This is a genomic window from Streptomyces sp. SS7 (assembly GCF_037993025.1).
Classification (GTDB): domain Bacteria; phylum Actinomycetota; class Actinomycetes; order Streptomycetales; family Streptomycetaceae; genus Streptomyces.
On sequence record NZ_CP141223.1, the window covers coordinates 4553684 to 4667925 of the forward strand.

Sequence of the window (114242 nt, forward strand, 5' to 3'; positions counted from 1 at the left end):
CCTGGACCAGGTGCTGGACAACGTCCTGTCGAACGCGCTGGAGGTCTCGCCGGACGGCGGGACGATCACCGTACGGCTGGAGACGGGCTCCGGCGCGCGCGAGGTGGTCCTCTCCGTCGCGGACGGGGGACCCGGCATGTCGGACGCGGAGAAGTCCCGCGCCTTCGACCGCTTCTGGCGCGGTCAGGGCCTGACCGGGCGCTCCGGCTCCGGCCTCGGCCTCGCCGTCGTCAGGCAACTGGTGACCGACGACGGCGGGACGGTGGCCCTGACGGACGCGCCCGGGGGCGGGCTGTGCGTCCGGATCACGCTCCGGGCGGCACAGCGCGGGGGATGATCAGCCCTCCGGCATGGCGGACGAGTGGTGGTTCACGATGAGCCACTTGCCGCCGCGCTTCTCGTACTCGTAGGTGTAACGGGCCTCCACGGCACGCTTCTTGCCGGTGGCCGGGTCCGTGAGCGTGAACTCGTAGACACCGGAGTCGAGGGCGGAGTTGCCGTCGAGGACGTTGATGTGGGTCTCGATCTTCTTGCCGACCGGCTTGTTCTGGAGGAAGTGCTCCATGTAGTCGACGATGCCGGCGCGGTCCGTGCGGACCTTGTTGGAGAGGGTGGGCAGCAGGACCGCGTCCTTCGCGTAGCGGTTCGCGACCTTCTGCGGGTCGCCCGTCCGCAGCGCGGCGTTCCAGCCGTCGAACAGGGCGGCGATCTGCTTCTTGCTGGGCTTGTGGGTCCGGTGGGCCTTCTCGGGGCCGGCCGCACTGACCCCCGCCGTCACCGTGGCGGCGGTGACGAGGGCGGTGGCGGTGACGAGTGCGGCGCGTATGCGGGTCTTGCGGGTCATCGCAACTCCTGTGCGGATGGGGCCTGTTGGGATGACTCAAGACTCGCGTCCGGTCGGTAAGGGCCCGTGCAGCGGTCGTACAGGGGACGTCCAGGACGCGCCCAATTCTCCGATGCCCCAGTCTCAGACGCGCCCCATTCTCAGGCATCCGCTCCGACGCCGGCTCCGGCTCCGGCCCGTCGGCCCCTGAGCAGACCGGCCCCGGCCCCGAGCGACTCGGGAGAAGTGCCTTCATGACGGGAGCCGTTCGGGATGCGGTGACCGGTGACTTCTGCTTGCGCAACCCACGATCCCGTCCGCGACCCGCGCACACGAGGGAGCGCACTCCCGAACCGATGGTGCAGCCCGCTCCACCACGAGGGGCGGGTAGCTTGGGTGGTCGTTTCGGGGACGAGGGGGCACGGGAGCGATGGCGGAGTGGCGGACCCAGGTGGCCAGGTCCCGGGTGTGGGAATTGATCAGCCCGGACGCCCGGGACCGGGGCAAGGGCCTTCAGGACGAGGCACCGGAGCTGGCCGACCGGCTGGCCGCGTCGTACGCCGAGAGCCGTCGGTCGGCACTGCGGGACGACCCCTGGCACGACGAACGGCTCGCCTCCCGGACGGCCACCCGGACCAACCTCCTGATCCACCAGCTGTGGAACGGCCGTGAGGGCTTCCTCTCCCCCGCCGAGGCGGCACTGATCGCCCTGCTGCCCTTCCTCCACCAGGCCCACCGGTCGGCCACCGCTGCCGAACTGGCCCGGGTGGACCCCACGGATCTGCGCCACCGCAGTGCGCCGGACGCCGACCGGCGGGCCTATGAACTGGCCCTCGGATCGCATGAACGGCTCGTCCGCCGGGCCGAGTTGGGCGGCCTGGACGACCGCCCGGACGGCCGCCGGGAGATCGGCTGGTGGCTGTTCCACCAGTGGACGAGGACGCGCCGGTGCACTCCGCCCGTGCGACCGGCGGACCTCGACACGGTGGCTGTCCTCCTCGAACCGGAGCTGCTGGCACGGCTGTTGTCCTGCGCGTCGGCGCGCCCCTCGGACCTCTTCGACCCGGCCCTCGCCGGACACCTCCCCACGGAACCCTTCCCCCTCGACTTCCACGGGCGGGACTTCCAGTCCGTCCGGGAACGTCTCGTCGGTCCGCTGTTCGCCGTGGCCCACGCGATGGCCGTGGAGGTCACGGACCTGCCCTCGGTGATCGTGCGGCACGTGGGCATCCCGGAGGCGCTGGACACCGCAAGGCTGCGGTCCACGGTCGACAGCGCCAAATGGCTGTTCGGGCAGGACGACCTCGGGCTCAAGGCCACGTGCGACCACCCGGCCGTGGTGGCGGCCCTGAGCGAGCACACCCAGCGGCTGGAGTCGCTGCTGCGGGCGGTCCGGGGATCGGGCGCACCCGAACTCGCCGCGCTCCCGCTCCACACCCGCGCCGAGGGCGTGCACGAGGTGGACGGCCGGGGCGAGCGGGTCCGGGTGGACAGGCTGGTGCGCTTCCGGCTGGACGAGGAGCGGGTCCAGGAACTCCTCATGGGCGAGAACCTCTACCGCGACCGTTCCCTCGCCATCCGGGAGCTGTACCAGAACGCCCTGGACGCCTGCCGCTACCGCAGGGCGCGCTCCCTCGCCGCCGACGAGTTCAGCGGGTACCGGGGGAAGATCGAGTTCCGGCAGGGCTACGACGAGGCGGAAGGCCGCCACTACCTCGAATGCCGCGACAACGGCGTCGGCATGGACGAACACACCCTCTCCGAGGTCTTCGCCCAGGCGGGCGTGCGCTTCACCGACCTGCCCCGCTACCGGGAGGAACAGCAGGAGTGGCGGCGGCGGGGGGTGACCATGTACCCCAACAGCCGTTTCGGGATCGGCGTGCTGAGCTACTTCATGCTGGCGGACGAGGTCCGGGTGACGACGTGTCACATGGATCCCCGGGACGGCCGTCCGCACGAACTGACGGTGCTCATCACGGGCCCCGGCCACTACTTCCGGGTACGGCCCACCGACGCGTCGGGGACGATCGGCACGACGGTACGGCTGTACCTGCGCGACGGCGACAGGGCCCCGTCCTGCGTGCGGGAGTTGCGCAGGCTGCTGGGCATCGCCGAGTTCACCACGACGGCAGTGCACGGCTCACGGTCGGTGGAGTGGAAGCCGGGGGTGCTGCGACCGCGCGAGGACCTGACCAGCAACCGCGACGGCTACGAGGCACACGGCCTCACCGCGTCCTGGTCCGACGGCCCGCAGGGGGTGGACGGACAGGTGGTCTGGTGCGAGCACGGCGGTGGGGTGCTGGTCGACGGGATCCACACGGAGACGCGCGTACGGAACGGAATCCTGAGCGACGGGAAGGGCGCGGGCCGGTTGCGGGGCGCCGTGGTGAACCTGGCCGGCGCGACGCGGCCACGGCGGCTGTCGGTCGACCGGACGGAGATCCTGGACGACGTCGGGGCGGACGTGGAGCGGCTGATCAGGGCGGCGCTGCCGGCCCTGCTGACGACGGAGCCGTCGCTGCTGACCCACAACTGGCTGTCCTCCGTGGCGGACCACAGTCCACGGCTGGCCGACCTCGTGACGGAGGCGGGCGGGGCGGCGGGGTGCGTGGTGGACCTGGAGGGGGTCGCGTCGGAGATGGGGGTGGCGGGGTACTTTCCGCATGACGTCCACATCCTGAGCGGGAGGGATCTCGGGGACTCGAGCACGCGCCTTCCCGTGGACATGGGGGGCCCGGCCGACGATGTCACCCGGCTGTGGCGGCTGCTCGCCCACCGACCCCACCCCATGCTCACCGCACTGGCCGAGCTGGTACCCGAGCTGAACGAGGTCGAGCACGTGCTGCCCGCACTGCCGTCCGACGTCCGGATCCGGTCCTCCCGGGCGACGCCCTGGCACGCGCTGTCGCTCGCCGAGACGTGCGGCGGCTCCTACGCTTCGGTCGTCCGCCGCATGACCGAGTTGGTGCTGCCGACTCCGCCGGCTCCGAAGGGCGAGCCCGTCGTCGACGACATCAATCTCATGCTGCTGAGCCCCCTCGAAAAGGCCGTGCCGCCGGGCCATCTGCTCCGGGCCCACTTCGAGTTCGGCATCGGCGTGAAGGAGGCGGCACAACGCCTGGAGGTCTTCGGTTTCGTCACCCCGGACCTCCATCCGTCCGTGGACGACGCCGACGAAGAAGTACTGCGCCTGCTCAGTGACGACCTGAACGGTACGGGCTCCTGGCTCACCCCCGCCGAAACCGTGCCGCCGGGACATCTCGTCAGGGCACACCTCCGACTCGGTATCGCCGTCGACACAGCCGCGATGTGGCTGCGGAGATTCGGTCTCACCGTCCTGGACGTGCCGACCACGGGCGCTCCCCCCGCGGACAGGCTGCGTCTGCTCAGCAACGGTCCGGACAGCGATCGGCTCCTGGCTCCCGCGATGCCTGTGCCCGTCCGGCATGTGCTCGCAGTCGCCGCCGAGTGGAACCGGCCGGTGCCGGAGATCGCGCGGGAACTGCGCGCACACGGCTTCCACATCGAGGCTCGTCCGGTTCTCGAACAGGTCACGGACGACGTCCTCGCCAAGAGCAAGGAATGGGGCTGGAACCGGCACGACTGGGAAAGGCTGTGCGGTGAGGAGATCGTTCCACCGGGGCTGTTGGTCCACGCCGCGCTGCGGCGGGGCGAGTCCCTGGCCGATACGGCACGGCTCGTCAGCTCGCTCGGTCTCACCCCACCCACGCCGCTGCCCGACCGCGCGGAGGACACGGACATCAGAGCGCTGACAGGCTCTGTCGCGTCCGGACGCCGATGGATCGGGGCGGGCAGCCGGGTCTCGCCGCTTCACGTGGCCGAAGTAGCCCTTGAGACCGGACTGTCACCCGCTGCGGTGGCGGACCGACTCCGCGCGTACGGACTGCTGCCGCCGGACGCGCCCTTCCCGGCGGAGGCCGATCCGAACGACGCGATCCTCCTTCGGCCCAGCCAGGACTGGGTCGGCAACCCGCGGCCCCTCCAGGCTGTGATGCAGGCGTCCCGTCAGCTCGACATGCCTCGCGGTGCCGTCCTGCACCGTATGAGGCAATACGGAGTGGCGGTCAAGGGCGAGGTGTCTGCCGAAGCGCTGGACTCCGTAAATCACCACCTCTTGGAACGATGCGCGCCCCGGCGGGCGGGTCGGCGCAGATTCGAGGATCCGTTGCCGCTGCACCGCCTCGTGGACGCTGCGGTCGGCCTGGAGATGGAATGGCCGGAAGCCGTACGGCAGATCCAGTCTCTGGGCTTCGCGATCCGCGGCGACCACACCACCGCGCTCGATGCCGTCGACCTGGACCTCTGTCTGCTGCGGCAGCTGGATCCGGAACGAGGCTTCAGAGTCGGCCGTGGCATCCAGTACTACCTCCGCATCACGGAGTCCCACCCCGGCCCGGTCGCCGACCTGGTCCCCCGTCTGGAACGCCTCGGCGTCGACCTCGACGCGGTCAGGCAGGCCGTACGGACCGCTCTCCCCAAGGTTCCCGGGCTGGTGATGCGCGCGGCGGCGGACGCTACCTGACCCGGCCCAGCTGCTCGCCTATCTCGACCTCCATCACCTTGCCCGCCTCGAACTCCAGGGTGTCGTCGCCCATCCCCTGGTCGGTGTCCAGGCCGTCCAGCTCCTCGAGGGGCTGGTCCAGGCGGATGTGGGCGAGGACGGAGTGCAGCGCGCGCAGCGTGGCGGAGGCGGTGGAGCCCCAGTTGGAGAAGTAGGAGAACTGCCACCACCACAGGGCCTCGGAGGTGCGGCCGGCCCGGTAGTGGGCCATGCCGTGGCGCAGGTCGGTGATGACGTCGGCGAGGTCGTCGGAGATCCGGGCCGGGACGGGCGCCTTGCGGGGCTCGTAGGGGTCGAAGACCTCGGAGTACACGTCGACCGGGTCGAGCAGCCGGGCGAGGTTCTCGCGGAGTTCGTCCACGTCCGCGTCCGGGCCCGTGTCGGGCTCGTAGCGCTCGTCGGGGACGATGTCCTCGTGGGCGCCGAGGCGGCCGCCCGCGAGGAGCAGCTGGGAGACCTCCAGGAGGAGGAAGGGGACGGCTGAGCCCGGCTCGTCGCCCTTGGCCACCTCCGTGACGGCCACCAGGAAGCTCTCCACCTGGTCCGCGATCTGGACCGCGAAGTCGTCCGGGTTCCGGTCGGTCGCGTGCAGCGTGGCGTCAGACATCTAGGAGTCGTCTCCCCTCGAAGGCGCGGCCGAGGGTGACCTCGTCCGCGTATTCCAGGTCGCCACCCACCGGGAGGCCGCTGGCCAGGCGGGTGACCTTCAGGCCCATGGGCTTGATCATGCGGGCGAGGTACGTGGCCGTCGCCTCGCCCTCGAGGTTGGGGTCGGTCGCGAGGATCAGTTCCGTGACCGCGCCGTCCGCGAGACGGGCCAGCAGCTCCCTGATGCGCAGGTCGTCGGGGCCGACGCCCTCGATCGGGCTGATCGCTCCGCCCAGGACGTGGTAGCGGCCGCGGAACTCACGGGTCCGCTCGATCGCCACGACGTCCTTGGGTTCCTCCACGACACAGATGACGGACACGTCGCGGCGGGTGTCGCGGCAGATGCCGCACAGCTCCTCCTGCGCCACGTTCCCGCAGGTCGCGCAGAAGCGGACCTTCGCCTTGACCTCCATCAGGGCCTGCGCGAGGCGCCGTACGTCCGTCGGTTCCGCCTGGAGGATGTGGAAGGCGATCCGCTGCGCGCTCTTGGGACCGACGCCGGGCAGCCGCCCCAGCTCGTCGATGAGGTCCTGGACCACGCCTTCGTACAACGGACTGCCGTCCTTCCTGGGTTCCTTGCAGTACGTACGGTAGTTGGCCGGGGCCCGTCTTAGAAAGGCAGGCCGGGAATGCCGCTGCCGCCGCCGAGGCCCTGGGCCAGCGGGCCGAGCTTCTGCTGCTGGAGCGTCTGGGCGTTCTGGTTGGCCGCCTGCACGGCCGCGACGATCAGATCGGCGAGGGTCTCGGTGTCCTCGGGGTCGACGGCCTTGGGGTCGATCCTCAGGGCGCGCAGCTCGCCGGAGCCGGTTACCGTCGCCTTGACCAGACCGCCGCCCGCCTGCCCGTCGACCTCGGTGTTCGCGAGCTCCTCCTGGGCACGGGCCAGGTCCTGCTGCATCTTCTGGGCCTGCTGGAGCAGCTGCTGCATATTCGGCTGGCCACCACCGGGAATCACGATCAGCTCCTGTCTGCGTTTTCCTGTCTGGCACGAGCCTACGTGCTCGATGAGCGCATCGCCCCGCCACTCTTTCGAGTGAGTCCCGGTAGCGTCCTATACCTGATCAAGGCCCACTTCCGGGCGGAAAAGCGACCAAAGCGTCGCCTTCGCCACCCATTGGGAGGTAGGAAGGGTCCGGCACATCAGCATCAGACGTTACGCGGAGTCACTGAGTCATTAGGGAGTGCCGTGGGTCAGCCGGAGATGCAGCCCGAGGGTCCGCCTCAGGACGGGTGGGGCGAGGGTGCGGCCGGGCTGCGGCCGGGCGATCTGACCGGGCGGGTGTTTCCGCTCGGGGACTGGGGCGAGCCGGCGGAGCGGCTGGAGGAGCTGTACCGGTGGGTGGAGCGGGGGGCGCTCCAGACGGCGACCTGGTACCTCTCGGACCGGGTGTGGAAGCGGCGCGGGGCGCGGGTGCTGCGCGGCGGGGCGGCGACGGGGGCGGTCGCCGGGGCGGGGCTGCCGCTGCTGGACCTCACCGGGGTGATCGGCGGGGTGGCGCCGTGGGGCTATCTGGCCCTGCTGCTCGCGGTGTCCTGTGTGGCGGTCGACCGGTTCTTCGGGGTGACGTCCGGGTGGATAAGGGATGTGGCGACGGCGCAGGCGGTGCAGCGGCGGCTTCAGCTGCTCCAGTTCGACTGGGCGAGCGAGAGTGTGCGGGAGGTGCTGGGACCGGCGGAGGGGACGGCGAGCGAGGCCGCGGAGCGGTGTCTGGCGGTGCTGCGGCGCTTCTCGGAGGACGTGATGGAGCTGGTGCGGGCGGAGACGGCGGACTGGATGGTGGAGTTCCGCACCGGGTCCGCGCCGCTGGGGATCCAGTCGGCGGTGGTGTCCGGGGGCCGGCAGGATGCGGGGCCGCCGCGCTTTCCCCTGCCTCCCGGTGCCGGTTCCCGGCCGAACATGCCGCGGCAGCGCCCGCCCGAGCCGCGGTGAGCGTGCGCCGGAGTCGGCCGGGCGTGCTGCGGATGACGTCCCGGCCGTTCCCCCGGGTCGGACAGCGGCGTGGCACAAGGCGCTCGTACCGGACATGACGCGTGCGCCGCACGTTCACCGGCGGGTGTACGTCAGTTTCTCCCCGGTGTCGGCGTTGACGCGTTGCAGCCTGCCGTCGGCGAGCAGGGTGACCTCGGTGGCGGCGCCCGCGGTGCAGGAGGAACGGGGCCGCCCCGAGGTGACGGTGGACGGTCCGATCTGCAACGGGCCCTTCTCGGTGGGGCGTTCGGTCAGCTCGGCGGTGAACTCGCAGTGGTACGCGTCCCCGTCGGCGACGAGCGAGAGCACGGCGTCTCCCACCTTGCCCTGCTTGATGACGAGCCGGCGGGTGTTCTTGCCGGTCTCGTTGTCGATCGTGGTGGTCCAGGTGCCGAGGTAGCCGGCCGGGACCGCTCCGCCGTCCGTCGCGGAGGCGGACGGCGAGGGGGAGGACGAGGACGCGTTCGCGGAGGGGGTGGCGTCGGCCGGCCCGGTGGCCGCCGTACGGCTCGGTGACGGGCCGGCCTTCCCGTCCGAGGAGTCGTCACCGCCCAGCAGCCCGTACACCGACCCGCCGGCCGCGAGCGCGACCACCACCGCGACCGCCACCAGCAGCGCGGACGTCCGGCCACTGCGCCGCGACGGCTCCGGCTCGTCGTCGTGGGCGGGGTCGTGGCCGGGGCCGTGCGAGGGGCCGTAGGGCTCGTAGGAGGGGGGCGGGGTCGCACCCCCGGGCGCGGCGCCACCGTACGGCGAGGCGCCGTAGCCGGTGGCCCCGTACGCCGTGTTCCCGTACGCCGTGTTCCCGTACGCCGTGTCCGCGTACCCCGTGTCCCCGTAGCCGCCGTACCCGGCGTTCCCGTACCCCGTCTCCTGCCCGGTGTACGGGTTGTGCGGCGTCGGCCGGGCGGGGCCGGGACCGGACTGCGGGTGCTGCTGGGTGTGGCCGTACGCCGGGTGCGGTACGGCGGCCGGGGCGGGGGACGCCGTGGTGCCGGGGCCCGCGACCCGCGTCCGCGGCAGGGCGCCCGGCGCCCCGGGCCCGTCGGTGTAGCCCTGCCGTCCGCCGTGCTCCGGGCTCCCCTGCGGGTCCTCCGTCTCCAGCAGCCGTACGGCGTGCTGCCCGAGCTGGGCGACGAGCGCGCTCGGCAGCCAGGGGTCGCGGGAGTGGCCGTCGACGAGGGTGTCCCCGGTGCCGGTGCGCTCCAGGATCCAGGGCAGGGTGGGGCGGGCGGCGGGGTCCTTGCGCAGACAGGCGCGGACCAGGTCGGCGATGCCCTCGGGGACGCCGGAGAGGTCGGGTTCCTCCTCGGCGATGCGGAACATCAGGGCGTGGGCCCCGCCCTCGGTGCCGCCGAAGGGGAGGACGCCGGTGGCCGCGTAGGCGAGGACGGAGCCGAGGCAGAAGACGTCGCTCGCGGGGGTGATCGGCTCGCCGCGCACCTGTTCGGGGGCCATGAAGCCGGGTGAGCCGACGACCGCGCCGGTGCGGGTGAGACCGCTGTCGCTCACCGTCTCCAGGGCCCGTGCGACACCGAAGTCGATCACGCGGGGGCCCTCGATGGTGACCATGACGTTGGACGGCTTGAGGTCGCGGTGGACGATCCCGGCGGCGTGGATGTTGGTGAGCGCGTGGGCGAGACCGGCGGCGAGGATGCGCACCGAGCGCTCGGGGAGCGGGCCGTGGTCGTGGCCGACGACCTGCTGGAGGGTGGGGCCGGCGACATAGCCGGTGGCGACCCAGGGCACGGCGGCCTCGGTGTCGGCGTCGAGGACGGGCGCGGTCCAGAAGCCGCCGACCCGCTGCGCGTTGCGCACCTCCTGGCGGAACCGGGCCCGGAACTCCTCGCGCGCGGCGAGTTCCGGCTTGACCAGCTTCACCGCGACGGTCCGCCCGCGGTCGGAACGGGCCAGGTAGACCTGCCCCATGCCGCCCGCGCCCAGCCGCGCGAGCAGCCGGTAGCCACCGATGCGCTGCGGGTCCTGCGGGCCCAACTTCTCCATCGCAGCGCCACCTCTCGCCCACATGTCTGATCGAGCCGAGAATAAACCGGCCGTTCGGGCAGGCGTGTGGCGCGATGTCTACGGTTCCGTAACGAGGGGCGCGGTGCCCGGGTGCTCCAGGTCGTCCAGCACCTCGGCCAGCCGTTCCAGTACCCGCACGGCCTCGGCCAGCTCCGCCTCCCCGTAGGCCGCGGCGAGCCGGTCGGCGAAGGCGGCGTGCCCGGGGCCGATGCGGGCGACCGCCGCGAGCCCCTCGGGAGTGGGCGCGAGCAGCTTCGCCCGGCGGTGGGCGGGGTTGGGGCGGTATTCGGCCAGCCCCTCGCCCACCAGCAGATCGGCGATGCGCTGCACGCTCTGCCGGGTGATGCCCATGACCCGGGCGATACCGGACACCGGCAGCGGCTCCCGCTGCACCGCCCCCATCACCTGCCACCAGGCGGCGCTGATCCCGGCGGGCCGCGCCAGTTCCTCGGCGACCGAGAGGAACTGGCCGTTCAGCCGGAACACCCCGAGGGCGCTGCGGCTGAGCAGGTCCTGACGCTGGTGGCTCACCGGCCGGCCGTCGCCTTCTCCAGCACGGCGTAGGCCGACGGGTCGGAGTCGTGGAACAGCCGGTACCAGGCGTCGAGCACCTCCCCCTCGTACACGCCGAGGAGGCCGAGGACCTCCCGGGCGAAGGCGACGGGCTCGGTCGGTCCGGCGGTGATCAGGCCGCCGTCGGTCACGGCGTCGGCGTCGACGTACCGCCCGCCGCCGCCGTAGCCCGTGGCGGCCAGGTAGAAGGAGACGGCGCTCGTGTGGTCCCGGTCGTCGAGCAGGCCCACGCGGGCGAGTCCGGCGGTGGCCCCGCAGATCGCGGCGACGGGCGTACCGGCCGCGAGGAACTCCCGTGCCGTGCGGGCGAAGGGCGCGAGGTCCTCGGAGGTGTCCCAGAGGTCGGCGCCCGGCAGGATCAGCAGGCTGCTGTCCTCGGGCCGTACGGCGTCCAGGGCGAGGTCGGGCAGGACGCGCAGCCCCCCGATGCTGACCACCGGCTCGGTGGCGGACGCGCCGACGGTGCGGACCGGATATCCGTTCCGGGCGAGGTAGGCGGTGGCGAACCCCGTCTCCCAGTCGGCGAACGTGTCGTACACGGCGAGATGAACGGGCTTGAGGGTCATGACAACAGGCTGTCACTTGGACAGTAAGCTGTCAAACCCCGTGATGTCCGCCCGACGCCCGACAACCTGTCGTGGAATCCGCCCGCCGACGGAACAGAACGCCGGTACCGCCGCCGCCCACCCCCCTCCTACGCTCACCGGCCATGACCCCTCGGACCGACCCCCGGGCGGGCGCCGCCGTGAAGGCCGCGGACCGTGCGCACGTCTTCCACTCCTGGTCAGCACAGGAGCTCATCGACCCGCTCGCCGTGGCCGGCGCCGAGGGGTCGTACTTCTGGGACCACGACGGCAAGCGGTACCTCGACCTCACCAGCGGGCTCGTCTACGCCAACATCGGCTACCAGCACCCGAAGGTCGTCGCCGCGATCCAGGAGCAGGCCGCGCGGATGACCACCTTCGCGCCCGCCTTCGCCGTCGAGGCCCGTTCCGAGGCCGCCCGGCTGATCGCCGAGCGCACCCCCGGCGACCTGGACAAGATCTTCTTCACCAACGGCGGCGCGGACGCCGTCGAGCACGCCCTGCGCATGGCCCGGCTGCACACCGGCCGCCCGAAGGTCCTCTCCGCCTACCGCTCCTACCACGGCGGCACCCAGCAGGCGATCAACGTCACCGGCGACCCGCGCCGCTGGGCCTCCGACAGCGCCTCCGCCGGAGTGGTGCACTTCTGGGCGCCCTTCCTCTACCGCTCCCGCTTCTACGCCGAGACCGAGGAGCAGGAGTGCGCGCGGGCGCTGGAGCACCTGGAGACGACCATCGCCTTCGAGGGACCCGCCACCGTCGCCGCGGTCATCCTGGAAACCGTCCCCGGCACCGCCGGGATCATGGTGCCGCCGCCGGGCTACCTCGCCGGGGTCCGGGAGATCTGCGACAAGTACGGGATCGTCCTCGTCCTGGACGAGGTCATGGCCGGGTTCGGGCGCACCGGTGAGTGGTTCGCCGCCGACCTGTTCGGGGTCGTCCCCGACCTGATGACCTTCGCCAAGGGCGTGAACAGCGGCTATGTGCCGCTCGGCGGGGTGGCGATCTCCGGCGCGATCGCGGAGACGTTCGCCCGGCGGGCGTACCCGGGCGGGCTGACGTACTCCGGGCACCCGCTGGCCTGTGCCGCCGCCGTCGCCACCATCGGGGTGATGGCGCAGGAGGGGATCGTGGAGAACGCGCGGAACCTGGGCGCGTCCGTCGTCGGACCGGGACTGCGGGCGCTCGCCGAGCGGCACCCCAGCGTCGGCGACGTACGGGGTGTGGGCATGTTCTGGGCGCTGGAGCTGGTCAAGGACCGCGAGACCCGGGAACCGCTCGTCCCCTACAACGCGGCGGGCGAGGCGAACGCGGCGATGGCGGCCTTCGGCGCGGCCGCCAAGCAGGCCGGGGTGTGGCCCTTCGTGAACATGAACCGGACGCATTTCGTGCCCCCGCTCAATGCCTCGGAATCCGAGCTGAAGGAGGGCCTCGCGGCCCTTGACCAGGCCCTTTCGGTCGCCGACGAGTACACCGGGTAGGCACAGGGCCGGGACGGCGCACGCACGCTACGCGTGTAGGGGCTTGAAATCTTCGAACGCGTAAGGTGGCGTGCTCGTACATATCGACGAGCACGCCCCTTTCCCGTCCGTACGCCCCGAGGGAGACGCCCCGAAGATGCCCGGCAGCAGCGGCAACGGCGCCGTGACGCGCAGCACCCTGCGGCAGCAGATCGCCGACGCGCTCCGCGACGAGGTGCTGGCGGGGCGACTGCAACCCGGGCAGGAGTTCACGGTCAAGGAGATCGCCGAGCAGTACGGCGTCTCGGCGACCCCGGTCCGCGAGGCGCTGGTGGATCTCTCCGCGCAGGGGCTGCTGGACGCCGACCAGCACCGCGGGTTCCGGGTCCACGAGTACTCGGTGGAGGACTACCGGGGCATGATCGAGGCCCGCTCGCTGATCATCGAGGGCATGTTCCTGCAGCTGGAGGAAGGCCGGGAGTCCGTCCGCGAGTCGGGCTCGCCGGAGCGGGTCGCCGCCGCCATCAACGGGGTGCGCCGGCGCGGCGAGGAGGCCCAGCGGGCCGCGGCCGCCGGTGACCTGACCGTCCTCATCGGCTACGACCTGCGCTTCTGGCGAGAGCTCAGCGACTTCTTCGGCAACCCCTATCTCGCCGACTTCCTGCACCGGCTGCGGGTGCAGAGCTGGGTGTGCGCGGTGCAGCACCTGAGGCGGCTCACCGATCTGCGCGGACATCTGTGGTCCGGCCATACAGAGCTCGTCGACGCCCTGTACCGGCGCGACACCGCCACGGCCCGCCGGATGCTCGCCGAGTACAACGCCGACTCCGTCGCCCTGGTCGAGCGGCTGGCGGATCGATGACGGCGACGGCCACCGACCGGGAGACCGGGACCGTCGCCCTGTCCGTGGTCGTCCCGGCCCGGGACGAGGAGCGACGGCTGGGACCCACCCTCGACGCCCTGGTGGACCATCTCGAACGGACCGGGGAGCCCTGGGAGATCGTCGTCGTCGACGACGGGTCCACGGACGCCACCGGTGACCTGGTCGCCGCCCGCCGCGACCCCCGCGTGCGGGCCGTCACCGGCGAGGGCCGGGGCAAGGGGCACGCGCTGCGGCTCGGGGTGGCCGCCAGCCGGGGCCACCGGATCCTCGTCACCGACGCCGATCTCGCCACCCCCGTGACCGAACTGGCGCGGCTGGAGCAGGCGCTCGCCGAGGGCCATGCGGCGGCCGTGGGCTCCCGCGCCGTGCCGGGCGCCACCCTGGGCGACCGCCAGCACCGGGCCCGCGAACTCCTCGGCAAGGCCGGCAACCGGCTCATACGGGCCACCGCCGTGCGCGGGATCCGGGACACCCAGTGCGGCTTCAAGCTGTTCGACGGCGACAAGGCGCGCGCCGCGTTCGCCGCCTCACGGGTCGACGGCTGGGCGATCGACGTGGAGGTGCTGCGGCACTTCCAGCGGGCCGACTGGCCGGTCGCCGAGGTGCCGGTGCACTGGTCGCACCGGCCCGGCTCGAAGGTCCGCCCGCCGGACTACCTCCGCTTCCTGCGCGACCTGGCCCGCCTGCGCCGCGCCGACCTCCTGGCGGGCCTGCTCTTCCTCGCCTTCTCCCTCACCCTCTACTCGGGCCGCGTCCTCGACCCGGCGCACCGCTATCTCACGGACTCGCTCCAGGACCAGACCCAGTGGGAGTGGTTCTTCGCGGTGACGGCGGACAACGTCAGCCATCTGCGCAACCCCTTCTTCAGCGACCTCCAGGGCTATCCCGACGGCGTGAACCTCATGGCCAACACGGCCATGCCGGGTCTCTCCGTGCCGCTGACACCGCTGACGCTGCTGTTCGGCCCGGCGGTCACGCTCAGCCTGGTGATGACCCTGGGCCTGGCCGCGACCGCCGCCGCCTGGTACGGGCTGATCGCCAGGCGCCTCACCCCGCACCGGGGCGCCGCCTTCACCGGAGCCGCCCTGGCCGCCTTCGCGCCGCCCTTCGTCAGCCACGCCAACGCGCACCCCAACTTCGTCGTCCTCTTCATGGTCCCGCTGATCATCGACCGCGCCCTGCGGCTGTGCACGGGCACCCGGGTCGGCCGGGACGCCGTGATCCTCGGCCTGATGACGGCGTACCAGTGCCTCCTCGGCGAGGAGGCACTGCTGCTCGCGGCGCTCGGCATGCTCCTGTTCGCGCTCGGCTGCACGGCCGTACACCCCAAGGAGGCCGCGGCGGCCGTACGCCCCCTGCTGCGCGGCCTGGCGATCGGCGCGGCCGTCTGCCTCCCCCTCCTCGTCTACCCGCTGGCCTGGCAGTTCTCCGGCCCGCAGTCCTACGACGGCATCGACCACGGCACCGCCCCCGGCACCGCCAACTCCCTGCGCGCCCTGCTCACCTTCGCCGAACGCTCCCTGCTCGCGGGCGACGCCGGGAGCGTCCGCACCCTCTCCCTCAACGCCACCGAGCAGAACGCCTTCTACGGCTGGCCGCTCGCCCTGCTGGCCCTGGCCGTCACCGTGCTGCTGTGGCGGCGGCGCCCGGTCGTACGGGCCCTGGCGGCGAGCGTCCTGGGAGCGGCCGTCCTGTCGATGGGCCCGCCGGGCCCCTGGGCCCTCCTCGACGGGCTGCCCCTCTTCGAGTCGGTGATCGAGAGCCGGGTGGCGATGATCTGCGCCCCGGTGCTGGGGATGCTGGTCGCCCTGGCGGTGGCGGAGCTGAGGGGGCTGCGGCGGGGGGTGCGGTACGCCGCACTGGCCGCCGTGGTCCTGGCCCTGCTCCCCCTGGTCCCCGCGCCCCTGCGGTCGGAGCCGCGCGCCGAGGTGCCGGCCTTCTTCACGGACGGGACCTGGAAGGCGTACGTCCGCGACGGCGAGACGCTGGTGCCGGTGCCGCTCGCCGAGCCCGGCGCCGCCGAGGCCCTGCACTGGCAGACCGCCACCGGGCTCGGTTTCCGGATGCCGGGCGGCTACTTCAACGGGCCCTACGGCGACGGCGACCGCACCGGCGTGTACGGCGTCCCGCTCCGCTTCACGGCGAACCTGCTCCAGGAGGCCCGGTTCACGGGGATCGTCCCGGTGATCGACACGGCCGCCCGGGAGGCGGCGGCGCAGGACCTGGCGTACTGGCGGGCGGGCGCACTGGTGCTGGCCCCGCAGCACCACGCGGGCGTCCTGCGTGAGACCGTGGACAAGTTGTTGGGCCGACCCGGTAGGCGGGTGGACGGAGTGTGGGTATGGGACCTGCACGACTGACGACTGGAGGAGCCTTCTTTGGCCTGTGACCTGTGGCTGGTACCGCTCGTCGACGTGTTGTGCCACACCCCCGACAACCCGTTCGCCGACGAACTCGCGCAGTACAACAAGGTGCTGGCGGAGGCGGGGCTGCCGCCGGTGCCGGTGTTCCAGTACATGCCGGGGCTGTCCGGGGAGGTCGCCCCGGTGGCCGGCTTCGACTACGACGCGCTGCACTTCCTGCGCCGCGCCTATCTGCTCCAGGTGTGCGGGCTGCCGGTGACCCCGGTCGACGAACTGGGCGGCGACTACGAACAGCTCCTGGAGATGTTCGAGTCCACCGCCCAGCAGTCCCACCTGGTCTGGCACTACGACCACGCGGGCGCGTACGTCCCGGTCGACTTCCCGCACCCGCTCTCGGACGACGACCTCCTCGCCGGAGGCGGCCCCCTCGGCTCCTCGCAGTCCCTGCTGCGGGAGCTGGAGTTCGTCGCCCCGTCGATCGGCATCGACCCGGCGAACCCGCCGGCACCGCCCCAGGCCCCCACCGCGCCCACGGAACTGGAGGAACCGGCCGTGCCCGCGCCGTACGATCCCAGCCCCTTCGCCCGCGAGCGGCACGTGTGGCTGGGGCTGCACGCGGCGGCGACGCGGAGTCTGGCGCAGGGGTCGATGATCGTGTTCAGCTGACGCCCGAGATCAACGCCCGAGCCGGGACAGCCCCTTCTGGACGTCCTCCCTGTTCATCACCGGCGTGTAGGAGAGGTCGGCGCCCAGCTCCAGGAAGAACGGCTCGCTGATCACCGGCATGTCGGAGGGGTCCTCCATGTCGAAGAACAGATAGGCGGTCCGGCGTCCGCCGTCCGCCGTGAAGTAGGCCGCCTCGGGCTTGATCTGCGCCATGGACTCCTCGATCAGCTTCCCGAGGGTCCCGTTCCGGATCAGCTCGTTGGCCTTCTCCGTGTCCATGGACGCCCTCATCATCATGCGCATCGCGGTCACCTTCTTCTGACTCTCGGGCGGACGCGCGCGAGTGGCGATTTCAGGATATGCCCGGCCTCAGGGCGGCGCCCGCTGCCGGGGCGCCATGGACCGTCCCGGTCGCACCGCGTAGGTACGGCCGGCCCCGGGGTTGAGTACGGGCACTCAGGTGGCCGTCGGCCGCGGGGCGCCATCGTGGAGATCACACGACAGCATCCGCTCTCCAGGAGGCACCCCCATGAACGGCCGCCGCACGCTCCTCTCGGCCCTGCGCACCCCCGCCGCCCTCGGCTATCTGCTCCTCGTGGGTGCGCTCACGGTGTGGATCACGGTGGACACGCTGTTCATCTCCCACGCGGACGCGTCCTTCGCCGGGATGTGGCTCTTCTTCGCCACCGCTCCGACCTCGCTGCTGTTCCTGGTGGTGCCCAGCCAGTTCGCGTTGATCGGGGTGCCGGTCGGGGCGGTGGTCCAGGCGGCCCTGCTCGGCGCCGCGTACCAGGGGGTCACCCGGACCCGCCCCGTGACCGCCGACTAGCGCAGGCGGAACAGCCGGGCACGGGCCGGACACTGTCGTGCGAAGGGGGCGGTGGGGCCGGAAAGCCATCGCTCTCCGGCCCCACCGCCCACTGCCTCGCGTCGGATCATCCCGTCACTGGATCGTCCAGATCTGGGAGGACTCGTTCACGGGCATCGACTGGTCGACGGCGGCTCCGCCCGCTGTCGACCCGCCGCTCACCTCGAGGACCTGCCTGCTCTCGAAGTTGCGGATGAGGTAGCCACCGCTGGTCTGCTCGAAGTACCACAGCTGGTTGTTGCTGCCGTTGTAGGTCTGCTGCTGCAGCGCGGTACCCCTCCAGTGGCTCGCCCAGCCGAAGTCGAGGACCTTGCCGCTGTTCCTGCTCACGATCTTGCAGAGCTGTCCGCTGACGGGAACGATGTTCCACTGCTGGTTGGCGCTGCCCGAGTTCCACCACTGGATGATGCTCGCGCCGTCGGCGGTGGATCCGCCGTTGACGTCCATCACCTGCCCGCTGTTGACGTTCTTGATCGTGTAGTAGGTCGACGGGTTGGTGTTCGGCGTACCGGTCGAGTCCTCGAGCGCCCCGCCGGCCTGCTGCACGCTGAAGTCCGTGATGTAGAAGTAGGCGCCGTCGGTCTTGGCGACCCGCACGTAGCGGAACGTCTGGCGGACGTCGATGTCGCCGGTGAGGGTGCCGGCGAGCGGCAGGGTGCTCGTCTGGCGCCCCACGACGGTGTACGTGGCGAAGGACGGGTCGTTGGAGGCCCGGACCTCGAAGTTGCCGCGGGTCTCGGACTGGTCGAGGTCCTGGCGCGTCGTCAGGGAGAACTGTCCGAGCTGGTAGGCCTGTCCCAGGTCGACCTGCCACCAGGCGGAGCTGTCGCTGCCGGTCGGTGACCAGCCGGTCGAGCCGTTGTTGTCGACGGCCTTCGAGGCCTCCGTGCCGGTGCCGTAGACCGAGGACGACGTCGCCGGCCTGTTGTAGGCGAGGTTGAGCTTCGAAGCCAGCCCCTGGTAGGCGGACTCGAGACCGGAGGCCTTGATCACCGTGTCGCCGGACGTCGTGTTGTTGGTGAGGGTGACGTTCGAGCCGTTGCCGTTCTGGTTGACCAGTCCGTCGGTGCGCGACAGCACGTTGTTCGACAGGGTCATGTTGTTCGACCCCTCGTCCGTGTAGAGGCCGGCCACGGCATTGCCGCAGGCGGTCGGCGTTCTCAGCACGTCGTGGACGTAGTTGCCGTTGATGACGGTGCCCGGGTCGTTGGAGAGGTGGTAGATGCCGGCGGAGTCGCACAGCCGGTTCATCACGTTGCCGATCCGGTTGTAGCTGATGCTGTTGTTGCCTTCGGCGTTCGCCGCCGACTGCCAGCCCCAGCCCAGCGAGATCGCGGCCCACGGGGTGTCGGAGATGTCGTTGTGGTCGATGGTGGTGCTGTTGACGAAGCCCGCGTTGATGCCCGCGGTGCCCAGGTAGTCCTCACCGATCCGGGTGATCAGGTTGTCCTTGACGGTGACGTTCTTGACCACCTCCCGGGCGTCCTCACCGGCCGGTGAGGCGGGTGGGTTGTAGACGGTGTGCATCTCCACCGTGGGATCGGAGAACTTGCCGACCATGATCCCGTTGCCGGCGATGTCGTAGACGACGTTTCCGGTCACGGTGCTGTTGTGCACGCCGTGGGACAGATCGAGGGCGGTGGAGCCCATCTGTGTGAAGGTGTTGCCGGTGAAGGAGACGCGGTCGGCGTCGGCGGCCTGGACTCCGGCCGGCGGGCGGCCGACGTACTGGTTGTTGGAGTTGTCGGCCGAGATGTTGTAGAGGCCGCCCTGGCCGTTGAGGTAGCCGTTGTCGGTCGCTTCCATCCAGGTGGTCCGGAGGAAGGTGATCCCGGAGAAGCGCAGGTCGTGCGCGGGACTGTCGAGGCTCGTGCCCTTGACGTCGACAAGCGTCTTGAGCGTGGGTGCCTGCACGGCGGCCGTGGACATGTCCTCGCCGGGGCGCGGCTTGTAGTAGACGGTCTGCGCGGCCGTGTCGACGTAGAACTCGCCCGGTTCGTTGAGGAACTCGTGGGCGTTCTCGAAGTGCAGGGGGGAGTTGTTGGAGAGCTGGGGCCAGGGGCGCTGGAACAGGATGCCCGCTTCGTGGTCCTGGATCGACACGTTGGCGATGCCGTTGCTGGAGCTGATCGACTTCAGCCGCAGGTAGCTCTCGCCCCACTGCGTTTCCAGCATCATCTCGACCTGGCTGAGGTGGTCCCAGTTGGAGACCTGCGAACTGAGCACCTTCAGCAGCTTGTTGGGCTTGTCACTGCCCTGCAGCTGGAAGTCCGTGCCGACATCGGGGAAGCGCGCCCGGGTGGCGCGGACGCCGTTGACGTAGAGCTGTCGGAAGTTGAGGGTGCCCACGGACGCCTTGTACTCACCGTTGGCAGCCGGGGTCCAGCCGGTGACAGCCTTGCCGCCGCTGATCACGGGCGTCTCGCCGTTGTACGCCTGGTAGACGACCGTGTGGCCGTTCGTGCCCGAGTCGCTGGTGCCGAAGGTGATCGGGGCGGTGAGGGGGTAGGTGCCGCCGCGCAGGTTCACGACGATGTCGTCGGACATGTTCGCGTTCACGGCCCGGACGGCGGCCTGGGCGGCCTGGATGGTCTTGAAGGCTGCGGCGGTGCTGGTGCCCGAGTTGCTGTCACTGCCGTTGACGGGGTCGACGTAGAAGTTCGTCGTGGCTGCGTAGGCGGGCTGAGCGGGCAGGACGGCCGCGAAGACGACGGCCGCCGCCGCGAGTGCCTTGACCGTCCCCGCGCCGATGCGTAGGGGTCTCATCTGTGGTGTGTCCCTCCTCCGAACCCCCGCTTCTTATGAGTTGCATTTATCGGTGCAAGGAGACCCTTCAGTCAAGGAGATAGGCATACTTATTTCTCGACTGCCGTAACACCCATGACATGCCGACGCGCCGGGCGCGACCCTCAAACACGCCATCTACCTGGTGCAATATCAACTAAAGGGGCATTTGTCCACGGCGATCAGCTGCCGCCGACATCCCGCCTGGATCGTCTACGATCTCTTGAAATAAGTAGTACTCATTTCAGGGGTCGCGGCGTCGCCCGCGAGGCGAGATCCTCGTCGGTCGGGCATGACGAGGGCCCGCACTCGACCGAGTGCGGGCCCTCGCTCGTCCCTGCTCGCGCGGCAGGTCCGCTCCTTACAGGAACGAGTTGATCTCGATCGTCTCGTCGCGGCCCGGGCCCACGCCGATCGCGGAGATCGGGGCGCCGGACATCTCCTCCAGGGCCTTGACGTAGTTCTGCGCGTTCTTCGGGAGGTCGGAGAACGACTTGGCCTTGGTGATGTCCTCGGACCAGCCGGGGAGGTTCTCGTAGATCGGCTTCGCGTGGTGGAAGTCCGTCTGGGAGTACGGGAGTTCCTCGACGCGCTTGCCGTCGATCTCGTACGCCACACAGACCGGGATCTGCTCCCAGCCCGTCAGGACGTCGAGCTTGGTGAGGAAGAAGTCGGTCAGGCCGTTCACGCGGGTCGCGTAGCGGGCGATGACCGCGTCGAACCAGCCGCAGCGCCGGTCACGGCCCGTGGTGACACCGCGCTCGCCGCCGATCCGGCGCAGCGCCTCGCCGTCCTCGTCGAACAGTTCGGTCGGGAAGGGGCCCGAGCCGACGCGGGTCGTGTACGCCTTGAGGATGCCGATGACCCGGCTGATCTTCGTCGGGCCCACGCCGGCGCCGGTGCAGGCGCCGCCCGCGGTCGGGTTGGAGGAGGTGACGAAGGGGTACGTGCCGTGGTCGATGTCGAGGAGGGTGCCCTGGCCGCCCTCGAACAGGACGACCTTGTTCTCCTCCAGGGCCCGGTTCAGCACCAGGACCGTGTCGGTGACGTACGGGGCGAGCTTCTCCGCGTAGCCGAGCAGCTCCTCGACGACCTGGTCGACGGCGATCGCACGGCGGTTGTACAGCTTGGTGAGGAGCTGGTTCTTGGCGTCGAGCGCCGCCTCCACCTTCTGCGTGAGGATCGACTCGTCGTAGAGGTCCTGGACGCGGATGCCCACCCGGTTGATCTTGTCCGCATATGTCGGACCGATCCCGCGGCCGGTCGTGCCGATCTTGCGCTTTCCGAGGAAGCGTTCCGTCACCTTGTCGACAGTGACGTTGTACGGGGTGATGATGTGCGCGTTGCCGCTGATCAGGAGCTTCGACGTATCCACGCCGCGCTCGTTCAGACCGCTCAGCTCGGAGAGCAGGACCGACGGGTCGACGACGACGCCGTTACCGATGACCGGCGTACAGCCGGGCGACAGGATTCCGGAAGGGAGGAGGTGGAGTGCGTACTTCTGGTCACCGACGACGACCGTGTGGCCGGCGTTGTTGCCGCCCTGGTAGCGCACTACGTAGTCCACCGAGCCGCCGAGTAGATCGGTGGCCTTTCCCTTGCCTTCGTCACCCCACTGAGCACCGAGCAGCACAAGTGCGGGCACGCGCGTACACCCCTTCCGGGTGGGGCATGTCCAAGGTCAGGGGCGTACGCGGAGGCTTTTTCCACCACCGCGTGCACCGCGACCGTCGTTGGCCGCAGTTCCGCGACCGTCGTAGGTCGCACACCGTCGGACCCGGATGCCCCGGAATAGACGAAGCCCCTGGCGCAATAGCGCAAGGGGCTCTTGCACAAAGATGCTACCCGAGGAAGCGAGGCAGGACCGAGGTGGCGACTTTCGCGACGCCGGACCAGCTGCTGGTGATCATCGATCCGATTGCCCGGAGGGCCGACGGGGAGTCCGTACGGATCGCGAAAGACGTGCTCAGCGCGGGGGCGGCGAGTACGAAGGTGTGTCTTCCGGAGGGACCGGAGGAGTTCGCCCGGGTCCTGGCACGGCGGGGTTCGCGGCGGCCGGTTGTGATCGGTGACGACCGTGCGCTGACCCGGACGGTGTCGCTGCTGCACCGGCAGCGGGAGCTGGCCGGATGTGTGCTGTCGATGGTGCCGGTGGGAACCGTGCTGGGCCTGGCGCACGCCCTGGGGCTCCCCACGGGGGCCGTCGCGGCGGCACGGGCCGTCCTCGACGGCGCCGAGCGGCGGCTGGACCTGCTGGTGGACGACAGCGACGGGGTGGTGCTGGGGGCGCTCCGGATCCCGCCGCTCCAGCAGCTCACCGCGCAGGAGGAGGCCGTGGGGGCCACGGGGCGGCCCTGGCTCCAGTCCCTCGTCCGTACGCTCGTGCCGCCACGGCCCGCGCGCCCCGTCTCCACCCCTCCTCCACCCGGTCCGGCCCGGCTGCGGGTGGAGGTGGACGGGGTGACCCTGGTCGACCTCGACCAGCCGGTGGAGGCGGTGTCGGTGACCCGGGGGGCGTCCGGTGAGGCGGAGGTGGTCGTACGCCCCCTGTCGGTGGGCGCGGAGGCGGCACCGCTGGAGGCCAGGGGGCGCACGGTGACCGTGTCCGGCTCCGACTTCCGCTACCGCGCGGACGCGGGAGTGGTGGGGCCGGTGCGCAGGCGTACCTGGACGGTACGGGAGGGGGAGCTGGGGCTGGTGCTGCCGGTGGGCCGGGCGTAGGAGGCGGGGAGCGGCCGCTCAGTGGAAACCGGTCAGGGGAGACCGGTCAGGGGAGACCGGCGACGAGGGCCGGTCAGGGCACGACCCTGAGGAGACGGTTGGGGGAACCGGTGCCGACGCTGTGCAGGACGCCGTTCGTCGCTCCGGCGACGAGGGCGTTGCGGACGTCCGCCGGGCCGGCGGTGGGGTGGGCGGTGAGGTAGACGGCCGCGGCACCGGCGACATGCGGAGCCGCCATCGAGGTGCCGGACAGGGTGGCCGTGGCGGTGTCGCTGGTGTACCAGCCGGCCGTGATCGACGATCCGGGGGCGAACAGGTCCAGGACCGAACCGTAGTTGGAGTAGCTGGCCCGGTAGTCCGTGTTGGTGGTGGCCCCGACGGTGATCGCGGCGCTCACGCGGGCCGGTGAGCTCCCGGACGCGTTCGCGTTCGAGTTGCCTGCGGCGACCGTGTACGTGACGCCGGAGGCGATGGAGTTGTTCACCGCGGTGTCCAGCGCCGTGCTGGCGCCGCCGCCGAGCGACATGTTGGCGACCGCGGGGCGGACCCGGTGCGCGGTGACCCAGTCCACGCCGGCGATGACACCCGACGTCGTACCGGAGCCGTCGTTGCCGAGCACGCGCACCGCCACGATCTTGGTGGCCTTGGCCGCCCCGTACGTGGTGCCGGCGATCGTCGTGGCCACATGGGTGCCGTGGCCGTGTCCGTCGGCGGCGATGTTGTCGCCGTCGACCGCGTCGTAGCCGTAGACCGCGCGCCCGGCGATCTGCTGGTGCGTGATGCGGACCCCGGTGTCGATGACGTACACCGTGGCACCGTTGCCCGCCGAGTCCGGGTAGGTGTACGACCGGCTGAGCGGAAGCGCGGCCTGGTCGATCCGGTCCAGTCCCCAGGGCGGGTCGGTCTGGGTCGCGTCGAGGGAGAGCCGCTGGTTCTTCTCCACGAACGCGACGGACGGGTCCTCCGCGAAGCTCCTCGCCCCGGCCGCGCTGACACTGACGGCATAGCCGTTCACCGCCGAGCTGTAGGCCTTGTCCACCCTGGCGCCGTACTTGGCGGCCAGCTGGGTGCCCTTCGGAGAGGCCGCCCTGAACCGGACCGACTGCTTCAGGACGACGAGGTAACTGTTGTCGATGCCGGTCGGGGAATTCTCCCGCAGAACCCTGCCCACGGCGGCCGGGGCCGCCGCGGCGGGCAGGGCGGCAGCACCGCCGCCCACCGTGGCGGCCGCGACGAACGCGGCGACGGCTGCGCCGAACCGGCGCCGGATCATGAAGATGTCTCGCATGCCGAAGAACGTTCCTCGGCCGGACCTGATGGTCCCGTCACGCGAGCGTGTTCGCCCGTTCGTGGTGTCCGGTTGCTGCGGATGACCGCCGTCGCCCGACCGCCGTCCCGGCTCGGGTCAGCGCAGCGCCTCCGCCCGGTCCGCGGCGTCGGTCTCGTCCTTCAGTCCCACCCCGGAGATCCCCAGCTCCCGCGCCCTGCCCAGCAGCGCCGCCAGCTTCCCCGCAGCCGTCTCGTAGTCGAGCCCCAGCGGTGGCCGGATGTTGGACAGGCAGTTGCGGTCGGCGTCGGTCGTGACGCCGGGCACGGGGCGGTGGGTCAGGTAGGCGCCCAGGGAGTCCGCCGCGGACATGCCGGGGCGTTCGCCGACGAGGACGACCACCGCCGTCGCGCCCATGGCCGCCGCCACGTCGTCGCCGAGGGCCACGCGGGCCTGTTCGGCGAGGATCACGGGGGCCACGTTCCAGCCGGGCAGCCGCTCCACCGTCGCCCGCACCATCGCCGCCGCGTGCTCGTGCACCGCCCGGCTGGAGAGCCCGTCCGCGACGACGAGGACGACGTCCCAGTCGCCGACCGGGAGATGCGCCCGGTCCACGGCCTCCAGCCGGCGGCCCAGGTCGGGCCGCTGGAGGTAGGTGAGCCGGTCACGGGCGGCGCTGCGGACCCGTACCGTCGGCAGGCCCGGCAGCGCGGCGGCCACCGTGGCCGGGACGAACGGCGCGTGCACCGCGTCCCGGGCGGCCGCGTGCGCGGCCTGGAGTTCCAGCCGGTGCCGGGTGGGCAGCGCGGCGCCGGCCCGGCCGAGGCCGATCCGGGCCTGGGTGCGGCGGCGCAGGGCGGGCCACAGCTCACCGTTCGCCAGGGTGATGTCCGTCATGCCGCGAGCTCCCGTCCGATCGCCGTCAAGGGGTGGGCCGTACCGGAGATCTCGCGGATGCCGCCGCGGTCGTCCAGCAGCCCGATCGAGTCCAGCCAGGCCTCGAACTCCGGTGCCGGGCGCAGGCCCAGCACCTCCCGCAGATAGAGCGCGTCGTGGTACGAGGCCGACTGGTAGTTGAGCATGATGTCGTCGCCGCCGGGCGTGCAGATCACGAAGGACGCCCCGGCCACGCCGAGCATCGTGAGCATGGTGGCGATGTCGTCGTCGTCCGCGTCGGCGTGGTTGGTGTAACAGATGTCCAGGCCCATGGGCAGGCCGAGGAGCTTGCCGCAGAAGTGGTCCTCCAGGGCGGCGCGGAGAATCTGCCGGCCGTCGTAGAGGTACTCGGGCCCGATGAAGCCGACGACCGTGTTCACCAGGAGCGGTGCGTAGCGGCGGGCGACCGCGTACGCCCGTGCCTCGACCGTCTGCTGGTCGACGCCGTGGTGCGCGTCGGCGGAGAGGGCGCTGCCCTGGCCGGTCTCGAAGTACATGACGTTCCGCCCGGCGGTCCCCCGGTCCAGGGCGAGGGCGGCCTCGTACGCCTCGTCGAGCAGGCCGAGGGTGACGCCGAAGGAGGCGTTGGCGGCCTGGGTGCCCGCGATGGACTGGAAGACGAGGTCGACGGGCGCCCCGCGCTCCATCAGGCCGACGGTCGTCGTGACATGGCTCAGGACGCAGGACTGGGTGGGGATGGCGTAGCGGCCGATCACACCGTCGAGCAGCTCCAGCAGGTCGCGTACGGCCTTCGGGCTGTCGGTCGCCGGGTTGATGCCGATCACCGCGTCGCCTGAGCCCAGCAGCAGACCGTCCAGGAGGGCGGCCGCGACGCCCGCGGGGTCGTCCGTCGGGTGGTTGGGCTGGAGGCGGGTCGCGAGGCGGCCCGGCAGCCCGATGGTGGAGCGGAAGGCGGTCACCACCCGCACCTTGCGCGCGACCGCGACCAGGTCCGCGTTGCCCATCAGCTTCGACACCGCGGCGGCCATCTCCGGGGTCAGGCCCGGCGCCAGCGCGGTCAGCGCGGCCGTGTCCGCGGCCTCGGACAGCAGCCATTCCCGCAGTTCCCCGACGGTCATCGACGCGACCGGCGCGAAGGCGGCCCGCTGGTGGGTGTCGAGGATGAGCCGGGTGACGTCGTCGTCCTCGTACGGGATCAGGGGCTCGGTGAGGAAGTCGGTCAGGGGGACGTCCGCGAGGGCGAAGCGCGCCGCGACCCGCTCTCCGGCCGTACGGGCCGCGAGGCCGGCCAGGCGGTCGCCGGAGCGTTCCGGGCTCGCGGCGGCGAGGAGGCGGGCGAGGGAGCCGAAGCGGTGCCGCTCGCCGCCGAGGACGGTCGTGTAGACGCTCATGGCGGCGACCGTACGAGCCCGGTGTGAGCCCGGTGTTTCCCTCGGATTTCCAAAGGCTCCAAAGGTCTAATTGACATACATTTAACGCCTCAACCCCTCTGGCCGACTCATTCGGACTGAAGAATTCCGGTCCAGCACACCCATGGACGAAACCCGGAGAGGGGCCACCCGATGGCAGTGGACGAGGGCATCGCCCCGGCGGCGCAGACGAGCGACCCAGGCACGGTTCACCGGCTCAAACCCAACGCCGTGGGCCTGTTGGGCGTGGTCTTCATGGCCGTCGCGACGGCCGCGCCGATCACCGCGATGACGGGCAACGTGCCCTTCATGGTGTCCGCCGGGAACGGCATCGGCGCCCCGGCGAGCTATCTCGTCGCAATGGTCGTCCTGGCGATCTTTTCCGTGGGCTTCACCTCGATGGCGAAGCACATCACCTCCACGGGCGCCTTCTACGGCTTCATCTCCTACGGCCTCGGCCGCACGGTCGGCCTCGCCTCCGGACTGCTCGCGACCTTCGCGTACGTCGTGTTCGAGCCGGCGCTGATCGGCATCTTCTCGACCTTCGCCACCACGACCCTGAAGGACCAGACGGGACTGCACATCCCGTGGTGGGCGTTCGCGGTCCTGATGCTGGCGGTCAACGCGACGGGTACCTGGTTCGGTGTCTCGGTCGCCGAGAAGCTGCTGGTCGTGCTGCTGGGCACCGAGGTGACGATCCTCGCCGCGATGGCGGTCTCGGTCGCCCTGCACGGCGGCGGCCCCGACGGCTTCAGCCTCGACCCGGTGAACCCGGTGAACGCCTTCCAGGGCACCTCGGCCGGCCTCGGGCTGTTCTTCGCCTTCTGGTCGTGGGTCGGCTTCGAGTCGACGGCGATGTACGGCGAGGAGTCCCGCAACCCGAAGAGGATCATCCCCAAGGCGACGATGATCTCCGTCCTCGGCGTCGGCGTCTTCTACGTCTTCGTCTCCTGGATGGCGATCACCGGCACGGGCGAGTCGCAGGCCGTGAAGGTCGCCACCGACGACCCTCTGGCCCTGTTCTTCGGCCCCACCGAGCAGTACGTCGGCCACTGGGCGGTCGTCGTCATGCAGTGGCTGATGATCACCGGCTCGCTCGCCTGCGGCATGGCCTTCCACAACTGCGCGGCCCGCTACATGTACGCCCTGGGCCGGGAGGGCGTGCTGCCCTCGCTCCAGCGCACGGTGGGCCGCACCCACGCCCGGCACGGCTCCCCGCACATCGCGGGGCTCGTCCAGACGATCGTCTCGGCGGTCCTGATCGGCGCGTTCTGGGCGGCCGGCAAGGACCCGTACACGGGGACGTACGTCCTGCTCGCGATCCTCGGCACCATGGCGATCCTGGTCGTGCAGGCGGTGTGCTCGTTCGCCGTGCTGGTGTACTTCCGCTCCCACCACCCCGAGAGCCGGCACTGGTTCCGTACCTTCGCCGCCCCGCTGACCGGCGGGATCGCCATGCTCGCGGTGGTGGCGCTGCTGGTGTCCAACATGGGCGCCGCGGCCGGTACGGAGTCGGGTTCGCTGGTGCTGAAGGCGACCCCGTGGCTGGTCGCCCTGATCGCGGTGGCGGGCATCGGCTACGCGCAGTACCTCAAGCGGCGCTCGCCCGAGCGCTATCTGCTCCTGGGCCGGACGGTCCTGGAGGAGACCAAGGAGCGCTGACCCCGGTCAGTCGCCGAAGAGCTGCTCGCGGTGGACACGCCAGCGTTCCATCATGGTCAGCAGCTCGCCCTCGACGAACTCGAAGAAGGCGAGGGTCTCGGCCATGCGCCGGCCGGCGGGGGTGTCGGGGCCGAGGCTCTCGACGCCCTCGCGCAGGGCGCCCTCCCAGCGCCGGATGACGGCGTCCCGGTTGGTCAGGGCCACGTACCACTGGTCGCCGTGCACCCGGTAGCGCTCGCGGCGCGAGCCGGGCTCCCGCTCGCGTGCCACCATGTGCGCCTGGGACAGATAGCGCACCGCGCCGGAGACCCCGGCGGGGCTGATCCTGAGCTGTTCGGCGAGTTCGGCGGAGGACATCGCCCCCTCGTCGGAGGAGAGCAGCGCGGCGAAGACCCGTGCGGCCATGCGCTGCATCCCGGCCTCGACCAGCTGGGCCGCGAACGTCTCCACGAACCTCGACACGGCCTCCGCGTCCCGGGCCGCCCCGCTCATGCGCTCCATCGCTCCATCACCCCATCCTAGCGCCGCTTCACTCTCTTCCTGAACTTCACAAATTTCTGAAAGAAGCGTACGTTCGGACCATGACGCAGGCCATCACAGTGTCCGGGCTCCACAAGTCCTTCGGCCGCACCCGCGCGCTCGACGGCCTCGACCTGAAGGTCGAGCAGGGCGAGGTGCACGGCTTCCTCGGCCCCAACGGCGCCGGCAAGTCCACCGCCATCCGCGTCCTGCTCGGCCTGCTGCGCGCCGACTCCGGCGCCGCGCGGATCCTCGGCCGCGACCCGTGGGCGGACGCCGTGGAGGTGCACCGCAGGATCGCGTACGTCCCCGGGGACGTCACCCTCTGGCGCAACCTCTCCGGCGGCGAGGTCATCGACCTCTACGGCCGGCTGCGCGGAGGTCTGGACCCCGCCCGCCGCGCCGGCCTGATCGACCGCTTCGAGCTGGACCCCACCAAGAAGGGCCGGACCTACTCCAAGGGCAACCGGCAGAAGGTCGCCCTGGTCGCCGCGTTCGCCTCGGACGTCGACCTGCTCATCCTCGACGAGCCGACCTCGGGCCTGGACCCGCTGATGGAGGAGGTCTTCCAGCGCTGTGTGGAGGAGGAGCGCGACCGGGGCCGGACGGTGCTGCTGTCGTCCCACATCCTCAGCGAGGTCGAGGAGTTGTGCGACCGGGTCAGCATCATCCGCAAGGGCCGCACCGTGGAGAGCGGCTCGCTCGCCGACCTGCGCCATCTGACCCGGACCAGCGTCACGGCCGAACTCGCGGGCCCGCCGAACGGGTTGGCCGCCCTGCCCGGCGTCCACGACCTCGACGTCCAGGGCACCAGGGTCCGCCTCCAGGTCGACACCGACCGACTCGACGCCGTCCTGCGGTCGTTGACGGACTCGGGCGTACGGTCGCTGACCTCGACCCCGCCCACCCTGGAGGAACTCTTCCTGCGCCACTACCAGGACGAGGCGGCCGACGCGGGCGACGAGGCGGCCGCCCGATGAGCACGCTCACCGGCACCGGCGTCCTGGTCCGCTTCGCGCTGCGCCGCGACCGGGTGCTGATCCCCCTCTGGGTGGGCGTGAACACCCTGATGGTGCTCACCATGCCGAACACCCTGAAGAGCCTCTACGGCACCCCCGCCGACCGGGCCGACCTGCTCCGCCAGCTGGACACGAACGCCTCCCTGCGCGCGCTGATCGGCCCCGTCTTCGACGACTCCCTCGGCGCGCTCACCGCCTGGCGGGTCGGCGTGTACGCGGGTGCGCTGGCCGCCGTCACCGCCCTGCTGATCGTCGTACGGCACACCCGGGACGAGGAGGAGAGCGGGCGGCAGGAGCTGATCGCGTCCGGCGCGGTCGGCCGGCGGGCCTCCCTGACGGCGGCGCTGCTCGCGGCGGGGATCGCGAGCGCGGTCCTCGCGCTGCTGGTGGCGGGGGGCCTGGCCGGGCAGGGGGCGGCGGGGGCGCTCGCGTTCGGCCTCGGGCTGGCCGGGGCCGGGATGGTGTTCGCCACCATGGCGGCGATCGTCGCGCAGCTCACCGAGAGCGCGCGGCTGGCCCGGGGCCTGACGGCGGCGGTCCTGGGCGCCGCCTTCGTCCTGCGGGCGGCGGGCGACTCGGCGACCGATGGGGGCACCTCGGTGCTGACCTGGGTGTCGCCGCTGGGCTGGCTGGAGAACCTGCGGGCGTTCGCGGACGAACGGTGGTGGGTGCTGGGCCTGTTCGCGGGCGCGGCGGCGGTCCAGGCGGCCGTGGCCTACAGGCTGGCGGGACGCCGGGACGTCGGCATGAGCTTCCTGCCGGCCCGGCCGGGACCCGCCGACGGCGGGCCGGCCTCGGCGGGCGCCCTGGCCCTGCGCCTGCAACGGGGCGCGGTGCTGGGCTGGAGCGTCGGCTTCTTCCTCGCCGGGGTCGTCTACGGCGGGCTGACGGACGGCGCGGCCGACCTCGTCGGCGACAACGCCAAGGCGCGCGAGATCGTCGAGCGGATGGGCGGCCAGTCGGCACTGACCGACGCCTTCCTCGCCGCGATGATCGGCATGCTCGGCCTGATCGCCTCCCTGTACGTGGTCGCCTCGGTGCTGCGGCTGCACGCCGAGGAGACCTCGGGCCGGGCGGAACCGGTGCTCGCGAACGCGGTGGGCCGGCTGCGCTGGGCCGGCGGCCATCTGCTGGTCGCCTTCGGCGGCGCCGCCCTGATCATGCTGCTCGCCGGGCTCGGCTTCGTCGTCGGCTACGGCAAGGAGGCGGGCCCCGTCCTGGCCGCGTGCCTGGTGCAGCTCCCCGCGGTGTGGGTGGTCGGCGGGCTCGCGGTCCTGCTGTACGGCACCGCACCCCGGCTGGCGCCCGCCGCGTGGGGGGTGGCGGGCGCGGTCCTGCTCATCGGCTGGATCGGACCGGCCCTGGACGCCCCGCAGTTCGTCCTGGACCTCTCCCCCTTCGGCCACCTGCCCAAGCTGCCGGGCGGAACGATGAGCTGGGGACCGGTGGCCGTGCTGGGCGCACTGGCGGGGGCACTGGTGGCCGGGGGGCTGGCGGGGTTGCGGCGCCGCGACATGATCACCTGAGGACGTCCCGTGGGGCAGGGGCCGGCAGGGGACACAGGTCAGAGGGTGACGTTCAGTCCCTCCAGGCCCCGGATCACGAAGTTCGGCTTCCGCTTCGGCTCCTCGGCGAGCGCCAGCATCGGGGCCTTCTGAAGGAGGGCCGTCATCGAGGCGGCCAGTTCGATCCGGGCCAGCGGCGCGCCGATGCAGTAGTGGATGCCGGCGGAGAACGAGATGTGCGGGTTCTCCGTCCGGCTGAGGTCCAGCCGCTCGGGGTGCGCGAACACCGCCGGGTCGTGGTTGGCGGAGCCGAAGAGCAGGGCGACCTCGGCGCCCCGGGGGATCGTCGTCCCGTCGATCTCGATGTCGTCCAGCACCCACCGCTCGAAGAGCTGGAGCGGGGTGTCGTAGCGCATGAGCTCCTCGACCGCGGCGGGGACGAGCGTGTGATCGGCGCGGAGCGCGGCGAGCTGCCCGGGGTTGCGGAAGAGGGCGGACCAGCCGTTGACGGTGGCGTTGACGGTCGCCTCGTGCCCCGCGTTGAGCAGCAGCACGGCGGTGGAGATCATCTCCTGCTCGGTGAGCCGGTCACCCTCGTCGTGCGCGGCGATCAGCCCGGAGATGAGGTCGTCGCCGGGCTTCTCACGGCGGGCGGCGATCAGCTCCCGCAGATAGGCGGAGAACTCGACGGAGGCCCGCACCGCCCGGGCGGCGGTGTCCTCGGACGGGTTCAGCTCGTACATCCCGCAGATGTCCGCCGACCAGGGCCGCAGCGGCGCGCGGTCGGCCTCGGGTATCCCGAGCATCTCGGCGATCACGGCGACGGGCAGCGGTTCGGCGACCTCGCTCAGCAGATCGCCCCCGCCCGACTCCACCAGCCGGTCCACCAGCTCCCCGGCGAGCGCGGTGACGTACGGCTTGAGCTGCTCGACGGTGCGCGGGGTGAACGCCTTCGACACCAGCCGCCGGATCCGGGTGTGGTCCGGCGGTTCCAGGTCCAGCATCCCGTGGTCGTTGAGCGTGTGGAACGGCTCGTGCTCGGCCGGGGGTGCCGTCCGCCCGAAGTCCTCGTGGGTGAAGCGGTGCTGGTACGTCCGCCCCAGCCGCCGGTCCCGCAGCAGCGCCGACACGTCCGCGTGATGCGGTACGAGCCACTGGTCGGTCGGCGCGTAGTGGATCACGCGCCCCCGCTCCCGCAGCTCGGCGTAGGCGGGGTAGGGATCGGCGAGGAACGCCGGGTCCCACGGGTCGAAACGAAGGTCGTCAGCTGCTGCCATGCACGGACGCTAACCGCTGATCGACCGGCTGACCAGGGGTTGCCGCCCGGCGAGCGGGGTCAGCGGGGCGGTGGCTGGACGATCGACGGACCGCCCCGGTGGACCGAGGGGACGTGGTGGGCGGCGGGAGCGGTGAGCGCGTCGACACAGGCCCGGGAACAGGCGTCGACGCACAACCGCACCACTGCCGCGCCCGCTCGTCCCCGCCCTCGGTCATGGCGCACGACCTACCCAGCGGCACCGGCGCGGGCCATCCGGTTCAGCCCGGGGTCACCAGTCTCGCCTCGTACGCGAACACCGCCGCCTGGGTCCGGTCCCGCAGCCCCAGCTTGACCAGGATCCTGCTCACATGGGTCTTGACGGTGGACTCCGCGACCACCAGCCGGCCCGCTATCTCGACGTTCGACAGGCCTTGGGCGATCAGCACCAGGACCTCCGTCTCCCGCTCGGTCAGATCGCCGTAGGCGGCCTGGGCCGCGCGGGGCAGCGCGGGGTTGTTCGACAGCTTGGAGAACTCGGTGATCAGACGCCGGGTGACGGAGGGCGCGAGCAGTGCCTCGCCGGCCGCCACCACCCGGACCCCGTCCGCGAGCCGGCGGGCCGAGGCGTCCTTGAGGAGGAAGCCGGAGGCGCCCGCGCGCAGGGCCTGGTACACGTACTCGTCGAGGTCGAAGGTGGTGAGCACCAGGACCTTCGCCGCGTCGTCCGCCGCCACGATCTCCCGGGTCGCCTCGATGCCGTTCAGCTCGGGCATCCGGATGTCCATCAGGACCACGTCGGGGGCCAGCTCGCGGACCCGGTCCACCGCCTCACGGCCGTTGACCGCCTCGCCGACGACCTCGATGTCCGGCATCGCGTTCAACAGGACCGAGAAGCCCTCGCGCACCATCATCTGGTCGTCGGCTATGAGAACCCGGATCGTCATGCGCCACTCTCGCTCGCGGCCGGTACGGGCAGGAACACCGTGACCTCGTAGCCCCCGGCCAGGGTGGGCTCCGCGGTCATCGCGCCGTTCAGCATGGTCACCCGCTCGCGCATCCCGGTGATGCCGTGCCCGGCGCCGGGCGAGGGCTTGACCAGGGCGGGGCCGGTCGGCGGGTCGTTGACCACGCGCAGCCCCAGCCCGCCGAGCACATACCCGATCTCCACCCGGGCGCTCGCCCCGGGGGCGTGCCGCAGGGTGTTGCTCAGGGCCTCCTGGACGATGCGGTACGCCGACAGCTCCACGCCCTGAGGGAGTTCGCGGGCCGCGCCCGTGATCACCTTCTCGACGTCCAGGCCGGCCTCCCGCACATTGGCGAGGAGCGCGTCCAGGTCGGCGAGGGTGGGCTGGGGGGCGTCCGGCGCCTCGTAGTCCTCGGCGCGGACCACGCCCAGCACCCGGCGCAGCTCGGTGAGGGCCGCCACCGCGTTCTCCCGGATGGTGGCGAAGGCCTTCTCCAGCTCCTCGGGCGGGTTCTCCACCCGGTAGGGGGCGGCCTCCGCCTGGATGGCGACCACCGACATGTGGTGGGCGACCACGTCGTGCAGCTCGCGGGCGATGGTGGTGCGCTCCTCCAGGAGGGTGCGCCGGGAACGCTCGTGGGCGGTGACGGTCTGCTGGGCCGTCACCTCCTGCTCGGCCTGCCGGCGTATGTGCCAGACCGTGACGCCCAGCAGGGCCAGCGCGGAGGTGACCATCATGGGTCCGACGTTCGTGCCGTAGTGGTTCCGGCCGAAGACCGTCTCGGCGATGAAACCGTAGGCGGCCGTGAACACCCACATCCAGGCGGCCGTGCGCGGGCGGGTGCGGATCGCCACGACCGTGAGCACGACCAGGTGGGAGATGAAACTGGCCGGCAGCCAGGGCCAGTTGGCGTACGCCTCGCCGAGCAGGGCGACCAGCGCGGTCGAGGCGAGCGACGCCCAGAACGCGGCGGCCGGCCGGACCAGGGTCAGCAGCACCGGCACCAGGACCAGCAGTCCGCTCAGCACGGACCCCGAGTCGCCTCCGGAGGGCATCACGGAGGCCAGCACCGCCACCGCGCCGGCCGCTCCGACCAGGATGTGCCGCGAGTGGGTCGCGTACTCCCGTCCGCGGCCCCGCAGTCCTCTCGTGAAACGGCCCGTGGGCTCCTTCGGGGGCAGCGGGCGGTAGGCCAGTACGTCGTCGAACAGGTCGTGCCTCATCCCGCGCAGCGCGTCCATGGCCGCCCGGACCTCCGGGCTCTTCGGCTGATAGGCGCCGTACGGGTCGTCCTGGGGCGGCAGGTGGGTCTGCGTCGTCTCGGTCACAGTCAGAACGGTAGGCGGGGTGCGGGGTCGCGGTCGTCACCATGGAGAGGGGTTCCGGCGGGTCCCCCTCAAGTACTACGGGTCCGCCCGGGCCCCCTCCGGACTCCCCCGGGGGCGCCCGTGACTCCTCCGGGCGCGCCCGTGTCAGTACCCGGAGGGCCGCACCAGCCCCGACTCGTACGCGAACACCGCCGCCTGGGTGCGGTCGCGCAGGCCCAGTTTCACCAGGATGCGGCCCACGTGCGTCTTCACGGTCTGCTCGGCGACGACGAGTTGCCGTGCGATCTCCGCGTTGGACAGGCCCTGCGCGATCAGGGCGAGCACCTCCGTCTCGCGTTCGGTGAGATCGCCGACGCGCTCCTTCTTCGGCGGCCGCGGGGTGCTGTTCAGCCGGGAGAACTCGGCGATCAGCTTGCGGGTGATGCCGGGGGCGAGCAGGGCGTCACCGGCCGCGACCACCCGGACGGCCTCCGCGAGCTGGTCCGCCGAGGCGTCCTTCAGCAGGAAGCCGGACGCCCCGGCGGACAGGGCCTCGTACACGTACTCGTCGAGGTCGAAGGTGGTGAGCACCAGCACCTTGACGGCGGGGTGCGCGAGGGTGATGTGACGGGTGGCCTCGACCCCGCCGAGCTCGGGCATCCGGATGTCCATCAGGACGACGTCCGGGACGAGTTCGGCGACCTGGGCGATGGCGTCCAGGCCGTTCACCGCCTGCCCGACCACCTCGATGCCGGGGTGGGCGTTGAGCAGCACGGTGAAGCCCTGACGGACCATCTGCTGGTCGTCGGCGATCAGTACGCGGATGGTGCCGCCGCTCGTCATCGTTCACCTTTTTCTGTCGGGGGCGGGTCGTCCCGGAAGACGAGTTCCAGGCCCTCCGGGGTCCCGAGGTCCGGCTCGGGGAGTGCGACACCGTCCCTCGGGAGGAACGCCACGACCGAGAAGCCGCCGTGCAGGGTCGGATGGGCCACGACATGGCCCCCGAGCATCGCCGCCCGCTCCCGCATGCCGAGCAGGCCGTGCCCGGCGCCCGGCGAGGGCCGGACGGGGCCGCCCGGGCGGCCGTTGGTGACCTCCAGGTACAGCCCCCGGTCCTGGTGGACGACCTGGACCCGGACCTGCGAACCCGGCGCGTGCCGCAGGGCGTTGCTCAAAGCCTCCTGGACTATCCGGTACGCGGACAGCTGTACGCCCGGCGAGTAGGCGGGCGGCTCGCCCTCGACTACGGCGTCGACGTCCAGCCCGGCCGCCCGGGTGTTCTCCAGGAGGGCGTCGAGACGGTCGAGCGTGGGCTGCGGGGTGTCCGGGGCGCTGCCGGTGCCGGCCGCGCCGAGGCCGTAGGGGTCCTCGGGGTTCTCGGAGCGCAGCACGCCGAGCACCCGGCGCAGTTCGGTGAGCGCCTCCAGCGCGTTGTGCCGGATGCCGGCGAGGTTCTCCCTGAGTTCCTCGGACGGGTTCTCCACCAGGTGCGGGGCGACCTGGGCCTGGATGGAGATGACGGACATGTGGTGGGCGACCACGTCGTGCAGTTCGCGCGCGATGCGGTTGCGCTCCTCCAGGACGGTGCGCCGGGCCCGTTCCTCGGCGGTGATGCCTGCCTGCTCGACGAGCTGGGTGCGGGCCACGCGGCGGCCGCGCAGGGCGGTGCCCACGAGGACGACGGCGGCGAACAGGATGACCGCGAGCACCCCGGTCGGGGTGTAGCTCGCGCCGCCCAGGACCCCTTGGACCAGGTAGGTGGCGAACGCCGTCACGGCCAGCACCTCGACGGTGACCCGGGTGGGCAGCCGCAGCGCGAGCAGCAGCAGCACCAGGCAGTGCGCGACCAGTCCGGGCGGGCCCCAGGGCCAGCCGGGGAGGTGGGTGGCCGTTTCCGGTCGGGGCGTGCCCAAGGGCCACGGATGGGCTTCGGCATCGGCGAGCATCCGGCTGCGGGCGCCGACCGCGGCCACCACGGTGACCGTCAGGGACAGCCACCACGCCGGTACCGGCCGCCACAGCGCCAGGGCCACCGCCGCGCCCTGCACCAGCGCGCACACCGTGCCGTACGCCACACCGAGCTGGTACCGGTCGACCAGTTGGTCGAAGTTGGCGACCGTGGTGCCGAACGCGACCAGCCAGACCAGCCCGTGCGGCAGCCAGCGCAGCCAGACGGAGGGCGGAAGGGGATCGGCCCGCGCCGTCCACAGGTCCGCGCGCAGCGTCCGCAGTCCGCGGATCCCCCACTCCTGCACCCCGGTCAGCACCTTCTCCACCCCGTTCGTCCGCACCACCCTAGACACCTCTCGGCCCCGTCCTGGTGCCGTGACCGGAACTAGTGCCGTGACCGGGACTAGACACGACGGGCCTCACGCAGGCCCGAAGGCTGCGGCGGCCCTCCGGCCCGCACCACACGTGTCCGCCCCCGGCCGGCTCCCCGCCGCCGGGCCCGACCCCGCCCGCCGTGGGCCGCGGACTCGAAGCCGTGGAACGCCGCCCAGCACACCGTCAGCGCCAGTGCGAAGACCGGCAGCCACAGCAGCCGCGCCGCGACCCAGTCCAGCCCGTCGGGCCGGGTGTGCAGACCGGGGAGGCGGCCGTCCAGGAGGGCCGTCGCGGTGGTCGCCATCATCGCCGTCTGGTGCCACAGGAACACCGTCATCGCGGAGAGGTTGACCAGCGCCACCGCCGCCCAGGCCACCGGCCGCCGCATGGCGCGGCGCAGCGGACCGCGCAGCAACAGGGCCAGTCCGCACTGGGCGAGGCCGAAGGTGACGGCGGCCAGGGTCGGCGGGTCGAGGTTGGAGACCGCAGCGCCGGGCACGCCCACCATCGACGCCGGATAGCCCGCGAAGACCACCAGCACCGCCGTCGCCGCGGTGCCCCCGAGGAGCAGGGTCCAGCCCGCGCGCGGGCGCTCCAGCTCGCCCCGGGACCAGGCCGCGCCCAGCGTGTAGGGCACCAGCCAGCCGGCCGCCAGGTTCACCCAGCCGAGCCAGGACGGGCCGCCCGGGCCGAACCGCACCAGGTCCACGTGGAGGACGACCGCCAGCGGCCACAGCGGACTGAGCCGGGTCAGCAGCGGGGTGGCGGCCGTGAGCGCGGCGAACACCAGCAGGAACCACAGCGGGGACAGCGCGAGTTTCACCACGGTGTGCACGGTGACGAAGGAGGCGCCGCCCAGCAGCAGGGCCGCCGTGGTCACCGCCCACACCGCCAGAACGGCCGTGACGGGCAGGAACAGCCGGGACAGCCGGGCGCGCAGCCAGGTGCCGTAGGCCGTGCCGCGGGCGCGGGCCGAGGCGAGGCCCCGGGTCGCGACATGGCCGCCGACCATGAAGAACACCGCGAGGGTCTGGAACACCCAGGAGACCGGTGCCAGCCCGGGCAGGGTGCCGAGCGGGCTCGCCGCGCGCAGGGTGTCGCCGTCGGCGACGAGGGCGGTCACCAGCCAGTGACCGAGGACCACACCGAGGATGGCCAGCGCCCGCAGGGCGTCCACGGCACGGTCGCGGTGCGGGGGTGTGCCGTCCTGGATCCGGGCGGCGGCACGCCGTATGCCCCTGGTGGCGTGCAGGTCAGACACGGGTCACCTCCGTCGTCTCGCCGAGCACGATCCGGGCGAGGTTGGCCAGGGAGGCCGAGCCCGGGGAGAAGTAGTCGCTGTGGCCGCCGTCGCCGGCGCGGAAGACCCGGGCGCCGAAGGCCGGGGAGACCGGGTCGGTGCCGAAGCCGACCGTCGTGCCGAACAGGCCGGTGCTGACGTGCGGCACGTGCGCCACCCAGTCGTCGGCGCCCCGGGCCGCCCAGACGCGCGCCCGGGTGTGCAGGCCGGCCACCGTGTCCGCGCCGGTGCCGGGGCTGCCGAGCAGGACGATGTCGTCGACGTCGAGGTGCGCGGCGGAGCGGCCGCACACGACCGAGCCGTACGAGTGACACAGGAGGGAGACGTGGGTGCCCGGCCCGGTGACGGCGCGCAGCTCGCGCAGGAACTCCCCGAGCCGCGGGGCGGCCTCCTCGGCGCGGGTCGGGGTGAGCACCGTCGTGCTGACCGTGGCCGGGGTGGTGTAGCCGAGCCAGGCCACGACGGCCGTACGGCTGCCGCCGTGCTCGGAGGAGAGCCGCTCGTACAGGGCCGAGGCGCCCGCGCGGAAGCGGCCGTAGGTGTCCAGCGAGGTGTCGGAGCCCGGGATCAGGACGGCGAGCCTGTCGGCGTGGGCGAGATCCCCGAACACCTCCGTGGCCCGGCCCTCGCCCCGGCCGTCGAAGGCGAGCAGTCTGCGCGAGGGGGCGGCCATCTCCCGGTCGGCCGCCGCGCGGTGGCCGTCACCGTGGGCCGCGGCCGTCCGGGCCGCCAGGGCCGCGTTGGCCCGGTTGGCGGCGTAGGCCTCGTCGAGCGTCGCGGCCGTCAGCGGGGCGAGGTGGGCCGGAGCGGGCGCGGGGACGGCGGGCCGGGCCGCCGCGGTGAGCGGCACGACCACGGCGGCGGTGACCAGCACGGCCGGCAGCACCCGCAACCGACGCCACCCGCGCGCCACCCTCTCCTCACGGCCCCGCCCGGCACCCACCTCACGGCCCCGCCCGGCACCCACCGCACCCTGCTCCCGACCGGGCCCGGCACCGACTTCACGGCCCCGCCCGGCCGCCGTCCCACGGCCCCGCCCGGCGCCCTCTTCACGTCCCCACCCGCGCATGCCCGATGCCCGCCCCTCCGCGCCGGTTCGCCCGTCATCGGGCCTGCCAGGCTTGGAAGTTACGCATCGCCGCTCGTCGTCCGCGTCCCACTGCGGAGCTGTCCCGCGGCGTAGCTCTCAGGTATTACGGGTACGACAGGCACACCCCTCCGGGTGGCGCGCCACGCTCACCACGCCAGCTGGGCGATCTCCTCCGCCACCACCGCGCAGGCGTCCGCCACCGGGTCGATCAGGGGGAAGTGGCCCACGTCCTCCAGCAGGGTCAGCCCCACCACCTCGCCCGCCTTGGCCGCGGCGTCCGCGTACGCCTCGGCGACCGGCTCGGGCACGACCAGGTCCGTGCGGCCCTGGACGAGGGTCGTCGCGATACCGGTCGGGAGCAGGAGGGCCGGATCGGCGTACGGCAGGCGTTCGGTGAACTGCTCCTCGCCGCCCAGGAGTTGCCTGGCCGCGCCGCCGCACACGTCCAGCTTCTCCGCCACCGTGAAGTCCGCGATGGGGGCGAGCGCGACGACCCCCCGCAGCGCGGTGGACCCTGCGGTGCGCCAGGGGGCGTCGGCGGGCAGGACGTGCCGGGCCGCGGCCCACAGCGCGAGGTGGCCGCCCGCGGAGTGGCCGGTGAGCACGGTCCGGCGGGCGTCGGCCTGCGGCAGCGCCTGCCGGGCGAGCTCGGGAAGCGCGTCGAGGGCCGCGGCGACGTCGTCGAAGGTGTCGGGCCAGCGCCCTGCGACCGGGGGTGTGCCCTGCCCGGCCGCCCCCTCCGCGCCCCGCCGGTACTCCACGTTGGCCACGGCGAACCCGCGGCGGGCCAGATAGTCGGCGAACGGCGTGATGTGCCGCCGGTCGTACGGCGCCCGCCACGCGCCGCCGTGCAGCACCACGACCAGGGGAACGGGGCCCCCGGGTCCGACCTGTGCCTTCGGGGCATAGAAGTCGATCACCTGGTCGGGGTGGTCGCCGTACGCGGCGGTGGCGTCGGGGTCGACGGGCGGGTGCGAGAAGGCCGACTTCTCCTCGGCAACGGCCCGGGCAGCGACGACGTCGTCCGGCATGCTCCAACCTCTCAGCGATGAAACGGTTTTGGACGGTACGGGGTGGCGGACCAGGTGAGAATTTCGGCCGTTGGCGGGGACGGTATCAGGCACGTGACGTGCGCGGACACGCGGATGTCACGCACGGTGAGGGTAAACGGTTCTCTACGCACCGCCCGCCCCGCCGCCCTGCCCGTCGAGCCCCACCTCCGTACCCCTGCCGCACTCCCACCCCCATACGCAGCCGACCACCGGCTTCACTCAGCTCACCGGTGGTCGGCACAGGGGTTCGAGGACCGTCGGGGCCGTCGAGAGAGCGTCAGCCGAGGATCTCCCCCAGCACCCGGGCCGCCCGCTCGACGTCCGCGAAGCCGACGTACAGCGGGGTGAACCCGAATCGCAGCACGTCAGGGCGGCGGAAGTCGCCGACGACCCCGCGTTCGACCAACTGCCGCATGACGTCACCGGCGGCCGAGCAGCGCAGCGCCACCTGGCTGCCCCGCTCCTCGTGACGGACCGGGGTCAGCGACTCGACACGCCCCTCGGGGACGTACTCCGCGACGCACTCCAGGAAGAAGTCCGTCAGGGACAGGGACTTGGCCCTGACCGCGTCGATCGAGACGCCCTCCCAGACGTCGAGCGCCGCCTCCAGGGCGAGCATGGACAGGATGTCCGGGGTGCCCACCCGGCCGCGCACCGCCCCGTCCGCCGGCTCGTAGTCGCCGCGCATCCCGAACGGCTCGGCGTGCGAGTTCCAGCCGGGCAGCGGGGAGTCGAAGCGGTCCTGGAGACCGGCACGCACATACAGGTACGCCGGCGAACCGGGGCCGCCGTTCAGGTACTTGTAGGTGCAGCCGACCGCGAGGTCCACGCCGTGCGCGTCCAGGCCGACCGGCAGGGCGCCCGCGCTGTGGCACAGGTCCCAGACGGAGACCGCGCCCGCCGCGCGCACGGCGGCGGTGAGCGAGGGCAGGTCGTGCAGCCGGCCGGTGCGGTAGTCGACGTGGTTGAGCAGGACGGCCGCCGTACGGTCCGACAGCGCGTCCGGCACCTGCGCGGGGAGGACCGGCCGCAGCGTCCGGCCGGTCATGCGGGCCGCAGACTCGGCGAGGTAGCCGTCCGTGGGGAAGGTGGTCGCGTCGACGAGGATCTCGTCCCGCCCCTCCCCCGCGATCCGCACCGCGCCCACCAGCGCCTTGAAGACGTTGACGCTGGTCGAGTCGCCCACCACGACCTGCCCGGCCGCGGCGCCCACCAGCGGGGCGATCCGGTCGCCGATCCGCTCGGGCGCGGTCCACCAGCCGCTCTCGTCCCAGGAACGGATGCGCAGCTCGCCCCACTGCCGGCGGACCACGTCCGCGACACGTCCGGGGACGGCGGCGGGCAGCGCGCCGAGCGAGTTGCCGTCGAGATAGACCGCCTCGTCGAGGACGAACTCGGCACGCTTGTCGGCCAGTCGGTCACCGGAGTCCAGCTCCCGTGCCTTGAACGCGAGGTCAGACATACGACCTCGCCGTCCACAGCTCCGGGAAGACGTTCTTCTGGGCGCGCTTCTCCAGCCAGGCCACGCCGGCCGAGCCACCGGTGCCCGCCTTGGCGCCCATCGCACGCCGGGTGGCGACCAGATGGTCGTTGCGCCAGCGCCACACCAGCTCGGCGACATCCGTCAACGCCTCACCGAGACGCGCGAGTTCGTCGGAGCCGTCACCGGCGTACAGGGCGGTCCACACGGCCTCCACCTCGGCGGAGGGCTCGTAGCGCTGCGAGACGTCCCGCGTCAGGACGGCGTCCGGTACGGGATGGCCCCGGCGGGCCAGCAGCCGCAGCACCTCGTCGTAGAGGGACGGCTCGTGCAGCGCCTTCTCCAGCTCGGCGTGGACGCGCGGCGCGCCGCGGTGCGGGACCAGCATGGACGCGGACTTCTCGGCGAGCAGGAACTCCATCCGCCGGTACATCGCCGACTGGAAGCCGGAGCCCTCGCCGAGGGCGGCCCGGTAGGAGTTGAACTGGGCGGGGGTGAGCTGGGCGAGCGGCCGCCAGGAGGCGTTCAGCGCCTCCAGCTCCCGTACGGAACGCTTCAGCGCGTCGATCGCGACCTGCACGTCGTCCGCGCGCAGCGCCCCGGCCGCCGTCTCCCACTCGTGCACGATGACCGTGAACCACAGCTCCATGACCTGGGTCGTGACCAGGAAGACCATCTCTCCGGGATCGTCGGAGAGGGTGTGCTGGAGGTGGGTGAGAACGTCTGCCCTGACGTAGTCCTCGTACGGCGTGGTGCCGTCGAAGTCGAGATGCGGGGTCTCGGGCTCCTGCGGTTCGTGAGCCTCATGGGACATCGCTGTCTCCTGCTGTACTCCGGGTAGCGGTCCGCCCCTGCCGATGCCGACACGGGGGCCCCGGTCCCCACCCGCATCTTCCGCATCAGGAGCCGATCCCGCAAGGCCCGCCCGGATCCCGGACGGGCCTGCTCACGGGGACGTGGGAGGGCGGGCCTCCGTCGGTCCGGCCCAAGCCCACGGGAGAAGCGGGGAGCGGGATGGGGTGTGACGGGCCGCCTCGGTGACCGTCCACGTCACCGAGGCGGAGGTCTCCGGTGCCCAGCGGGACGGCACCGACATCGCGGACGGGATCGCGGCTCTCAGAACCATTCTCCCGTCCGCGCCGGTACAGGTACGGCAGCGCCACCGCCGACCCGCACCGCTTCCACCACCGCCTGGTGCAGCTGCCTGCTGTCATGCTCGGTAGGGCAGGGCATCGGGCTGCCGGCGAGGGTGTACCACTGCGTGGTGTCCGTGTACCGCACCGCGACGTGGGCCTGGCTGGCGTCCCAGGTGGTGCGTACGGTCAGATTGCCGGACAAGATCCCCGCCTGGTCCGTGCGAGCGCCTCCTCGCCCGGTGAACACGCCTTTCGTCGTCCATGTAGCTGCGGCCATGACTTCGTCCTCCTGTCTCCTGATCGCAAACGGGTCTGCGCGAAGCGCCCGCCGGGGGGTGCCGTCGCGCCCCGACCGCTCCGGCGGCATCAGCCGAAGAGCCGTCGCACCCGGATCGTGTCGACACCCCGCCGTCCGGTCCCCGGCAGCGGTGGCCGAGCGCCCGAACAGTTCAGCCGTGCGGTGCGGCCCCCCGCCGATGTCAGGTCCGCGGCGCGTCGCGTCGGCAGCCTGGCACCACAGACGTCCCGGCCCGTCCGCTCGCCTTCTCGGTCGCGGCTGGTCACCGGTTCTCCCGCATCGGGTGGGGCCGACCCGCGTCGTGTGCCGGTCGGGTTTCGATCACACAGCCGGGACCGGGGAAGATCTCGCTCTCGTGACCGTCGTCGTACCGCAGACGGTAAGGGGGTTCGCCGTTTCGGCCCATTACCTCGACCACGGTGGCATGGTGTTCCGGATCTCCGGCTTTCCTGCCGGTGAAGCGCATGACATCCCCCACCTGCGCATGCATGGCCGCTCACTCCTCACCCACTCAGGAACGGACATATTTCTCACTGTGTGACATTTCAGGCTTTGCTCACTTCCAAGGATCGCCCATCGCCCGAGGCGCGAGATGGGCCGGTCGGGCCAACCCGATGGCCGGGCGGCCCCGTGGGGGGGTCGGCCCCTCCCCGGGCTCGCGGGCGCACCCCGGGCCGGCCCGCCGATCCTGCACCACGGGCAGCTCGCAGGCGAGGCGCAGCACGCCGTCCGGTACCGCCGTCGACGAGCCGGACGGGATCATCCACTCGATGCGACCCGCCGCGCTCCGGCTCGGCGCCCCGCCCGACCGGCGATGACCCGACACCGGGTGAAGGCAGGGCCGCCCGCCCGGCCCTGCCTCTCCGGCTACGCGCGCCGCTGTTCGAGGACGGAGGGACCCATCTTCAGCCCCTCCTCCGCGGAGATCGCCGGGCAGGTGGTCACCTGGAAACCGTCGCCCCAGGTAAACGCGATGTCCATGATCGGGGCGAAGTCGTCGGCGTCGAACACCACGACGATCGCCATGTCCTCCGAGGCCGTCCAGTACTCGCCGACGACCGTCACGTCGTCCGGGTACGACCACTGAGCGCGCCGGATGAGGATGCCGTCACGCTCCTCACGGGTCAGTCCTGGCTGCCAGCGCATGGTCATGACATAGAGCATGGTGATCTCCTGCAAGAAGCGGATGCTGAAGACAGGGACGAAAGCTGCGGACGGTCACCGGGAAGGCTCCTCGGAGAGCGCCATACGGGCGGCTTCCTCCGGCTCACCGAACCGAACCCGGGTGGAAGCCACGCGGTGACGGGAGCGTCGAAGCCGGCCGTCAGCGGGGAGGGCACCGCACCGTGTGGGCCCGAGGGCCCGAGCGGACCCGGATCCCGTCCGGGGCCGTCCCGCAGCCCGTAGCCTTGCTCAGGCCGCGCGGTCGCCGCGTGCGATGTCCACGACACGCCGCCACCGGCCCGGCTCCCGTTCCCCCTCCGGCGCGGAGCCGCGGTGGGGGACCGTCACCGCACCGCGCAGACAGCCTCGACGAAGTGGCCCACCTGCTCTTCGGGAAGGTGGCGTGCGAGATCCGCCTCGCTGATCATGCCGACGAGGCGATGGTCGTCGACCACCGGCAGCCTACGGATCCTGTGCTCCTCCATGGCCTGGAGGACCTGGTCGGCGTCGGCCCCGGCGTCCACCGTGACCGGCTTGCCCTGCTCCAGCTGACCCGCGGTCATGGTGCTGGGGTCCTTGCCCCGGGCAAGGCACTTCACCACGATGTCACGGTCTGTGATGATCCCGTGGAGCCGGTCGTCGGGTCCGCAGATCGGCAGGGCTCCCACGTCGAGTTCCTTCATCCGGCGCGCCGCGTCCAGGAGTGTTTCGTTCTCCTGAACACACGTGGCCCCGACGTGCATGATGTCCCGGGCGGCGGTCATGGTCGTCTCCTTCGGACGTTGCTGCCGGCGCGGGGAAAGCCCCTGGAGTCTGGCCGACCCCGGCCGGTACTCCTCCAGTCCAGTGTGAGCGCTCGGCGTTTTCCACGCATGCCGGGAACGGACGGGCCGTGAACCCGCCCGTGTACGACGCCGCTTGTTCCCGCACGTCCGGCTGCCGACCCGTACCGTCCGCCCTAGCATGGAGCCGACAGGGCAGGGAGAGGAAAGCCTTCGCGTACGCGGACTGTCCCGCGCATGAGGACTGACACCGCCGGGCGGGCCGGTCCGGCGCGAACCCGCCACCTCCTCCGCTGGAGCCGACTGCCCCCGTGTCGGCACCTGCCGAACGGCAGACATGCCACCCCGTGCGGTGAAAGGCGACCCACGCCTGAGCGGAAGGGGAAGAACCATGTCCGTAGCCATTCCGTGCCGCCTTCCGCACCACCGGCGTGCGGTCGCCGCCGCCGGAAACGAAGGGAGCCGGCGAACACCGTGACGGCCCGTTCCTGTCATCGCCGTACAAGGGAGCACGACATGACACAGCACCACTCCCCCCGGTCGGATGCCACCCCCGAGCCGGAAGCCCGGCTGAGCCTGCTGGAAACGCAGGTCACCGCCCTGGCCGAGGCCGTCCGGGCACTCGCCCAGGGTTTGGAGAGCGTCCCCTCGGAGGACACTCCGCCCGAGGACGCGGCACGTGGCGCACGACTCGCCCACGAACTCCTCCTCTCCCAGGGACTGTAGGAACGGACCGCCCGAGAAGGACACCGGAGAGTCACACGACGCCCCACGCGCGGGAAACGCGAGCCGGCCGTGGGGCGGGCCTCGAGCGCGTGCCACGAAACGGCTGCCGCGTGTCTTCCCGCGGCGGGCCCGGGCGATCCGCGAGGACATCACGACGGATGTCCTCGGCGGCACTGCCGTCCGGTGCCGCCGAGCGGGGGCGCGACGAGCGGAGGTACGCGGCGAGGACCCCTGAAGGGGCGCACAGCGGCCCCGCGTCTGCGACCTGGTCCGAACGACAGGCCCCCGTTCCACCGGTCCGGCGGCGGCGAACGCCGACGACCGCAATCCCGGGAGAGAAAATGACTGGTCCGATCTTGGTCGGGGTCGACGGCTCCGGGCGCAGTCTTCGCGCACTGGTGTGGGCCGCCCAGGAGGCGGCGCTGCGCAGGTGTCCGCTGCGCATCGTCCACGTCGTACCCCCCGCACACACCTACGCGACAACCGAGGAAGGGCGCGCCCGGGAAGAGAGCCGGCACGACCGGGGGATCGTGGCCGAGGCCACTGCGATCGCGCTGGACGCCCACCCGGACCTGGAACTGACCTCCGCCGTGCCTTCCGGTGCCCCGGCACCCGTGCTCCTGGCGGAGGCCGAAGACGCTCACACGGTCGTGCTCGGCGCCAAGGGCCGAGGTGGCTTCGGGAGCCTCCTGCTCGGTTCGGTCGCCTTGCAGGTCGTCGGTCACGCGGACCCTCCTGTGGTGATCGTCAACCACGTCCCCATCGGGCACCGTCGCGTCGTCGTCGGCGTCGACGGATCGGAGTACTCCGACGCCGCTCTGGCCTACGCCTTCCAACAGGCTTCCCTGCGCGGCGCACAACTCCAGGCCCTGCACGCCTGGAGCAACCCGCTGCCGCAGGCGGGGGTCAGCACCGTCCAGGACGCCATGGCCAAGGAACACCAACAGGCCCTGGAGGACTGGCTGGCCCCGCTGCGCGAGGAGTACCCCGGTGTGGAGGTGGTGGCGGAGGTCCCCGACGAACCTCCGGTCAACGCGCTCGCCCGCGCCTCCGACCGGGCCGACCTCCTGGTCGTCGGCTCCCGCGGGCGCGGCGGTTTCCGGGGCCTGACTCTCGGTTCCGTCAGCCACCACCTCCTGCAGTTCTCCCTGTGCCCCTTGGCGGTCGTTCGCCCACGTCCCCGGACCACCCCTGTCTGAGGGCGCTCGGTCCCGGCTCGGCCTCTCCGGGTGGCCGCGCCGGACGTATCACCTCGGCAAGTGCCTCGGTGGTGGGCGGTCAGGGCACCGCCGTTCCGCGGTGGCTCCGCCGGGGCGGGAGTCCCGGCAGCACCGTGGGCGGGAACTGCGGACGGTCGTCCGCGGGCGCATGCCCCAGCGGACCGCCGGCGAGGGCCGCGACGATGCCGGTCGCCGTCAGCACCCCGGCGAAACGGCCGTCTTCCGCCAGCACCGGGAGCGCGTCGGCCCCGGTGCAGCTCATCAGGTCGGCCGCGTGGCCCACGGTCTGCTCCACATGGACGAGCGCCGGCCTGCGGCCGGCCAGGAGGTCGCCCACGCGCGAGGCGGACAGCGCCACAGCCGGTGCCGCGCAGGCGACCGCCAGGTCGGCCCTGTCCAGAAGGCCCGCACAGCGACCGTCCGGATGCACGACCGGAACGTGACGGAAGCCGGATCGCTCCAGCAGTTCCCAGGCCACCAGCACCGTTTCGTCGACAGCGACCGTGAGCACGGCGGTGTGCATCACGACGGCGACCGTCCGCACCAGGACCGCCTGCTCATCAGGGACCGCCCTCGGCTGCTGTTCCATGGCTGTCTCCTTCCCTCCTCCTCGAACACCGCCACACGTCATCGGAGTGATCTCGGCCTTCCCCGCCGGAGTGGCCGCCGCGGGCCGAGCGGAGAGAGGCTGGAAGCAGAGGCTTCGGCGCCTCCGTCCGGCACCCGAGCACCGGCCCGATGTCCGCGGGGCCGAAGAGCGGGCAGTCGGCATGCGCCACTCCTGCCGTGCCCGCTTGCACTCGGCCAGGTCCCGGACGTTCGTCCCCGAGTGGCAGACTGCTCGCATGACCACGCACAAGAACCTGCTCGGCGGCCCGGACCCGACCTACCTGCCGGAGAACGAAGAGGCGTACCGTCTGCTGGGCGAGGAGTCCCTGACGCCCGCAGAGGTCGCGGCGAAGCACCCGACGTTCTCGCTCGCCTGGGCGATGCTCGCCGACGGCGCCTTCGAGGCGGGGCGGGTGGTCGAGTCGTACGCCTACGCGCGCACCGGCTATCACCGCGGTCTGGACTCGCTGCGCCGAGCCGGCTGGAAGGGACATGGCCCCATCCCCTGGGACCACCGGGCCAATCGCGGGTTCCTGCGCTGCCTCGCGGCCCTGGCCCGTGCCGCGGGCGCGATCGACGAGAAGGACGAGACGGAGCGTTGCTGGCAGTTCCTCAAGGACAGCAGCGCCGAGGCGTACACCGAACTGAAGCGGTAGTCACCGCAGTTGAGGACGGCTGTGCCGCCGTCACCGAGACAGCGGCGGCACGGAACGCAAGAAGGGACACGGGTCCGGTCGCGCTCACCCGAGCTCGCGGGGCGCCCGCCTCTCCCCCTCCAGCGGCGGCGCCGTCACACAGCAGTGGGTCCGGCACTCCGGGTGGTCGCAGTCCGGGGGCGGCCGGCGGACCGCGGTGAAGGCGAGGGCCGCGCCCACGACCAGGACGGCCGCGCACCACAGCATGGAGCGCCTGAACGGTCCCTCGAAGGCGTCCGCCGAGCGGTAGGAGTCGGCGCCCATGCCGGTCAGCAGCGGCAGGGCGGCGACCGCGACGAGCCCCGCCGCCCGCGCCGCCGCGTTGTTGATGCCGCTGGCGAGCCCCGCGCGGGTCACCTCCACCGAGGCCAGCACGGTCGCGGTCAGCGGGGCGACCAGGGTGACCAGGCCGACGCCGAGCACCAGGACGGCGGGAAACACGTCGGCGGCGTACGAGGCGTCCTCGCCGACCCGCAGCATCAGCAGCATGCCCGCCGCGCACAGCAGGGGCCCCACCGTGAGCGGGATGCGCGGCCCGATCCGCTCCGCCAGCTCACCGGAGCGGGAGGAGAACAGCAGCATCAGCAGCGTCGTCGGCAGCAGGGCCGTACCGGCGCCGAGCGCGGAGTACCCGGCGACGACCTGGAGCTGGACCACGGAGAGGAAGAAGAAGCCGCCGAGGGCCGCGTACACGCACAGCGTGACCAGGTTGACGGCGGTGAACTGGCGGGAGGCGAAGATGTCCGGCGGCATCATCGGATCGGACCGGTGCCGCTCCACCCCCACGAACGCCACGGCGGCCGCGATCCCCGCGACGGCCGCCGCGACCACGAGGAACGAGCCCTCGTCCGCCTCGATCAGCGCGTACGTGACGAGGCCCAGGGCCAGCGCGCCCAGCACCGCCCCCAGGACGTCGAACCGCCCGTGGGCGAGCGTGTCCCGGGACTCGGGCACGTGCCGCAGCGCCACCGGGACGCACACCACCGCCAGCGGCACGTTCAGCAGGAACACCCAGCGCCAGCCCGGCCCGTCGACCAGCCAGCCGCCCACGAAGGGCCCCACGGCCGCCCCGATGCCCCCGAAGCCGGACCACAGGCCGACGGCCCGGCCCCGGTCGTCGCGGTGGAAGGAGGCCTGGATCAGGGCGAGCGAGCCGGGGGTCAGCAGGGCGCCGCCGACCCCCTGCAGGGCGCGGGCCGCGACCAGCACGCCCGCGTTCGGTGCGAGGCCGCACAGCAGGGAGGCGGTGGCGAACCACACCACGCCCACCACGAACACCTTCCGGCGCCCGTAGCGGTCCCCCAGGGAGCCGCCCAGCAGGATCAGACCGGCCAGGGTCAGCATGTACGCGTTGACGGTCCACTGGAGCGCGGCGAGATCGGCGTCCAGGTCCTCCCCGATCCGGGGCAGGGCCACGTTGACGACCGTCGAGTCCAGCAGGGCCATGCTGGAACCGAGGACCGTGGTGAACACGATCCACTTTCCCTGGGGGGAGGCCATCCGGACATCGGGCATGCCCCAGGTATACAGCGAGCCCGGCGCCGTGGCACCGGGCTCGACCGCGTACGCCGGGTTACTTGATCTTCTGGCCCGCCGACCGCAGGTTCCGGGTGGCCTCGACGACCCGCGCGGCCATGCTGGCCTCGGCGAGCTTGCCCCAGGTCCGCGGGTCGTAGGTCTTCTTGTCGCCGACCTCGCCGTCGACCTTCAGGACGCCGTCGTAGTTCTGGAACATGTGGGCGGCCACGGGACGCGTGAAGGCGTACTGGGTGTCCGTGTCGATGTTCATCTTGACGACGCCGTTCTCCAGGGCGGTCGCGATCTCCTGCTCGGTGGAGCCGGAGCCGCCGTGGAAGACGAAGTCGAACGGGGACTGCTTGCCGAACTTGGCGGCGACGCCCTCGTTCAGCTCCTTCAGCAGCTCGGGGCGGAGGACGACGTTGCCCGGCTTGTACACGCCGTGGACGTTGCCGAAGGACGCGGCCAGCAGGTAGCGGCCCTTCTCGCCCAGGCCGAGCGCCTCGACGGTGCGGATCGCGTCCTCGACCGTGGTGTAGAGCGAGTCGTTGATCTCGTGCGAGACGCCGTCCTCCTCGCCGCCGGTCGGGGTGATCTCCACCTCGAGGATGATCTTCGCGGCGGCGGCGCGGGCCAGCAGCTCCTGCGCGATCGCGAGGTTGTCGGCGAGGGTCTCGGCGGAGCCGTCCCACATGTGCGACTGGAACAGCGGGTTGCGGCCGGCCTTCACGCGCTCCTCGGAGACCGCGAGCAGCGGACGTACGTACCCGTCGAGCTTGTCCTTCGGGCAGTGGTCGGTGTGCAGGGCGACGGTGACCGGGTACTTCTCGGCGACGATGTGCGCGAACTCGGCGAGGGCCACGGAGCCCGTCACCATGTCCTTGCTGTACTGGCCGCCCAGGAACTCGGCGCCACCCGTGGAGATCTGGACGATGCCGTCGCTCTCCGCCTCGGCGAAACCGCGCAGCGCCGCGTGCAGGGTCTGGGTCGAGGTGACGTTGATGGCCGGGTAGGCGAACTTGCCTGCCTTCGCCCGGTCGAGCATCTCGTTGTAGACCTCGGGGGTTGCGATGGGCATCTGTCCGCTCCTTGGTATCTGCGGGTTGGCGATGTGCGTACACGCGTACGCGTAGTGCTACGGCCCTGACCTAGACCTTGGGTGCGACGTCATCGTCGTCCCCATCTTTCCAGAGATGCGCGGATGGTCCATGCCTGGTCCAGCCGCTGGTCAGTCCAGACCCAGTTCGTCCTTCGAGAAGGCGAACAGATAGGGCACGCCCGCGCCCGCGCGGATCTTCTCGTCGGCGCCGGTCGCCCGGTCCACGATCGTCGCGACGGCCACCACCTCGGCGCCCGCCTCACGCACGGCCTCCACGGCCGTCAGCGGCGAGCCGCCGGTGGTGGAGGTGTCCTCGACGACCAGGACCCGGCGGCCCTTGATCTCGGGGCCCTCCACGCGCCGCTGCAGGCCGTGCGCCTTCGCCGCCTTCCGGACGACGAAGGCGTCCAGCCGACGGCCGCGCGCGGCGGCCGCGTGCAGCATGCTCGCGGCGACCGGGTCGGCGCCCATGGTGAGCCCGCCGACGGCGTCGAACTCCAGGCCCTCGGTGAGGTCGAGCAGCACCTGCCCGACCAGCGGGGCGGCCTCGCCGTCGAGGGTGACACGGCGGAGGTCGACGTAGTAGTCCGCCTCCAGACCCGACGACAGGGTCACCTTGCCGTGCACCACGGCCTTGTCCTTGATCTGCTGCAGCAGCGCGCCGCGTGCATCCACGTCCGTCATGCCGAACAGCTTAGAGGCGGATCCAGGACCAGGTGGTGGTGGCCTCCAGCGGCTCCAGCGGCGTGACCAGCCGCGGGAGGGTGTTCAGCCCGTTCGGCGGGCCGGTCTGCGGCTCCACGCACACGGCCGCGTCCTGCTCGTCGTAGACGACGACCCACTTCTCCGGGCTGGTCACCCGCACCGCGAGCTGTCCCGGCCAGGTCAGGGTGACGTCGACCCCGCCGGGCATCCCGAAGCAGTCGTCCCAGGGGCCGGGCTTCGGCTCGACGCGGTCGCCGGTCGGCAGGTGGTCCTCGCCGCGCTCCTCCTGCCAGGCCGGCTCGAAGGCGACCTCGACGGCCGGGCCGCCGCCCAGGGTGCGGTTGAACCAGGGGTGCCAGCCGATCTGCGCCGGGAACGACGAGCCGTGCGTCTCCACGCCCATGGTGAGCGTCAGGGAGTCCTCGGCCAGCCGGACGATCTGGGTGATCCGGCCGGGGTGGGGCCAGGGCTCCACCAGGTCGTACGTCAGGACGGTCTCGTCGGCCGTGACCCGGGCGACCTTCCAGGCGCCGTCGCGGGCGGTGCCGTGGATGGCGTGCGGGGCGGCGTTCAGCGGCATCTGGCGGACGGTGGCGCCGTCGAGGAACCGGCCGTCGCGGATCCGGCCGCACCAGGGGACCATCGGGAAGCAGCCGAACCGCTCCCCCTGCCGCAGCAGCTGACGCCCGTCGACGCGCAGTCCACCGACCCGGCCGCCGTTGCCCGGCTGCACGGTCACCTCCGCGTCGCCCGCGGTCAGCGTGATCTCTTCGTCACTCACGGGACGACCCTACTGGGCCGCTCAAGAGGGCGTTCCGCTACCGGCGGCGGCGCAGCGCCCGCCCCACGACGATCGCCGAGGCCACGACCAGCGCGGCGGCGGGGGCGGCCCAGCGCAGGGTGCTGTTCGGGGCGACGGTCTGCGGCGCGGGCACCGGCGCGTACCGCCCGCGCGGCGGCGCGTGATCGACCTCCTCCGCACTGCGCCCGATCATCGTCCGCCGCGCGTGGGCGGCCTCGGCGGGGGGCTGGACGTCGTCGAGGGGTGCAGGGGCTTCGGAGCCATCGGGGGCTCGGGCTTCAGGGGCTTCGGGTGACGCGGGGGACTCGTCCGGTGCGCCGGGGCCGTCGAGGTCCTCGCTCTCGAACCCGGGCGCCGCCGTGCCTTCGCCGGACACGGTGGGCCCGGCGGGCGCGTCGGCCTCCTCGCCCCCTTCCGGCGGCTCGGACTCGGCCTGCCCCTCCCGCTCCACCGGCTTCGCCTCCTCGGCCCCCGTCTCGGCCCCCGCCGCCAGGTTCTCCGCGAAGCGGTTCAGCAGGCGGGACACCGCCCCTCGTACCTGGTCCTCGGGGAGTTCGGTGACCCGGCCGGTCGCCGTGGCCGTGCCCTCGATGCGGAGGGTCGTGCCGGTGTCGGTCTCCCGGGTCCGGAGCCCGAGCGCGAGTTTCACCGTGCCGCCGCCGCGGGCCTCGGTCGCGTCGCCCTCCACGGCGTACGTCCCGTCCGCGCGCACGGAGAGCCGTACGGCCCCCCGGTAGGTGATCGTGTGGCCGCCGATCCGGACCTTCAGCCGGCCGGCGACGGGCGCGGTGCCGGCGTCCTGCTGGAGGCCGGGCACCGCGCGGGCCACCCTGGCGGGGTCGGCGAGGGCCGCCCTCAGCCGCTCGGCGGGAACGGGAACGAACACCTCTAGCTCCATAGGGCCGGAGCCTACCCAGCGGTCGCCGGTGCGCACCCGGCGAAACAGCGATTGGCCGTCGGTACCGGGGGTGACGTCCGTGCGTGACCTCCATACCGGGGGCGGCGTCAGTACCGGGGGTGCACGAGCGTCGACGGCGGCACGTCCGCCACCCGCGTCCGCCGCGCCGCCCGCGCGTCCGCCGCGAGGTCCGCCTGGGTGAGGGTGCGCAGCCGGACGCCGGGGTCGAGGCGCAGGGCGGGGCGGCTGCCGGGGGCGGCCAGGACGAACCCCCAGTCCGCGGGGGCGCGCTCGTGCCGGCCGGCGGCGTGGACGTCGACGCGGTAGGCGACGGGGTGCAGTCCGGCCGCCCGCAGGGTCGCCGCCACCGTCCAGAACGCCCGGTGCCGCCCGGCGACCGGACCGGCGTGCACGGCGATCCGCCCGCCGGGGGCGAGGGCGCGCCGGGCGAGCTCGTAGAACTCCTGGGAGTAGAGCTTGCTGCTGGCGGTGACGTCGGGGGCGGGCAGGTCCGCGAGGACGACGTCGTACCGCGCCGGGCGCGCCCCGCGCAGCCAGGGGAAGGCGTCGGCCGTGACGACATGGACGCGGGGGTCGTCGTAGACGTGGCCGTTGAGCCGGGAGAGGTCGGGGTCGGTGCGGGCGAGGCGGACCAGGCCGGCGTCGAGTTCGACGATGTCGACCCGGCGCACACCGGGGTGGGTGAGGGCTTCGCGGGCGGCGAGGCCGTCCCCGCCGCCCAGGACGAGCACGCGCGCGTGGCGGCCGTGCATCGCGGGGTGGACGAGGGCCTCGTGGTAGCGGCGCTCGTCGCCGCCGACCCGGAGCCGGCCGTCCAGGTAGAGGTCGAGGGGCCGGCCGGGGCGACCGCCGGTCAGGACGACCTCCTGGACGCCGGTCCGCAGGGCGACCCGTACGTCACCGCCGTAGACCGCCTGGCGCGCGGCCCGTTCGAAGTCGCCGACGAGGGCGGCGGCGGAGCCGAGGACGGCGATCACGGCGATGCCGGCGACCGGCAGCAGCCAGCGGGCGCGGCGGCCGAGGTCGCGCCGGAACAGGCCGAGGACCAGGGCGCCCCCGGCGACGACGTTGACCGTGCCGGTCAGCAGGGAGCTGGTCAGCTGGCCGCAGAACGGCAGCAGCAGGAAGGGGAAGGCGAGGCCGCCGACGAGCCCGCCGACGTAGTCCGCGGCGAACAGGTCGGCGACGGCGCCGCCCGCGTCCTGGCGGCGGACGCGCTGGATGAGCTCCATGAGGAGGGGGACCTCGGCGCCGATGAGCAGGCCGATGGCGAGGGAGAAGGCGACCAGGAGGATGCGCGGGCCGTCGGCCCACAGACCGCCCCAGTCGCCCGTCCAGGCGAACACCGCGTACAGCACCATCGCGCTGCATCCGCCGACCAGGGCGAGGACCACCTCCAGGGCGCCGAAGCCGGCTGCGGCGAACCGGCGCAGCCGTTTGGCCGCGAGCGAGCCGATGCCCATCGCGAAGACCATCACCGAGAGCACCACGGAGGCCTGGGTGACCGAGTCGCCCATCAAGTAGGAGGCGAGGGCGACCAGTTCCAGCTCGTAGACGAGACCGCAGGCCGCGCAGACGAACACGCACGCGAGGACCAGGAACCGCCCGACGTCCGGCCGGACGGGCAGCCGCGCGGGGCCGCGCCAGGGCGGTGGGGCGCAGGGCGGGGCCGGTGCGTGCGGTTCGATCACGGTGCGACGTTACGTCACGGGCCGGGGACGCAACGTCACCCACACGTGTGGAAGTCGGGCCGCAAACCTCACGTTCCGGCCGGGCTCCCGAGGCTCCCGGGCGGGCCGCTCCGGCCGGCGCCCGCCCGCACCCCGACCCGTGTCCTGGTCGCCACCAACTGCCCGTCCTGCGGGTACGCGTGCCAGGTGCGCCAGTGGACGTGGCCCTCGTGGCGCTGGGCGAGGAGGGCGGTGAAGGCGTGCGGGCTGCCGGGGAAGACGCCGGCCAGGCCGTTGGGGTGGTCGGCGACCAGGGCGAGGAGTTCCTGGGCCCGGCCGGCGAACTGACCTGGTGTCAGCACCTCGACGCGGGCGGCGAATTCGTACTCCCACCCGCCCACGCGTTTGGCCACCCCCAGAGGGAGCGGGGTGCTGCTGCCGGGGAGGCAGGCCACCGTTTCCGAACAACAGCCCTGGTCCTCCTCCAGCAGCACCTGGTGCGAGGCGCCGAGCAGTCTCAACTGGAGCTTGGCGCCGGACAGTTCGAGGTCGAGCGTGGCGAGGGCGGGCAGCGGCTCACGCCCCAGGGCCCAGGCGAGATCGGCCGCGCGCGTGTCGGTGTAGGAGGTGTTCAGGGTCGTGAGCATGGATCGGCTCCGCGAAGACGCAAGGAGGGAGGGCGGGTGACGCACCCCGGTAGACCTGGTCAGACCTCGTGGACCCGGTGGACACCGGGAGATCGGCCCCGGCCGGACCGGTCCGGGAGCGACGTCCTCACGGGACGTCCGTAGGGGTCCGAGGGGCTGCGTTGGTGAGTTAGAGGGAATCATGAACGGTGGCGACGCCACAGCGTTTTTACCCAACTTCGTGGGGTTTCCATCCCTCAGGGGGCTCCACAGCTCAATTGTTCAACCACAGCGTGCCCCAAAACCCGGAAAAACATGGTGCGACCGCGGGGCGCGCCCTGGTCAGGGGCGGGCCCCGCGGTCCCGGATGCGGCTCCCCCTCAGAGAGCTCAGCTGCCCCGTGTCAGCTGCCTCCACCGCATCCGCCGCCTCCTCCGCCGCACCCGCCGCCGCCCCCGCCGCAGGACGACCCGCCGCCGCACGACGAACCGCCACCGCAGGAGTGGCCCGAGTGGCCGCCGGAGTCACCCGAGTGGCCGTGGTGGCCCGAGTGGCCGCCGGACGACGAGCCGCTGTCGTTTCCGAACACCCACCAGCTCGCGGCGGCCGCGTCGGCTCCGCCGCCCGAATCGCCGGACCTGCTGCCGGAGTGGCCGCGGCCCGCCGAGCCGCCGTACGACCGCACCGGACGGCCGTAGGCGTGCCGGAGGCTCCTGCGGCGCGCGTTGACGACGAGCACCGCCGCGAAGAGCACGGCGATCACCGCCAGGATGATGCCCACGATCATGGCGTCACCCTCCTTCCGAATCCCCCGAAGCGGCCCCCCGTGGGCGCCTCGCGCAGCGCCCGAGCGCTTGCGTGAACGGGGGATGCCCGCCCGTCCCACCTGGCAAAGCACACTTGAGGAAGTCCAGAGCTTCGGCGCAGGATGACCGGCATGACCTCCAGCTCACGCCCCCTGCTCAACCGTCGTCTCACCGAGTTCGGGACGACGATCTTCGCCGAGATGTCCGCCCTGGCGGTGGCGACCGGGTCGATCAACCTCGGGCAGGGCTTCCCCGACCGGGACGGCCCCGAGGAGATCCGTGAGGCGGCGGTGCGGGCACTGCGGGACGGGCGCGGCAACCAGTACCCGCCGGGCCCGGGCGTCCCCGAGCTGCGCGCGGCGATCGCCCGGCACCAGGCCCGCCGCTACGGGCTGTCCTACGACCCCGACACCGAGGTCCTGGTCACCGCGGGCGCCACCGAGGCCATCGCGGCCGCCCTGCTGGCCCTGCTGGAGCCGGGCGACGAGGTGGTGGCCCTGGAGCCGTACTACGACTCCTACGCCGCCTGCATCGCCATGGCGGGCGCCTCGCGCGTCCCGGTCACCCTGCGCCCGGACCCCGAGCGGGCCCGGTTCCGGCTGGACCTGGACGAGCTGCGCGACGCGGTCACGGACCGCACCCGGCTGCTGCTGATCAACACCCCGCACAATCCGACGGGTACGGTCCTCACCCGCGCGGAGCTGACCGCGATCGCCGAGCTGGCGGTGGAGCGGGACCTGCTGGTCGTCACGGACGAGGTGTACGAGCACCTGGTGTTCGACGGGGCGGAGCACATCCCGCCGGCCACCCTGCCCGGGATGCGCGAGCGCACGGTGACGATCGGCTCGGCGGGCAAGACGTTCTCCTTCACGGGCTGGAAGGTCGGCTGGGTTACCGGCGCCCCCGATCTCGTCGCCGCCGTCCGGTCGGCGAAGCAGTACCTGACGTACGTCGCCTCCGGGCCCTTCCAGTACGCCGTGGCCGAGGCCCTGCGCCTGCCCGACTCGTACTTCGAGGAGTTCCGCGCGGACATGCTGACCAAACGGGACCTGCTCGCGGGCGGCCTGGAGCAGGCGGGTTTCACGGTCTTCCGCCCGGCCGGCACGTACTTCATCACCGCCGACGTCCGCCCCCTCGGCGAGACCGACGGCTTCGCCTTCTGCCGCGCCCTCCCCGAGCGGGCGGGTGTCGTCGCCATCCCGAACGCGGTCTTCTACGACCACAAGGAGGCGGGTGCGCCCTACGTCCGGTTCGCCTTCTGCAAGCGCATCGAGGTACTGGCGGACGCGACGGAACGGCTCCGCAAGGCGTTCGCGCACTGACCGCAGTCCTGCCGGGCCACTGCCCTGCGGGGCCGCAGTCCTGCCGGGCCACTGCCCTGCGGGGCCGCAGTCCTGCCGGGCCACTGCCCTGCGGGGCCCGGACCTGCCGGCGACGCGGCTGAAGGCGACCCTTGATCTCCCGCACCCCCACACATGACAATGTGCATGACAAGAATGGTAAGGCCGGAAGGTTTCCGGTCGCCTTGCCACAAGAGGGGACCCCCACGTGAGAAAGCCTCTCGTCGCCGCGCTCTTCGCTCTGGCCGTCGCCGGGGCCGGCGCGGCGCCCGCGGTCGCGGCGCCCGTCGGCGCCGGGCCCGCGGCCCAGGCGGCCGAGCCGGCGCTCAGCGCCGTCAGCCTCGCCGGCACCGTGGCGCTCAGCAACTGCTCCGGCTCGCTCGTCCGCTTCCCCGACTCCGTGGACACCGACCCGGCGCTGGTGCTCTCCAACGGCCACTGCAGCAAACTGATGGACCCGGGCGAGGTGATCACCAACCGGCCGAACAACCGCACGTTCGGCCTGCTCGACTCCTCGGGCACCCAGGTCGCCACGTTGCAGGCCGCCAAGCTGGCATACGCGACGATGACCGACACGGACGTGGCGGTCTACGAGCTCACCTCCACCTACGCGGCGGTCAAGAGCGCGTACGGGGTGTCGGCGTTGACCGTGCGGGACACGCACCCGGCCGCCGGTACCGCCGTCACCGTGGCGTCCGGCGCCTGGAAGAAGCTCCTGGACTGCAGCATCGACGGGTTCGTGCACCGCCTCAAGGAGGACACGTGGACCTGGAAGGACTCGGTCCGCTACACCTCCGCCTGCCAGACCATCAGCGGCACCTCCGGCTCGCCGGTGATCGACCGGTCCACCGGTGAGGTCGTCGCCGTCCACAACACCGGCAACGAGCAGGGGGCGTCCTGCACACGGGACAACCCCTGCGAGGTGGACGAGGAAGGAGCCGTCACCGTCCGCAAAGGCATCAACTACGGACAGCAGACCTTCCAGATCCCGGCCTGCTTCACGACCGGCAACCAGCTGGACCTGAGCACCGCCGGGTGCACCCTGCCGAAACCGTAGCCGCCGGAGCTCAGTTCACGTTGACCGCGCTCCAGGCCGCCGCCACCGTGTCGTACTCGGTGCTGCCCGCGCCGTAGAGGTCCCGGGCGGCGTTCAGGGTGGCCGTCCGCGCTCCGGCGTAGTTCGTCGAGGACGTCATGTAGACGGTCAGGGCGCGGTACCAGATCGCGCCGAGCTTGGCGCGGCCGATGCCGGTGACGGTCGAGCCCGCGTACGTCGGGGAGTCGTACGTGACCCCGTTGATCGTCTTGGTGCCGCTGCCCTCCGCGAGGAGGTAGGCGAAGTGGTTGGCGACGCCGGACGCGTAGTGGACGTTGAGGCCGGCGACCGAACTGCTCCAGTAGTCCGCGGAGCCGCCGTCCCTGCTCGGCCTGTCCATGTAGCGCAGGGCGTCCTGCCCGAAGCCGGAGCGGACGACCTTCTCGCCGATCAGATAGTCGCCGGGGTCCTGCGCGTTCCCCGCGTAGAACTCGACCAGCGTGCCGAAGATGTCGGACGTGGCCTCGTTCAGGCCGCCGGACTCGCCCGAGTAGACCAGTCCGGCGGTTCTCGACGTCACGCCGTGGGACATCTCGTGGGCGGCCACGTCCAGCCCGGCCATCGGGCCGAACTGGGTGCCGTCGCCGTCTCCGTAGGTCATGCAGAAGCAGCCGTCGTACCAATAGGCGTTGGAGAGGTTGTTGCCGTAGTGGACGCGGTTGTACGAGCCCTTGCCGTCGTTGCCGATGCCGTTTCGGCCGTGCACGTCCTTGTAGTAGTCCCAGGTCATGGCGCTGCCGTACTGGGCGTCGACGGCGACCGTCGAGCGGTCGGCGGTCGTGCCCGAGCCCCAGTGGTTGTCGTCGTCCGTGAAGAGGGTCAGGGCCGCGTCAGTGGTGTGGGTGTCGCCCCGCGTCGGGTCCTTGAGCTGGTAGGCCGATCCCGAGAAGGTCGTCTCCAGCGAGACCGTGCCGCTGTACAGGGACCTGCCGTCGCCGGTCGCCGCCTGGAGGGTGTCCCAGGCGTCGATCGGGGCACCGGTGCGGGCATCGGTCAGGAACGTCCGCGCGACCGGGTTGCCGAGCGGGTCCAGCCCCGTGGCCTCCGTCCGCCAGGCCAGTCTCGGGGCACCGCGCAAGGCGTCGACGACGAGCTCGGGCTCGGCCTTGACCTGCTTCAGCGGGTCGCCCGGGTGGGCCGCGCGCAGAGCGTCCACGGCGAGGCCGGCCGCCCGGGGGGCCGGCACCTTCGGCGTGGTGCTCGGCAGCGAGATCTCCGCCCTCGCCGCCCGGTCGGCACTGCGGTAGGTGCCGTCGGGCGCCATGTGTACGACGAAGTCGCCTCCCAGTACCGGGAGTTGACGGTAGGTGCGGTCGTAGCGAACGTGCTGGGTGCCGTCCTTGTCCACGACCACGTCCCTCACGGAGGCGTCCTGCGCGGAGGGCAGCCCCAGGGCCGCGGCCCGGTCGACGAGGACCGCCGCCGCGTTGTCGAGGGCGGCGGCACGGGCCGTCCTGTCGGCCGCGCCGGCGGCCGGGGCCAGTGTCGCGGCCAGAAGGGCGGCGGCGGTGGCGGCGATGCCGGCGGTGGCGACACGGGAACCTCGGGCATGCTGCCGTAACCAACTCATCGGTGTCTGCTGTCTCCTGGAGAAGGCGCCGCGGAAGGCGCGCGTGGGGGGCGCGTGGGGGGCCGCCGGGGGGTGGCACATTGAGGGGACACTGGGAGCCACGGGGCGGCCGTGATCTCTTCCTGGCATTCAAGAGGGCACAGCCCTGTCATGTCCATACCCAATACGCCCACGGCCGGTCCCGCCCGGGGCGGGCTGCCCGGCCGGCCCCTCGGCGAGAGCGCCTACGGGCCACCGCGGCCTGAAAACGGCATGGCGGGGCTCCGTCCACAGTCTGTGGACGGAGCCCCGCCATGACGGGCGGACCGGTCGGGGGACCTACGCGTCGCCCTCCTCGGGCTCCTCGCCGTCCGTGCCGTCGACGTCCTTCTCCAGGCCCAGCTGCTCCACCAGCCACTTGTCGAACTCGATGGCGGCGCGCACCCAGCTCACCGTGGAGGAGACGAACAGCTCGATGTTCACCCCGGCGCCGATCAGCAGCTGCGCCTCGCCGATGAGGCGGACGGTGCCGTCGTCGTGGGTGTGCGTGTAGACCTTGGGCCACAGGGTGCGCCGGTTCCAGTCGTCGATCGCCTCCAGCAGCGGCTGCTTGTCGTCGATCTGGTGGGGCCGGTCGTAGAACGTCCGCACCGAGTAGACCGCCTGGTCACCCTCGCCGCGGAACATGAAGTACGTGCGGAACTCCTCCCACGGCGCCGCGAGGTCACCCTCGTCGTCGACGACGTACTTCAGCTCCATCTGGTCGAGGAGCTGCTTCACGAGGTCCTGATCCGGGACTACGGGGCCCGCCGGTCCCTGGGGCTGCGGCTCGGGCTGCTGGCCCCCGAAGTTCGGAATCGAGGACGGGTCGATGCTCACCGAAATTTCCCTTCGTACGGATCCTGCCATCCTCCCCCATCCGGGGAGGGGGGTGGCAAGCCCCGCCTCCCAGGGTTCACCTCCGGTTGGCGCAATTCCGCTGAGAGCGTGGGGGCGCGGTCAGGTGGTGCGATGATCCGCCCGTGGCCCTGAGACGAGAGATCCGCCGGCTGCTGTGGACGCTGTGGTGGGGGTGCCTGGTCTTCTCGCTGTGGTTCTTCTGGATGGTGTACGTCGTCTGCACGACCGACACCTGAGCGCGCCGGCCCCCGGGACGCACGGGGGCCGGGGTCTCGGCGTGGCTAGAGGGTCTTCGCGGGCTTCGGGCCGACGATCAGGTCCTCGCCGAAGGTGTCCACGCGGACCGTGTCGCCGTCCTTGACCTCGCCGGAGAGGATCTCCCTGGCGAGGCGGTCGCCGATGGCCGTCTGGACCAGGCGGCGCAGCGGGCGGGCACCGTAGGCGGGGTCGTTGCCCTCGTCGGCGAGCCAGGCGAGGGCCGCGTCGGTGACCTCCAGGGTGAGGCGGCGGTCGGCGAGGCGGCGGGCGAGGCGGTCGATCTGGAGGCGGGCGATCCGGCCCAGCTCGTCCTTGGACAGGGCGGAGAAGACGACCAGGTCGTCGAGGCGGTTGAGGAACTCCGGCTTGAAGGACGCCCGGACCACCTCCAGGACCTGTTCCTTCTTCTCCGCCTCCGTGGAGACCGGGTCGACCAGGTACTGGCTGCCCAGGTTCGAGGTCAGGACCAGGATCGCGTTGCGGAAGTCGACCGTGCGGCCCTGGCCGTCGGTGAGACGGCCGTCGTCGAGGACCTGCAGCAGGACGTCGAAGACCTCGGGGTGGGCCTTCTCGACCTCGTCCAGGAGGACCACGCTGTACGGGCGGCGGCGGACCGCCTCGGTGAGCTGGCCGCCCTCCTCGTACCCGACGTAGCCGGGCGGCGCGCCGACGAGCCGGGCGACGCTGTGCTTCTCGCCGTACTCCGACATGTCGATGCGGATCATGGCCCGCTCGTCGTCGAAGAGGAAGTCGGCGAGGGCCTTGGCCAGCTCGGTCTTGCCGACGCCGGTGGGGCCGAGGAAGAGGAAGGAGCCGGTCGGGCGGTCGGGGTCGGCGATGCCCGCGCGGGAGCGCCGTACGGCGTCCGAGACGGCCTGGACGGCTTCCGCCTGGCCGATCAGCCGGCGGCCCAGCTCGGCCTCCATGCGGAGCAGCTTCTGCGTCTCGCCCTCCAGGAGGCGGCCCGCCGGGATGCCGGTCCAGGCGGCGACGACGTCGGCGATGTCGTCGGAGCCGACCTCCTCCTTGACCATGGTGCCCTTGGCGACCTCCTCCTCGGCCTCGGTGGCGGCCTCCAGGTCGCGCTCCAGGGCCGGGATCTCGCCGTACAGCAGCTTGCCCGCGGTGTCGAAGTCGGCCTCGCGCTGGGCCCGCTCGGCCTGCCCGCGCAGGTCGTCGAGCTTCTCCTTCAGCTCGCCGACCCGGTTGAGGGACTGCTTCTCCTTCTCCCAGCGGGCGGTCAGGCCGCGCAGCTCCTCCTCCTTGTCGGCGAGGTCGCGGCGCAGCTTCTCCAGGCGTTCGCGGGAGGCGGCGTCGGTCTCCTTGCCGATGGCCAGCTCCTCCATCTTCAGCCGGTCCACGGACCGCTGGAGCTCGTCGATCTCGACGGGCGAGGAGTCGATCTCCATCCGGAGGCGGGAGGCGGCCTCGTCGACGAGGTCGATGGCCTTGTCGGGCAGGAAGCGGGAGGTGATGTACCGGTCGGAGAGGGTCGCGGCCGCGACCAGCGCGCTGTCGGCGATCTGGACCTTGTGGTGGGCCTCGTAGCGGCCCTTGAGTCCGCGCAGGATGGCGATGGTGTCCTCGACGGTGGGCTCCGCGACCAGGACCTGCTGGAAGCGCCGTTCCAGGGCGGGGTCCTTCTCGATCCGCTCGCGGTACTCGTCGAGCGTGGTCGCGCCGACCATGCGCAGCTCACCGCGGGCGAGCATCGGCTTGAGCATGTTGCCGGCGTCCATCGCGGAGTCGCCGCCGGCGCCCGCGCCGACGACCGTGTGCAGTTCGTCGATGAAGGTGATGATCTGGCCGTCGCTGTCCTTGATCTCGGCGAGGACGGTCTTCAGGCGCTCCTCGAACTCGCCGCGGTACTTGGCGCCGGCGACCATGGCGCCGAGGTCGAGGGAGACGAGCCGCTTGTCCTTCAGCGACTCCGGGACGTCGCCCTTCACGATGCGCTGGGCGAGGCCCTCGACGACGGCGGTCTTGCCGACGCCGGGCTCGCCGATGAGGACGGGGTTGTTCTTGGTGCGGCGGGAGAGGACCTGCACGACGCGGCGGATCTCCTGGTCCCGGCCGATGACCGGGTCGAGCTTGCCGTCGCGGGCGGCGGCGGTGAAGTCGGTGCCGAACTTCTCCAGGGCCTTGTACTGGCCCTCGGGGTCGGCGGTGGTGACCCGGCGGCCGCCGCGGGCCTTGCGGAAGGCCTCCTGGAGCCGGTCGGGGCCGGCGCCGTGCCGGCCGAGCACGTCGGCGGCCTGGCCGCCCTTCGCGGCGGTGCCGATCAGCAGGTGCTCGGTGGAGAGGAACTCGTCGCCCAGTTCCTGCGCCCGCGCCTGGGCGTCGGCGATCACGGCGAGCAGCTCGCGGTTGGGCTGCGGGGGCGCCACGGTGGAGCCGGTCACGCTGGGCAGCCCGGCGAGCACGTGCTCGGCTCCGGCGCGGACGGCGGCCTGGTCGGCGCCGACCGCGGCGAGAAGATCGACGATGTTCTCGTTGTCCTGCCCCTGGAGCAGCGCGAGCAGCAGGTGGGCAGGGGTGAGGTCGGGGTGGCCCCCCGACACGGCACGGTTACTGGCCGCGTTGATCGCGTCCCGGCTCCGGTTGGTCAGCTCGGCGTCCACGTTCGCTGTCTCCTCCTTGCGTCAGCCGTCTCCCTTGTCTGACTGTTCCAGCGTACACAAAGTTGAGTCTATTCCGCTCAATGCTGGGACAGGGCTTTACCCGGGTGCGGCGGGGGCGGGAACGGCGGAACGACGGGCCGGGGCTGATCCAAACCCGGCATCCGTGCCGTGCGGCGTTTTCCGGCCACGGCACGAGGGCTCCAGAGGGGGCCGATACGGGGAAATGTCCCCACAAAACTGCAGCGGCGTCACCGTGTTCAGGTCACGGTGACGCCGCTGCGGGGGGAAGCGCCTGAGGCGATCTGTTACGACGGGGGAATCGCGTCAGGCACTGCGGGGGGTGGCTGAGATGGTGTGCGGAGCGGCCTGGGGAGCCGGCTCCGACAACTGGTGGTCGCGCTGATCCAGGTTCACGAAGATCATTCCGTACCGGATCGCGCACCGTACGGGCTGCGGCGCCCCCCGGGGCCGCCGCAGGCACCGATAGGCCCGGACGTCGTCCTCCTCGTCCCGCGTGACGACCACCGGTTCTCCGAACACGGTCACCATCAACGAGTCACCACTGTGGGGGATGGCGGTGACCAGGTCGATGAAGTGCCAGCCGGAGCGGTAGGCGGTGGCCATCTCGCGACGGAAGGAGCGGTCGTCCGGTGGTGTACTCACGTCAGCTCCACGCGGTGTCTGCCGGGTAGACAGCAGCATCCTCGTCGCCACCGGCCGCGGCCGACCATGCCGTGTCGCGCTGCGGCTCGCTGGTTCCGCCGGACGGGCCGGCCAGCACTCCGAAGGCCAGAACGGCGGAGAAGGCGGCGACAAGTACTGAGCGAAGCATTTTGTTCCGCATATTCGGCTTCGTCCTCACTTGAAGTTCCCCTTTCCCCCGACGAGTAAGACGATGGCTCATTCGGGCACGTCATGGCCACACGATCGGTGCATCATGTTCCTGCATGTTCAGGACCCTGGGGGGTGGAGATTTGGCAACGAATCGAATAAATGGGACACATCCCCACGCCATGACCGACCTGTGCGAGGAAGGAAGCCGCCTATACGCGGACGCACTTCGCACCGGACGCATCGCCCGCGTGGACGTGGAGCCCGCCCCTTGCCTGATGGAGCTCGCTCTGTTGTACCCCGACGCCGATGACGCGAACTGGCTGCGTCCGGTTCCCCCCTCGATCGCCCTGGCCCAGCGGCTCAATCCCCTCGAACGCGAGATCACCGAGCGCAGACGGCTCTCCGTCGAGCTGGCCGAGGCGTTCGAACCGTTCATGTCACTCAGCGCCCCGCCGATGACCTCCACCCCCTCGATCAACCTGCTCGAAGGCCTCGACCACATCAACGGGGCCCTGGACCTGGCCGCCTCGCAGTGCCGCAACGAGGTGCTGTCGATCCAGCCGAGCCACCGCCACCCGGAACGCCGGCTCATCGAGGCGCTGGAACGCGACAAGCCGCTGATCGAACGCGGCGTGCGGATCCGGACCCTCTACCAGCACACGGCCCGGTACAGCCCGGAACGGCTCGCCTGGGTGGATCAGTTCGCCGACGGCAAGGCGGAGTACCGCACCATCGACGAACTGGTCGAGCGGCTGATCATCTGTGACGAGACGGTGGCGTTCATCCCGATCCGCGACGACCGCCAGGTCGCCCTGGAGATCCGCCACGCCGGGCTGGTCCGCTACCTCATCAAGGTGTTCGAGTTCATGTGGAACCGGGCCGTCCCGCTGAGCGCCGGCGCGCCCTACGAGACCGCCCCCGACGGTCTCACCGACATCCAGCACTCCATCGCCAAACTCCTCGTCGAGGGCCACGTCGACGAGGCCATCGCCCGCCGGCTCGGGATGAACGTCCGCACCTGCCGCGCCCACATCGCCAAGCTCGCCACCGCCCTGGGCAGCGGCAGCCGGGCCCAGCTCGGCTACCTGATCGCGCAGTCGGGAATCCTGGACCGGGACGAGTGAGGTGACGGTCTTCCGAAGAGGGCGCAGATGAGGAGCGAGGTGCACCACCACACCGAAGAGGTGTGCGAGCCGGGACTGGGGCTCTACGCCCACGCCCTGCGCGAGGGCCGGGTGACCCGGGCCGAGGCCGAGCACACCCCCTGTCTGCTCGTCGCCCGGCTGCTGCGGCCGGACCGCGACGACGCCGGCCTGCTGGAACCCGTACCGCCCGCCGTCGGCCTGCACCGCGCGCTGCGGCCCCTCGCGGACCGCGTAGCGGACGAACGGCGGCACACGGCACGGCTGGTGGAGACGTTCGAACCGCTGCTCCGGCTCGCCCGGGGCCCCGAGGCCGGACCGGAGGCGTCCGCCGTCAGCGTCCTGAGCGGCCATGACCGCATCAACGACGCCATCACCGCCGCCATGGCCGAGGCCCGCCGGGACATGTGGTGCATCCAGCCCCAGACCGCCCGGACGCGCAGGACGCCGGCCGTGCACCGCCTCCCCCTGGCACGCGACCAGGCCTTCCTGGACCGCGGCGGCCGGATCCGCACGCTCTACCAGCACACCGGGCGGCACGCCCTGGCCATCGCGGCACGCTACGAGCAGATCCGCGGCGACGTCGAGGCCCGCACCCTCGACGAGGTCACCGACCGGCTCATCCTGCTCGACCGCTCCGTCGCCTTCGTCCCGGCCAACAAGGACCGCACCCTCGCCCTCGAAGTACGCCACCCCACCCTGACCCGGTACTTCGCCTCCACCTTCGAACGCCTCTGGAGCCTGGCCACCCCGATGTACCCCGAGGCCGTGCGGGAGCCCACCCTGAACGGTGTCACCCCCCGCCAGCGGGCCATCGCCACCCTCCTCGTCGAGGGCCACACGGACACCGTCATCGCCGACCGACTCGGCATGAACGTCCGCACCGCCCGCGTCCACATCGCCAAACTCGCCGCCGGCCTAGGCAGCGAGAGCCGGGCCCAGCTCGGCTACCTCATCGCACGCTCAGGAATCCTCGACCAGGAAAGAGACCCGACGTGAACGCGCCGCCGCACCCCCCTCACGGCGTGGCAGAACTCTGTGCCCAGGGCAGCCGTCTCTACGAACGCGCCCTGCGCGAGGGCCATCTGACCGCCGGCGACGCCGAGACGGCCCCCTGTCTGCTCGACCTCGGCCTGCTGCACCCGGCCGTCGACGACCTGCGCCGGCTGGAGCCCGTCGCCCCCGCCGTCGCCCTGCACCGCCGGCTGCACGCCTCCGCGGCCCGCATCGCCGAGGAACGGCGCCACGAGGAGCGGCTGGTCACGGCCTTCGAACCCCTCATGCGGCTCACCGGCAGCCACACCGCCCCCGCGCAGTCCGCCTCCCTGCGCATCCTCAGCGGCAACGAGCAGATCAACGAGGCCATCACCGAGGCCATGGACGAGATGCGCGAGGAACTGCTCTGCATCCAGCCGCGGACCGGCCTCGACACCGAACGGGCCGCCGCCGCCATGGAGATCGCCCGCCGCCGCGACCAGGCGGTGCTCGACCGAGGCTGCCGCATCCGCACCCTCTACCAGCACACCACCCGGCACATCCACGTCATCATCGGCCACCACGAGCTGCTCAGCGGCGACGCCGAGGCGCGCGGCCTCGACGAGGTCACCGACCGCCTGCTCGTCGTCGACCGCACGGTGGCCTTCCTCCCCGCCAACGAGGACGGCACCCTCGCCCTGGAGATCCGGCAGCCCGCCCTGATCTCCTTCCTGGCCACCGCGTTCGACCGGCTGTGGCGGCTGGCCACCCCGATGTACCCCCAGGCGGTGCAGCGCCCCTCGCTCAACGGGGTGACCCCCCGGCAGCGGGCCATCGCCGCCCTCCTCGTCGAGGGCCACACCGACTCCGTGATAGCGGCCCGCCTCGGTATGAACATCCGTACGGCCCGTGTCCACATCGCCAAGCTCGCCGCCGGCCTCGGCAGCGAGAGCCGCGCCCAGCTCGGCTACCTCATCGGCCGGTCGGGGATCCTCGACCAGGAAGCGCATCCGGAAGCACCTCGGTGACCCCGGCGCCGGGCCCCGGCGCCGGGACCTGGGCCGGCCCGGAGCCCGGCCCCGGCCCGCAGACCTGCCCCGGCCCGGAGCCCCGCCCCGGCACCGCGCCCGCCACCGCACCGCGCACCGCGCCCGCCACCGGAGCGACGGGGCCGCCCGGCTCCACCGGCCCGTCCAGTCCGACCTGCGCGATCCGCACCCCCAACTGGGTCCGGCTCGCCGCGCCCAGGGTCTCCGAGAGCCGGGCGATGTGCGCGCGGCAGGTACGGACGCTGATCCCGAGGCGCTCGGCGATCACCGCGTCCTGGTGCCCCTCCGCCAGCAGCGCCGCGATGGACTGCTCGCGGTGCGAGACGCCCGCGACACGGGTCTCCGGGAGCTGCGCGCCCAGCGGGATCGCCAGCCGCCACAACCGCTCGAAGACCGTCACCAGATAGGCCACCAGGGCCGGGTGGCGCAGCTCCAGCGCCATCGTGCGGTCGGCGTTCGCCGGGATGAAGGCCACCTTGCGGTCGAAGAGGATGAGCCGGTCGACGACCTCGTCCAGGGTGCGGGCCTCCACCGCGTCGCCCATCAGCTCCAGGTAGTTGAGCAGGCCCTGGCCGTGCCGGGCCACGTGGTTGTACAGATCGCGCATCCGCACGCCCCGGCCGCGCAGTTCCAGCGCCCGGTGCAGGCCCTCCGACAGTTCGTGCTCGCGCCGGATGCCGCCCGGCTGCACCGTCAGCACCTCGGTCGTGCACGCCTCGGTCGCCTGGTCCAGCGCCGCCTGGATGCGCGAGGGGCCGTCCAGGACCCGGATCGCGGCGCCCTCGTGGGCCCGCGCGCCCGGCGGGGGGCCGCCGAGACCGGCGTACCACTCGAAGGCGGCGACGGCCGAACCCATGCGCCGCTCACTGGCGCTCACCTCGTCGTGCAGCCCGCGCAGCAGCCGGGTCATGACCTCCTGCGGGGAGGTCGGCACCAGCCACTCCATGTCGTCGGGATCGGGGTGCAGCAGGGCCAGCTCCAGCAGACAGGGGACCTGCTCGGCGTCGTGGCGCGGCACGCGTCCGCGCCGTACGGCCCGGGAATACACGCGATCCCCGGCCTCGCACAGTCGGTCAGCACCGTGAGGATGCTCCTCCGTCCCGTGCCCGGCCATCGCCCATCCCACCCCCGCCTGACACCTCTCCGACGCGCCTTCCGGGACGCCACTATGCGCGGCGCGGACCCTCTCCGCAACACGGCTCCCCCGGCCACGGCAGCGGAAAACCCCTTATATGGCCGGGTTTCTCCCGGCCTCCGCCCCTCGCACTGCAACAAGCTGATGGTGGCGCGGGCCCGAAGAGGCGGGCATCGTTGGTTCCACTTCCCCCCGGGTGCACACCACCCGGGTCGGTCCGGCCGGACGACGGGGGAGCCCGGCCGGACCCGGGGAAATCCCTTGCGGAGGCGTGCGTTCCCGGAAACCACGGGGTGATCGCCCTGTTACGTCCCGCACTTAACGTCGGGCCATGGCGGACATATTTGACGCATACGCGTTGGCCGACGCGTGGGACGAGATGTTCGAACGGCCGGGTGAGGTCAGGACCGCCTACGAGCCGGTACTGGCGGCGCTCCAGCCCATCGAACCGGGGGAACTGCGCTTCCGCGCGGAGCAGATGGCCCGGTCGTTCACCGACAGGGGAGTGACCTACGCCTTCGCGGGCGAGGAGCGGCCCTGGCCGCTGGACCTCGTGCCGAGGATCCTCGACGCACTCGAGTGGGATTTCATACAACGCGGGGTCGCCCAGCGGGTCAGGGCCCTGGAGGCCTATCTCGCCGACGCCTACGGGCCCTGCCGGGCCTTCGAGGACGGTGTCGTCCCCTGGCGCCTGCTGCTGACCTCCCCGCACTTCCACCGCGCGGCGCACGGTGTGGAGCCACCGAACGGGGTCCGCATCCATGTCGCGGGCATCGACCTGGTGCGCGACGAGGCCGGGGAATTCCGGGTGCTGGAGGACAACGTGCGGGTACCCAGCGGGGTGTCGTACGTCATCGAGAACCGGCGTGCGATGACCCGGGTGTTCCCCTCGCTCTTCGACGGGCAGCACGTCGTGCCCGTCGACGGCTACCCGGCCCGGCTGCTGGCCGCGCTGCGGGCCGCCGCGCCCGACCGAGTCGCCGACCCCCGGGTCGTGGTCCTCACCCCGGGCCCCAGCAACGCCGCGTACTTCGAACACGCGCTGCTGGCCCGGCTGATGGGTGTGCAGCTGGTGGAGGGGCACGACCTCGTCTGCCGCAACAACCGGGTGTGGATGCGCACCACGCGCGGCGAGGTGCCCGTCCACGTGGTCTACCGGCGGCTCGACGACGACTTCCTCGACCCGCTCCACTTCCGCCCCGACTCGGTGATCGGCTGCCCCGGCATCCTGAGCGCGGCCACGGCCGGGCACGTCACGCTCGCCAACGCGGTCGGCAACGGCGTCGCCGACGACAAGCTGCTCTACACCTACGTCCCGGACCTGATCCGGTACTACCTCGGCGAGGAACCCGTCCTGCCCAACGTCGAGTCGTACCGGCCGGACGAACCGGGCCAGCTGGAAGCCGTCCTCGACCAGATCGACCGGCTCGTCGTCAAGCCGGTCGACGGCGCGGGCGGGCAGGGCATCGTCATCGGCCCGAAGGCCGACGCGAAGACCCTGGAGAGGACACGCAGAGCGGTCGCCGCCGACCCGCGCGGCTTCATCGCCCAGCGGCCCGTCGCCCTGTCCACCTCCCCCACCCTCGCGGGCGAACGCATGGCCCCCCGCCACATCGACCTGCGCCCGTTCGCCGTCAACGACGGCGACGAGGTCTGGGTCCTGCCCGGCGGGCTGACCCGGGTCGCCCTCCAGGAGGGCAACCTGATCGTCAACTCCAGCCAGGGCGGCGGCTCCAAGGACACCTGGGTGCTCGCCGAGGGCCCCCTCGAAGGTCCCGCCCACGGCGCCGGGGAGGGCGCGCTCCCGCCCGTCGTCCCCCGCCAGCTCGGCCCCGACGGAACCCCCACCCTCGTACCGGAAGGGGCGCAGCAGCAGTGAACGACGTGATCCTCTCCCGCATCGCCGAGGCGCTGACCTGGACCGGCCGCTACGTCGAACGGGCGGACGCCACCGCGCGGATCCTCGACGCCTACCTCCACCGCATGCTGGAGGATCCCTGGCGCGACGAGGACCTGGCCTGCCGGTCGCTGTACGCGATCCTCGGCATGGACGCGGGCCGCGCGCCGGTCGACATGCAGCAGGTCCTCGACCAGCTGGCGTTCGACGCCCGCTCGACCGGCTCGATCGAGGGTGCTCTGGGCGCCGCCCGGCTCAACGCGCGCAGCGCCCGCGAGGCCGTCTCCTCGGCCATGTGGGAGTGCCTGAACGCCACCTGGCACGCCCTCGCCGACCAGCGCCGCGCCTCCCGCCGCACGGGCCCGTACGGCTATCTGGAACTGGTCCGCAGCCGCGCCGCGCTCTTCTTCGGCCTGGCCGACTCCACGATGAGCCGGGACGACTCCTGGCGGTTCGTCGTCCTGGGCCGGAGCCTGGAGCGGGTGGACATGACCGTACGACTGCTGTCGGTGCGCGTCCTGGACGCCGCGCACGCCCCGGACTGGCCGACGCTGCTGAGCGCGTCCGGCGCGGACGAGGCGTTCGCACGGGTCCGCGGCGGCTTCGGGGACTCCGCGCGCGTGGCCGAGTTCCTGCTCCTCGACCGGGACTTCCCACGCTCGGCCCTGCACGCGCTGACCACGGCGGAGGAGTGCCTGGCCGCCCTCGGCCGGCCCCGCCAGGACCCGGCCCGCCGCCCCATCGGCGGGCTGCGCACCCGTCTGGAGTATCTCGACACCGAGGGCCTGGAGGAGCAGTTGCCGCTGCTCCTGCGGGATCTCCAGACCGCCTGCATGGCCTCGGCGGAGGCGGTCGCCGAGCGGTTCTTCCCGTACCAGGGGCCCGTCGTGTGGGCCCAGGAAGGAGTGTGAGCATGGCCCGCAGGCTCCGCATCGAGCACACGACCCGCGTCTCCTACGCGCAGGCGGCGGTCTCCTCGCACAACGAGGTCCGGATGACCCCCCTGACCCTGCCCGGACAGACCACGCTGGACTCCCGGGTGACCATCCGTCCGGCGGCGTCCACCTGGTCGTACTGGGACTACTGGGGCACTCAGGTCACCGCGTTCGAGCTGATGGACCCGCACGCCGATCTCACGATCACGGCCTCCAGCCTGGTCGAGACCGCCCCGCCGGACGAGCTGCCCCCGGCCCCCGGCTGGCCGGAGATCGCGGCCCGGGTCGCCGGCTCCCGGCTGCTGGAGTTCGCCGCCCCGACGGTCCGTACGACGGTCCCGCCGAAGCTGGTGAGGAAGGCGCGCAGGGCCGCGGCCGGTCTGGACCCCCATGCCACGGCGGTGACCGTCTCCGGCCTGGTCGCCGACCGGGTCGCGTACCTCCCCGGCACCACGGGGGTGAACACCTCGGCCGCGGAGGCGTGGGAGCAGAGAGGCGGCGTCTGCCAGGACATCGCGCACGTGTCGATCGCGCTGCTGCGCGGCCTCGGACTGCCCACCCGGTACGTCTCCGGCTATCTCCACCCCGAGCGGGAGGCGGAGCTGCACCGTCCGGTGGCCGGGCAGAGCCACGCCTGGATCGAGTACTGGGCGGGCGACTGGTACGGCTACGACCCGACCAACCGGACCCGCGCCGACGAGTCCCACGTGGTGGTCGGCCGGGGGCGCGACTACGACGACGTCACCCCGCACAAGGGGGTCTACCGCGGGGTGGCCGGGGGCCCGCCGGAGGTGACGGTGGAGTTCACGCGGGTGGCGTGACGGTCACGGCGGGCTCCCTCGCGAGGGGGCGCCCGCCGGAGCGCGTCTGCGGCTACCTCAGGTTGATGGCGGCGCAGGCGGCCTTGTACTTCGGGGTGCAGATGTCGGAGACCTTGTAGATGCCGTCCGCGATGACGGTCGACTTGATGTTGCTCTTGGTGAGCGCGACCACGGTGACCAGCTTGGCCGGGATGGCCTTGTCGGTGGGGCTGTCGACCTTGTCGCGGGTGAGCGCCTCGAACTGGAGCTCACGCCCCTGGACCTTGGCGACGGCCGCCTCGGCCGCGGCCTCCGCCTCACCGGCGTACGGCTTGTAGACCGTCATGTACTGCTCGCCGCTGACGATCCGCTGCACGGCCGGCAGCTCGGCGTCCTGGCCGGTGATGGGGGGCAGGTTGCTGCCGCTGACGCCCGCGGCCTCCAGGGCCTTGATGATGCCGCCGGCCATGGCGTCGTTGGCGGAGTAGACGGCCGAGATGTTGTCCTTGCCGATCTTCTCTATCGCCTTGGTCATGCTGGCCTGGGCGATCTCCGGCTTCCAGCCCGCGGTGTCGTAGGTCGCGGCGATGGTCACGCGGCCGTTGAGCTCGCTCATCGCCCCGTTCTTGAACTGGGCGGCGTTCGGGTCGGTGGGCGAGCCGTTGATCATGACGATCTGGTCCGAGGTGTCGGCCGAGCCGAGCGCCTCGGTGATGGCGCGGCCCTGCACCTCGCCGACGAGTTCGTTGTCGAAGGAGACGTACGCGTCGATGGGGCCCTCGGCGAGCCGGTCGTAGGCGATGACCGGAATGTTCGCCTCCTTGGCCTTCTTCACCATGGGCGCGATCTTGTGGGAGTCGACGGCGTCGAGCAGGATGCAGTCGACCTTGTCGTCGATCATCTTCTGCATCTGGGCGTTCTGCTTCTTGACGCTGGATGCCGCGTTGGCGTACACGGTCTTGCCCTTGTTGCTGGTGAGAGCCGCGATCTTCTGCTTGATGATCGGGTAGTCGAACTCCGTGTACCGGGTGTTCGTCGTCTCCGGCATCAGCACGCCGACGGTGATGTCGTTCGTCCGGGTCGGTGCCGCTGAGCTGCTGTCCTCCGAGGCCCCCAGCATCCCGCATCCCGCGAGCGAGAGGGACATCGTGGAGGCGACCACAGCTATGGCGATACGACGCATGGAGGGGCTCACTTCAGGTGCGTTCCGGTACCTGGGTACTACACGTTGACCCAGTTGTCCCAAAAGCCAACGCGGCGGCAGCCGCCGGAGTCAAGCTGAACCGCTTAACGAAGTAACAACATCACCCTCCGCTTAGCGTGTGAAGACGCATGGAGACGGAGCGAAGAGGGTACGGAGCATGTTTTGCGCTCTCTCCCCAAGCGGACTTCATACACCGGCAAAGAGCCGTACAACCAAGGCCAGTTCTCACGAGTCGTGATCACGACAGACGGTTTCCCGTAGCCGTCTGCCCTTCCCGACCAGAGGACCGAATGAAGCCAGCCAGACTCGCGACGGCCGTGGTGCTCACCACGACCGGCGGTCTCCTCACCGCCCTCGCCGCCACGCCCGCCTCGGCCGCGACGAGTTGCACCTCCCCGGTGTACAAGCGTCAATTCTTCGCGAACACCACTTTTTCGGGCACCCCGAAGAAGACCGACTGCGATACGGCGGTCAGCGAGAACTGGGGGGCGAAGGCCCCCGCGTCCGGCCTCCCGGCGAACAACTTCGGCGTGCGCTGGACGGTGACCCGCGACTTCGGCTCCGGCGGCCCCTTCACCTTCTCGGTGTCGGCCCAGGACGGCGTCCGCGTCTTCCTCGACGGCGTCCGCAAGGTCGACGTCTGGAAGAACGTCTCCACGACGGTGACGAAGAACGTGAACCTCACGGTCCCCCGGGGCAGGCACACCCTCCGCGTCGACTACGTGAACTGGACCGGCGGCGCGAACGTCACGTTCGCCTACACGCCCCGCACCTCGGCAGCGGTCGACAAGGTGGCCCCGCTCACCCCGGCGGGCCTCACGGTCGCCTACGACGGCACGACCGGCCGCGCCAAGCTGAACTGGACGCGGAACAAGGAGATGGACCTCGCGGGCCACCGCGTCTACCGGCGCCCCGCCGACGGCTCCACCTGGACCCGGCTGGCCTCGACCACCTCCACCTCCACCACCTACACCGACACCACGCTCCCGGCGACCGGCGCGGCCTACGCCTACCAGCTCCGCGCCTACGACACGGCGGGCAACGAGTCGGCGGGCAACGAGTCGGCGGGCACGGCCCCCGGGACCGTCTCCACGGCCGACCTGACGGCCCCCGCCGTGCCCGTCCCGCGCCCCACCGCGAGCGAGCCGGAGGGGCTGCGGGTCGCCTGGGGCGAGGTCGCGGGGGCCACGTCGTACCGCGTGTACCGGGCGGCGGCCCGCAGCGGCCCCTACACCCTGATCGGCGCCGTCGGCGGAACGTCGTACCTGGACACCACCGCCGTCCTCGGCACCGGCCACCACTACAAGGTGAGCGCGCTGGACGCGGCGGGCAACGAGTCCGCGCAGTCCACCGCGGTGATCGGCACGCTCCGGGACGTCACCCCGCCGTCGCCCGTCACCGGGGTGACGGTCACTCCCACCACGTACGGCTTCGCGGTGCGCTGGGACGCCAACCCGACCCCGGACCTGGACAGTTACGTGGTCCGCCGGGGTGAGCTCTGGGGCGACGAGGACGAGCGGGCGTGCGCCCTCTACCCGGGCTTCTCCGTGCCCGCCGGCACCACCTCGTACGCCTACACCGCCGTCCCCGACGGCGAGGAGTCCTGCTTCGTCGTCGACGCCCTCGACCACGCCACGAACTCGTCGTTCGCCATGACCGGCGAGGCACAGATCGTGATCGCCACCGAGCTCGACCTGACGCCGTCCGTGGCCACGCCCGAGGGGTCTCCGCTGACGCTCACCGTGGAGGCCGCCGAGGACGGCGGGGGCAACCGGCTGACCTGGCACGGGCTCACCGACGCGGCGCCGGAACAGGCCGGCGGCTACCGCGTCCGCCGCTGGGACCCGCGCACGTCCGCGTACGAGCGGATCGCCGATCTCCCGAGCGGGGCCGCCGAGTTCGTCGACACGGAGGCGGCCCGCGGGACCACGTCCTTCTACTGGGTGACGGCGGTCGCCGCCGACGGCACGGAAACCGCGCCGGCGGGCGACTACACGGTCACCGCCCCCTGAGACGCCCCTGAGACACCCTGACCCGCCCCTGCCCCTCCCCCGATCCCCCAGCAGAGATCATCGCCAGGCCTGCGCACGGCCGGACGATCACGTCGAGGAGCCCATGAACCCCCCAGGACGCACCACCGCCGCGGCCGCGACCGCTCTCGTGCTCGCCACCACCGGTGGCCTGCTCGCCGCCGGACCCGCAGCCGCGGCCGTCAGCTGCACCTCACCCGTCCTCAAGCGGCAGTTCTTCGCGAACACCACCTTCTCCGGTACGCCGAAGAAGACGGACTGCGACTCCGCTGTCAGCGAGAACTGGGGCACCGGGGCCCCCGCCACCGGACTGCCGAAGGACAGGTTCGGCGTGCGCTGGACGGTCACCCGGGACTTCGGCTCCGGCGGGCCCTTCACCCTCTCCGCCTCCGGGCTCGACGGCATCCGGGTCTACGTCGACGGCTCGCGGCGGATCGACCTGTGGAAGGACGTCTCCGCCAAGGTCTCCAAGACCCTGAACCTCACCCTCACCCCGGGCAGGCACACCCTCCGCGTCGACTACGTGAACTGGACGGGCCGAGCCGACGTCACGTTCGCCTACACGCCCCGCACCTCGGCAGGCGTCGACAAGGTCAGGCCTCTCGCGCCGACGGGGACGTCGGTGGCGTACGACAGGACCACCGGCAAGGCGAAGCTCAGCTGGGCCGGCGGCAAGGAGCTGGACCTCGCGGGCTACCGCGTGTACCGCAAGCCCAAGGGCGGCACGGCCTGGTCCCGGCGCACCACGACCACGGCCCTCGCCTTCACCGAGACCCTCCCCAAGGACGGCACGGCCTACCTGTACGAGGTCCGCGCCCACGACAAGGCGGGCAACGAGTCGGCAGGCAGCGCCGACCAGCCGGTCACCACGGTCGACACCACCGCCCCGGCCGCCCCGGCGCACGCGGAGAACTGGTCCATGGGCCCGGTCACCGAGGCGAAGCTGGACTGGGACGCCAACACCGAGCCCGACCTCGCCGGCTACCGGGTGTACCGCGCCACCACCCCGGCGGTCCCGAGGACCCCCGAGAACCTGGTCAGCGGCAGCACCCTGCTCACCTCCTCGTGGTGGACCGACCACCCGCCGCAGACCGGCGACTTCCACTACTACGTCGTGACCGCCGTCGACACCCACGGCAACGAGTCGGTCCCCTCCGGCGTCTCGGAGTTCGAGACGTACGACGAGGTCGCCCCGACCTACGTCCCCGACGACCTGAAGGCCGTCGACGGCGTACGCGGCGTCACCCTGACCTGGTCCTGGGCCCCCGCCGACGCGGGCGTCTCCGAGTTCGTCGTCGTCCGCGACGGCCGCCCGATCGCCCGGGCCTTCGACTCCTATGTGGACACCGACGTCGAGCGCTCCTCGACGCACACCTACTACGTCTTCGCCATCGACCGGGGCGGCAACCGGGCCCCCGCCTCCGCGTCCGTCACCGTCGACCACGTCGGCGACTACACACCCCCCGCCGCGGTGACCGGCCTGACCGCGACACCGCAGGCCAACGGCGTCCTGCTGGACTGGGACGACAGCACCGCCGAGGACCTCGACCACTACGAGATCCACCGGGGCGTCCGCACCGACGGCCCCGACGGCAGCTGGACCTACACGAACATCACCGACAGCCTCGCGTTCGGCGACGTCCATTCCGCGAACCGGGACGTGAGCCTGCCCGACGGCGAGCACGTCCGGTACGTGGTCGTGGCCGTCGACAAGGACGGCAACGCCCTGGACACCGGCTCCGCCGGCGGGGTGGAGGTCACGGAGCTGGACCTGATGCCGACGGAGACCTACCCGTCCACCTCGGCCTCGGGCAGCCTGACCGTGGTGGCCGAAGACGTCGCCCAGGGCCCCCATCTGAGGGTGGTCCACTCGGAGTCCCTCGACCCGCTGGGGGCTGCGACCGGCTACCACGTCTACCGCTGGGACGGCTCGGCCGGCGCCTACGAGCGGCTCACGGACGCGCCCCTCGCGCTCGACGCCACCTACGAGGACGCCACCGCGCCCACCGCCACCACCGTCTTCTACAAGGTCACCGCCGTCCACCGGGACGGCACCGAGTCGGAGCCGGCCGGCGCCCACGTCTTCCGGATCGGCACCACCCCGTGACCCGGGCCTGACCCGCGACACGGCGAAGGGGCCCGGAGGTCGAACCTCCGGGCCCCTTCCGCATGCTGAACCCAGGTCAGTCCTTGGGCTTCTTCGGGTGCCACACCACCAGCGCGCTGGTCTGCTGGACCTCCTGGTACGGGACCAGGTCCCGGCGGTAGGAGGCGTGGACCGCTGCCTCGCGCTGCTGCATCGCCGTCGCCGCGCCCTCCAGGGCGTCCTGGAGTTCCGCGACCCGGGACTGGAGAGCGGCGACCTGGTTCTCCAGCTCGATGATCCGCTTGATGCCGGCCAGGTTGATGCCCTCGTCCTGCGACAACTGCTGGACGGTGCGCAGCAGTTCGATGTCACGGGCCGAGTAGCGGCGGCCCCGGCCGGCGGTGCGGTCGGGGGAGACCAGCCCCAGCCGGTCGTACTGACGCAGGGTCTGCGGGTGCAGGCCGGAGAGCTGGGCCGCCACCGAGATGACGTAGACCGGGGTCTCCTGGGTCAGTTCATACGGGTTACGCCGACGGCCGTCCATCTCTGTCAAGCTCCCTTCGCGGCCTCGAACAGCTCCGCCCGCGGATCCTCTTCCGCGGTCGCCTCGCGATACGCCTCCAGCGCCTCACGAGCCTTCCCCGGCAGGTCCTTGGGCACACTCACCTCGACGGTGACCAGCAGATCCCCGCGGGTGCCGTCCTTGCGGACCGCGCCCTTGCCCCGCGCCCGCATGGTGCGGCCGTTGGGGGTGCCGGGCGGCAGCTTCAGGGTCAGGGACGGGCCGCCGAGGGTGGGGACCTTGATCTCCCCGCCCAGGGCCGCCTCGACGAACGTCACCGGCACCGTCACCGTCAGGTTGTCGTCCTTGCGGCCGAACACCGGGTGGGTGCCGACGTGGACGACGACGTAGAGGTCGCCGGCCGGACCGCCCCGCTCGCCCGGCGCGCCCTTGCCGCGCAGCCGGATGCGCTGGTTGTCCGTGACCCCGGCCGGGATGCGGACCTGCATGGTCCTGGACGACTTGGCGCGCCCGCTGCCCTTGCAGTCCAGGCAGGGGTGCTCGGCGATCAGACCGCGCCCCTTGCAGTCCGGGCAGGGGTCGGTGAGGGAGAACCCTCCGCCCGAGCCCCGCGCCACCTGGCCGGTGCCGACGCAGGTCGGGCACACGCGCGGTGTGCCGTTCTTGTCGCCGGTGCCGGAGCAGGCCCTGCACGGGGACTGCGAGGACATGCGCAGCGGGACCGTCGCGCCCTCGATGGCCTCCGTGAAGGTCAGGGTGACCTCGGTGTCGATGTCCTGCCCGCGCCGGGGCTGCGTACGGGTGGTCCCGCCGCCGCCCCGGTTGAACAGGCCGCCGAAGACGTCCCCGATGCCGCCGCCGAAGCCGCCGGAGCCCCCGCCCTGGGCGCCGCCTCCGAAGAGGTCGCCCAGGTCGAAGTTGAAGTTGCCGCCGGCGCCCGGCCCGGGGCGGAAGCCGCCGTTGCCGAACAGGGCGCGCGCCTCGTCGTACTCCTTGCGCTTCTTGGGGTCGCCGAGGACGTCGTTCGCCTCGGAGATCTCCTTGAAGCGCTCCTCCGCCTTGGCGTTGCCCTTGTTGGCGTCCGGGTGGAACTCGCGGGCGAGCTTCCGGTACGCCTTCTTGATCTCGGCCTCGGTGGCGTCCTTGGGGACGCCGAGGACCTTGTAGAAGTCCTTCTCGATGAAGTCCTTGGTGCTCATCCTCGACGCGCCCCCTCTCCGGTGATCCGCTCGCTGTCTACGTCAGCCCTCCTCAGGGCCGTTGTCCTTCTCGTCCGCCGCCTCGGCCGGGGCCGGGTCCGAGGACTCGGCCTTGGCCGCCTGGGCGCCGGGCTGGGGCTCGGCGACGGCCACCCGCGCGGGGCGGATGGTGCGCTCGCCGATCCGATACCCGGGCTGCAGAATCGCCACGCACGTCGTCTCGGTGACATCCGGCGCGTACGAGTGCATCAGGGCCTCGTGGATCGTCGGGTCGAAGGGCTCGCCCTCCTTGCCGAACTGCTGCAGGCCCATCTTCGCCGCGACGGTCTCCAGCGACTCGCCGACGGACTTGAAGCCGCCGACGAACTCGCCGTGTTCCCGCGCGCGGCCGATGTCGTCGAGCACGGGCAGGAGCTCGGTCAGGAGGTTCGCGACGGCGATCTCCTTGACCGCGATCCGGTCGCGCTCGACCCGGCGGCGGTAGTTCTGGTACTCGGCCTGGAGCCGCTGGAGGTCCGCGGTGCGCTCGCCGAGCGCGGTGCGCACCTGGTCCAGCTGGGCCACCAGCCCGGCAGTCTGGTTCGCGTCCCCGGCCGGGGCCGCCCCCTCCTCGGAGGCGGCCTTCGGCTCGGCGTCGTCGGAGGTGGCGCCGGAGGGGACGTCGGGCTTCTCCTCGAAGCCCGGGGTCTCCTCCGTCACGCGGCACCGTCCTTGCGCTCGTCGTCCACGATCTCGGCGTCCACGACGTCGTCGTCGGCCTTGGCCTCACCGGCACCGCCGGCGGTGGCCTGGGCGCCCTGGGCGTCGGCGTACATGGCCTGGCCGAGCTTCTGCGAGACGGCCGCGACCTTCTCGGTGGCGGTGCGGATCTCGGCGGTGTCCTCGCCCTTGAGCTTCTCCTTCAGCTCGGCGACGGCGCCCTCGACCTCGGTCTTGATCTCGCCGGGGACCTTGTCCTCGTTGTCCTTGAGGAACTTCTCGGTCTGGTAGACGAGCTGCTCACCCTGGTTGCGGGCCTCGGCGGCCTCGCGACGGCGGTGGTCCTCGTCCGCGTACTGCTCGGCCTCCTGGCGCATGCGGTCGACCTCGTCCTTCGGCAGCGAGGAGCCGCCGGTGACGGTCATCTTCTGCTCCTTGCCCGTGCCCAGGTCCTTGGCGGTCACGTGCATGATGCCGTTGGCGTCGATGTCGAAGGAGACCTCGATCTGCGGGACGCCGCGCGGCGCCGGGGGCAGACCGGTCAGCTCGAACATGCCGAGCTTCTTGTTGTACGCCGCGATCTCGCGCTCGCCCTGGTAGACCTGGATCTGCACGGACGGCTGGTTGTCCTCGGCCGTGGTGAAGATCTCGGACCGCTTGGTCGGGATCGTGGTGTTGCGCTCGATGAGCTTGGTCATGATGCCGCCCTTGGTCTCGATGCCGAGGGACAGCGGGGTGACGTCGAGCAGCAGGACGTCCTTGACCTCGCCCTTGAGGACACCGGCCTGCAGGGACGCGCCGATGGCGACGACCTCGTCCGGGTTCACGCCCTTGTTGGCGTCCTTGCCGCCGGTCAGCTCCTTGACGAGCTCGGCGACGGCGGGCATGCGGGTCGAGCCGCCGACGAGGACGACGTGGTCGATCTCGGCGAGCGAGATGCCGGCGTCCTTGATGACGTTGTGGAAGGGGGTCTTGCAGCGCTCGAGCAGGTCCGCGGTGAGCTGCTGGAACTGGGCGCGGGTGAGCTTCTCGTCCAGGTGCAGCGGGCCCTCGGCGGACGCCGTGATGTACGGCAGGTTGATCGAGGTCTCGGTGGAGGAGGACAGCTCGATCTTCGCCTTCTCGGCGGCCTCGCGCAGACGCTGGAGCGCCATCTTGTCCTTGCCGAGGTCCACCCCGTGGCCGGCGGCGAACTGCTTGACCAGGTAGTCGACGACGCGCTGGTCCCAGTCGTCACCACCGAGGTGGTTGTCACCGTTGGTGGCCTTCACCTCGACGACGCCGTCGCCGATCTCCAGGAGGGACACGTCGAAGGTGCCGCCGCCGAGGTCGAAGACGAGGATGATCTGCTCGTCCTTGTCGAGGCCGTAGGCGAGCGCGGCCGCGGTGGGCTCGTTGACGATGCGCAGGACGTTGAGGCCCGCGATCTCACCGGCCTCCTTGGTGGCCTGGCGCTCGGAGTCGTTGAAGTACGCCGGGACGGTGATGACCGCGTCGGTCACCTTCTCGCCCAGGTAGGCCTCGGCGTCGCGCTTGAGCTTCTGCAGGATGAACGCGGAGATCTGCTGCGGGTTGAACGGCTTGCCGTCCAGCTCGATCTTCCAGTCGGTGCCCATGTGGCGCTTGACCGAGCGGATGGTGCGGTCCACGTTCGTGACCGCCTGACGCTTGGCGACCTCGCCGACGAGGACCTCGCCGTTCTTGGCGAAGGCGACGACGGACGGCGTGGTCCGGGCACCCTCGGCGTTGGTGATGACGGTGGGCTCGCCGCCTTCAAGAACGCTGACGACGGAGTTAGTCGTGCCCAGGTCGATGCCGACCGCACGTGCCATGGTGATCTTCCTCCAGCTGACTTGAGTGGAACGGACTCAAGTGTGCACGACCCTCCCCGCTCGGTCAACAGACCTGAGTCATGCCCACTCAACTCTTATCCGTTCCTTACACGCAAGAAGCCGCCGACCTGCGCGGACTCCTCTCGGCCGCCCCGGCGATCACCCGATCCGGGGCGTACGGGAAGGGACTCGGATTGACGCCGGGGGCCGTACATCCGTGACATATGCGGCATCCGGGGTGGCGCCGTGCGCCGCGCGCCGCGCGGGCGCGAGGCGTCGTAGGCGCTCCCCCGCGCCCGGGGCGGGCCGTACACCGGGACCCGCAGCAGCCCGAGGACGACGGCCAGGGCGCCGCCCGCCACCCACCACACCGCCCGCGGCCCCGCCCAGCCGGTGTGCACGAGCGTTCCCACGAGCACCCCCGCGAAGGCCGCCGCGCCGAGCACCACGACCGCCCCCTGCGGGGTCAGCCCGAGCCGGCGCAGCCGGTGCGCGAGATGGTCGGGGCCGCCGCGCAGCAGGGGCCGCCCGGCCAGCCGCCGGGCCACGGCCACCAGGACGGCGTCGACCGCGGCGACCGCCGTGAGGGCGAACAGCACCCCCGCGCCCTCGCCCGCGCCGCCGCCCGCACAGACGGTGACCGCGCCGGCCGCCAGCAGGAACCCGGCGAACAGCGAGCCGCAGGCACCGAGGGCCGCGCGCGCGGGGGGCCAGTTGTGCATCAGGAAGCCGGTGAGCGCGGCGGCGAGGACGCTCAGCAGGACGGCCGCCCCGTCCAGCACCTCCAGCGCGGCGCACGCGGCGGCGCCGAACGCGGTGACGACCCCGACCGTGCCGGCCACCCCGTCGGCGTGGTCGAGGGACCGGAAGGCGAGCGCCACGAAGGTGATCCAGACGACCGCGAGCGCCCCGGCCCAGGGGCCGGTGTCGCCGTAGGGCACGACGAAGGCGGCCGCCACCGCCGTACCGAGCACGAGGAAGCGGGCCTTGAGCCGCCATACGTCCGCGATCAGCCCCAGCCCGGCCAGGGCGGCCGCGGCGGGCAGCAGCGCCCCGACGCCGTCGCCCAGCGGGGCGTACCCCCAGCGGTCGCCGGCGAACGCGACGAGGCAGGTGGTGAGGACGACGGCGAGGCCCCCGGACAGCGGTACGCGCCGCTGCCGCTGCCGCCGCTCGACCAGCCCGAGACGCAGGGCGGGCACGCGCAGCAGTCCGGCGAGGACGGCGGAGAGCAGCAGGGCGGTGGTGGCGGCGGCGATCCCGTAGAGCACGGATATAAGTTAGTAACAAATGCGGCAATTTGATACGAATAACACGGTCGGACTCTGAGGTGACCCTCAGCGATCCAGATCACCCCACCGCCCGCTACAGTGCAGCGCAGTATGGGGGTAGTCTCAGACGGACTGCATAAGTTACCGCTTAGTAATTTTGACCCTCGCAGGCCCGAGGAGCCCCCTCATGCAACTCGCCGCGATCATCGTGTCGCTGGTCCTGACCGTGGTCGGCGTCGCGCTGCTCGCACGCGCCATCGGTCAGTTCGTCCGGTACTTCAAACTGGGCCAGCCGGTTCCGGCCGGTTCCCGGACCGACAACCCCTACGCGCGCAGCGTGACGCTCGTGAAGGAGTTCCTCGGCCACACGCGGATGAACCGCTGGGGCATCGTGGGCTTCGCCCACTGGTTCGTGGCGATCGGCTTCCTGACGCTGCCGCCGACGCTGGCGCAGGCCTTCGGCCAGCTCTTCCAGGCCGACTGGACACTGCCGGTCATCGGCGGCTTCCTGCCCTTCGAGCTCTACATCGAGTTCATCGGCGTCATGACGGTCCTCGGCATCGCCGTCCTGATCGTGATCCGGCTGCTGAGCCTGCCCTCGCGCCCCGGCCGCAAGTCCCGCTTCGCGGGCTCCAAGGCCGGCCAGGCGTACTTCGTCGAGTACGTCATCCTCACCATCGGCCTCGCCATCTACACCCTGCGCGGCCTCGAGGGCGCGATCCACCACGTGGAGCACTACGAGGCCGCGTACTTCGCCTCGTACCCCCTGGTCCTGGCCTTCAAGGGCCTCGGCGTCACCACCCTCCAGAACCTGGTCTACCTCACCGCGACGGTGAAGATCGGCACCTCGTTCGTCTGGATGATCGTGGTCTCGCTCAACACCAACATGGGCGTCGCCTGGCACCGCTTCCTCGCGTTCCCGAACATCTGGTTCAAGCGCGAGGCGACCGGCGGCACGGCCCTCGGCGGCCTGCAGCCGATGACCTCCGGCGGCAAGCCGATCGACTTCACCGACCCCGGTGACGACGACGTCTTCGGCGTCTCCCAGGTCGAGCAGTTCTCCTGGAAGGGCCTGCTCGACTTCTCCACCTGCACCGAGTGCGGCCGCTGCCAGTCGCAGTGCCCCGCCTGGAACACCGGCAAGCCCCTCTCCCCCAAGCTGCTGATCATGTCCCTGCGGGACCACGCCCACGCCAAGGCGCCCTACCTGCTCGCGGGCGGCGGCAAGACCATGGAGGGCGAGGAGAAGGCCTCCGAGGAGCAGCTGGCCGGTGTGCCCGCCGCCGCCCTGGCGGAGGCCGAGCGGCCGCTGATCGGCACCGCCGAGGAGAACGGCGTCATCAACCCCGACGTCCTGTGGTCCTGCACCACCTGCGGCGCCTGTGTCGAGCAGTGCCCGGTGGACATCGAGCACGTCGACCACATCGTCGACATGCGCCGCTACCAGGTCATGATCGAGTCCTCGTTCCCGTCCGAGGCGGGCACGATGCTCAAGAACCTGGAGAAGAAGGGCAACCCCTGGGGCCTGGCCAAGAAGCAGCGCCTGGAGTGGACGAAGGAAGTCGACTTCGAGGTGCCGGTCGTCGGCCAGGACATCGAGGACCTCTCCGAGGTCGAGTACCTCTACTGGGTCGGCTGCGCCGGCGCCCTGGAGGACCGCGCCAAGAAGACCACCAAGGCCTTCGCCGAACTGCTGCACATCGCGGGCGTCAAGTTCGCGATCATGGGCGGCGACGAGAAGTGCACCGGTGACTCCGCCCGCCGCCTGGGCAACGAGCCCCTCTTCCAGGAGCTCGGCATGGAGAACGTCATGGCGCTGAACATGGCGTTCGGCGAGGAGACGGACGACGACGGCAAGGTCGTCCCCGAGTCCGCCAAGCCGAAGTCGGCCAAGAAGATCGTCGCCACCTGCCCGCACTGCCTCAACACCCTCGGCAACGAGTACCCGCAGCTCGGCGGCGACTACGAGGTCATCCACCACACCCAGCTGCTCCAGCACCTCGTCGACGAGGGCAAGCTGATCCCGGTGACCGCGGTCGAGGGCATCATCACGTACCACGACCCCTGCTACCTGGGCCGCCACAACAAGATCTACACGCCCCCGCGCGAGATCATGACCGCCGTCCCCGGCCTGCGCCAGCAGGAGATGCACCGCCACAAGGAGCGCGGCTTCTGCTGCGGCGCCGGTGGTGCGCGCATGTGGATGGAGGAGCGGATCGGCAAGCGCATCAACAACGAGCGCGTCGACGAGGCCCTGTCCCTGAACCCGGACATCGTCTCGACGGCCTGCCCGTTCTGCCTCGTCATGCTCACGGACTCCGTGAACGGCAAGAAGAACGACGGCAAGGCCAAGGAGTCGATCCAGGTCGTGGACGTCGCCCAGCTCCTCCTGGAGTCGGTCAAGACGCCCGTGGACCCGGAGGACTCGGCGCAGCCGGAGAGCGAGCCGGAGCCCGAGCCGGTGAAGTAGCCGACCGGACACCGGACCGGACACCGGACCGAACGCCCCCGTGCCGCCCTGCCGGCGGCACGGGGGCGTTCGGCGTTCCCGGGCCGGGCTCCCGCCCGTTCCCGGGCCGGACTCCCGCACCAACTCCCGTACTCCTCACGGGGTTGACCGGCCGTCCCTGACGTACCACTGACACAGCACCATGACATCCCTTAGGGGATGTCACAGCTCGGCCGCAAAGGGGGGTCCCGGAGGCCGCCTCCGGCACGTCTGTCGGTCGGACCGGGTACGTTCGACGACGTGGCTGGATTCAGGATCGGACGTGGCGGCCGGGACAACCGTGCCCCCCAAGCGCGACCGCAACACCCTCCGTACGGGCAGCAGACGCCGCAGGGCCAACAGGCCCCCGCGGGACCGTCGCACGGCTACGCGCCGCCGGCGCAGCAGCCGTACCCGCCGCAGTTCCGCGGCGGGCAGCAGCCGCCGTACGGCGGTGGCGGCAGCGGTCAGTGGCCGTCGCAGGGCAACGGCGGCGGGAGCGACGAGCCGGAGTACTTCGGCGGCGGCGCCCCGCACGACCCGTACGCGGCGAACAACCCGGGACACACCCAGGCGTTCTCGGTCGACGACCACCAGCAGTACAGCCAGGGCGGCACGTACCAGGCGGGTGCGGCCGCGCCCGCCGGACCGGTCGGACCCCGGCTGCACTGGAAGGACCTGCTGCGCGGGATCGTCGTGTCCCCCAACCAGACCTTCCTGCGGATGCGCGACTACACGATGTGGGGCCCCGCCCTCGTCGTGACCTTCCTCTACGGCCTGCTCGCGGTCTTCGGGTTCGACGACACCCGTGACGACGCCATAAAGGCCACCATCTCCAACGCGATCCCGATCGTCCTGACGACGGCCGTCGCGCTGGTGATCAGCTCCTTCGTCCTGGGCGCCGTCACCCACACCCTGGCCCGCCAGCTCGGCGGGAACGGCGCGTGGCAGCCGACGGTGGGACTGTCGATGCTGATCATGTCGCTGACCGACGCGCCGCGGCTGCTGGTCGCGATGTTCGCGGGCGGCGACGCGACGTTCGTGCAGCTCCTGGGGTGGGTGACCTGGGTCGCGGCGGGCGCGCTGCTGACCATGATGGTGAGCAAGTCGCACGACCTGCCGTGGCCGAAGGCGCTGGGCGCGTCGGCGATCCAGCTGATCGCACTGCTGTCGATCGTGAAGCTGGGCACGTTCTAGCGCTCCGCGCGCCCCTGTGGCCGGTCCTTTCACGCCCGTACGGGACGTGAGGGCCGGCCATTGTCATGTGCGTCAGATGCACCGGCGGGGGGCGGGGGTGGGTTTCAGGTGCTGCGGGCGGCGGGGGGTGGGCGGCGGCCTGCCGGCTGGGGCGGGGCGGGCGGGGCGGGGTGAGGTGACGGTTGGGGGCCTCGGTCCGCTGGTCCTGATGGGCGGGAGTCGTTCCGCAGGACCCGACGCGGTGGGGGGCGTCGGCGGCCGACGGCGCGGATCGTGTTCACGCCCGGACGAGACAGGGCACCCGAATGATCGTGACGGGTCGAGAAGGAGGGAGCGGGACGTGACGGAGGAGAAGGAAGCAGAGCAGGAGTACGGCGTCGCTGTCGACGTCGAGTCGTTCGATGCGACGGATTCACTCGAGTCGGTCGAGTCAGTCGAGTTGGTCGAGTCAGTCGAATTGGCCGAATTGGCCGAGTCTGTCGAGGAGACGCGGGCCGCGGTGCTCGCCGCGTGGCGGGCGGACCGCCTGCCCGGCCGGTGGCCGGTGTCGGCGGACCGGATGGCCTACTCCCGGTAGGCGGTCCGAGTCGTCCGAGTCGTTTGAGTCGTCCGACTCGGGCAGGTCAGAGCGCCTCGGTGGACGGCGTGACCGGCTCCCCGGACTTGCGTACCGCAGGCAGGACGCTCCACGGGAAGTTGATCCAGTCGTCGGTGCGCTTCCAGACGTACTCGCACTTCACCAGGGACTGCGACTTCTCGTAGATGACGGCGGAGCGGACCTCGGCGACATGGTCGAGGCAGAAGTCGTGGACGAGCTTCAGCGTCTTGCCGGTGTCGGCGACGTCGTCGGCGATCAGCACCTTCTTGTCGGTGAAGTCGATCGCGTTGGGGACCGGCGCCAGCATGACGGGCATGTCGAGCGTCTGTCCCACACCGGTGTAGAACTCGACGTTAAAGTTCAGAGGCGCAACCACCAGGCAGCTTGCCTAGCAATTGCGCCTCAACTCAGCACCTACTCAGCACACCTTGCTGAGTCAACACCCCCTACGCCGAGCGGATCCGGCTGAGCGACTCGGAGAGATCACGGGCGACGGCCCGCGCCACAGCGCCCTTGATCCGCTCCTCAGCACCGGGCAGTAGGTGGATGTACACCGTCTCAGTGGTCTTGCTGCTGGCGTGCCCCATCCACACGGCCAGCTCCGGAAGCGGGACGCCTGCCGCGATCGCCACTGAGGCGAAGTAGTGCCGGAGGGACTTGGGGGTGAGACCCCTGTGCCCCAGGCCCGCATCCTCGATCGCCTTGTTCCACCGTGCGGCGAACGTCGTCCGGGACGGGAAGCGGTTCGCGTAGGTCTCGGACTCGTAGAACCACCCTTCGTCACCCCAGGTGCCATAGGTGGCGATGTGGGCACGCCACGCCTCGTCAGCGATCTCCGGGACCGGGACCTTGCGACCCGTCCGGGACCACTTCACTTCCTCCCGAATCGCCGTTCCACGACCCGCGCCCTCGTTCGCGCCGAAGGTGGAAAGCTGGGCGTTGACCTTCACGAAGCCAGTGCCCTGCTCCCATTTCTGCTCGCACAGCGCCAGGGCCTCACCGACACGGAGCCCGCACCCCGCCATGCTCCAGACCACGGAGCGGTAATACGGCTTGATCTCCTCAAAGATCGCCTCAACCTCACCGGTCGTCGGCACTTCGGCCGGATCAATCGGGCGGTAGGCCGGCCCCTTGCGCTTGCGCGCTTCCGCTTTCTTGCACGGATTGCGCGGGATGATCTCGGCCGTCCAGGCGTACTTGAACAGCGAGGCAAGGACGACCTTGCGGGTGTGGATGCCGTACGGCTTGTACCCCTTCTCTTTCTGGAGCGTCTCCCACTTGGTGATGTCACTGGCGGTGATGGAGGCGATGGGGCGCGGACCGAAGAACTCGGCGTAGTGGTTCTTGTAGATACTCACGTACTGCGCGCGCGAGGACACCGCCAACTGGTCCTCGTCCGAGCCCGCGTTCAGCCACTCATCCCAGACGTCAGCGAACGTCCGCTTGGACTGCTCAGGGTCGATGTACGACCCGGTGTCCTTGTCCCGTTCGACCTTGCGCTCCCACTTGGCAGCTAACTTCTTGCCGGTCGCGCCCGACTCGAACGACTTCTCTCGCTGCCGCCCCGAACGGCCACCAGGCTCGCGCCAGCGCGTCACCCAGGGATGCGGGCATCGGTCCCATGCCGTGATGGGACAGTCACACCGCTTGATGATCGAACCCATTGCTGGGCCCCCTTCGCTCGACCTACTCAGCACCAATATTCTATACGTGCTAATTGACGACGTGTCTGCTTAACCAAGATTCCAAGTCCCTTTCTCTGAAGCGGAGATGCTTGCCGACGCGGTAGCCGGTCAGCCCCCACGCCCTCCAGTTGCCGTAGAGCGTGTGCAGGGACACGGCCAGGAACTCGGCAGTCTGAGCAGGCGTCAGCAGCCGGTTTGAGCCCCCTCTCATGCGCGCTCAGCCCCCTTGCACTCGTCCCGGACGGCTTCTCGGTTGAGGGCGAGGTCTTCGGCGACTCCGGCCGCGATGAGGGCCGCGCCGGGGGTGTGGCCGGAGCCGATGTAGCGCCAGTCGTGTTCGGTGATGGCGTCGGGGGTGTCCGTGTGGCCCATGTGGTGAGCGCGTTCGGCGCGGAGTGCTGCGTAGGTGGTGGAGTAGGCGCGGGATTTGGTGAGGATGTGGCCGCGGTAGCCGAGGGTGTGGGTCCACGGGCGGAGGCGGAGGGGTGCGTACTCGGGGAGGCCGCCCAGGCGCCAGCAGGCGCGCATGAGGGTGCGGACGTGGGTGCTGACGGGTGCCGACTCGATATCGGCCCAGGTGGTGAGCGGGTGATCGAGGCCGACGCCGGTTTCGCTTGCTCCCTTGGTGACGTACTTGGCGACGTACGCGGCTACGGCGTCGTCATCGGGGCCGTCGCCGTCGGTGTGCAGTGGCCGGGCGTCGATCTGATCACCCCAGCGCAGGAGCAGTTGTCCCACGGCCGGGCTGTAGGACGAGCGGACCAGGACGCGCCGGGCCGACTTGCGTACGGCGTCGACGAGGACTTGCACGGTGCCCCAGGGCGGGGGTTCGTCGTCGGATCCGGTCGGTCCGTCCAGGCGGACGACGGCATGGACGTGGACGGCCGCCCGCTTCTGATACTCGGCGACGCGGGCGAAGGAGAGGCGGGCGTGTTCGGCGAAGCGGGACTGTACGAGGCCGGCGGAGGAGGCGAGGCGCCGCCTCACGTCGATGACGAACCGGTCCCAGAGCTTGGATGCGTGTGCGTGCCAGAGGACGTGTCCTGTGTAGTCGTAGCAGTCGGGGCAGAGCGGTTGACCGATGACCGGGGCATCCGGGGCGTGGACGGTGCCGCAGCCGAGGGCGCGTCCGTGCTCGCAGGTGTGGCGGTCTCGGCGGGGTCGGCACTGTTCCCCGGCACGGTGGACCGGGCCGAAGGAGGGGGCGGTGAGGGTGACGAACAGCCGAGGCCGGTGGCGGACGGCCGGGGGGACGTTCTTGCCGCCGAGGAGTCCGGCGCGCACCAGGTGGTAGGTGTCTCCGGCGTGGAGGCGGGAGCAGGCCGGGCAGATGGTGGCGCGGCGGTTGCGGCAGCGGACGAGGAGGCGTTCGCCGGGTTCGTCGCGGGTGTCGTAGTGGCGGAGGATCTCGCCTGTCGTGCCGTCCAGGGTGGTGGTGGAGCCGGAGAGGTGGATGGGGTGAGCGCATCCGCCGGTGGCGGTGATCTGCTCCAGCCAGCGGGAGAACTTGGGATCTTGGGCGAGACGGATGGCGTCGCGGTCGGTTTCGGGGAGCTGACGAAGGCGCGCCGCGCGGTCGAGGGCGGCGCGCCGGTCAGCCGGGGTGTACTGCGGGGTGATGGTGGTGACCTTCCGGGATGGGCCGCCGCAGCGGCACGGATGTGGGTGGGTGGCGCGTCGTCGGTCATGGGGATCGCTCCCTTGCAGGTGGGTCGGGTGTGGCGGGGGTTCAGCGGATGGTGCCGGTGCCCCGGCAGACGCGGCAGCGCCGGATCCGTCCGGTCCAGGTGCGGCGGGCTCCGTCGCCCTTGCAGTGGGGGCACCTCACGCGAGGCATGGGCATGGTCGGGGTGTCCTTTCTGCTCAGGTGTGGGAGAAGCCGCTGATGAACCAGGTCACGAGGCCGTGGATGGTGAAGATGACGGGGGTCTGGCCGAGGTAGACACCGAAGAGGCCGACGCAGACCGCTTCCCAGGCGCGGACGTCGCGGGAGCGGACGAGGAGGACGGTGATGATCCCGAAGATCACCGCGAACGTGAACGCCGTACCTTCGCTGATCACTTCGACTCTCCTTCCAGCGCCGCCAGGGCGCGGGTGACGAGGGACAGTTCCGGGGTCATCGCGCCGTACTTGCGGGCCGTGGCCACAGCCTCATCAGTGGGGGTGAGGTGAGAGCGCGCACGGCTCCAGCCGCCATCGGGACCGGTGCACACGGCCACGCCGCGTTCCTCTGCCGTGATGGCCTGGGCGACGGCCACGGCATCCTTGTTGAGGTCGCCGAGGGTCATTTCCGCCGTGCCAGGGTCGTTGACCCGGTGGCAGATCCGGCCGCCGAGCTGGGCCCGCAGTGCGGTCACACCAGGGCCGAGGTCGGAGCCGACGCGTTGGCCGGCCACGACCAGGTGGATGCCGAGGGCGGCGCCGAGCTGGGCGAGGCGCAGAAGCAGCGTGGAGCACTGTTCGGCTTCCGCCTTGCTCTCGCGGGTGCCGTCGGACAGGTAGAGCTCCGCGATCTCGTCGACTAGGACCACGACCGGCACGGGCCTCAGCTTGTCCGGGAGCTCCCAGATCGAGCGGACCCCGGCCGACCGGCACGCGCTCATCCGGTCCTGCATGTCGACCACCAGGGCGGAGAGCACGGCCACGGCCTCACGGCGACAGGTGGCCAGCGCGGTCAGCCGTGCGGTGAACAGGCCGAGTTCCATGCCGCCCTTGCAGTCGATGCCGACCAGGGCGACGCGCTGTGTGGCGAGCTGGGTGATGAGCCGGGCCAGCAGGGTCGACTTGCCCGAGCGGGTGGCCCCGGTGATCAGCCAGTGCGGGACCAGCCGCAGGTTCATCACCCACGCCCCGCCCGTCTCCAGCGCGCCGATGAGCGCGGAGAGCAGTTCGGCCGGTGCCGTGGCTAAGCCCGGCCGCTCCAGCGGATCGCTCGCCATGGCGGTGAGCAGCACGAGGCCGCGTTCGGGCGAGGTGACCCGCACCGCGTGGACCTTCCACGCGTGTACGAACGCGTCCGCCGCCTTCAGATACGTCGCCGGGGTCTGACCCGCGTGCAGCCGCACCAGAACCGACAGCCCCATCGGGGTGACGTGCGGGAAGGAGCAGCGCGGAGCCACCGGCCGCACGGGATCACCCTTCACTAGCAGGTGACCGACGAGCGTGCGCGCCGGCAGCCGGGACACCGCCAGGTCGTTGAGCACGGCCACACGCCGCCAGGTGGACACCACCCGCCAGGCGGTCAGCGGGTAGCCGACGAGGTACCAGTGCCAGATGGGCCGGTGCCGGCGCACCAGGTCACCGGCGACGAGCATCCAGGCGAGCACTGCCAGGGCAAGGGCGATGACGTACGGCTCCATCACGCCTCACCGCCCTTGCGCGCCGCCGCCGGGGCACCGTGCACGGGCGTGATCGCGTCGGCGCGGAAGCTGACGCCGTGCCGGTCGCCCATCGACCACATGAACGCCACCAGCCCGGTGACCTTGACGATCTGTCCTTCCTCGATGCCGGTCGGCTCGCCGCTGACGGCGATCTCGATGACGGAGATTCGCCGCCGGTCCTGCCGCACGGTCACCGCGACCGTGTAGACGGGGTTGCCCTCCCGGTCCTTCTTCACCTCCTGTGTCTCGGAGTTGCTGATCTTCACTTCCGGAGCGATGGCGCACCGCAGTACACCGAGCCGCGCCGTGTCCACGGGAATGGACTGCATTTCGTTGGCCTCCTGGCCAGTCACGACGCCAGACTCCTTCTGACGTCACTTGTCCTTACGAGTGATGAGTGTGGAGTGCTGTACGGCGAGTGTGCAAGTACTTATGCTGACGAGTGACGCCGCATGTGCGACGTGCCTACGACCCCGACCCGTCGGAGATGCCCAGATGTCGGAGATCCAGCGCCCCGGAGCCCTCTACCAGCAGGTGGCCGCCGCCATCCGCGAAGCGATCCTGTCGGGCGAGTTCCAACCCGACTCCCTGCTGCCGTCCGAAGCTCAGCTCATGAACCGCTACGCCGTCTCCCGCCCGACCGTCCGCAACGCCATCGCAGCCCTGCGCGCCGAAGGCTTGATCGACGTTCGGCACGGAAAGGGCAGTTTCGTGCGCTCCGACGGACAACCGTCCCTCACGATCCAGCGCAGTATCAGCCGCACCGCCGACGGCCGGTTCGTCATGCCCAACGGCGACGTCTGGCAGGGGACCGAAGAGGCCAGCGCCTACCGGACGCACACCACCAAGGCCACCGGCCGACTGCTCCAACTCGGCGAGGAGGAAGCCCTGTACGGCTGCGACCGCTTGTTGTTCGACCCCAGCACAGGCACCCGCGCGATGCACCGCACGCTGATCCCGTTCGCCGTCGCGGAAGCCGTTCCGATGCTGGCCGAGGAGCCGTGCAAGCGCCCGGCCGCGTTCTACCGGCAGCTCACCGAGGACGGCCACAAGCTCACCTGGTCCGAGACCGTACGTGCCCGGATGCCCCTGCCTGACGAGCGCACCACGCTCCAGCTCCCCGACGCGACGCCGATCCTGCACATCTCCCGCGTCACCCACGACACCGACGACCGCCCGCTCATCCTTGAAGAACTCCGCATCGGTGCCGACCGTGCCGAACTCACCTACCGGCTCACCGCCGACAAGCAGCCCGCACGACGCACCAGCGCGTGAGCGGCGAGCCGCATCGGTCGAAACAGCCTTCACTTCCTCAAGGGCGCGCCTGCGGCGCGCCGAGACGCCCGGCCGCCCCGGCCGGGCGTGCGGCGTGACCGCCGGTCCCGGCCGAGCGCCGGACGCCCCACACGACAGCACGCCCGAGAAGTCGAGGCGAGGACCGGCCGCCGGGGGCCGGAGTCCACGGGGCCGGGGGTCGCCGACCGGAGGGATTTTAGGCAGCCACCATGGGGCGAGCCTCGAAGAACAGGGGGCCAATCGGGCACAACACCGGGCAGGTGCACCACCTGCCCGATTCGCCTGAGCAGCGTAAGGCCCCCTGTTCACTCGCCCCATGGCAGCTCCCGCCCAAAATCCCTCCGGCCGGCGACGTGCCCACGTGCACCACCCACCAGCGGAAATACCTTTCACAGCGCACCGCCGTCACGGTCGACGAGCCCCGCCAGGAGCCCCGCGAGCCGCACGGCCGCACCAGGCGAGCCCACCAGACGCACCACCCCGCGCCCCACGTCGTCCGTCGAAGCCACCGCACGTAACTGCGACGGCTCGAACTCCGCCGCGAGCAGCGCAAGGTTCACCTGATCGGCAGCCGTCCGCGCCACGCGCCAGCCCGCCATGTAGTCCACGCCACGTACCCAAAGGCCGTGGTCCGCCTCTGTCACGTCAGGTGTGTCGTCCGGCCCGTTCTCGCCAGTACCGATTGCCTTGCTCACTTCAGACCCCGATCTAGGTAACGGATCGTCAACTTCCTTTGACCGGGGCAGAAACGCAGCACGACGGCCCCGGTACCATCAGGCACCGGGAACCGCCGTGTTCCCAACCGGGCCACCCTTCGCTTTCCAGGGCATACGGGGTGGCCCGGTCTCGGTATTGGGTTGTGAGGTGCGGCCCCCCGCTCAGAGGGATTGGGAGAGCCCCGGCGAGGGGCCGCACTTCTTGGCCGGAGTGGTCACCTCCAGCCGGGGCCGGGCCGTCGTCCTCTCCCGATCGCGTGGGAGTTGCAGGGGTGACGGCCCGGAGTCAGCAGGGTTTTCGCTCGGTGGCACCGCCGTCACGGTCGAAGCGGCACCAGATGGTCTTGCCGCCCTGATCGCCAGGACGCCACCAGACCGACGAGGCCAGGCGCTGGACGATGAACAGTCCACGGCCGTTGTCCGGCAAGACCGCTTCCGACAGCTCACCCGCCAGACCAGGCGAGAAGGCGTCTCCCAGCGGCAGAAGCGGGGGCGAGGAATCCTCATCCGCGATACCGACGAACACCCACTTGGGCCAGACCTTGAACGTCAGGTCGATTCGCCGGGCACCACCAGGACGAGCGAGGCCGCGTTCCGGCACGGCATGGTTCACCACGTTGCCGACGAGTTCGGACACGACCAGCCGAGCGTCATCCACGAACTCACCCGCGCCCGCGTCCGTCAGGAACACAGCTGTCATGTCACGAGCGACCCGGCCCGTGTTCGCTGACTCAGCGAACAGCGAGGCCGTCAGGAAGTGCCCGCCGTTCGACGGATCCGGCGCCGCGAACCAGTGATCGAACGCATCCACTTCGCGCGCAAGGCGTTCGGCTCTTCTTGCCTCCATTACGTCCCTCTCCGGGCCCGGTACGACCCCTCATGGCACCGCTTGCATCACGCAAGCCAGTACACGGGCAGACGTGCGCGACCGGCAGCGTTCACCAGGGGGTTCACATGAACACCGGCAAAGGCAGAGGGGGTTCACCAATGAACCCCCTTAGGCGAAACTCCTGTGACAGGATGAACACTCGCCGTCATTCTCGGGTTGGCAGGGGAGCATGAGCCGGGAGCCGAACGCGCAACTGATCGCAGTCATGGCCGAAGCCCAGGTCTCGAACAAGGGACTGGCCAAGCGCATGCAGGACGCCGCCACCCAGCGCGGCGGCAGTCTCGGGACAACGCACATCGCAGTGCAGCGATGGCGCGACGGCTCAGGCATCAAGCCCGAGACGGCAGCGATCATGGCAGACGTTCTCTCGGCCAAGCTCGGACGACGAGTCTCCCCCGGCGATCTCGGCTTCTTCGACCACACCAGAGCCAACGCACCGGAGCCGACCGGCTACCCCAGCACGCTCCCGGAAGCCCTTGATGTTCTTGACGGCCTCGCCCAGGAGCGCGCCGACGCGCCTACGACGGACCAGCTGATCATCGCGGACGCAGACCTCAGCTCCACAGTCCTGTCATGGATGATCGCCCGCCCCGACGGCATCGAGGCCAACCGACCGGCACAACAGCGCGTCGGTATGCGCGACGTCCGCGCCATCCGGGACGCCGCCGCCACCTTCATGCAACTCGACTTCAAGTACGGCGGAGGCCACGGCCACCGGGCGTTACGCCACTACTTCCGCTACGAGGTCCTGCCGCTGCTGAGCGTGAGCTACAGCGCGAAGGTGGGAACTGCCCTGTTCGGCGCCGCAGCCGAGGTCTCCCAGTTACTTGCGTGGACTGCGTACGACACCGGCAACCACCGACTCGCCCACCGCTACCTCACATCCACGCTGCGCCTGTCCCAGGTCATCGACGACCGCATGTTCGGGGCCCGTATCCTCGGCAACCTGAGCCACCAGGCGAACTACCTGGGCAACCACGCACAAGCCATCCAGCTTGCCCGCGCAGCCGTCGAGGGCGCCAAAGGACGAGCAACCCCACGCGCCATGGCGAACTACTCAGCGATGGAGGCCCGCGCTCTGTCCAACGCAGGCGACCGCATCGCAGCCACCCGAGCGATGAACGAGGCCGCACGACACTTCGAGCGCGCCGACACCGCCGAGGACCCGGCATGGCTCGCCTACTTCGACGAAGCCGAACTCATGGGCGAACTCTGCCACTGCTTCCGCGACCTCAAGATGCGCCGCGAAGCCGTCGACCAGGCCCAGCGAGCCGTGGACAGCACCGACCCGAAGTACGCCCGAACCCTGGGTTTCTGCCGCATGGTGCTGGCCCAGAGTCAACTACTCAACGGCGAGTTGGAAGCCGCAGTCACCACCGCGAGCCTGGCGATTGACGGCGGAGCATCTCTCCAGTCCTACCGCTTCCAACGCTACATTGCCGATTTCCAGACATCGATACGCAATCAAAGAGAGAATCCGATTGTTGCTACTTTCAATATGAAATTAGCAACAGCACTCACCGCACTCGATGACGAGTAGCGGCGCGCCAGAATAGTCTGCATCCTAGATTGTGAAGTCTTCAACTCTGTCAGCGAATATTAGGACGACGCGGGAGTAGGTATGCTCTGGCTGAATACTCACCTAGATAAGCCGGTTGCGCAGATCCTGGGAGACTCGCGCCCGAAATTCGGCAAATGGATGAGTTACGTACGTGACGAGGAGAGCGGAGAATACCTGGGGCCAACTGCCGGCGCACTTTCGCTCGCATTTCATGAACGCGCACTGAAGGAAGCGGTAAGGCTGGCTGAGATGAAATCAAATCCCGGCTACATCGAGGAAGAATTCGAGTCAAAGTGGCCAGGCATATGGAAAGAGATGAGCAAGCAGCAAGAGGGGGAATCTGGCGAGTTTTACGCGATCATCGACACCGGTTTGATGAGGGATCATCCACTACTGGATGGCCTGATCGTGGGTGAGCATAACTTCAGCAGCGAGTCTGACTGTGACGATCGGAGCGGGCATGGCACCATGGTCGCATCCATTGTGGCCAGCGGCCTGCCAAAAAAGCCCCGCCTCTTGAATCTAAAAGTCGCCGACGGCTCGGGTCGCGCAACGCCAGGAAGCCTGAAAGAGGCTCTGGAGTGGGTCACCAATTTCGCCGAGAGAAACTCAAGTCCAGTCTTTGTCAACATTAGTGTTGGAGTTTATTGGCGCAAGTGGGGGACATTCTCTTGTCGCGGAACTTGCGAGGTATGCACTGCTGCGGTGGTGGCAGCCAAGGTAGGGGTGACGATTCACGCTGCCGCTGGCAACACGGCACGCAAAACCTGCTGCCCCGCCATGGCGGGATTGCGTGGACCAGGTCGTGACAAAATATTCGCCGTCGCTCAGACCGGATTCAAGGACAGTGGAAAGGGAAATGTTGAGGCCCCCGGAGACTACTCTTGGGGGCCACTCGACGATACGCAAGGCTAGCCAAAAATCAGGCTAGCTGCCAGAAGAATTGCTCCAGCCAAGGCCCCCGCGAGATAAGGGCCCGCCCCTCTGGCTGTTAGGAATTCCAGTATGCTTCTCTTCTCGGATCCGAAGATTCCAACGTGCTGCGGCGTCATTACAGCGACAGTGCCGGCAAGGACCGCTCCGACTGTCATGATGACGAGTCCTGCACTGCTCGTCTTAATTTGAACTCCAACTGCCTCGCCTTCAAACTCCATGACGCCACCAGCCCCAAGCAAAGCCACTACCATGCCGATCAAGGTCATCAGTAGACCGAGGCAAATAGTCGCGGTGTAGACCACGGATGGTGGAGGGTCATGCCTTTGCGGCTCTTCTTCGCTCGTCATCACTCCATTCTGGCTCAGGTGTGCTGCACAGTACAGACCCTTGTCACCACGGACGCCAATCGCGAGGCGCACCCTCATTGCGAAGGCCAGCGATACGCCTTTGGTACTCAGCGGCAACCCCCTCGCCCTCTTGCACGTTCTGCATGAGCCATGTGGTCATACCAAACTCTTGCAGCCCGCGTAGCGTGTCATACGCATGCCACTCGTACAGATCTCGCCCGTACGCCCGCACGAACTCGGCGTATTGCTCATCTGTCTGCCACGCAAGGCTGTGGTGCTCAACGGCCGTAACCATCAGGTCCCATTCCGGGTGATCAAAACAGAACGCTTCGAAGTCGATCAGGATCGCTCTCCCTTGATTGTCAATCATGAGGTTCTGAACATGAGCGTCACCATGTACAGGCCCCTTGGAGGTTGCGAAACATAGTTCTGCGTACCTCTCGCGGAGTTCTCGCCACCGCTTACGCAGGAAGGCTCTGTCATCCTCCGGGATCACAGCCTTGTCGATCCGCAGTTCTTGCTTCCCAAACGGATCGAACGGTGGGAGCGCCAGGCCAGCGGGGACGGTCAGTGAGTGCAGATCCCGCAGGATGCCGCCCAGCTCCCCGTACGTAGCCTTGCGGTCACCCTCAACGATCAGATGCCAGAACGTGACCGGGTGCCCGTCGATCAAGAGCGGCTGTTCCACATCCTCAACGATGCGAGCAGCTGAGAACCCCTCCGCCGCCAGCCACCGGGCCACGGCCACCTCTTTGCCCGCCGTGGACAGCCATTCCTTGCCTCGCGCGATGCGCACGACCACCGGCGCCGAGGCCAGCCGGAACAGCGCGTTCTCCCCCAAGCGGATCAGCTGAGCGCCTCTGTCATCGAGCCCCGCCGTCCTGCACGCGGAACGTAATACCCGCGCGGCCCCAGCCGACGTGAACCCCTCATCTGTGCGAGCAGCGTCAACCGCCATGCCCGTACCAGCTCCCTAGTCGCGCGCGATCAACCGGCGCGCGCTCACGGGTGACCAACCCGACGCACACCGGATACAAGCACGACCGTACCCACTACCCCCGGCCAGGACGAGAGGGCCCCGAGGGCTCAGCACCTACTCAGCACATGAACCATGATCAGCAACAATCAACACCAAGGAACAGCAAGATCCAAGCAGCCCGACGGAATGTCTCATCTGCACGTTTGCCAAGCGCAGGCATCACGTGCTAAGCGACTAGCCCGAAGTACTCGACGTTCACCAGGTGGAGGTTCTTGCAGTCGAGGGCGTAGGCGAGCCCTCCGGCGACGAAGACGCCCCCGCGGGCGATGCTGAGGACGACATCGGGCACGTACCCGTCGTCGGCGACGGCCTGCGCGAGCTCACGGACGGCGAGGCCGAACTGCTCGTAGCTGAGATTCTCGCGCGCCGCGGGGTCGCTCACGTCCGGCTCACCTCTTCTTGCGCTCAGACCTGGGTGCGGTGGAAGTTCAGGAAGGAACGCGAGGCGGTGGGCCCGCGCTGCCCCTGGTACCGGGAGCCGTACCGCTCACTGCCGTACGGGTGCTCCGCCGGCGAGCTGAGCCGGAACATACAGAGCTGGCCGATCTTCATGCCGGGCCAGAGCTTGATGGGGAGCGTGGCGAGGTTGGACAGCTCGAGGGTGACATGCCCGGAGAAGCCGGGGTCGATGAAACCGGCGGTGGAGTGCGTGACGAGCCCCAGCCGCCCGAGGGAGCTCTTGCCCTCCAGCCGGGAGGCGAGGTCGTCGGGCAGGGTGATGACCTCGTACGTCGACGCGAGCACGAACTCACCGGGGTGGAGGATGAACGGTTCGTCCCCCTCCGGCTCGACCAGCCGGGTCAGGTCCGCCTGCTCGACGGAGGGATCGATATGCGGGTACCGGTGGTTCTCGAACACCCGGAAGAGGCGGTCCAGCCGCACGTCGATGCTCGACGGCTGCACCATGGATTCGTCATACGGATCGATCCGCACCCGCCCGGCGTCGATCTCGGCCCGGATGTCCTTGTCTGAGAGAAGCACGTCCTGAGGATACGCAAGACGCGCGGAGCCCTTGTAACCAGGACGACTCCGCGCGTCTGCCCGCTGACGCGGCTACCGCTGTACGGCCCCTACCGCCTCTCGGTCGAGCATCACGGGCACGGCGCTGCGGAGCCGCGCGCACCGGGGACACCGGACGAGCCGCCCGGGGCCGAGCCGCTCGGCCTGCTGCATCGGGAACGAAGCGGTGCTGAACACGTGCCCATCGGCACAACGGACGACGGTGCGCTCCATCAAGTCCTGAAGTCCCTTCCCCAAAGAACCGCGTCCGACTGCTGCTCGCCGGACGACGAAAGCCACATTACGGGACGAACGGGATGAGCCTCCAGGCGGCACTCCGACCCCGCCCGACCCCTCTTCGGCACCCCCACCGTACGCCCCAACTCCGGCCCCTCGCAGCCGAGTCCCACCCCCCGAAACACACACGGGCCCCTCGGCTTCAGCGCCGGGGGCCTGGAATGTTGTACAGTGACGAGGCAATCGGACACCGGCTCGGCCGGCGTCTTACGCGGGTGTAGTTTAATGGTAGAACATCAGCTTCCCAAGCTGAGAGCGCGAGTTCGATTCTCGTCACCCGCTCCAGCAGAAACCCCCCGGTCGATGACCTGGGGGTTCTTTGTTGTCTAGACCAGTGAGCGGTGTGCGCACCACATCCGCACCGTAGGGCGCGGTTACGTGCCCGTGGGCTCCTCGTTGTGGTGCGTGGCGTTGCCCTTGTGGTGCTTCTCCCGTTCGGCGCGGACAAGGTCATCCAGCCCGGAGGCCACTTCTCGCTGCCGCTCCTCGTCGGAGTGCTGATAGATCAGTGCGGCTCGCTCGGAGGACTGGGCGGCGCGGACCATCGTGTCCTTGAGCGTGGCGCCCGAACGGGTCGAGAGCGTGTGTCCGGTGTGACGAAGGTCGTAGAAGCGGAAGCCGTCCGGGAGGCCCGCGGCGGTGCGGGCACGCCGCCACTTCCGGCCGAAGGAGGTGCGCCGGAAGGGAGCCCCCTTCTCGCCGACGAAGACCAGGCCGTCGGGCCCCTTCTCGGCGAACCAGGCGAGGTGCTGCCTCACCTCCTTGTGGAGAAAGGCGGGGAGGACGACGGCCCGAACACCGGCGCCCGACTTGGTCTCGCCGGGAGCGCGCTTGCCGTTGGTCCGCTCCGGTTCGGCGACGCGGACGCGGATCACACGAACAGCACGACAGGCACGGGCCGTTCGCTCTCGGGCAGGCCCCAGATGTCCGAGGTGATCTCCTCGTCCGCGGTGCCGGGGGCGATGCCCTGCCGGGCCCTGATCAGGTCGTATCGATCCTCCATTTCCTTGACCAGGACCGGCAGCAGCTCGGCCGCTTCGTCCGGGTCGGTCGCCAGGGCGCTGAGCCGGGAGACGAAGGGCGCCAGCTCTACGCCGCGCTTGCAGTCGATTCCGACGAGGGCGACAGGTTGAGTCGCCAGGCCGGAGACGAGATGCCGCAGGTACATGGACTTGCCGGACAGCGTGGCGCCGAGGACGAGTTCATGGGGTACGGCGCGATAGTCGCGGACGAACGCGGTCGCGTCCTCCCGCAGAGCCACCGGCACCCGCAGAAGCCCGCAGTCGACGCGACGCGGCATGCGCACCTTGCGTAAGACGTCGTAGCCGACGAGCCGAAGTTCGACGACGCCAGGCTTTACGTCCCGCACGTACACGGCGTGAACACCCCAGGCGTGCCGCAGCCGTTCGGCCGAAGCAGCGACGTCCGCAGGTTCCTGCCCGGGGGCAAGCCGCAGCTGTACTCGCAGGCCCGTCGCGTTGGGTCGGATCACTCCGCGACGCGGGGGAACCGGCCGCACCTCCCGCCGGGTAGTCGCCCGGACCGCCAGGACCCGCCACCGGGACGGCTCGACGGTCAGCCCGCAGGCGTCCATGGTCGAGGAGTACGAGGCCAGCAGCCGGGCCACCGAGAGCGGCAGCCCGACCGTGGACCAGTACGCCGCCGGATGGGCGTGCCGGGCGTAGGCCGCGCCGCCTATCACGGCGAGCGGTCCGCCCAGCTCGGCCAACGTCACCAGGTCGGTCACGTCGATCAGCCCGCCTGGGCCATTTGGAAGGCACCGGGCATGACGGCCGTGGCGCGGTAGGCGATGCCGTGCCGCTCACGCCCGTTGAACACGCTCTGCCAGGGCCGGGCGACGAGCCCCGGCAGCGAGACCGGGGCACCGACGGTCAGACCGTCCGTCACTCCGCTCTCGGGGATGGTGACCTGGATCAGCGACGACTCGCCTTCGTCGATGTAGACGACGCCGATGGTCATCAGCGCCTCACCGCTCACGGCGTCCTTCGCGATCTCGCCGGTCTGCCGGTCACGCACCTTCGGCGCCAGCGCTTCGGTGAGCAGGATCGTCGCGGTCGAGGCGTCAACGCGGATCACACGCACAGAGATTTCTCCTTCTGAGTCGATCAACCCGCCACCTGACAAGTTGACTTAGCAAGTTCGAAGTTAGGGATGCCAGGTTGACTTGTCAAGTGACTTGGAGGGGCGTCGCCGAGCAGGACCGACGCCCCAAGCGCACCATGAAGCGACCAGCACGGAGGAGGGCGCGACATGGGCAGACGAGACCGCGCTCAAGAGCCGCAGTCATGGGAGCCTCGCAAGCCACGCGAAGCCGCGCCACCGCCGAACACCTGGCCGACGCCACCACAAGGCCCCCCGCCGACCGACTACCACCAAGCCGAACCGAGCCCCCAGCCGAAGAAGCGCCGTCGCGTCTTTCTGTGGGTCTTCCTGGCCGTCCAGATCTTGTTCTTGATCTGGGTGATCACAGGCATCGCAAGCAACGATGACAACCCCGAATCATGCGAGGGACTGACCGGGGACAGTCTGAAGCTGTGCGAGGACGCCGGCGATCTCGGAACCACCATCGGAGTGGGCTTCATCGTCGGGTTCTGGGTAGCAGCCGACTTCATCCTGAGTCTCACGTACGTGATCTACCGACTGGCGACGAGACAGCCCCGCACAGAGGGCGTTCAGCTCAGGCGATAGGTGTCTTCCAGCTCTTGCCGATCAGCGGGAAGCAACACGTCAGACACTTGCAACGCCTGCCCAGCAGCATCAGCCGCCACGACCAGGACACTCAGCACGGGCACACCGTCGGGAAGCTCCAGCAGCTCGGCCTCACCAGGCCCAGGCAGGCGAGCAGAGACCCGCTCCGTCACATGATCGAAGCGAACCTTCTTACGCGCTTCCAGATGCGCACGGGTGCCGCCGCTCAACGGTTCGGCACTCCCCAGCTCGGTACCGTCGACCAGGCCGGCCGGGAAGTACGACGACACCAGCTCAACAGGTTCGCCGTCCTCGACGACAAGGAACCGACGGACGAGAACCTCGGCCCGTTTCGGCAGCCCAAGCACGGAGGCGACCCGCGCCGGAACAGGAACATGCCCTACCTCGACCAAGCGGCCCGACCCCTGAGCCTCATCACGCGCGAGCGCTTCGCTCCCCCGGCGATCCTTATGCTCGACGACAGCCGGACGCCCACGCACGATCGTGCCGAAGCCCTGCCGCGATTCCAGCCAGCCGTCACGCTTCAGCAGCTCCAGCGCCCGTACGACGGTCGGACGGGACATCCCGAAGGACTGCACTAGCTGATTCTCACTGGGCACACGAGTACCGGGCGGATACGTGCCATCCTCGATGCGCTGCTGAATGGTCTGCGCGAGGCGTACGTACTTCGGTGCCTCCACTTCATACGCCATGAACGCCGCCGCCTGTAGAGATTGGCCAAGTCAACTGGTCAACCAGACTAGCGACGAATCCGCCGGCGCAGAACCAACGGAGGGTATTGCCCTCACGACGGCCAGGCATCGGCGACGACAAAGGCGACGACGGTTCCGCCGAAGCGACTGGGCCCGGAATGCCAGGACTCCGCGATCGAGTCGACCAGCAGCAGCCCCCGCCCGTGCGCGTCGTTGGCGTCAGGCCGCCGAAGCCGCACATTCGCTGGAAAACCGGGGTTGTGCACCTCGATGCGGAGCGAGGTGTCATCCCGAAACCACTCCACCCGCACCAACCACGGTTCGTCAGCCCGCCCGTAGCGGATGGCGTTGGTCACCAGCTCCGAGATCATCAGCACGCAGTCCTCGACCGAACAGGCTGGGTTGTACGGTGCGATGAACTTCCGGAACCAGCGCCGCGCCCGGGGAACCGACTCCGGAGCCGGATGGAGGGTCATGGCCCCGAGCCGCGGGGAGTCCTCAGAGGGATAGCGGTCGATCGTGTAAGCCACCATGCGCGCTCACTCCTTGCCGCTGCCGTCGCAGTCGAGGCAGCGCCGCTTCGATGTGGCACGGGTGCGGTCAGCGGCAGCAGCAAGCGCGAGAGCCGTACGGGAGCCGACACGCTTCCAGCCGCGCCCCCGACAACTCCGGCAAGGTAAGTGCGCTCTCTGGTCCTGCCGCCGACTCGTCACTCCGGGCCCCCTTCCGATCAAGTGGCCTTAGCCACTTACTGGATAGTGGCGTTAGCCACTCGCAGCGCGCAAGCGCTTCTCCGAAGTGAGGACCCATCAGGTGAGCGGATACCCCTGCTCGAACGCCCAACGGTTCGGCGGGTAGGTGGCTTCGGCGAACTCCAACGGCCGGTCCTGGAGGTCGAAGACGACGTGATGCACGATCAGCACAGCAGACCCGGCCTCAAGCTGGAGGTCAGCCGCTTCCTCCTCGGTAGCCTGCCGAGCACACATACGGTCTTCCGCGTAACTCCCCTGCCGCCCCGTCATGTTCTCGACGTACATCAGGGCGCCCTCCTGAATCCGCTCAGGCTCCAGGAGCTTTGGCGCCCGCTGCCCGATCTCCGGCGCGAACCACGAGGTAGACAGCGTGATGGGCCCGTCCTGGTTGTTGGTCACCCGCCGGCGATGCACGGCCCGCCGGTCCTTCACCAGACCCAACGCCTCAGCGACATGATCCGGCGCATCCAGCCACCCGGCCGACGTAATGACCGCATACTCACCAGGCGTGTAGATCTTCCCGGTCTGCCGAGCCCGCCCGTACAACTCCCGCGCCCGCCGGTTCACTTCAAGGCTCCGGACATACGTCCCGGACCCCTGCCGCTTCTCGACGAGCCCCTGATTGCTCAGCGCCTCCAGCGACCGCGCCGCCGTAGGCCGGGACACCTTCCAGTCAGCCGCCAACTGCCGCTCCGATGGAACCTCGTCCCCCGGCCGCAGATCACCTCGCAGGATCTGATCACGGATGAAGTGAGCGATCTGGAGATACTTCGGCTGCGTCTCCTCGATCTGAGGCATGTCTTCTCCTCGTCCAAGTGGCTATAGCCTCTGGCCACTATAGGGTGAGTGGTCAATGGGCAACCCCGTAGTCTTGGGCCCATGACGCGGTTGATCGTCGCAGCAGGAGGAGGGGGCGACGCAGTCGCCGCCGCAATGCTTCACGCCGCCCTGTACGGCGACGAGGACCAGGCGGTGATCCTCACGTACGCGTGGGACCGCTTGCTGATCGACCCGGTACCGGGCCCCCGAGGCCCCGACGACTTCATCGGCCTCGAACCGCTCACCCCGACTGTATGGAGGGTGCCGGCGGAGGCCCGCCCCATCGCACCGGCAGGCTCAACACTCCCCCGCCTAGCGGCAGAACTCCCGCACGCCTTCGCGCTGATCGACCCGAGGCAGGGCGCCGAGGGCGTCACCCGCCAGCTCGAAGACCTGGTCACTCACCTCGAGCCGACATCAATCGATCTCCTGGACGTCGGCGGCGACGTTTTGGCCCGAGGCGACGAACCGACGCTCAAGAGCCCGCTCGCGGACTCCCTGACGCTGGCAGCGTGCGGCCAAGTGAACGCGCCCATCCGCCTGTTGATCGCAGGCCCCGGCCTCGACGGCGAGCTGTCGCACGAGGACCTGCGAACCCTGCTCGGCCCCACCGTCCACACCTTCACGACGACCGACACAGGCCCGATCAGCACGGTCCTGGACTGGCACCCCTCCGAGGCAACCGGCATGCTCGCGGCAGCCGCCCGAGGCGTACGCGGCACGTGCGAGGTCCGGGACGCCGGCCTTCCCATCCCCCTCACCGACGAGAGCCCGACCGTCCACGAGGTCGACCTCGACGAGGCCCTAAGCCGCAACGAGTTGGCCCGCGCAATCATGTCGACACGCTCCCTGGAGCAGGTGGAGGCCCTCAGCCGCGAGATCTGCGGCTTCTCGGAAATCGAATACGAGCGCAACAAGGCCCTCTGGCTGAAGGAACAGCGACTGGCACAGCTCGACGCCCAGTCGGTTCTCTCCCAGCTCACCCAGTTCGAAGCAGAGGCCCGAAGCCGCAGAGTCACTCACACGACGTTCCGCCACCTCACAGAGGTGCTGAACCTCAACGGTTCACAACGCGACGACCTGCGGCAACTACTCATCAGCAGCCGTCCGGAGCGCTTCGCTGCGCCGCTGTGGCGAATCGTATGAGTGAGGCCACACGTCCGCCCCCGTTGATTCGCTACCTCACGAACAAGGGGATTCCTCGCCGACGGGAGGCATGGAAGGACCGCTTCGCCAAACTCGCCGATTTGCCAGACATGTATCCGAGTTGTACGCGAGCATGAAGCATGTCCCTTCCGTCCACACTCTGGCTGTTGCTCGGGCCTGTCATCCCTGCCCTGTGGATCGCAGCACTCTTCGTTCGCGGTCGCGGACAAAGCAGGCGCTTCCAGGGGCAGACGATCGCCCTACTCGGGCCGCTGTTGCTCTCGCTCGCATGGCTCACCACCACAACAACGCTGGCAGCAAGTCCGGATCCGGCCGGGCCAGACGCGTACGTCAGACAGCCACCCGCGATCATGGCGATCATTGCGCTGTTGACGGCTGTGATCTCGGCAGTGGGCGTCGTGGGCAACCTTTGGATCAAGCTCGTGCGGACGCGCGGCGAGATCGACGTACAGAAGCGACTCGCCGATAACGACCACATCAGAGCGCAGGCACAGATGGAGCTAGCGCGCAGAGGCATCGAGGTCCCAGCAGAGGGCGACGGCAACGGAGCACCCGCTTCCGCTAGGCAGGACGAACCTGAGATTTGAGCGGTGATCTAACACGCCTGCTCCGTGATCACAAACAGCTTCAGTCGCGAGTAACAACCCTCTTTACGGCTTCAAGGCGGCTCGCTCCGCTCCCCGCGCGCGGCCCGGCCCCCAGCCGGGCCTGCGCTCCTGTCTCCGCCCCGCTCCAGCCCGGCCGACGCCCAGGCCGCGCGCACAGCGGTCGGCCGCCCAATCGAGAGAAGAGATACATCGCGGCTGGGGCAGGTCGACTCCGCGGCTTGAGCCACTTCCCCGGTCCGGGGCCCGCGTCGAACAAGATCAGGGGCCACTCGTGTGCATTGCGGACGGACCCAAAGCCAGACCGAGTTACCAACAAGCGTAGAGACCCATGATCAGGCTCGGCCCCAGACCGGGCAGGCTACCGGCCAAACCCGCTCCGCCAGCCTGCTGCATGCACACGAGATGAGGCCAAACTAGCTTCACAGGCCCGAAAATTGGCTAGAATCTCAACTCCTCAGCGACGAACGGAAGAGTTCTCGAACCTGTGCACGAAGGCGGGGGTAAATTACGTTGCGGCTCCTTATCGAGATCAAGATAAAAAATCTACTAGGGCGCTTTGACCACACAATCAAATTCCCGCAGGATGACGAGTTCATCATCCTACATGGACCCAATGGCGTAGGGAAAACAAAGGTACTGGAGCTAGTTCGCGCACTAGCGGCACCACTTCACGTACACAAGATTACACGTATTCCCTTCGGGTCAATCGACCTGACCTATTCCGATGGATCCACTCTCCAGGTGGTTCGAAATCACCAAGAGACACTCCCCCTGGGTGATTCGTTCGAGAAGAAGATCAGGCAACTTATTTTCACTTTGAAGCTGCCCGGGAATCCGGACCCAGTTAGATGGCACGCAAAATTTGACACGGAGGACGTCAACCCGGTCAGGCTTCGCGAATTCGCCAGGCTATTTGGCGTAGAGCAGACAGGTGCTGACCTCTGGGAAGATTCTAGCGGTGATCTTATCTCAACCAGCGACCTTCTGGAGCTCTACGGAGACCGATTGCCTCAGTCTTACTTCAGGACGACGCAAGAGAAAAGAATGCCTCAGGCCTTGCGTAGTTTCATCGCAAGCAATTCTGTCCACCTCATCGAAACTCAGCGCCTACTAGGGATTCAACGTGCGGGCTCGACAAGCACGGTAAGGAGCGCCCCTGTCAGCTCCATCAAGGTGGAAGAATTCGCTAAAGACCTAAGTCGTCGCCTCGCGGACGCCTTGGCAGAGAATTCGCGAATTTCACAGGAGCTAGATCGCACTTACCCCAGAAGGCTCCTTAAGGCGCAGTCCGAGTTCCCGGATGAGCAACAAATCAGGGCGCGATATGCGGAGCAGAACGAGCTGAGAAGGCGCTTGGCAGCCATTTCTCTTTTGAATGAAGAGTCCGGCGGGATCGTCATTCCAGACGGAATGGCTCCATGGCAGAAGAACGTCCTTTGGACCTACCTGGAAGACAGCGACAAGAAACTCTCTACCTTCCGATCGATTCTTGATCGGGTAAGTCTTCTCCAGGAGATCGTCACCAGCAGATTCCTTTATAAGCGGCTTGAAGTAGACCGCAATAGGGGTCTGAGGATTGTTAGTGATGAAGAGCAGGACCTGGGGCTCTCGATGCTTTCATCCGGCGAGCAGCACGAGCTGGTGCTGCTCTACGATCTCCTGTTCAACGTCAAGGCTGGATCACTGGTTCTGATTGATGAGCCAGAGATCTCACTGCATGTCTCTTGGCAGAAAAGGTTCATCGAGGATCTTCGGAGGATTTCCTCACTTGTTCAGTTCCGCTCGATCGTCGCCACGCATTCACCGCAGATTGCTGGCAAGTGGATCGATCGCATGATCACGTTGGCTCCTGAGGCTGACTGACTAGATCGGGGGATGCATTGCTTCAGGAACTCAACGGTGACGATCTCTACGCCGAACTCATCATGTTGCGAACAAACGACAGGCGATACTTTATCGTCGTTGAGGGCGTGGCAGATGTCGCCGTGCTGGACAGATTCGTGAACTTGGACGATTGCCTTCCAATCCCGGCATACGGCAAAGACAACGCACAGGCGTGCCTCACCAGAGTAATCGAGGATGACTTTCCAGGGGTATTTGCAATTCTGGACAGGGATTGGCTAGGACTGCTCCCAGGAGATCTAGAGGATGACCGAATCGTTCACACCGATGACTACGACCTTGACGCGTGCATTTTCTTTGCAGATGGCGTATACATAGGAATAGCTAGCAGCTTTTGCGCCGGAAGCGGGTTTCGCATAGATGCAGCCGGATGCACCTGGGAATCGTTGCGAGAGGCATGTATAGAGATGGCCTTTCCTGTAGGTCTTCTCCGCTATGTATCCGAGCAGAACGGACTCGGCCTGAATCTTACGAATTTTCCCTTGGGGGAAGTTCTAGACACCGATCTATCAGTCAATCTTGATTCCCTCGTGGATCTAGCGATATCTCGAACGAAAAAAGGATCCTTCTCCAAGCAGCACATACTTACGGTTTTGAGCAACGAGCAATCAATGATCGTTGACAGGCCTAGATATTGTTCGGGACATGATCTCGCCAAGGCTTTTTCCATCCTCATCAAGAAGCGCTGGAAAGCCAAGGTGGGGGCGGATTTGATCGAGCGCTCCGCCCGTTCGTCGCTGACCCCAATGGGATTGCAGAGAATGACCCTATATGCCAATGCTTCAAAATGGACAGATGGAACAAAAAAGAGAATATGGCGCATTTAGTCGCTAGAATGACCGGCATTGGGAACAGGGCGGCAACCAGCACCAATGCCGGGCGTGCCAGCTGCATTTCAAGTCCCGGAGAACCGACGGGCAGCACCGGGCATCGGGACGGCCGCCAAGCGCACAAGGGCACCATTTGCCCTCAGGTCAAGGCGTGGTCAGCTCCAAATCGCCTTAGCTTCCCAAGGTTAGGGCTCAGGCATCGTCGCCACGGTTCGGCCGGTGCGGTTTGCTCTGGTCGACGGCATGGCAGCGTGGCTGAGGGCGGTGGGGGTGCAGCGAGGCACACGCGTGCGTGGTCGGTCGGCGCGCCCGCCGTCGTGGCTGACTGGCGTCGGCTGAGGTTCAGGCGGCCGGCATCGAAGGTGTGTCCGTTGTCGGGCAACCGGCTGAACCTTGATGATCAACCCTGGGCCGTCCCTGGGCCGTGCGAGGCTCCCCGAGACCACTCGACAGCGACCGACAGTGACAGATCACCCCCAGCCGTCATCAGCGAAACCCCGGCTCAGAGGAGCCCGACCGAACGGGTTTCCCCCAGGGGTAGCCGTCCGGCAAGATGGGGTGTTTCTTTCCACCGGGCAGCGGTGCCGTCCGGAACATCTTGGGGGACTTCAGTGATCACCGCTGTTTCGGACGGGCACGACCCGGCCTACCAGCTCCAGACGAGCCGGCTCACGCTGATCTTTGGCATAGCGCTCATCATCGTCGGACGGATGCTACGGCGGACCAGACGGCTACCTGCGTATCTCGACTTCGGGCAGATGGCGTTGGGCTCACTGGTGCCGCAAGAGGGCAAGAGTGCCAGCGCCAGGAGGCTCGGCTCAGCCGTGATCGTCGTAGGTGGGTTCTTTCTCTTCGGTACCGTCTGCCTCATACTCGGCGCGCTGGGCGTGCTCGGTCGCTGAAGGCGGGCTCAGCGGCCAACTCCAAGGTGAGTGACTAACTGCGTGACAACGCCGACGAACAACCGCGAACAAGCACGGACGTCTACGGACCATCAACGCAGGTGAGGAGCAGATCAGCCCAAGGCAGAGCCCCCACCCAAGTTGCTTCGGGACGAAGAAGTCATGGCCCATGTCTCGCCGTACAATCTCGCCGTCGCAGCCGGTCCGGAGTACGCGATGCTTGAGGTATGGCCTCTGAACCCAGCGCTGCTCCGTCAATGACCACTCATGTGAGTACGGCGACCGATGAAATCACCAGAGTCTTCACGTGGGAGGAAGGCGCGCGCATCGAGGTCCGCAACCTGGGCGGAGAGGTCGTCATCGAAGCCAACGCTGCCGGACTGAAGACCCTGGCCGACCACCTCCTCACACTGGCCCAGGACGGCACACCGGACGGTGCTCATCTCCACCTGGAGGAGAACAACGGGCTCGAAGAGGGCTCCGTAGGCCTGGTACTGGAGAGGTGTGACGACGAATGACTCGAGCCAGACTCGTGCCAGATCGTGCGGGGAACCACGGGGAACAGCGGGGAACCCACGGACCGCCCACCGGGCGTCTACGTCCCTCCGTCGCAGGTCAGGCCCAAAGCAAGCCCCAGACGCCCTGAGCTTCCCAAGCTGAGAGCGCGAGTTCGATTCTCGTCACCCGCTCCATGGACAAGGCCCGGGTCAGTGACCCGGGCCTTGTTGGCTGCCGAGAGTTTTGGCGGCTGACTGGCGGCAAGCGTCTCAGGCGACGGTGTACTCCGCATCCCCAAAGTCTGCGACTACGCGCAGGCGACCGCCGAGTGCTTCCACGTAGGCACGCAGGGTCGCGACTTCCGCACGATCCAGCTCACCATGCTCGATCGCGGAGACCCGAGGTGCTGAGACCCCCATCGATGCGGCCACCTGGCGCTGAGTCAGCGCCTGCTCACGCCGGACCTCCGCGAGCTTGTGAGCGCGCACTTCCGCGGTCAGCCTGTTCATAGCCGCCTGCTTTTCCTGATCCGACCGCACCGGCAGCCCAGCGGCCGCACGCCGCTCGCGCGCCTTGCGCTTGGTCTCCTCCCAGCCGACAGTGCTCATTCGTATTCCCTGCTTTCAAGATCAGCCAGATGTGCCTGGTATCTCTGCTCGGCGATCGGGATGTTGATGTCGTACCAGCGCTGCCAGTTTCCGGCCTTGTCGCCGGCCACCAGGAGCACTGCCCGGCGCACCGGATCGAAGGCGAAGAGGATCCGGATCTCGCTGCTTCGGGATGATCCGGGCCTCAGCTCCTACAGGTGATGGTTTTCGGCACCCTTGATCCGGTCGACCAGCGGACGGCCAAGCGTTGGGCCCGTGGCCGCCAGCATGTCGATGGCGTCCTCAACCTGTTCAGCGCTGTCCCAGTCCTCTTCTGCCAGTGCCTCGAACCATGCCGCGACCTCCCCGACGAGAACCACTTCCCATTGAGCCACGGGAGCCATGTTAATGCAAGCGTTAACATGGCCGGGTGGCCGTTCACAGCCAGCCGACGGCCGACGTGGGCGGGCACGAGGCTGGAGACGGCGTTCGCCGGGTTGTCAGGGTCGGGTATCGACGAGACACAGGCCCCGTGCGCAACAGGCGCACCAGATCGAGCGGGGAACAGCGAGAATCACGGGGAAAGCGGCCGAACCCGAAGAGGCCCCAGTTCTACCGTTCGCCCAGGTCAGATCCGCAACGGCCCCCAAATGCCCGCAGCTTCCCAAGCCGAGAGCGCGAGTTCGATTCTCGTCACCCGCTCCATGATGAAGGCCCAGGTCAAAGACCTGGGCCGTTTTGCTGTCCGCTGCGATCACTCGCCGCGTGCCAGATTCGTGCCAGAAGGGTGATCGTCGGCGTTGGCGTCGGGCTGGCCTGGCACGGCCGCAGCTTCCTGGCCGTGCCTTGCCTACGGTGGTGTCGAGACCGGCGGCGACTTCCTGCTGTCGGTCGGCGTCGGAGTGCTGACAGATCAGCGCCACCTTCTCGGAGGACTGGCCGGCGCGGACCGTCGTGTCCTTGAGGGTGGCGCCGGATCGGGTGGACAGGGTGTGAGTCCGGTGTGGCGGAGGTCGTAGAACCGGAAGCCCTCAGGCATGCCCACGATCTCCCGCGCCCTCCGCCAGGTCCGACCGAAGGTACTTCGCCGGAAGGGCGCCCCCTTCTCCCCCACGAAGAGCAACCCGTCAGGGCCCGACTCGGCGTACGACCCCGGGTGCCGACGGAGCTCCC

General features: G+C 70.3%; 104 protein-coding genes, 1 tRNA gene and 6 pseudogenes (2 of these 111 running past the window's edge). 39 read left to right on the forward strand and 72 right to left on the reverse strand.

Annotated elements, in window-relative coordinates; translation table 11 throughout:
- Positions 1 to 337, forward strand: the final stretch of a protein-coding gene (locus tag U5640_RS20990; protein WP_340377304.1) for a HAMP domain-containing sensor histidine kinase. It extends 1025 nt beyond the left edge of the window; the window shows 337 of its 1362 coding nt (coding positions 1026-1362); the start codon falls outside the window, past its left edge; its stop codon occupies positions 335 to 337.
- Here U5640_RS20990 and U5640_RS20995 read toward each other — a convergent pair whose 3' ends face one another.
- Positions 338 to 844, reverse strand: a complete 507-nt coding sequence (locus U5640_RS20995; RefSeq protein WP_340377305.1) for an SgcJ/EcaC family oxidoreductase — start codon at positions 842 to 844, stop codon at positions 338 to 340.
- Between the two features lie 409 nt (positions 845 to 1253).
- Between U5640_RS20995 and U5640_RS21000 the strand changes: the two genes are divergently transcribed.
- Positions 1254 to 5366: a hypothetical protein gene (locus U5640_RS21000; RefSeq protein WP_340377306.1), complete on the forward strand. Its 4113-nt coding sequence runs from the start codon at positions 1254 to 1256 to the stop codon at positions 5364 to 5366.
- Here the strand turns inward: U5640_RS21000 and U5640_RS21005 are convergent.
- From U5640_RS21005 to U5640_RS21015, 3 genes are read right to left on the reverse strand one after another with little or no spacing between them, the layout of a single operon-like run.
- On the reverse strand, positions 5359 to 6012 hold the full coding sequence (locus U5640_RS21005) for a DUF5063 domain-containing protein (protein ID WP_340377307.1): 654 nt from the start codon (positions 6010 to 6012) through the stop codon (positions 5359 to 5361). The genes U5640_RS21000 and U5640_RS21005 overlap by 8 nt on opposite strands.
- Positions 6005 to 6604, reverse strand: a complete 600-nt coding sequence (gene recR / locus U5640_RS21010) for a recombination mediator RecR (RefSeq protein WP_340377308.1) — start codon at positions 6602 to 6604, stop codon at positions 6005 to 6007. The genes U5640_RS21005 and recR overlap by 8 nt, the downstream gene beginning before the upstream one ends.
- Positions 6605 to 6663: 59 nt before the next feature.
- Positions 6664 to 7008 carry a YbaB/EbfC family nucleoid-associated protein gene (locus tag U5640_RS21015; protein ID WP_055633067.1) on the reverse strand — a complete coding sequence of 115 codons (345 nt, stop codon included), beginning with the start codon at positions 7006 to 7008 and terminating at the stop codon, positions 6664 to 6666.
- A 231-nt stretch (positions 7009 to 7239) separates the two neighbouring features.
- Here U5640_RS21015 and U5640_RS21020 point away from each other — a divergent pair, with 231 nt between their 5' ends.
- Complete coding sequence (locus U5640_RS21020; protein WP_340377309.1) at positions 7240 to 7983, forward strand: SLATT domain-containing protein; 744 nt, start codon at positions 7240 to 7242, stop codon at positions 7981 to 7983.
- Positions 7984 to 8097: 114 nt separating this feature from the next.
- On the opposite strand, the gene U5640_RS21025 is transcribed toward U5640_RS21020, so the two are convergent.
- From U5640_RS21025 to U5640_RS21035, 3 genes are all read right to left on the reverse strand, one after another.
- Positions 8098 to 10026: a protein kinase gene (locus U5640_RS21025; protein ID WP_340377310.1), complete on the reverse strand. Its 1929-nt coding sequence runs from the start codon at positions 10024 to 10026 to the stop codon at positions 8098 to 8100.
- A 78-nt stretch (positions 10027 to 10104) separates the two neighbouring features.
- Positions 10105 to 10578, reverse strand: a complete 474-nt coding sequence (locus U5640_RS21030) for a helix-turn-helix domain-containing protein (RefSeq protein WP_340377311.1) — start codon at positions 10576 to 10578, stop codon at positions 10105 to 10107.
- Positions 10575 to 11186: a DJ-1/PfpI family protein gene (locus U5640_RS21035; RefSeq protein ID WP_340377312.1), complete on the reverse strand. Its 612-nt coding sequence runs from the start codon at positions 11184 to 11186 to the stop codon at positions 10575 to 10577. Before U5640_RS21035 ends, U5640_RS21030 begins: the two co-directional genes overlap by 4 nt.
- A 143-nt stretch (positions 11187 to 11329) precedes the next feature.
- Here U5640_RS21035 and U5640_RS21040 point away from each other — a divergent pair, with 143 nt between their 5' ends.
- From U5640_RS21040 to U5640_RS21055, 4 genes are all read left to right on the forward strand, one after another.
- Complete coding sequence (locus U5640_RS21040) at positions 11330 to 12685, forward strand: aspartate aminotransferase family protein (protein ID WP_340377313.1); 1356 nt, start codon at positions 11330 to 11332, stop codon at positions 12683 to 12685.
- A 136-nt stretch (positions 12686 to 12821) separates the two neighbouring features.
- Positions 12822 to 13526 (forward strand): GntR family transcriptional regulator, encoded by a 705-nt coding sequence (locus U5640_RS21045; protein ID WP_340385239.1) that lies wholly within the window; start codon positions 12822 to 12824, stop codon positions 13524 to 13526.
- Positions 13523 to 15907 carry a dolichyl-phosphate beta-glucosyltransferase gene (locus U5640_RS21050; protein WP_340377314.1) on the forward strand — a complete coding sequence of 795 codons (2385 nt, stop codon included), beginning with the start codon at positions 13523 to 13525 and terminating at the stop codon, positions 15905 to 15907. The genes U5640_RS21045 and U5640_RS21050 overlap by 4 nt, the downstream gene beginning before the upstream one ends.
- Positions 15908 to 15925: 18 nt before the next feature.
- Complete coding sequence (locus tag U5640_RS21055) at positions 15926 to 16576, forward strand: hypothetical protein (protein ID WP_340377315.1); 651 nt, start codon at positions 15926 to 15928, stop codon at positions 16574 to 16576.
- A gap of 9 nt (positions 16577 to 16585) precedes the next feature.
- On the opposite strand, the gene U5640_RS21060 is transcribed toward U5640_RS21055, so the two are convergent.
- Positions 16586 to 16879 (reverse strand): hypothetical protein, encoded by a 294-nt coding sequence (locus U5640_RS21060; RefSeq protein WP_340377316.1) that lies wholly within the window; start codon positions 16877 to 16879, stop codon positions 16586 to 16588.
- A 226-nt stretch (positions 16880 to 17105) separates the two neighbouring features.
- On the opposite strand from U5640_RS21060, the gene U5640_RS21065 reads away from it, so the two are divergent.
- Entirely contained in the window at positions 17106 to 17405 is a 300-nt protein-coding gene (locus U5640_RS21065; RefSeq protein ID WP_340377317.1) for a hypothetical protein, read from the forward strand.
- Between the two features lie 114 nt (positions 17406 to 17519).
- Here U5640_RS21065 and U5640_RS21070 read toward each other — a convergent pair whose 3' ends face one another.
- Both U5640_RS21070 and U5640_RS21075 read right to left on the reverse strand, forming a co-directional pair.
- Positions 17520 to 20210, reverse strand: coding sequence for an RICIN domain-containing protein (locus U5640_RS21070; protein WP_340377318.1), 2691 nt, complete (start codon positions 20208 to 20210; stop codon positions 17520 to 17522).
- A gap of 379 nt (positions 20211 to 20589) precedes the next feature.
- Entirely contained in the window at positions 20590 to 21873 is a 1284-nt protein-coding gene (locus U5640_RS21075; RefSeq protein ID WP_340377319.1) for an adenylosuccinate synthase, read from the reverse strand.
- A 224-nt stretch (positions 21874 to 22097) separates the two neighbouring features.
- On the opposite strand from U5640_RS21075, the gene U5640_RS21080 reads away from it, so the two are divergent.
- Positions 22098 to 22949 (forward strand): diacylglycerol kinase, encoded by an 852-nt coding sequence (locus tag U5640_RS21080; protein WP_340377320.1) that lies wholly within the window; start codon positions 22098 to 22100, stop codon positions 22947 to 22949.
- A gap of 73 nt (positions 22950 to 23022) precedes the next feature.
- On the opposite strand, the gene U5640_RS21085 is transcribed toward U5640_RS21080, so the two are convergent.
- The 3 genes from U5640_RS21085 to U5640_RS21095 form a co-directional block, all read right to left on the reverse strand.
- Positions 23023 to 24237: a S8 family serine peptidase gene (locus tag U5640_RS21085; RefSeq protein ID WP_340377321.1), complete on the reverse strand. Its 1215-nt coding sequence runs from the start codon at positions 24235 to 24237 to the stop codon at positions 23023 to 23025.
- Between the two features lie 117 nt (positions 24238 to 24354).
- A complete protein-coding gene (gene eutC, locus U5640_RS21090; protein WP_340377322.1) occupies positions 24355 to 25113 on the reverse strand; it encodes an ethanolamine ammonia-lyase subunit EutC in 759 nt (252 codons plus the stop codon).
- Positions 25110 to 26504 carry an ethanolamine ammonia-lyase subunit EutB gene (locus U5640_RS21095; RefSeq protein ID WP_340377323.1) on the reverse strand — a complete coding sequence of 465 codons (1395 nt, stop codon included), beginning with the start codon at positions 26502 to 26504 and terminating at the stop codon, positions 25110 to 25112. Before U5640_RS21095 ends, eutC begins: the two co-directional genes overlap by 4 nt.
- 171 nt (positions 26505 to 26675) lie before the next feature.
- On the opposite strand from U5640_RS21095, the gene U5640_RS21100 reads away from it, so the two are divergent.
- A complete protein-coding gene (locus tag U5640_RS21100; protein ID WP_340377324.1) occupies positions 26676 to 28184 on the forward strand; it encodes an APC family permease in 1509 nt (502 codons plus the stop codon).
- Between the two features lie 6 nt (positions 28185 to 28190).
- On the opposite strand, the gene U5640_RS21105 is transcribed toward U5640_RS21100, so the two are convergent.
- Complete coding sequence (locus U5640_RS21105) at positions 28191 to 28685, reverse strand: MarR family transcriptional regulator (protein ID WP_340377325.1); 495 nt, start codon at positions 28683 to 28685, stop codon at positions 28191 to 28193.
- Between the two features lie 80 nt (positions 28686 to 28765).
- Between U5640_RS21105 and U5640_RS21110 the strand changes: the two genes are divergently transcribed.
- On the forward strand, positions 28766 to 29683 hold the full coding sequence (locus U5640_RS21110) for an ABC transporter ATP-binding protein (RefSeq protein ID WP_340377326.1): 918 nt from the start codon (positions 28766 to 28768) through the stop codon (positions 29681 to 29683).
- Positions 29680 to 31248: an ABC transporter permease gene (locus U5640_RS21115; protein ID WP_340377327.1), complete on the forward strand. Its 1569-nt coding sequence runs from the start codon at positions 29680 to 29682 to the stop codon at positions 31246 to 31248. Before U5640_RS21110 ends, U5640_RS21115 begins: the two co-directional genes overlap by 4 nt.
- Positions 31249 to 31286: 38 nt before the next feature.
- Here the strand turns inward: U5640_RS21115 and U5640_RS21120 are convergent, their stop codons facing one another.
- The 14 genes from U5640_RS21120 to U5640_RS21185 form a co-directional block, all read right to left on the reverse strand.
- A complete protein-coding gene (locus U5640_RS21120; RefSeq protein ID WP_340377328.1) occupies positions 31287 to 32504 on the reverse strand; it encodes a cytochrome P450 in 1218 nt (405 codons plus the stop codon).
- Between the two features lie 259 nt (positions 32505 to 32763).
- Positions 32764 to 33429 (reverse strand): response regulator transcription factor, encoded by a 666-nt coding sequence (locus U5640_RS21125; protein ID WP_340377329.1) that lies wholly within the window; start codon positions 33427 to 33429, stop codon positions 32764 to 32766.
- On the reverse strand, positions 33426 to 34778 hold the full coding sequence (locus U5640_RS21130) for a histidine kinase (RefSeq protein ID WP_340377330.1): 1353 nt from the start codon (positions 34776 to 34778) through the stop codon (positions 33426 to 33428). Before U5640_RS21130 ends, U5640_RS21125 begins: the two co-directional genes overlap by 4 nt.
- Positions 34779 to 34922: 144 nt before the next feature.
- Positions 34923 to 35600, reverse strand: coding sequence for a response regulator transcription factor (locus U5640_RS21135; protein WP_340377331.1), 678 nt, complete (start codon positions 35598 to 35600; stop codon positions 34923 to 34925).
- Positions 35597 to 37051, reverse strand: coding sequence for a sensor histidine kinase (locus tag U5640_RS21140; protein ID WP_340377332.1), 1455 nt, complete (start codon positions 37049 to 37051; stop codon positions 35597 to 35599). The genes U5640_RS21135 and U5640_RS21140 overlap by 4 nt, the downstream gene beginning before the upstream one ends.
- A gap of 59 nt (positions 37052 to 37110) precedes the next feature.
- Positions 37111 to 38343: an acyltransferase gene (locus tag U5640_RS21145; RefSeq protein ID WP_340377333.1), complete on the reverse strand. Its 1233-nt coding sequence runs from the start codon at positions 38341 to 38343 to the stop codon at positions 37111 to 37113.
- Positions 38336 to 39295, reverse strand: a complete 960-nt coding sequence (locus U5640_RS21150) for an alpha/beta hydrolase (RefSeq protein ID WP_340377334.1) — start codon at positions 39293 to 39295, stop codon at positions 38336 to 38338. Before U5640_RS21150 ends, U5640_RS21145 begins: the two co-directional genes overlap by 8 nt.
- Positions 39296 to 39618: 323 nt before the next feature.
- Positions 39619 to 40503, reverse strand: a complete 885-nt coding sequence (locus tag U5640_RS21155; protein WP_340377335.1) for an alpha/beta hydrolase — start codon at positions 40501 to 40503, stop codon at positions 39619 to 39621.
- A 298-nt stretch (positions 40504 to 40801) separates the two neighbouring features.
- Positions 40802 to 41986 carry a kynureninase gene (gene kynU, locus U5640_RS21160; protein WP_340377336.1) on the reverse strand — a complete coding sequence of 395 codons (1185 nt, stop codon included), beginning with the start codon at positions 41984 to 41986 and terminating at the stop codon, positions 40802 to 40804.
- Positions 41979 to 42818, reverse strand: coding sequence for a tryptophan 2,3-dioxygenase family protein (locus tag U5640_RS21165; RefSeq protein WP_340377337.1), 840 nt, complete (start codon positions 42816 to 42818; stop codon positions 41979 to 41981). Before U5640_RS21165 ends, kynU begins: the two co-directional genes overlap by 8 nt.
- Positions 42819 to 43120: 302 nt before the next feature.
- Positions 43121 to 43417: a hypothetical protein gene (locus U5640_RS21170; protein ID WP_340377338.1), complete on the reverse strand. Its 297-nt coding sequence runs from the start codon at positions 43415 to 43417 to the stop codon at positions 43121 to 43123.
- A gap of 283 nt (positions 43418 to 43700) precedes the next feature.
- Complete coding sequence (locus U5640_RS21175) at positions 43701 to 43928, reverse strand: DUF1918 domain-containing protein (protein ID WP_340377339.1); 228 nt, start codon at positions 43926 to 43928, stop codon at positions 43701 to 43703.
- A 377-nt stretch (positions 43929 to 44305) separates the two neighbouring features.
- Entirely contained in the window at positions 44306 to 44617 is a 312-nt protein-coding gene (locus tag U5640_RS21180; protein ID WP_340377340.1) for a DUF3303 family protein, read from the reverse strand.
- 329 nt (positions 44618 to 44946) lie between these two features.
- Positions 44947 to 45366, reverse strand: coding sequence for a CBS domain-containing protein (locus U5640_RS21185; protein WP_340377341.1), 420 nt, complete (start codon positions 45364 to 45366; stop codon positions 44947 to 44949).
- Positions 45367 to 45900: 534 nt separating this feature from the next.
- Here U5640_RS21185 and U5640_RS21190 point away from each other — a divergent pair.
- Positions 45901 to 46110, forward strand: a complete 210-nt coding sequence (locus U5640_RS21190) for a hypothetical protein (RefSeq protein ID WP_340377342.1) — start codon at positions 45901 to 45903, stop codon at positions 46108 to 46110.
- 341 nt (positions 46111 to 46451) lie between these two features.
- Positions 46452 to 47309 carry a universal stress protein gene (locus U5640_RS21195; protein ID WP_340377343.1) on the forward strand — a complete coding sequence of 286 codons (858 nt, stop codon included), beginning with the start codon at positions 46452 to 46454 and terminating at the stop codon, positions 47307 to 47309.
- Between the two features lie 79 nt (positions 47310 to 47388).
- On the opposite strand, the gene U5640_RS21200 is transcribed toward U5640_RS21195, so the two are convergent.
- Complete coding sequence (locus tag U5640_RS21200; protein WP_340377344.1) at positions 47389 to 47919, reverse strand: CBS domain-containing protein; 531 nt, start codon at positions 47917 to 47919, stop codon at positions 47389 to 47391.
- A 256-nt stretch (positions 47920 to 48175) separates the two neighbouring features.
- On the opposite strand from U5640_RS21200, the gene U5640_RS21205 reads away from it, so the two are divergent.
- Positions 48176 to 48595: a DUF3151 domain-containing protein gene (locus tag U5640_RS21205; protein WP_340377345.1), complete on the forward strand. Its 420-nt coding sequence runs from the start codon at positions 48176 to 48178 to the stop codon at positions 48593 to 48595.
- 84 nt (positions 48596 to 48679) lie between these two features.
- On the opposite strand, the gene U5640_RS21210 is transcribed toward U5640_RS21205, so the two are convergent.
- The 8 genes from U5640_RS21210 to U5640_RS21245 form a co-directional block, all read right to left on the reverse strand.
- Positions 48680 to 50149 carry an MFS transporter gene (locus U5640_RS21210; RefSeq protein WP_340377346.1) on the reverse strand — a complete coding sequence of 490 codons (1470 nt, stop codon included), beginning with the start codon at positions 50147 to 50149 and terminating at the stop codon, positions 48680 to 48682.
- A 58-nt stretch (positions 50150 to 50207) separates the two neighbouring features.
- Positions 50208 to 51230, reverse strand: a complete 1023-nt coding sequence (gene fbaA, locus U5640_RS21215; protein ID WP_340377347.1) for a class II fructose-bisphosphate aldolase — start codon at positions 51228 to 51230, stop codon at positions 50208 to 50210.
- A gap of 150 nt (positions 51231 to 51380) precedes the next feature.
- Positions 51381 to 51935, reverse strand: coding sequence for an orotate phosphoribosyltransferase (gene pyrE, locus U5640_RS21220; RefSeq protein WP_340377348.1), 555 nt, complete (start codon positions 51933 to 51935; stop codon positions 51381 to 51383).
- 10 nt (positions 51936 to 51945) lie between these two features.
- On the reverse strand, positions 51946 to 52737 hold the full coding sequence (locus U5640_RS21225; RefSeq protein WP_340377349.1) for an aldose 1-epimerase: 792 nt from the start codon (positions 52735 to 52737) through the stop codon (positions 51946 to 51948).
- 37 nt (positions 52738 to 52774) lie between these two features.
- Positions 52775 to 53656 carry an SRPBCC domain-containing protein gene (locus U5640_RS21230; protein ID WP_340377350.1) on the reverse strand — a complete coding sequence of 294 codons (882 nt, stop codon included), beginning with the start codon at positions 53654 to 53656 and terminating at the stop codon, positions 52775 to 52777.
- A gap of 107 nt (positions 53657 to 53763) precedes the next feature.
- Complete coding sequence (locus U5640_RS21235) at positions 53764 to 55368, reverse strand: polyamine aminopropyltransferase (RefSeq protein WP_340377351.1); 1605 nt, start codon at positions 55366 to 55368, stop codon at positions 53764 to 53766.
- A 68-nt stretch (positions 55369 to 55436) separates the two neighbouring features.
- Complete coding sequence (locus U5640_RS21240) at positions 55437 to 55994, reverse strand: DUF2617 family protein (RefSeq protein ID WP_340377352.1); 558 nt, start codon at positions 55992 to 55994, stop codon at positions 55437 to 55439.
- A 382-nt stretch (positions 55995 to 56376) separates the two neighbouring features.
- On the reverse strand, positions 56377 to 56760 hold the full coding sequence (locus tag U5640_RS21245) for a hypothetical protein (RefSeq protein ID WP_340377353.1): 384 nt from the start codon (positions 56758 to 56760) through the stop codon (positions 56377 to 56379).
- A 141-nt stretch (positions 56761 to 56901) separates the two neighbouring features.
- On the opposite strand from U5640_RS21245, the gene U5640_RS21250 reads away from it, so the two are divergent.
- Together U5640_RS21250 and U5640_RS21255 are read left to right on the forward strand one after the other, a co-directional pair.
- Positions 56902 to 58101, forward strand: coding sequence for a pyridoxal phosphate-dependent aminotransferase (locus tag U5640_RS21250; protein WP_340377354.1), 1200 nt, complete (start codon positions 56902 to 56904; stop codon positions 58099 to 58101).
- 226 nt (positions 58102 to 58327) lie between these two features.
- Positions 58328 to 59176, forward strand: coding sequence for a serine protease (locus U5640_RS21255; protein ID WP_340377355.1), 849 nt, complete (start codon positions 58328 to 58330; stop codon positions 59174 to 59176).
- A gap of 10 nt (positions 59177 to 59186) precedes the next feature.
- Here U5640_RS21255 and U5640_RS21260 read toward each other — a convergent pair whose 3' ends face one another.
- The 5 genes from U5640_RS21260 to U5640_RS21280 all read right to left on the reverse strand — a co-directional run bounded on the left by U5640_RS21260 (position 59187) and on the right by U5640_RS21280 (position 65375).
- Positions 59187 to 60785 (reverse strand): M4 family metallopeptidase, encoded by a 1599-nt coding sequence (locus U5640_RS21260; protein WP_340377356.1) that lies wholly within the window; start codon positions 60783 to 60785, stop codon positions 59187 to 59189.
- A gap of 318 nt (positions 60786 to 61103) precedes the next feature.
- A complete protein-coding gene (locus U5640_RS21265) occupies positions 61104 to 61643 on the reverse strand; it encodes a YbjN domain-containing protein (RefSeq protein ID WP_340377357.1) in 540 nt (179 codons plus the stop codon).
- Positions 61644 to 61945: 302 nt separating this feature from the next.
- Complete coding sequence (clpB, locus tag U5640_RS21270; protein WP_340377358.1) at positions 61946 to 64543, reverse strand: ATP-dependent chaperone ClpB; 2598 nt, start codon at positions 64541 to 64543, stop codon at positions 61946 to 61948.
- A 324-nt stretch (positions 64544 to 64867) separates the two neighbouring features.
- Positions 64868 to 65206 (reverse strand): hypothetical protein, encoded by a 339-nt coding sequence (locus U5640_RS21275; protein ID WP_340377359.1) that lies wholly within the window; start codon positions 65204 to 65206, stop codon positions 64868 to 64870.
- 1 nt (position 65207) lies between these two features.
- Positions 65208 to 65375 (reverse strand): hypothetical protein, encoded by a 168-nt coding sequence (locus tag U5640_RS21280; RefSeq protein ID WP_340377360.1) that lies wholly within the window; start codon positions 65373 to 65375, stop codon positions 65208 to 65210.
- 115 nt (positions 65376 to 65490) lie between these two features.
- Here U5640_RS21280 and U5640_RS21285 point away from each other — a divergent pair, with 115 nt between their 5' ends.
- The 3 genes from U5640_RS21285 to U5640_RS21295 are packed head-to-tail and all read left to right on the forward strand — an operon-like array spanning position 65491 to position 68522.
- On the forward strand, positions 65491 to 66501 hold the full coding sequence (locus tag U5640_RS21285; protein WP_340377361.1) for a helix-turn-helix transcriptional regulator: 1011 nt from the start codon (positions 65491 to 65493) through the stop codon (positions 66499 to 66501).
- 27 nt (positions 66502 to 66528) lie between these two features.
- A complete protein-coding gene (locus U5640_RS21290) occupies positions 66529 to 67518 on the forward strand; it encodes a helix-turn-helix transcriptional regulator (RefSeq protein ID WP_340377362.1) in 990 nt (329 codons plus the stop codon).
- Between the two features lie 26 nt (positions 67519 to 67544).
- Positions 67545 to 68522: a helix-turn-helix transcriptional regulator gene (locus tag U5640_RS21295; protein WP_340377363.1), complete on the forward strand. Its 978-nt coding sequence runs from the start codon at positions 67545 to 67547 to the stop codon at positions 68520 to 68522.
- On the opposite strand, the gene U5640_RS21300 is transcribed toward U5640_RS21295, so the two are convergent.
- Positions 68467 to 69657, reverse strand: coding sequence for a LuxR C-terminal-related transcriptional regulator (locus tag U5640_RS21300; protein WP_340377364.1), 1191 nt, complete (start codon positions 69655 to 69657; stop codon positions 68467 to 68469). The two genes, U5640_RS21295 and U5640_RS21300, sit on opposite strands and share 56 nt — an antisense overlap.
- 352 nt (positions 69658 to 70009) lie before the next feature.
- Between U5640_RS21300 and U5640_RS21305 the strand changes: the two genes are divergently transcribed.
- Genes U5640_RS21305 through U5640_RS21315 form a run of 3 tightly spaced genes read left to right on the forward strand, consistent with a single transcriptional unit; the run spans position 70010 to position 73331 of the window.
- Positions 70010 to 71557: a circularly permuted type 2 ATP-grasp protein gene (locus U5640_RS21305; protein ID WP_340377365.1), complete on the forward strand. Its 1548-nt coding sequence runs from the start codon at positions 70010 to 70012 to the stop codon at positions 71555 to 71557.
- The gene (locus U5640_RS21310) at positions 71554 to 72486 is read left to right on the forward strand and encodes an alpha-E domain-containing protein (RefSeq protein ID WP_067256691.1); all 933 of its coding nucleotides are present in this window, start codon (positions 71554 to 71556) and stop codon (positions 72484 to 72486) included. Before U5640_RS21305 ends, U5640_RS21310 begins: the two co-directional genes overlap by 4 nt.
- A gap of 2 nt (positions 72487 to 72488) precedes the next feature.
- On the forward strand, positions 72489 to 73331 hold the full coding sequence (locus U5640_RS21315) for a transglutaminase family protein (RefSeq protein WP_067256693.1): 843 nt from the start codon (positions 72489 to 72491) through the stop codon (positions 73329 to 73331).
- Positions 73332 to 73383: 52 nt separating this feature from the next.
- Here the strand turns inward: U5640_RS21315 and U5640_RS21320 are convergent, their stop codons facing one another.
- Complete coding sequence (locus U5640_RS21320; RefSeq protein ID WP_340377366.1) at positions 73384 to 74493, reverse strand: substrate-binding domain-containing protein; 1110 nt, start codon at positions 74491 to 74493, stop codon at positions 73384 to 73386.
- Positions 74494 to 74804: 311 nt separating this feature from the next.
- Here U5640_RS21320 and U5640_RS21325 point away from each other — a divergent pair, with 311 nt between their 5' ends.
- Entirely contained in the window at positions 74805 to 76526 is a 1722-nt protein-coding gene (locus U5640_RS21325; RefSeq protein WP_340377367.1) for a PA14 domain-containing protein, read from the forward strand.
- A gap of 103 nt (positions 76527 to 76629) precedes the next feature.
- Complete coding sequence (locus U5640_RS21330; protein WP_340377368.1) at positions 76630 to 78651, forward strand: PA14 domain-containing protein; 2022 nt, start codon at positions 76630 to 76632, stop codon at positions 78649 to 78651.
- A 76-nt stretch (positions 78652 to 78727) separates the two neighbouring features.
- Here U5640_RS21330 and U5640_RS21335 read toward each other — a convergent pair whose 3' ends face one another.
- The 5 genes from U5640_RS21335 to U5640_RS21355 form a co-directional block, all read right to left on the reverse strand.
- The gene (locus U5640_RS21335) at positions 78728 to 79174 is read right to left on the reverse strand and encodes a helix-turn-helix domain-containing protein (protein ID WP_340377369.1); all 447 of its coding nucleotides are present in this window, start codon (positions 79172 to 79174) and stop codon (positions 78728 to 78730) included.
- 5 nt (positions 79175 to 79179) lie between these two features.
- Positions 79180 to 80352 (reverse strand): molecular chaperone DnaJ, encoded by a 1173-nt coding sequence (gene dnaJ / locus U5640_RS21340; protein ID WP_340377370.1) that lies wholly within the window; start codon positions 80350 to 80352, stop codon positions 79180 to 79182.
- A 42-nt stretch (positions 80353 to 80394) separates the two neighbouring features.
- Positions 80395 to 81051 carry a nucleotide exchange factor GrpE gene (gene grpE / locus U5640_RS21345; RefSeq protein ID WP_340377371.1) on the reverse strand — a complete coding sequence of 219 codons (657 nt, stop codon included), beginning with the start codon at positions 81049 to 81051 and terminating at the stop codon, positions 80395 to 80397.
- A complete protein-coding gene (gene dnaK / locus U5640_RS21350) occupies positions 81048 to 82883 on the reverse strand; it encodes a molecular chaperone DnaK (protein ID WP_067256705.1) in 1836 nt (611 codons plus the stop codon). Before dnaK ends, grpE begins: the two co-directional genes overlap by 4 nt.
- 95 nt (positions 82884 to 82978) lie before the next feature.
- Positions 82979 to 84154: an MraY family glycosyltransferase gene (locus U5640_RS21355; protein ID WP_340377372.1), complete on the reverse strand. Its 1176-nt coding sequence runs from the start codon at positions 84152 to 84154 to the stop codon at positions 82979 to 82981.
- 187 nt (positions 84155 to 84341) lie between these two features.
- Between U5640_RS21355 and U5640_RS21360 the strand changes: the two genes are divergently transcribed.
- From U5640_RS21360 to U5640_RS21370, 3 genes are all read left to right on the forward strand, one after another.
- Positions 84342 to 86624: a heterodisulfide reductase-related iron-sulfur binding cluster gene (locus U5640_RS21360; protein WP_340377373.1), complete on the forward strand. Its 2283-nt coding sequence runs from the start codon at positions 84342 to 84344 to the stop codon at positions 86622 to 86624.
- 198 nt (positions 86625 to 86822) lie between these two features.
- Positions 86823 to 87839: a Yip1 family protein gene (locus U5640_RS21365; RefSeq protein WP_340377374.1), complete on the forward strand. Its 1017-nt coding sequence runs from the start codon at positions 86823 to 86825 to the stop codon at positions 87837 to 87839.
- A gap of 340 nt (positions 87840 to 88179) precedes the next feature.
- Positions 88180 to 88416, forward strand: a complete 237-nt coding sequence (locus tag U5640_RS21370) for a hypothetical protein (RefSeq protein ID WP_340377375.1) — start codon at positions 88180 to 88182, stop codon at positions 88414 to 88416.
- A gap of 46 nt (positions 88417 to 88462) precedes the next feature.
- Here U5640_RS21370 and U5640_RS21375 read toward each other — a convergent pair.
- The 7 genes and pseudogenes from U5640_RS21375 to U5640_RS21405 all read right to left on the reverse strand — a co-directional run.
- Positions 88463 to 88792, reverse strand: a pseudogene (locus tag U5640_RS21375) (phosphoribosyltransferase family protein); the annotation flags it as partial.
- A gap of 91 nt (positions 88793 to 88883) precedes the next feature.
- Positions 88884 to 90101, reverse strand: a complete 1218-nt coding sequence (locus U5640_RS21380; RefSeq protein WP_340377376.1) for a tyrosine-type recombinase/integrase — start codon at positions 90099 to 90101, stop codon at positions 88884 to 88886.
- A gap of 49 nt (positions 90102 to 90150) precedes the next feature.
- Positions 90151 to 90333, reverse strand: a complete 183-nt coding sequence (locus U5640_RS21385) for a helix-turn-helix domain-containing protein (RefSeq protein ID WP_340377377.1) — start codon at positions 90331 to 90333, stop codon at positions 90151 to 90153.
- Positions 90330 to 91652: a replication initiator gene (locus U5640_RS21390; protein ID WP_340385241.1), complete on the reverse strand. Its 1323-nt coding sequence runs from the start codon at positions 91650 to 91652 to the stop codon at positions 90330 to 90332. The genes U5640_RS21385 and U5640_RS21390 overlap by 4 nt, the downstream gene beginning before the upstream one ends.
- 333 nt (positions 91653 to 91985) lie before the next feature.
- Entirely contained in the window at positions 91986 to 92183 is a 198-nt protein-coding gene (locus U5640_RS21395; protein WP_340377378.1) for a hypothetical protein, read from the reverse strand.
- Entirely contained in the window at positions 92180 to 93481 is a 1302-nt protein-coding gene (locus U5640_RS21400; protein ID WP_340377379.1) for an FtsK/SpoIIIE domain-containing protein, read from the reverse strand. The genes U5640_RS21395 and U5640_RS21400 overlap by 4 nt, the downstream gene beginning before the upstream one ends.
- Complete coding sequence (locus tag U5640_RS21405) at positions 93481 to 93831, reverse strand: hypothetical protein (RefSeq protein WP_340385243.1); 351 nt, start codon at positions 93829 to 93831, stop codon at positions 93481 to 93483. The genes U5640_RS21400 and U5640_RS21405 overlap by 1 nt, the downstream gene beginning before the upstream one ends.
- A gap of 166 nt (positions 93832 to 93997) precedes the next feature.
- Here U5640_RS21405 and U5640_RS21410 point away from each other — a divergent pair, with 166 nt between their 5' ends.
- Entirely contained in the window at positions 93998 to 94777 is a 780-nt protein-coding gene (locus U5640_RS21410; RefSeq protein ID WP_340377380.1) for a GntR family transcriptional regulator, read from the forward strand.
- 410 nt (positions 94778 to 95187) lie between these two features.
- On the opposite strand, the gene U5640_RS21415 is transcribed toward U5640_RS21410, so the two are convergent.
- Together U5640_RS21415 and U5640_RS21420 are read right to left on the reverse strand one after the other, a co-directional pair.
- Positions 95188 to 95481 carry a hypothetical protein gene (locus U5640_RS21415; RefSeq protein WP_340385245.1) on the reverse strand — a complete coding sequence of 98 codons (294 nt, stop codon included), beginning with the start codon at positions 95479 to 95481 and terminating at the stop codon, positions 95188 to 95190.
- A 319-nt stretch (positions 95482 to 95800) separates the two neighbouring features.
- Complete coding sequence (locus U5640_RS21420; protein ID WP_340377381.1) at positions 95801 to 96361, reverse strand: ATP-binding protein; 561 nt, start codon at positions 96359 to 96361, stop codon at positions 95801 to 95803.
- Between the two features lie 211 nt (positions 96362 to 96572).
- Here U5640_RS21420 and U5640_RS21425 point away from each other — a divergent pair, with 211 nt between their 5' ends.
- Positions 96573 to 97943 carry a sporulation protein gene (locus U5640_RS21425; protein WP_340377382.1) on the forward strand — a complete coding sequence of 457 codons (1371 nt, stop codon included), beginning with the start codon at positions 96573 to 96575 and terminating at the stop codon, positions 97941 to 97943.
- Positions 97944 to 98024: 81 nt separating this feature from the next.
- On the forward strand, positions 98025 to 98879 hold the full coding sequence (locus U5640_RS21430) for a S8 family serine peptidase (RefSeq protein ID WP_340377383.1): 855 nt from the start codon (positions 98025 to 98027) through the stop codon (positions 98877 to 98879).
- Here the strand turns inward: U5640_RS21430 and U5640_RS21435 are convergent.
- The 5 genes and pseudogenes from U5640_RS21435 to U5640_RS21455 all read right to left on the reverse strand — a co-directional run bounded on the left by U5640_RS21435 (position 98876) and on the right by U5640_RS21455 (position 101519).
- Positions 98876 to 99247: a hypothetical protein gene (locus tag U5640_RS21435; protein WP_340377384.1), complete on the reverse strand. Its 372-nt coding sequence runs from the start codon at positions 99245 to 99247 to the stop codon at positions 98876 to 98878. The genes U5640_RS21430 and U5640_RS21435 overlap by 4 nt on opposite strands.
- Positions 99248 to 99290: 43 nt before the next feature.
- Positions 99291 to 100205 (reverse strand): aminoglycoside phosphotransferase family protein, encoded by a 915-nt coding sequence (locus U5640_RS21440; RefSeq protein ID WP_340377385.1) that lies wholly within the window; start codon positions 100203 to 100205, stop codon positions 99291 to 99293.
- Positions 100206 to 100467: 262 nt separating this feature from the next.
- Positions 100468 to 100695: pseudogene (locus U5640_RS21445) on the reverse strand (phosphoribosyltransferase family protein); the annotation flags it as partial.
- On the reverse strand, positions 100692 to 101267 hold the full coding sequence (gene dcd, locus U5640_RS21450) for a dCTP deaminase (protein ID WP_340377386.1): 576 nt from the start codon (positions 101265 to 101267) through the stop codon (positions 100692 to 100694). The pseudogene U5640_RS21445 and the gene dcd, both read right to left, overlap by 4 nt.
- 72 nt (positions 101268 to 101339) lie before the next feature.
- Positions 101340 to 101519, reverse strand: a complete 180-nt coding sequence (locus U5640_RS21455) for a hypothetical protein (RefSeq protein WP_340377387.1) — start codon at positions 101517 to 101519, stop codon at positions 101340 to 101342.
- 274 nt (positions 101520 to 101793) lie between these two features.
- Between U5640_RS21455 and U5640_RS21460 the strand changes: the two genes are divergently transcribed.
- Positions 101794 to 101867, forward strand: a tRNA-Gly gene (locus tag U5640_RS21460).
- 89 nt (positions 101868 to 101956) lie between these two features.
- Here U5640_RS21460 and U5640_RS21465 read toward each other — a convergent pair.
- The 3 genes and pseudogenes from U5640_RS21465 to U5640_RS21475 form a co-directional block, all read right to left on the reverse strand.
- Positions 101957 to 102454, reverse strand: a pseudogene (locus tag U5640_RS21465) (site-specific integrase); the annotation flags it as partial.
- Between the two features lie 2 nt (positions 102455 to 102456).
- Positions 102457 to 103329 (reverse strand): annotated as a pseudogene (locus U5640_RS21470) (FtsK/SpoIIIE domain-containing protein); the annotation flags it as partial.
- 5 nt (positions 103330 to 103334) lie between these two features.
- On the reverse strand, positions 103335 to 103685 hold the full coding sequence (locus U5640_RS21475; protein ID WP_340377388.1) for a hypothetical protein: 351 nt from the start codon (positions 103683 to 103685) through the stop codon (positions 103335 to 103337).
- Between the two features lie 168 nt (positions 103686 to 103853).
- Between U5640_RS21475 and U5640_RS21480 the strand changes: the two genes are divergently transcribed.
- Positions 103854 to 104291 (forward strand): hypothetical protein, encoded by a 438-nt coding sequence (locus U5640_RS21480; RefSeq protein WP_340377389.1) that lies wholly within the window; start codon positions 103854 to 103856, stop codon positions 104289 to 104291.
- Here the strand turns inward: U5640_RS21480 and U5640_RS21485 are convergent.
- From U5640_RS21485 to U5640_RS21495, 3 genes are all read right to left on the reverse strand, one after another.
- Positions 104276 to 105004, reverse strand: a complete 729-nt coding sequence (locus tag U5640_RS21485; protein WP_340377390.1) for a GntR family transcriptional regulator — start codon at positions 105002 to 105004, stop codon at positions 104276 to 104278. The two genes, U5640_RS21480 and U5640_RS21485, sit on opposite strands and share 16 nt — an antisense overlap.
- A 92-nt stretch (positions 105005 to 105096) precedes the next feature.
- Positions 105097 to 105534: an ATP-binding protein gene (locus tag U5640_RS21490; RefSeq protein ID WP_340385247.1), complete on the reverse strand. Its 438-nt coding sequence runs from the start codon at positions 105532 to 105534 to the stop codon at positions 105097 to 105099.
- A gap of 279 nt (positions 105535 to 105813) precedes the next feature.
- Entirely contained in the window at positions 105814 to 106554 is a 741-nt protein-coding gene (locus U5640_RS21495) for a GntR family transcriptional regulator (RefSeq protein WP_340377391.1), read from the reverse strand.
- 81 nt (positions 106555 to 106635) lie between these two features.
- Here U5640_RS21495 and U5640_RS21500 point away from each other — a divergent pair, with 81 nt between their 5' ends.
- The 6 genes from U5640_RS21500 to U5640_RS21525 all read left to right on the forward strand — a co-directional run bounded on the left by U5640_RS21500 (position 106636) and on the right by U5640_RS21525 (position 112502).
- Positions 106636 to 107721 carry a DUF1152 domain-containing protein gene (locus U5640_RS21500; RefSeq protein ID WP_340377392.1) on the forward strand — a complete coding sequence of 362 codons (1086 nt, stop codon included), beginning with the start codon at positions 106636 to 106638 and terminating at the stop codon, positions 107719 to 107721.
- A 140-nt stretch (positions 107722 to 107861) separates the two neighbouring features.
- Positions 107862 to 108329: a hypothetical protein gene (locus U5640_RS21505; RefSeq protein WP_340377393.1), complete on the forward strand. Its 468-nt coding sequence runs from the start codon at positions 107862 to 107864 to the stop codon at positions 108327 to 108329.
- A 531-nt stretch (positions 108330 to 108860) separates the two neighbouring features.
- Positions 108861 to 110213, forward strand: coding sequence for an AAA family ATPase (locus tag U5640_RS21510; RefSeq protein ID WP_340377394.1), 1353 nt, complete (start codon positions 108861 to 108863; stop codon positions 110211 to 110213).
- A gap of 17 nt (positions 110214 to 110230) precedes the next feature.
- Positions 110231 to 111079 (forward strand): hypothetical protein, encoded by an 849-nt coding sequence (locus U5640_RS21515; protein ID WP_340377395.1) that lies wholly within the window; start codon positions 110231 to 110233, stop codon positions 111077 to 111079.
- Between the two features lie 614 nt (positions 111080 to 111693).
- Positions 111694 to 111984, forward strand: coding sequence for a hypothetical protein (locus U5640_RS21520; protein ID WP_340377396.1), 291 nt, complete (start codon positions 111694 to 111696; stop codon positions 111982 to 111984).
- Positions 111985 to 112211: 227 nt separating this feature from the next.
- A complete protein-coding gene (locus U5640_RS21525; protein WP_340377397.1) occupies positions 112212 to 112502 on the forward strand; it encodes a hypothetical protein in 291 nt (96 codons plus the stop codon).
- A gap of 249 nt (positions 112503 to 112751) precedes the next feature.
- On the opposite strand, the gene U5640_RS21530 is transcribed toward U5640_RS21525, so the two are convergent.
- From U5640_RS21530 to U5640_RS21540, 3 genes and pseudogenes are all read right to left on the reverse strand, one after another.
- Positions 112752 to 113090: an XRE family transcriptional regulator gene (locus U5640_RS21530; RefSeq protein ID WP_133912160.1), complete on the reverse strand. Its 339-nt coding sequence runs from the start codon at positions 113088 to 113090 to the stop codon at positions 112752 to 112754.
- Positions 113087 to 113473: pseudogene (locus U5640_RS21535) on the reverse strand (type II toxin-antitoxin system RelE/ParE family toxin). Before U5640_RS21535 ends, U5640_RS21530 begins: the two are co-directional and overlap by 4 nt.
- A 456-nt stretch (positions 113474 to 113929) precedes the next feature.
- Positions 113930 to 114242, reverse strand: a pseudogene (locus U5640_RS21540) (site-specific integrase); its annotated part runs 43 nt beyond the window's last position; the annotation flags it as partial.

Coding starts and splice junctions, on each gene's coding strand:
- U5640_RS21070 (WP_340377318.1), bottom strand. CDS start 20,210: ATGAGACCCCTACGCATCGGCGCGGGGACGGTCAAGGCACTCGCGGCG.
- U5640_RS21045 (WP_340385239.1), top strand. CDS start 12,822: ATGCCCGGCAGCAGCGGCAACGGCGCCGTGACGCGCAGCACCCTGCGG.
- U5640_RS20995 (WP_340377305.1), bottom strand. CDS start 844: ATGACCCGCAAGACCCGCATACGCGCCGCACTCGTCACCGCCACCGCC.
- U5640_RS21170 (WP_340377338.1), bottom strand. CDS start 43,417: ATGGCCGCAGCTACATGGACGACGAAAGGCGTGTTCACCGGGCGAGGA.
- U5640_RS21290 (WP_340377362.1), top strand. CDS start 66,529: ATGAGGAGCGAGGTGCACCACCACACCGAAGAGGTGTGCGAGCCGGGA.
- U5640_RS21250 (WP_340377354.1), top strand. CDS start 56,902: ATGACCGGCATGACCTCCAGCTCACGCCCCCTGCTCAACCGTCGTCTC.
- U5640_RS21365 (WP_340377374.1), top strand. CDS start 86,823: ATGTCACAGCTCGGCCGCAAAGGGGGGTCCCGGAGGCCGCCTCCGGCA.
- U5640_RS21300 (WP_340377364.1), bottom strand. CDS start 69,657: ATGGCCGGGCACGGGACGGAGGAGCATCCTCACGGTGCTGACCGACTG.
- U5640_RS21455 (WP_340377387.1), bottom strand. CDS start 101,519: ATGGAGCGCACCGTCGTCCGTTGTGCCGATGGGCACGTGTTCAGCACC.
- U5640_RS21380 (WP_340377376.1), bottom strand. CDS start 90,101: ATGGGTTCGATCATCAAGCGGTGTGACTGTCCCATCACGGCATGGGAC.
- U5640_RS21205 (WP_340377345.1), top strand. CDS start 48,176: ATGACCACGCACAAGAACCTGCTCGGCGGCCCGGACCCGACCTACCTG.
- U5640_RS21440 (WP_340377385.1), bottom strand. CDS start 100,205: ATGGCGGTTGACGCTGCTCGCACAGATGAGGGGTTCACGTCGGCTGGG.
- U5640_RS21480 (WP_340377389.1), top strand. CDS start 103,854: ATGGGCAGACGAGACCGCGCTCAAGAGCCGCAGTCATGGGAGCCTCGC.
- U5640_RS21195 (WP_340377343.1), top strand. CDS start 46,452: ATGACTGGTCCGATCTTGGTCGGGGTCGACGGCTCCGGGCGCAGTCTT.
- U5640_RS21410 (WP_340377380.1), top strand. CDS start 93,998: ATGTCGGAGATCCAGCGCCCCGGAGCCCTCTACCAGCAGGTGGCCGCC.
- U5640_RS21035 (WP_340377312.1), bottom strand. CDS start 11,186: ATGACCCTCAAGCCCGTTCATCTCGCCGTGTACGACACGTTCGCCGAC.
- U5640_RS21400 (WP_340377379.1), bottom strand. CDS start 93,481: ATGGAGCCGTACGTCATCGCCCTTGCCCTGGCAGTGCTCGCCTGGATG.
- eutC (WP_340377322.1), bottom strand. CDS start 25,113: ATGACGGACATCACCCTGGCGAACGGTGAGCTGTGGCCCGCCCTGCGC.
- U5640_RS21485 (WP_340377390.1), bottom strand. CDS start 105,004: ATGGCGTATGAAGTGGAGGCACCGAAGTACGTACGCCTCGCGCAGACC.
- dnaK (WP_067256705.1), bottom strand. CDS start 82,883: ATGGCACGTGCGGTCGGCATCGACCTGGGCACGACTAACTCCGTCGTC.
- U5640_RS21095 (WP_340377323.1), bottom strand. CDS start 26,504: ATGAGCGTCTACACGACCGTCCTCGGCGGCGAGCGGCACCGCTTCGGC.
- U5640_RS21530 (WP_133912160.1), bottom strand. CDS start 113,090: ATGAGCACTGTCGGCTGGGAGGAGACCAAGCGCAAGGCGCGCGAGCGG.
- U5640_RS21135 (WP_340377331.1), bottom strand. CDS start 35,600: ATGACGAGCGGCGGCACCATCCGCGTACTGATCGCCGACGACCAGCAG.
- U5640_RS21100 (WP_340377324.1), top strand. CDS start 26,676: ATGGCAGTGGACGAGGGCATCGCCCCGGCGGCGCAGACGAGCGACCCA.
- U5640_RS21425 (WP_340377382.1), top strand. CDS start 96,573: ATGAGCCGGGAGCCGAACGCGCAACTGATCGCAGTCATGGCCGAAGCC.
- U5640_RS21125 (WP_340377329.1), bottom strand. CDS start 33,429: ATGACGATCCGGGTTCTCATAGCCGACGACCAGATGATGGTGCGCGAG.
- U5640_RS21190 (WP_340377342.1), top strand. CDS start 45,901: ATGACACAGCACCACTCCCCCCGGTCGGATGCCACCCCCGAGCCGGAA.
- U5640_RS21065 (WP_340377317.1), top strand. CDS start 17,106: ATGAACGGCCGCCGCACGCTCCTCTCGGCCCTGCGCACCCCCGCCGCC.
- U5640_RS21330 (WP_340377368.1), top strand. CDS start 76,630: ATGAACCCCCCAGGACGCACCACCGCCGCGGCCGCGACCGCTCTCGTG.
- U5640_RS21385 (WP_340377377.1), bottom strand. CDS start 90,333: ATGAGAGGGGGCTCAAACCGGCTGCTGACGCCTGCTCAGACTGCCGAG.
- U5640_RS21245 (WP_340377353.1), bottom strand. CDS start 56,760: ATGATCGTGGGCATCATCCTGGCGGTGATCGCCGTGCTCTTCGCGGCG.
- U5640_RS21105 (WP_340377325.1), bottom strand. CDS start 28,685: ATGGAGCGCATGAGCGGGGCGGCCCGGGACGCGGAGGCCGTGTCGAGG.
- U5640_RS21230 (WP_340377350.1), bottom strand. CDS start 53,656: ATGGAGCTAGAGGTGTTCGTTCCCGTTCCCGCCGAGCGGCTGAGGGCG.
- U5640_RS21305 (WP_340377365.1), top strand. CDS start 70,010: ATGGCGGACATATTTGACGCATACGCGTTGGCCGACGCGTGGGACGAG.
- U5640_RS21120 (WP_340377328.1), bottom strand. CDS start 32,504: ATGGCAGCAGCTGACGACCTTCGTTTCGACCCGTGGGACCCGGCGTTC.
- U5640_RS21005 (WP_340377307.1), bottom strand. CDS start 6,012: ATGTCTGACGCCACGCTGCACGCGACCGACCGGAACCCGGACGACTTC.
- U5640_RS21360 (WP_340377373.1), top strand. CDS start 84,342: ATGCAACTCGCCGCGATCATCGTGTCGCTGGTCCTGACCGTGGTCGGC.
- U5640_RS21200 (WP_340377344.1), bottom strand. CDS start 47,919: ATGGAACAGCAGCCGAGGGCGGTCCCTGATGAGCAGGCGGTCCTGGTG.
- U5640_RS21405 (WP_340385243.1), bottom strand. CDS start 93,831: ATGCAGTCCATTCCCGTGGACACGGCGCGGCTCGGTGTACTGCGGTGC.
- U5640_RS21280 (WP_340377360.1), bottom strand. CDS start 65,375: ATGCTTCGCTCAGTACTTGTCGCCGCCTTCTCCGCCGTTCTGGCCTTC.
- U5640_RS21260 (WP_340377356.1), bottom strand. CDS start 60,785: ATGAGTTGGTTACGGCAGCATGCCCGAGGTTCCCGTGTCGCCACCGCC.
- U5640_RS21420 (WP_340377381.1), bottom strand. CDS start 96,361: ATGGAGGCAAGAAGAGCCGAACGCCTTGCGCGCGAAGTGGATGCGTTC.
- U5640_RS21210 (WP_340377346.1), bottom strand. CDS start 50,149: ATGCCCGATGTCCGGATGGCCTCCCCCCAGGGAAAGTGGATCGTGTTC.
- U5640_RS21325 (WP_340377367.1), top strand. CDS start 74,805: ATGAAGCCAGCCAGACTCGCGACGGCCGTGGTGCTCACCACGACCGGC.
- U5640_RS21165 (WP_340377337.1), bottom strand. CDS start 42,818: ATGTCCCATGAGGCTCACGAACCGCAGGAGCCCGAGACCCCGCATCTC.
- U5640_RS21085 (WP_340377321.1), bottom strand. CDS start 24,237: ATGCGAGACATCTTCATGATCCGGCGCCGGTTCGGCGCAGCCGTCGCC.
- U5640_RS21175 (WP_340377339.1), bottom strand. CDS start 43,928: ATGCATGCGCAGGTGGGGGATGTCATGCGCTTCACCGGCAGGAAAGCC.
- U5640_RS21285 (WP_340377361.1), top strand. CDS start 65,491: ATGTTCAGGACCCTGGGGGGTGGAGATTTGGCAACGAATCGAATAAAT.
- U5640_RS21320 (WP_340377366.1), bottom strand. CDS start 74,493: ATGCGTCGTATCGCCATAGCTGTGGTCGCCTCCACGATGTCCCTCTCG.
- U5640_RS21430 (WP_340377383.1), top strand. CDS start 98,025: ATGCTCTGGCTGAATACTCACCTAGATAAGCCGGTTGCGCAGATCCTG.
- U5640_RS21110 (WP_340377326.1), top strand. CDS start 28,766: ATGACGCAGGCCATCACAGTGTCCGGGCTCCACAAGTCCTTCGGCCGC.
- kynU (WP_340377336.1), bottom strand. CDS start 41,986: ATGTCTGACCTCGCGTTCAAGGCACGGGAGCTGGACTCCGGTGACCGA.
- U5640_RS21525 (WP_340377397.1), top strand. CDS start 112,212: ATGGCCTCTGAACCCAGCGCTGCTCCGTCAATGACCACTCATGTGAGT.
- U5640_RS21435 (WP_340377384.1), bottom strand. CDS start 99,247: ATGACGAGCGAAGAAGAGCCGCAAAGGCATGACCCTCCACCATCCGTG.
- U5640_RS21040 (WP_340377313.1), top strand. CDS start 11,330: ATGACCCCTCGGACCGACCCCCGGGCGGGCGCCGCCGTGAAGGCCGCG.
- fbaA (WP_340377347.1), bottom strand. CDS start 51,230: ATGCCCATCGCAACCCCCGAGGTCTACAACGAGATGCTCGACCGGGCG.
- U5640_RS21240 (WP_340377352.1), bottom strand. CDS start 55,994: ATGCTCACGACCCTGAACACCTCCTACACCGACACGCGCGCGGCCGAT.
- U5640_RS21060 (WP_340377316.1), bottom strand. CDS start 16,879: ATGCGCATGATGATGAGGGCGTCCATGGACACGGAGAAGGCCAACGAG.
- U5640_RS21155 (WP_340377335.1), bottom strand. CDS start 40,503: ATGCCGGACGACGTCGTCGCTGCCCGGGCCGTTGCCGAGGAGAAGTCG.
- U5640_RS21185 (WP_340377341.1), bottom strand. CDS start 45,366: ATGACCGCCGCCCGGGACATCATGCACGTCGGGGCCACGTGTGTTCAG.
- U5640_RS21315 (WP_067256693.1), top strand. CDS start 72,489: ATGGCCCGCAGGCTCCGCATCGAGCACACGACCCGCGTCTCCTACGCG.
- U5640_RS21335 (WP_340377369.1), bottom strand. CDS start 79,174: ATGGACGGCCGTCGGCGTAACCCGTATGAACTGACCCAGGAGACCCCG.
- U5640_RS21500 (WP_340377392.1), top strand. CDS start 106,636: ATGACGCGGTTGATCGTCGCAGCAGGAGGAGGGGGCGACGCAGTCGCC.
- pyrE (WP_340377348.1), bottom strand. CDS start 51,935: ATGACGGACGTGGATGCACGCGGCGCGCTGCTGCAGCAGATCAAGGAC.
- U5640_RS21000 (WP_340377306.1), top strand. CDS start 1,254: ATGGCGGAGTGGCGGACCCAGGTGGCCAGGTCCCGGGTGTGGGAATTG.
- U5640_RS21115 (WP_340377327.1), top strand. CDS start 29,680: ATGAGCACGCTCACCGGCACCGGCGTCCTGGTCCGCTTCGCGCTGCGC.
- U5640_RS21505 (WP_340377393.1), top strand. CDS start 107,862: ATGTCCCTTCCGTCCACACTCTGGCTGTTGCTCGGGCCTGTCATCCCT.
- U5640_RS21050 (WP_340377314.1), top strand. CDS start 13,523: ATGACGGCGACGGCCACCGACCGGGAGACCGGGACCGTCGCCCTGTCC.
- U5640_RS21025 (WP_340377310.1), bottom strand. CDS start 10,026: ATGGAGAAGTTGGGCCCGCAGGACCCGCAGCGCATCGGTGGCTACCGG.
- U5640_RS21495 (WP_340377391.1), bottom strand. CDS start 106,554: ATGCCTCAGATCGAGGAGACGCAGCCGAAGTATCTCCAGATCGCTCAC.
- dnaJ (WP_340377370.1), bottom strand. CDS start 80,352: ATGAGCACCAAGGACTTCATCGAGAAGGACTTCTACAAGGTCCTCGGC.